Source organism: Roseibium hamelinense, from assembly GCF_007830545.1.
GTDB classification, from domain to species: Bacteria; Pseudomonadota; Alphaproteobacteria; order Rhizobiales; family Stappiaceae; genus Roseibium; species Roseibium hamelinense.
In genome coordinates this window covers 115,344-230,686 of record NZ_VLLF01000002.1, presented here as the reverse complement: position 1 = coordinate 230,686, position 115,343 = coordinate 115,344, and the positions used below count along the sequence as shown (strand labels likewise).

At 56.9% G+C, this 115,343-nt stretch carries 96 protein-coding genes and 1 other RNA gene (2 of these 97 cut by a window edge); 30 read left to right on the top strand and 67 right to left on the bottom strand.

All coding sequences use genetic code 11. The features are described from left to right. Both JM93_RS05835 and JM93_RS05830 read left to right on the top strand, forming a co-directional pair. On the top strand, positions 1–1,319 hold the 3' portion of the coding sequence (locus JM93_RS05835) for a chloride channel protein (RefSeq protein WP_145341249.1). The gene continues 325 nt to the left of window position 1, outside the view; only the last 1,319 of its 1,644 coding nucleotides appear in the window; its start codon lies beyond the left edge, outside the window; the stop codon is at positions 1,317–1,319. Between the two features lie 140 nt (positions 1,320–1,459). Further along, complete coding sequence (locus JM93_RS05830; RefSeq protein WP_170230550.1) at positions 1,460–2,701, top strand: MFS transporter; 1,242 nt, start codon at positions 1,460–1,462, stop codon at positions 2,699–2,701. 79 nt (positions 2,702–2,780) lie between these two features. On the opposite strand, the gene JM93_RS05825 is transcribed toward JM93_RS05830, so the two are convergent. Next, positions 2,781–4,595, bottom strand: coding sequence for an aminopeptidase P family protein (locus tag JM93_RS05825; RefSeq protein WP_145341247.1), 1,815 nt, complete (start codon positions 4,593–4,595; stop codon positions 2,781–2,783). 273 nt (positions 4,596–4,868) lie between these two features. On the opposite strand from JM93_RS05825, the gene JM93_RS05820 reads away from it, so the two are divergent. Further along, positions 4,869–5,072 carry a hypothetical protein gene (locus tag JM93_RS05820; RefSeq protein WP_145341246.1) on the top strand — a complete coding sequence of 68 codons (204 nt, stop codon included), beginning with the start codon at positions 4,869–4,871 and terminating at the stop codon, positions 5,070–5,072. Between the two features lie 80 nt (positions 5,073–5,152). On the opposite strand, the gene JM93_RS05815 is transcribed toward JM93_RS05820, so the two are convergent. Next, positions 5,153–6,043 (bottom strand): 50S ribosomal protein L11 methyltransferase, encoded by an 891-nt coding sequence (locus JM93_RS05815; protein WP_145341245.1) that lies wholly within the window; start codon positions 6,041–6,043, stop codon positions 5,153–5,155. 188 nt (positions 6,044–6,231) lie between these two features. Between JM93_RS05815 and JM93_RS05810 the strand changes: the two genes are divergently transcribed. Then, complete coding sequence (locus JM93_RS05810; RefSeq protein ID WP_170230548.1) at positions 6,232–6,807, top strand: tetratricopeptide repeat protein; 576 nt, start codon at positions 6,232–6,234, stop codon at positions 6,805–6,807. A 19-nt stretch (positions 6,808–6,826) separates the two neighbouring features. Here JM93_RS05810 and JM93_RS05805 read toward each other — a convergent pair whose 3' ends face one another. Beyond that, a complete protein-coding gene (locus JM93_RS05805; RefSeq protein ID WP_170230545.1) occupies positions 6,827–7,951 on the bottom strand; it encodes an autotransporter outer membrane beta-barrel domain-containing protein in 1,125 nt (374 codons plus the stop codon). Here JM93_RS05805 and JM93_RS21685 point away from each other — a divergent pair. Next, positions 7,950–8,150 carry a hypothetical protein gene (locus JM93_RS21685; protein ID WP_155197689.1) on the top strand — a complete coding sequence of 67 codons (201 nt, stop codon included), beginning with the start codon at positions 7,950–7,952 and terminating at the stop codon, positions 8,148–8,150. The genes JM93_RS05805 and JM93_RS21685 overlap by 2 nt on opposite strands. An 83-nt stretch (positions 8,151–8,233) precedes the next feature. On the opposite strand, the gene JM93_RS05800 is transcribed toward JM93_RS21685, so the two are convergent. The 5 genes from JM93_RS05800 to ligA all read right to left on the bottom strand — a co-directional run bounded on the left by JM93_RS05800 (position 8,234) and on the right by ligA (position 16,514). After that, a complete protein-coding gene (locus JM93_RS05800; protein WP_155197690.1) occupies positions 8,234–8,677 on the bottom strand; it encodes an autotransporter outer membrane beta-barrel domain-containing protein in 444 nt (147 codons plus the stop codon). 130 nt (positions 8,678–8,807) lie between these two features. After that, positions 8,808–9,404, bottom strand: a complete 597-nt coding sequence (locus tag JM93_RS05795; RefSeq protein ID WP_145341241.1) for a hypothetical protein — start codon at positions 9,402–9,404, stop codon at positions 8,808–8,810. Positions 9,405–9,547: 143 nt separating this feature from the next. Next, positions 9,548–11,971, bottom strand: a complete 2,424-nt coding sequence (locus JM93_RS05790) for an ATP-dependent helicase (RefSeq protein WP_145341240.1) — start codon at positions 11,969–11,971, stop codon at positions 9,548–9,550. Between the two features lie 167 nt (positions 11,972–12,138). After that, positions 12,139–14,196 carry a methyl-accepting chemotaxis protein gene (locus tag JM93_RS05785; protein WP_145341239.1) on the bottom strand — a complete coding sequence of 686 codons (2,058 nt, stop codon included), beginning with the start codon at positions 14,194–14,196 and terminating at the stop codon, positions 12,139–12,141. Between the two features lie 164 nt (positions 14,197–14,360). Further along, complete coding sequence (gene ligA, locus JM93_RS05780) at positions 14,361–16,514, bottom strand: NAD-dependent DNA ligase LigA (RefSeq protein WP_145341238.1); 2,154 nt, start codon at positions 16,512–16,514, stop codon at positions 14,361–14,363. Positions 16,515–16,622: 108 nt separating this feature from the next. On the opposite strand from ligA, the gene JM93_RS05775 reads away from it, so the two are divergent. Further along, entirely contained in the window at positions 16,623–16,838 is a 216-nt protein-coding gene (locus tag JM93_RS05775) for a hypothetical protein (protein WP_145341237.1), read from the top strand. Positions 16,839–16,889: 51 nt separating this feature from the next. Here the strand turns inward: JM93_RS05775 and recN are convergent, their stop codons facing one another. The 22 genes from recN to JM93_RS05665 form a co-directional block, all read right to left on the bottom strand. Beyond that, a complete protein-coding gene (gene recN, locus JM93_RS05770) occupies positions 16,890–18,560 on the bottom strand; it encodes a DNA repair protein RecN (RefSeq protein WP_145341236.1) in 1,671 nt (556 codons plus the stop codon). Positions 18,561–18,588: 28 nt separating this feature from the next. Then, positions 18,589–19,446, bottom strand: a complete 858-nt coding sequence (locus JM93_RS05765) for an outer membrane protein assembly factor BamD (protein WP_145341870.1) — start codon at positions 19,444–19,446, stop codon at positions 18,589–18,591. Positions 19,447–19,651: 205 nt separating this feature from the next. Then, the gene (lpxC, locus tag JM93_RS05760) at positions 19,652–20,596 is read right to left on the bottom strand and encodes a UDP-3-O-acyl-N-acetylglucosamine deacetylase (RefSeq protein ID WP_145341235.1); all 945 of its coding nucleotides are present in this window, start codon (positions 20,594–20,596) and stop codon (positions 19,652–19,654) included. 256 nt (positions 20,597–20,852) lie between these two features. After that, on the bottom strand, positions 20,853–22,604 hold the full coding sequence (gene ftsZ / locus JM93_RS05755) for a cell division protein FtsZ (protein WP_145341868.1): 1,752 nt from the start codon (positions 22,602–22,604) through the stop codon (positions 20,853–20,855). Positions 22,605–22,702: 98 nt separating this feature from the next. Continuing rightward, positions 22,703–24,025, bottom strand: coding sequence for a cell division protein FtsA (gene ftsA / locus JM93_RS05750; RefSeq protein WP_145341234.1), 1,323 nt, complete (start codon positions 24,023–24,025; stop codon positions 22,703–22,705). Continuing rightward, positions 24,022–24,936 (bottom strand): cell division protein FtsQ/DivIB, encoded by a 915-nt coding sequence (locus JM93_RS05745; protein ID WP_145341233.1) that lies wholly within the window; start codon positions 24,934–24,936, stop codon positions 24,022–24,024. The genes ftsA and JM93_RS05745 overlap by 4 nt, the downstream gene beginning before the upstream one ends. Beyond that, positions 24,924–25,853 (bottom strand): D-alanine--D-alanine ligase, encoded by a 930-nt coding sequence (locus JM93_RS05740; RefSeq protein ID WP_145341232.1) that lies wholly within the window; start codon positions 25,851–25,853, stop codon positions 24,924–24,926. Before JM93_RS05740 ends, JM93_RS05745 begins: the two co-directional genes overlap by 13 nt. Further along, positions 25,853–26,827 (bottom strand): UDP-N-acetylmuramate dehydrogenase, encoded by a 975-nt coding sequence (gene murB / locus JM93_RS05735; protein ID WP_145341231.1) that lies wholly within the window; start codon positions 26,825–26,827, stop codon positions 25,853–25,855. Before murB ends, JM93_RS05740 begins: the two co-directional genes overlap by 1 nt. Further along, positions 26,824–28,239 carry a UDP-N-acetylmuramate--L-alanine ligase gene (murC, locus tag JM93_RS05730; protein WP_145341230.1) on the bottom strand — a complete coding sequence of 472 codons (1,416 nt, stop codon included), beginning with the start codon at positions 28,237–28,239 and terminating at the stop codon, positions 26,824–26,826. Before murC ends, murB begins: the two co-directional genes overlap by 4 nt. Then, entirely contained in the window at positions 28,236–29,354 is a 1,119-nt protein-coding gene (murG, locus tag JM93_RS05725) for an undecaprenyldiphospho-muramoylpentapeptide beta-N-acetylglucosaminyltransferase (protein WP_145341229.1), read from the bottom strand. Before murG ends, murC begins: the two co-directional genes overlap by 4 nt. A 17-nt stretch (positions 29,355–29,371) precedes the next feature. After that, positions 29,372–30,529 carry an FtsW/RodA/SpoVE family cell cycle protein gene (locus JM93_RS05720; protein WP_145341228.1) on the bottom strand — a complete coding sequence of 386 codons (1,158 nt, stop codon included), beginning with the start codon at positions 30,527–30,529 and terminating at the stop codon, positions 29,372–29,374. Beyond that, complete coding sequence (gene murD / locus JM93_RS05715) at positions 30,529–31,929, bottom strand: UDP-N-acetylmuramoyl-L-alanine--D-glutamate ligase (protein ID WP_145341227.1); 1,401 nt, start codon at positions 31,927–31,929, stop codon at positions 30,529–30,531. The genes JM93_RS05720 and murD overlap by 1 nt, the downstream gene beginning before the upstream one ends. 5 nt (positions 31,930–31,934) lie before the next feature. Continuing rightward, positions 31,935–33,020, bottom strand: a complete 1,086-nt coding sequence (mraY, locus tag JM93_RS05710; RefSeq protein WP_145341226.1) for a phospho-N-acetylmuramoyl-pentapeptide-transferase — start codon at positions 33,018–33,020, stop codon at positions 31,935–31,937. Positions 33,021–33,030: 10 nt separating this feature from the next. Beyond that, positions 33,031–34,461, bottom strand: a complete 1,431-nt coding sequence (locus tag JM93_RS05705) for a UDP-N-acetylmuramoylalanyl-D-glutamyl-2,6-diaminopimelate--D-alanyl-D-alanine ligase (protein WP_145341225.1) — start codon at positions 34,459–34,461, stop codon at positions 33,031–33,033. After that, positions 34,458–35,927, bottom strand: a complete 1,470-nt coding sequence (locus JM93_RS05700) for a UDP-N-acetylmuramoyl-L-alanyl-D-glutamate--2,6-diaminopimelate ligase (protein WP_145341224.1) — start codon at positions 35,925–35,927, stop codon at positions 34,458–34,460. Before JM93_RS05700 ends, JM93_RS05705 begins: the two co-directional genes overlap by 4 nt. Positions 35,928–36,017: 90 nt before the next feature. Continuing rightward, complete coding sequence (locus JM93_RS05695; RefSeq protein WP_145341223.1) at positions 36,018–37,730, bottom strand: peptidoglycan D,D-transpeptidase FtsI family protein; 1,713 nt, start codon at positions 37,728–37,730, stop codon at positions 36,018–36,020. Between the two features lie 10 nt (positions 37,731–37,740). Then, entirely contained in the window at positions 37,741–38,097 is a 357-nt protein-coding gene (gene ftsL / locus JM93_RS05690) for a cell division protein FtsL (RefSeq protein ID WP_145341222.1), read from the bottom strand. 3 nt (positions 38,098–38,100) lie between these two features. Further along, entirely contained in the window at positions 38,101–39,138 is a 1,038-nt protein-coding gene (gene rsmH, locus JM93_RS05685) for a 16S rRNA (cytosine(1402)-N(4))-methyltransferase RsmH (protein ID WP_208995004.1), read from the bottom strand. Then, positions 39,138–39,608, bottom strand: a complete 471-nt coding sequence (locus JM93_RS05680; RefSeq protein ID WP_145341220.1) for a division/cell wall cluster transcriptional repressor MraZ — start codon at positions 39,606–39,608, stop codon at positions 39,138–39,140. The genes rsmH and JM93_RS05680 overlap by 1 nt, the downstream gene beginning before the upstream one ends. Before the next feature lie 490 nt (positions 39,609–40,098). Further along, an RNA gene (gene rnpB, locus JM93_RS05675) (RNase P RNA component class A) lies at positions 40,099–40,504 on the bottom strand. An 84-nt stretch (positions 40,505–40,588) separates the two neighbouring features. Beyond that, positions 40,589–41,605 carry a hypothetical protein gene (locus JM93_RS05670; protein WP_145341219.1) on the bottom strand — a complete coding sequence of 339 codons (1,017 nt, stop codon included), beginning with the start codon at positions 41,603–41,605 and terminating at the stop codon, positions 40,589–40,591. An 11-nt stretch (positions 41,606–41,616) separates the two neighbouring features. Next, positions 41,617–41,961, bottom strand: a complete 345-nt coding sequence (locus JM93_RS05665; protein ID WP_145341218.1) for a hypothetical protein — start codon at positions 41,959–41,961, stop codon at positions 41,617–41,619. A gap of 14 nt (positions 41,962–41,975) precedes the next feature. Here JM93_RS05665 and JM93_RS05660 point away from each other — a divergent pair, with 14 nt between their 5' ends. Further along, a complete protein-coding gene (locus tag JM93_RS05660; RefSeq protein WP_145341217.1) occupies positions 41,976–42,545 on the top strand; it encodes a carboxymuconolactone decarboxylase family protein in 570 nt (189 codons plus the stop codon). Between the two features lie 53 nt (positions 42,546–42,598). Continuing rightward, entirely contained in the window at positions 42,599–43,189 is a 591-nt protein-coding gene (locus JM93_RS05655) for a TetR/AcrR family transcriptional regulator (protein ID WP_145341216.1), read from the top strand. Between the two features lie 6 nt (positions 43,190–43,195). Here JM93_RS05655 and JM93_RS05650 read toward each other — a convergent pair whose 3' ends face one another. Continuing rightward, positions 43,196–44,005, bottom strand: a complete 810-nt coding sequence (locus JM93_RS05650) for a 3-hydroxybutyrate dehydrogenase (protein WP_145341215.1) — start codon at positions 44,003–44,005, stop codon at positions 43,196–43,198. Further along, positions 44,002–45,546 carry a class I adenylate-forming enzyme family protein gene (locus tag JM93_RS05645; protein WP_145341214.1) on the bottom strand — a complete coding sequence of 515 codons (1,545 nt, stop codon included), beginning with the start codon at positions 45,544–45,546 and terminating at the stop codon, positions 44,002–44,004. Before JM93_RS05645 ends, JM93_RS05650 begins: the two co-directional genes overlap by 4 nt. 208 nt (positions 45,547–45,754) lie before the next feature. Between JM93_RS05645 and JM93_RS05640 the strand changes: the two genes are divergently transcribed. After that, positions 45,755–46,408, top strand: coding sequence for a CoA transferase subunit A (locus tag JM93_RS05640; protein ID WP_145341213.1), 654 nt, complete (start codon positions 45,755–45,757; stop codon positions 46,406–46,408). Beyond that, positions 46,408–47,061 (top strand): 3-oxoacid CoA-transferase subunit B, encoded by a 654-nt coding sequence (locus JM93_RS05635; protein WP_145341212.1) that lies wholly within the window; start codon positions 46,408–46,410, stop codon positions 47,059–47,061. The genes JM93_RS05640 and JM93_RS05635 overlap by 1 nt, the downstream gene beginning before the upstream one ends. Before the next feature lie 103 nt (positions 47,062–47,164). Here JM93_RS05635 and JM93_RS21935 read toward each other — a convergent pair whose 3' ends face one another. Continuing rightward, positions 47,165–47,935: a lytic transglycosylase domain-containing protein gene (locus tag JM93_RS21935; protein WP_244300769.1), complete on the bottom strand. Its 771-nt coding sequence runs from the start codon at positions 47,933–47,935 to the stop codon at positions 47,165–47,167. A 364-nt stretch (positions 47,936–48,299) separates the two neighbouring features. Here JM93_RS21935 and JM93_RS05625 point away from each other — a divergent pair, with 364 nt between their 5' ends. After that, complete coding sequence (locus tag JM93_RS05625) at positions 48,300–49,031, top strand: type 2 periplasmic-binding domain-containing protein (RefSeq protein ID WP_145341211.1); 732 nt, start codon at positions 48,300–48,302, stop codon at positions 49,029–49,031. Here JM93_RS05625 and JM93_RS05620 read toward each other — a convergent pair. Together JM93_RS05620 and JM93_RS05615 are read right to left on the bottom strand one after the other, a co-directional pair. Then, positions 48,992–49,756 carry an N-acetylmuramoyl-L-alanine amidase gene (locus tag JM93_RS05620; RefSeq protein ID WP_145341210.1) on the bottom strand — a complete coding sequence of 255 codons (765 nt, stop codon included), beginning with the start codon at positions 49,754–49,756 and terminating at the stop codon, positions 48,992–48,994. The two genes, JM93_RS05625 and JM93_RS05620, sit on opposite strands and share 40 nt — an antisense overlap. Beyond that, a complete protein-coding gene (locus tag JM93_RS05615) occupies positions 49,753–50,445 on the bottom strand; it encodes a J domain-containing protein (protein ID WP_145341209.1) in 693 nt (230 codons plus the stop codon). The genes JM93_RS05620 and JM93_RS05615 overlap by 4 nt, the downstream gene beginning before the upstream one ends. A gap of 255 nt (positions 50,446–50,700) precedes the next feature. On the opposite strand from JM93_RS05615, the gene JM93_RS05610 reads away from it, so the two are divergent. Further along, entirely contained in the window at positions 50,701–52,986 is a 2,286-nt protein-coding gene (locus JM93_RS05610) for a putative bifunctional diguanylate cyclase/phosphodiesterase (RefSeq protein ID WP_145341208.1), read from the top strand. 1 nt (position 52,987) lies between these two features. Here JM93_RS05610 and arsH read toward each other — a convergent pair whose 3' ends face one another. From arsH to JM93_RS22085, 8 genes are all read right to left on the bottom strand, one after another. Continuing rightward, positions 52,988–53,680 (bottom strand): arsenical resistance protein ArsH, encoded by a 693-nt coding sequence (arsH, locus tag JM93_RS05605; RefSeq protein ID WP_425280814.1) that lies wholly within the window; start codon positions 53,678–53,680, stop codon positions 52,988–52,990. A gap of 31 nt (positions 53,681–53,711) precedes the next feature. After that, complete coding sequence (arsC, locus tag JM93_RS05600; protein WP_145341206.1) at positions 53,712–54,125, bottom strand: arsenate reductase (glutaredoxin); 414 nt, start codon at positions 54,123–54,125, stop codon at positions 53,712–53,714. Continuing rightward, the gene (locus JM93_RS05595; protein ID WP_145341205.1) at positions 54,122–54,466 is read right to left on the bottom strand and encodes an ArsR/SmtB family transcription factor; all 345 of its coding nucleotides are present in this window, start codon (positions 54,464–54,466) and stop codon (positions 54,122–54,124) included. Before JM93_RS05595 ends, arsC begins: the two co-directional genes overlap by 4 nt. 102 nt (positions 54,467–54,568) lie before the next feature. Beyond that, positions 54,569–55,102, bottom strand: coding sequence for a winged helix DNA-binding protein (locus tag JM93_RS05590; RefSeq protein ID WP_145341204.1), 534 nt, complete (start codon positions 55,100–55,102; stop codon positions 54,569–54,571). Positions 55,103–55,123: 21 nt separating this feature from the next. After that, positions 55,124–56,422, bottom strand: a complete 1,299-nt coding sequence (locus tag JM93_RS05585; protein ID WP_145341203.1) for a TRAP transporter large permease — start codon at positions 56,420–56,422, stop codon at positions 55,124–55,126. Then, complete coding sequence (locus JM93_RS05580) at positions 56,422–56,982, bottom strand: TRAP transporter small permease (protein ID WP_145341202.1); 561 nt, start codon at positions 56,980–56,982, stop codon at positions 56,422–56,424. The genes JM93_RS05585 and JM93_RS05580 overlap by 1 nt, the downstream gene beginning before the upstream one ends. Positions 56,983–57,055: 73 nt before the next feature. After that, the gene (locus tag JM93_RS05575; protein WP_280114411.1) at positions 57,056–57,811 is read right to left on the bottom strand and encodes a TRAP transporter substrate-binding protein; all 756 of its coding nucleotides are present in this window, start codon (positions 57,809–57,811) and stop codon (positions 57,056–57,058) included. 18 nt (positions 57,812–57,829) lie between these two features. Further along, complete coding sequence (locus JM93_RS22085; protein WP_244300767.1) at positions 57,830–58,048, bottom strand: hypothetical protein; 219 nt, start codon at positions 58,046–58,048, stop codon at positions 57,830–57,832. A 193-nt stretch (positions 58,049–58,241) separates the two neighbouring features. Here JM93_RS22085 and JM93_RS05570 point away from each other — a divergent pair, with 193 nt between their 5' ends. The 5 genes from JM93_RS05570 (at position 58,242) to JM93_RS05550 (ending at position 67,740) form a co-directional block, all read left to right on the top strand. Further along, positions 58,242–58,928: an MBL fold metallo-hydrolase gene (locus JM93_RS05570; protein WP_145341201.1), complete on the top strand. Its 687-nt coding sequence runs from the start codon at positions 58,242–58,244 to the stop codon at positions 58,926–58,928. 194 nt (positions 58,929–59,122) lie between these two features. After that, positions 59,123–62,707 (top strand): hydantoinase B/oxoprolinase family protein, encoded by a 3,585-nt coding sequence (locus JM93_RS05565; RefSeq protein ID WP_145341200.1) that lies wholly within the window; start codon positions 59,123–59,125, stop codon positions 62,705–62,707. A gap of 400 nt (positions 62,708–63,107) precedes the next feature. Further along, a complete protein-coding gene (locus JM93_RS05560; RefSeq protein ID WP_208994966.1) occupies positions 63,108–64,709 on the top strand; it encodes an arylsulfatase in 1,602 nt (533 codons plus the stop codon). Between the two features lie 488 nt (positions 64,710–65,197). Further along, positions 65,198–66,685: a DUF1254 domain-containing protein gene (locus JM93_RS05555; protein ID WP_145341199.1), complete on the top strand. Its 1,488-nt coding sequence runs from the start codon at positions 65,198–65,200 to the stop codon at positions 66,683–66,685. 29 nt (positions 66,686–66,714) lie between these two features. Beyond that, positions 66,715–67,740, top strand: coding sequence for a DUF1254 domain-containing protein (locus JM93_RS05550; RefSeq protein WP_145341198.1), 1,026 nt, complete (start codon positions 66,715–66,717; stop codon positions 67,738–67,740). An 82-nt stretch (positions 67,741–67,822) separates the two neighbouring features. Here JM93_RS05550 and JM93_RS05545 read toward each other — a convergent pair whose 3' ends face one another. Then, positions 67,823–68,632 (bottom strand): HugZ family pyridoxamine 5'-phosphate oxidase, encoded by an 810-nt coding sequence (locus JM93_RS05545; protein ID WP_145341197.1) that lies wholly within the window; start codon positions 68,630–68,632, stop codon positions 67,823–67,825. A 259-nt stretch (positions 68,633–68,891) separates the two neighbouring features. Here JM93_RS05545 and JM93_RS05540 point away from each other — a divergent pair, with 259 nt between their 5' ends. After that, positions 68,892–69,371, top strand: a complete 480-nt coding sequence (locus JM93_RS05540) for a BA14K family protein (RefSeq protein ID WP_145341196.1) — start codon at positions 68,892–68,894, stop codon at positions 69,369–69,371. Positions 69,372–69,509: 138 nt separating this feature from the next. Here the strand turns inward: JM93_RS05540 and JM93_RS05535 are convergent, their stop codons facing one another. The 3 genes from JM93_RS05535 to JM93_RS05525 all read right to left on the bottom strand — a co-directional run bounded on the left by JM93_RS05535 (position 69,510) and on the right by JM93_RS05525 (position 72,591). Beyond that, on the bottom strand, positions 69,510–70,730 hold the full coding sequence (locus JM93_RS05535) for an alanine racemase (protein ID WP_145341195.1): 1,221 nt from the start codon (positions 70,728–70,730) through the stop codon (positions 69,510–69,512). 84 nt (positions 70,731–70,814) lie between these two features. Further along, positions 70,815–71,603: an extensin-like domain-containing protein gene (locus JM93_RS05530; RefSeq protein WP_145341194.1), complete on the bottom strand. Its 789-nt coding sequence runs from the start codon at positions 71,601–71,603 to the stop codon at positions 70,815–70,817. Positions 71,604–71,718: 115 nt separating this feature from the next. Further along, positions 71,719–72,591 (bottom strand): hypothetical protein, encoded by an 873-nt coding sequence (locus JM93_RS05525; RefSeq protein WP_145341193.1) that lies wholly within the window; start codon positions 72,589–72,591, stop codon positions 71,719–71,721. Positions 72,592–72,673: 82 nt separating this feature from the next. Between JM93_RS05525 and JM93_RS05520 the strand changes: the two genes are divergently transcribed. Continuing rightward, entirely contained in the window at positions 72,674–73,300 is a 627-nt protein-coding gene (locus tag JM93_RS05520) for a LysE family translocator (protein WP_145341192.1), read from the top strand. 35 nt (positions 73,301–73,335) lie between these two features. Here JM93_RS05520 and JM93_RS05515 read toward each other — a convergent pair whose 3' ends face one another. The 10 genes from JM93_RS05515 to JM93_RS05470 all read right to left on the bottom strand — a co-directional run bounded on the left by JM93_RS05515 (position 73,336) and on the right by JM93_RS05470 (position 89,240). Then, on the bottom strand, positions 73,336–74,460 hold the full coding sequence (locus JM93_RS05515; RefSeq protein ID WP_145341191.1) for a DUF2336 domain-containing protein: 1,125 nt from the start codon (positions 74,458–74,460) through the stop codon (positions 73,336–73,338). A 767-nt stretch (positions 74,461–75,227) separates the two neighbouring features. Next, positions 75,228–75,830, bottom strand: a complete 603-nt coding sequence (locus tag JM93_RS05510; protein WP_145341190.1) for an FMN-dependent NADH-azoreductase — start codon at positions 75,828–75,830, stop codon at positions 75,228–75,230. Between the two features lie 119 nt (positions 75,831–75,949). Next, positions 75,950–79,678 carry a methionine synthase gene (metH, locus tag JM93_RS05505; protein ID WP_145341189.1) on the bottom strand — a complete coding sequence of 1,243 codons (3,729 nt, stop codon included), beginning with the start codon at positions 79,676–79,678 and terminating at the stop codon, positions 75,950–75,952. Positions 79,679–79,844: 166 nt separating this feature from the next. Beyond that, positions 79,845–80,759: a methylenetetrahydrofolate reductase [NAD(P)H] gene (metF, locus tag JM93_RS05500; protein WP_145341188.1), complete on the bottom strand. Its 915-nt coding sequence runs from the start codon at positions 80,757–80,759 to the stop codon at positions 79,845–79,847. Between the two features lie 4 nt (positions 80,760–80,763). Continuing rightward, entirely contained in the window at positions 80,764–81,783 is a 1,020-nt protein-coding gene (locus JM93_RS05495; RefSeq protein ID WP_196220751.1) for an ArsR/SmtB family transcription factor, read from the bottom strand. A gap of 148 nt (positions 81,784–81,931) precedes the next feature. Further along, positions 81,932–82,810, bottom strand: coding sequence for a LysR substrate-binding domain-containing protein (locus JM93_RS05490; RefSeq protein WP_145341187.1), 879 nt, complete (start codon positions 82,808–82,810; stop codon positions 81,932–81,934). Between the two features lie 435 nt (positions 82,811–83,245). Next, on the bottom strand, positions 83,246–84,295 hold the full coding sequence (locus JM93_RS05485) for a glycosyltransferase family protein (protein WP_145341186.1): 1,050 nt from the start codon (positions 84,293–84,295) through the stop codon (positions 83,246–83,248). A 119-nt stretch (positions 84,296–84,414) separates the two neighbouring features. Next, on the bottom strand, positions 84,415–86,793 hold the full coding sequence (locus JM93_RS05480; RefSeq protein WP_145341185.1) for a mechanosensitive ion channel family protein: 2,379 nt from the start codon (positions 86,791–86,793) through the stop codon (positions 84,415–84,417). 150 nt (positions 86,794–86,943) lie between these two features. After that, the gene (locus JM93_RS05475; RefSeq protein ID WP_145341184.1) at positions 86,944–88,029 is read right to left on the bottom strand and encodes a DUF2336 domain-containing protein; all 1,086 of its coding nucleotides are present in this window, start codon (positions 88,027–88,029) and stop codon (positions 86,944–86,946) included. A 329-nt stretch (positions 88,030–88,358) separates the two neighbouring features. After that, entirely contained in the window at positions 88,359–89,240 is an 882-nt protein-coding gene (locus tag JM93_RS05470) for a helix-turn-helix domain-containing protein (protein ID WP_145341183.1), read from the bottom strand. Between the two features lie 267 nt (positions 89,241–89,507). On the opposite strand from JM93_RS05470, the gene JM93_RS05465 reads away from it, so the two are divergent. Beyond that, positions 89,508–91,412 (top strand): flavin monoamine oxidase family protein, encoded by a 1,905-nt coding sequence (locus JM93_RS05465; RefSeq protein WP_170230543.1) that lies wholly within the window; start codon positions 89,508–89,510, stop codon positions 91,410–91,412. 2 nt (positions 91,413–91,414) lie between these two features. Here JM93_RS05465 and cyoD read toward each other — a convergent pair whose 3' ends face one another. The 4 genes from cyoD to cyoA are packed head-to-tail and all read right to left on the bottom strand — an operon-like array spanning position 91,415 to position 95,288. Continuing rightward, positions 91,415–91,720 carry a cytochrome o ubiquinol oxidase subunit IV gene (gene cyoD / locus JM93_RS05460; RefSeq protein WP_145341181.1) on the bottom strand — a complete coding sequence of 102 codons (306 nt, stop codon included), beginning with the start codon at positions 91,718–91,720 and terminating at the stop codon, positions 91,415–91,417. 11 nt (positions 91,721–91,731) lie between these two features. Beyond that, positions 91,732–92,337: a cytochrome o ubiquinol oxidase subunit III gene (cyoC, locus tag JM93_RS05455; protein ID WP_145341180.1), complete on the bottom strand. Its 606-nt coding sequence runs from the start codon at positions 92,335–92,337 to the stop codon at positions 91,732–91,734. Next, positions 92,338–94,377: a cytochrome o ubiquinol oxidase subunit I gene (gene cyoB, locus JM93_RS05450; RefSeq protein ID WP_145341179.1), complete on the bottom strand. Its 2,040-nt coding sequence runs from the start codon at positions 94,375–94,377 to the stop codon at positions 92,338–92,340. Next, positions 94,377–95,288: a ubiquinol oxidase subunit II gene (gene cyoA / locus JM93_RS05445; protein WP_244300766.1), complete on the bottom strand. Its 912-nt coding sequence runs from the start codon at positions 95,286–95,288 to the stop codon at positions 94,377–94,379. Before cyoA ends, cyoB begins: the two co-directional genes overlap by 1 nt. A gap of 305 nt (positions 95,289–95,593) precedes the next feature. Here cyoA and JM93_RS05440 point away from each other — a divergent pair, with 305 nt between their 5' ends. The 3 genes from JM93_RS05440 to JM93_RS05430 all read left to right on the top strand — a co-directional run bounded on the left by JM93_RS05440 (position 95,594) and on the right by JM93_RS05430 (position 99,316). Then, positions 95,594–97,585, top strand: coding sequence for a putative bifunctional diguanylate cyclase/phosphodiesterase (locus tag JM93_RS05440; protein ID WP_145341178.1), 1,992 nt, complete (start codon positions 95,594–95,596; stop codon positions 97,583–97,585). Positions 97,586–97,602: 17 nt separating this feature from the next. Further along, positions 97,603–97,926 carry a DUF2293 domain-containing protein gene (locus tag JM93_RS05435; protein WP_145341177.1) on the top strand — a complete coding sequence of 108 codons (324 nt, stop codon included), beginning with the start codon at positions 97,603–97,605 and terminating at the stop codon, positions 97,924–97,926. A gap of 70 nt (positions 97,927–97,996) precedes the next feature. After that, the gene (locus JM93_RS05430; protein WP_145341176.1) at positions 97,997–99,316 is read left to right on the top strand and encodes an alpha/beta hydrolase family protein; all 1,320 of its coding nucleotides are present in this window, start codon (positions 97,997–97,999) and stop codon (positions 99,314–99,316) included. A 48-nt stretch (positions 99,317–99,364) separates the two neighbouring features. Here JM93_RS05430 and JM93_RS05425 read toward each other — a convergent pair whose 3' ends face one another. Continuing rightward, on the bottom strand, positions 99,365–99,985 hold the full coding sequence (locus JM93_RS05425) for an MOSC domain-containing protein (RefSeq protein WP_145341175.1): 621 nt from the start codon (positions 99,983–99,985) through the stop codon (positions 99,365–99,367). Positions 99,986–100,115: 130 nt separating this feature from the next. On the opposite strand from JM93_RS05425, the gene JM93_RS05420 reads away from it, so the two are divergent. Then, positions 100,116–100,916: a substrate-binding periplasmic protein gene (locus JM93_RS05420; RefSeq protein WP_145341174.1), complete on the top strand. Its 801-nt coding sequence runs from the start codon at positions 100,116–100,118 to the stop codon at positions 100,914–100,916. A gap of 32 nt (positions 100,917–100,948) precedes the next feature. On the opposite strand, the gene JM93_RS05415 is transcribed toward JM93_RS05420, so the two are convergent. After that, positions 100,949–101,770, bottom strand: a complete 822-nt coding sequence (locus JM93_RS05415) for a hypothetical protein (protein ID WP_145341173.1) — start codon at positions 101,768–101,770, stop codon at positions 100,949–100,951. Positions 101,771–101,967: 197 nt separating this feature from the next. Between JM93_RS05415 and JM93_RS05410 the strand changes: the two genes are divergently transcribed. Next, on the top strand, positions 101,968–102,498 hold the full coding sequence (locus JM93_RS05410; protein WP_145341172.1) for an aggregation factor core: 531 nt from the start codon (positions 101,968–101,970) through the stop codon (positions 102,496–102,498). Positions 102,499–102,520: 22 nt separating this feature from the next. On the opposite strand, the gene JM93_RS05405 is transcribed toward JM93_RS05410, so the two are convergent. Continuing rightward, the gene (locus tag JM93_RS05405; protein ID WP_145341171.1) at positions 102,521–104,575 is read right to left on the bottom strand and encodes an FUSC family protein; all 2,055 of its coding nucleotides are present in this window, start codon (positions 104,573–104,575) and stop codon (positions 102,521–102,523) included. 228 nt (positions 104,576–104,803) lie between these two features. Here JM93_RS05405 and JM93_RS05400 point away from each other — a divergent pair, with 228 nt between their 5' ends. Both JM93_RS05400 and JM93_RS05395 read left to right on the top strand, forming a co-directional pair. Beyond that, positions 104,804–105,598 carry a substrate-binding periplasmic protein gene (locus JM93_RS05400; RefSeq protein WP_145341170.1) on the top strand — a complete coding sequence of 265 codons (795 nt, stop codon included), beginning with the start codon at positions 104,804–104,806 and terminating at the stop codon, positions 105,596–105,598. A gap of 157 nt (positions 105,599–105,755) precedes the next feature. Further along, positions 105,756–107,429, top strand: coding sequence for a hypothetical protein (locus JM93_RS05395; RefSeq protein WP_145341169.1), 1,674 nt, complete (start codon positions 105,756–105,758; stop codon positions 107,427–107,429). A 96-nt stretch (positions 107,430–107,525) separates the two neighbouring features. Here JM93_RS05395 and JM93_RS05390 read toward each other — a convergent pair whose 3' ends face one another. Both JM93_RS05390 and ettA read right to left on the bottom strand, forming a co-directional pair. Next, positions 107,526–108,398 (bottom strand): endonuclease/exonuclease/phosphatase family protein, encoded by an 873-nt coding sequence (locus JM93_RS05390; RefSeq protein ID WP_145341168.1) that lies wholly within the window; start codon positions 108,396–108,398, stop codon positions 107,526–107,528. A gap of 152 nt (positions 108,399–108,550) precedes the next feature. Beyond that, positions 108,551–110,200, bottom strand: a complete 1,650-nt coding sequence (gene ettA / locus JM93_RS05385; RefSeq protein ID WP_145341167.1) for an energy-dependent translational throttle protein EttA — start codon at positions 110,198–110,200, stop codon at positions 108,551–108,553. 542 nt (positions 110,201–110,742) lie between these two features. On the opposite strand from ettA, the gene JM93_RS05380 reads away from it, so the two are divergent. Next, positions 110,743–111,702 (top strand): 2-hydroxyacid dehydrogenase, encoded by a 960-nt coding sequence (locus JM93_RS05380; protein WP_145341166.1) that lies wholly within the window; start codon positions 110,743–110,745, stop codon positions 111,700–111,702. Positions 111,703–111,711: 9 nt separating this feature from the next. Here JM93_RS05380 and JM93_RS05375 read toward each other — a convergent pair whose 3' ends face one another. Beyond that, positions 111,712–112,020, bottom strand: a complete 309-nt coding sequence (locus JM93_RS05375) for an EthD family reductase (protein WP_145341165.1) — start codon at positions 112,018–112,020, stop codon at positions 111,712–111,714. Positions 112,021–112,085: 65 nt separating this feature from the next. Here JM93_RS05375 and JM93_RS05370 point away from each other — a divergent pair, with 65 nt between their 5' ends. Both JM93_RS05370 and JM93_RS05365 read left to right on the top strand, forming a co-directional pair. Beyond that, positions 112,086–112,802 (top strand): NUDIX hydrolase, encoded by a 717-nt coding sequence (locus JM93_RS05370; protein ID WP_145341164.1) that lies wholly within the window; start codon positions 112,086–112,088, stop codon positions 112,800–112,802. A gap of 155 nt (positions 112,803–112,957) precedes the next feature. Further along, positions 112,958–115,343 carry the 5' portion of an EAL domain-containing protein gene (locus JM93_RS05365; RefSeq protein WP_145341163.1) on the top strand. 707 nt of this gene lie beyond the right edge of the window, so only the first 2,386 of its 3,093 coding nucleotides appear in the window; its start codon is at positions 112,958–112,960; its stop codon lies beyond the right edge, outside the window.

Sequence of the window (115,343 nt, the reverse complement as noted above, 5' to 3'; positions counted from 1 at the left end):
GGGTTGCCGATGTTATCGAAGCGCGCGCCCAGGGCGGGCGCGGCCTGCCGCTGCGCGACGGCTTGATGTCCGCACTGATCACAACCATTTCGCTCGGCTTCGGCGCCAGCGCTGGCCGTGAAGGCCCTGTTGTGCATCTGGGGGCGACGATCGGAACAGCCCTTTGCAGGGCCTTTAGCTTGCCGGATGCGTCGCGCCGGATATTGCTGGCCTGCGGCGTTGCCAGCGCTGTTTCGGCCTCATTCAATGCGCCCATTGCAGGTGTTTTGTTCGCCCATGAAGTGGTGCTGGGGCACTATGCCATGTCGGCGTTCGTGCCAATTGTTCTGGCATCGGCGGTCGGAACGGTTCTTGCCCGGCAATATTTCGGCAACGTCGCGGCTTTTGAAATCCCGCAATACGAAATCACGTCCTACTGGGAAATACCGGCCTTTGCGCTGCTTGGCCTCACCTGTGCGGCCGTTGCCATCATCTTCCAGTTTGCCTTGATCGGAACCGACTGGTTCGCGCGGAACATCACCATGCCGCTCTGGCTGCGGCCGGTTGTCGGCGGATTTGCGGTTGGGGCGATCGCCATCTTCTTTCCCGGGGTGCTCGGGGTCGGCTACGAGGCGACCGACCAGGCGCTAAAGCACGAACTGACAATTTCAATGCTGCTGGCACTTTTGGTCGCCAAGACAGCGGCAACCGCGATCACGCTTGCCTCGCGGTTCGGCGGCGGCATTTTTTCGCCCTCCTTGTATCTCGGTGCGATGACCGGAGGCGCATTCGGGCTAATTGCAGCCTCTGTTTTTCCGGAAATGGCCTCCAGCCATGGTCTTTATGCGATCCTTGGGATGGGAGCGGTCGCGGCGGCGGTCCTAGGCGCACCGGTCTCCACCACCGTGATCGTTTTCGAGTTGACAGGCGGCTATGCACTGTCGATTGCGCTCCTTCTGTCTGTGTCGATCGCGACCGGATTAACGCAAGCGGTGCATGGCAAGTCCTATTTCCATTGGCAGCTCGGCGTGCGCGGGGTCTGCCTTCATGAAGGGGCGCACCAATATCTGCGCGAAATCGTGAAGGTGAAGGACTTCATGGACCCGCCCCCGGAAAATGAGGCGGAGCGGACATTCGACCCGGGCAAAGACGGACCATACCTCCACGCAAGCGACTCGCTGGAAAGCGCCTTGAAGACATTCGACGAGGGCGGGCATGTTGTTTTGCCCGTGGTTGCGCGCGGCGACGCTAACAAGATTATCGGCCATGCCCGGCACGTGCGGGCTTTGAGATTCTTCAATCGTGCGCTGATTGAGGTGAGCGAAGAAGAGCACCGTTAGCGCGGCAATTTCTGTTGGGTTTCGCCCTCATCCATCGATGGGACTATCGAACCATCTGGCGCAAATCGGGTTTGATGATGATTTCATTTTCTCGCTCACGCCTGCGATCTATAGCACAGCGCCGGTGGGTGCTGCGGCCAATGATGGACCCTAGCTCCATGCCGGCAACCCAGTTGCAAGGGTGGCGGGCCATCGCGCTGCAATATGCTGTTCAGGCCTTTTCGTTTGCCTCTATGGCGACCATCGGCTTGAGCTTGGTGGTCACCTCTTGGGTTGCCGCCGAACTCGGCTCAATCTCGCTGGTAGGGCAGCTGTTTTTTATCGGCAGCGCAACCTCGCTGCTGTTCTCAATTTTCGCAGGTGTCATTGTTGACACTCGAAATCGCTACACTGTGGTCCAGTCCGGCCAAGCCCTTCGTTTGTTGGGTGGGGCGATACTGGTTTCCGGCTTTCTTGCGCCGGAATTTCTCCGCCTCGGTCTTTTTGCTTACACCCTGTTTTTTTCGTTGGGCACTATCCTGAACGCAGGTGCGGTTGAAGGAATTGTACAACGGGCTGTTGCCGAACTGGACCGGATGAAGCTCACGATACGAGTGTCAATCGCCCGGCAGGTTGGAATGCTCTGCGGCACCGGACTGGGTGGGGTCCTGATGCATAACGCAACGGAAATCGCTTCAGTAGCGACGATGATCGGGCTTATGCTCTTTCAGTTTGTACTCATTTTTGTTTTCTTCGCGCCTTATCAAAACACTCCATCCAAAACTTCGATCAACGTGATTTTGTCTTGGAAACAAGGCCTTAAGGCGATTTGGCAGCAGAGCCAACTCTTGCTCGCCATTGCAAGCGTAGGCCTGTTCTTTTCGACATCGCAAATGGCAAACGTCTTGATGCCAGGCTTTGTCAAATATACCCTTAACCAGGGAAGCGACATCTACGGGTTGCTTGAAACAGCTTGGGCGGTCGGCGGGGGCGCCATGCTTGCAACCGCTGCAGTGCAATCCCGGCTCTTGAAGTCCAGTCTTGCCGAATTCGCAGTTCTGGCGTTGATTGGCGTTTTAATGATCGTTTTTGCCAGCTCCCGCAATATCCCACTTCTGGTCGCACTCTATGCAGGTCTTGGTGGCTTGTTCGCCCTCGGGCGCGCAATCTGCGACGGACGGATCCTGATCCTTGCCAGGAATGAAGAGATTGGCCGCGTCCGTGCCGCAACCACAATGCTGATCAGCTTGTTTGGGATGATGATCTACATTTCACCCACGCTTCTAGGACTGTCAAATCCGACGCCCTACTACATTGCGTGGGGCGCGGTGATGACGCTTTGCGGCCTGTTTCTGATCGCGTTTAAGGCAAAACGCCATCTTAAGCAGCAAGAGGTGGCATAATTCGACCTGCTGCCCAAGATGGCTCAGAATGGCTGCGAGGCAGAGATGCTGCCTCGCCAGAATGTCCCAGCAACCGAACTCAAATGGGCCGGGTCGCGCTTTCCAGCCATGCCAGGGTCTTGTTATCGAGCAACGGACCAACCGAGTCTCGAACGCGCTTGTGGTAAAGGTTCAGCCAGGAACGCTCGGCTCTCGACAGAAGGTCGCCATCGACAAGCCTCAAATCGAACGGGGCAAGCGTCAGGGTTTCAAACCCGAGCATAGGCCGTTCGCCGCCTTCAATGTTCTCAGCTTCCCGCACCAACTCGAGGTTTTCAAGCCGAATACCGTATTTGCCGGCCGGATAATATCCGGGCTCGTTCGATAAAATCATACCGGGTTTGAGCGGCGTCGAACCAGTCTTGGCGATCCGCTGCGGTCCTTCGTGAACACCTAAGTAGGACCCGACACCATGGCCGGTCCCATGGTCGAAGTCGAGACCGGCTTTCCACAGATCTATGCGCGCCAGGGTGTCAAGCTGCGCACCGCTCGTTCCTTCTGGAAACCGGGCTGTCGAAATTGCGATATGTCCTTTAAGGACCAGTGTGAAATGGCGTTTCATTTCGGCAGTCATCTCGCCGACCGCAAGCGTCCGGGTGATGTCTGTCGTGCCGTCTTCGTACTGCGCACCGGAATCAATCAAATACGGCAGGCCTACAGGAATTTTCAGATTGCTCGACCGGCTGACCCGGTAGTGGCAAATCGCGCCATTCGGTCCTGCCCCGGAAATCGTATCGAACGAGATATCCTTCAGGACACCGGTTTCGACGCGGAACTGCTCTAGTTTTTGCGCAGCGCCAATCTCGTCCAGCGTACCGTTTGGGGCGGTTTCATCAAACCAGTGCAAGAACTTCACATACGCGACCGCATCGCGCAAATGAGCGTCGCGCGCACCTTGAATTTCTACCTCGTTTTTTACAGCTTTCGGCAAGAGGATCGGATCAGACGCCTCCAAGATCTTGCCGCCTGCCCGGGTGATTGCCGTTGCAATGCCTTCACCCGCCAACGCTGGGTCAATGAGAACCGTTTTGCCCGCATCCCCGAGAGCTGCCAGCTCAGCCTTGAAGGCACTAGGCTCCATTATCCCGGTCAATTCTGACAGGCTATCGCGAACGGAATTGGATAGTTTCCGCCCATCAATGAAGAGCGTTGGCTTGTCATCGGCGGAAACCAGCGCGAACGACAATGGCAACGGCGTATGGTCCACATCAGAACCCCGGATGTTGAACAACCAGGCAATTGAGTCGGGCTGAGTCAAAACCCCCGCATCCGTTTTGTTGTCTTTTAGGATACCCTGAATTTCAGCGATCTTGTCCGCTGTCTCCCGCCCCGCCCTTTCAAGAGGATGCAACGCCACCGCTCCCAGCGGTGCTGCGGGCCTGCCCTCCCACACCGCATCAACCGGGTTCTGGTCCAAAAGAACAAGTTCGGCACCTGCGGCTTCACAGACCTTCTTCAATTTGCGCACTTCATTGACGGTGTGAAGCATCGCATCCACGCCCAGGCGCTGGCCCTTTTGAAGCCTTTTTGAAAGCCAAGCGGTTACCGGCTCATTGATCAGATGCTGAGCGGGAAATACCGCCATATCCACCTGTTCCCGCACCTGGATGGTGTAGCGCCCGTCCACGAAGATTGCAGCCTCATCCCCCAGAACGGCGGCAAGGCCCGCTGATCCGCTGAAGCCCGTGAGCCATTGGAGACGGCAATCGGATGGCGGCACATACTCCCCCTGATGCGCATCCGCGCGGGGGACAAGGAAACCATCAAGCTTTAGACGCTTGAGTTCGGACCTGAGAAGCGCTGCATGCGGCGCCCCACAGGAGGGATCGGCAAGATCATCAAAGTTCTGAAACATGCATGGAAGCTAAAACCGCACGAGGGCCTGATCAAGCCGAAAGAAATTTCGTTTTTTCCGAAGTCGCGACTAAATTTATCCAACCACCATACGACAAAATTAAAACGATTGTGCAACGCGGTATTCTTTTCGCACATGCGAAAAACGCAGGCCTGTCATGCGCTGGCACACCTAGCCGAAAGTCTTGGTGTACCTCATATCTTGGCCAGTAAATCAAATAAGACGTGCCTTTGAACGGGGAAGCGTCCTTGAAGACAATGCACGGAGAGACCCATGGCAATTGAGACCAATACTTCGACCCGCACCCGCGGAAATTTTGTGCGCCGCGCCTTCGACCGGATGGTAGATGCCCGCGCCAAGCAGGCCCGCCGCTATGTCAACGGCTACCTTCTGTCGCTGGATGACGCGACCCTCGCCTCGCATGGCTACAACCGCGCGGAGCTCGAGCGCGAAGGCGCGGATTCGATGGTCTTTTGATCGTTCGAACAGCACCTCACAACAATAAGCAGCGCGTTGGCACTTTGTCTTCGCGCTCTTTTTTTGTTTCCTGCCAGGCATCAAGCCGTTTTGCGGCCACGTACCAAAGTCAGGGTCAGCCAGCCGTCTTTTTCGCCGCGCCGGTCGAGATGAAATCCCTGCGTCCGGTAAGCAAAAAGAATCCGGGGACCATCCTCAACCCGCAACCCGGACAGAACCAGTGTTGCCTTATCGGTCATTTGAGCGGCAATGGACTTCGCCATTTGCATCAGCGGCCGGGCCAGAATGTTAGCGATTACGAGGTCGAACGGCCCACAATACTTGAACCGGTGGTCCTTCATGCCATTGGCTGTGAAGGTTTTGACAAGATGGCCAGCACCATTGAGCCGGGCATTTTCTACAGCCGTCTTTGTCGCGATCGGGTCAATATCGGTCGCCAGGACCGGTTGACGTGCCAGGCGCGCCGCCGCAATGGCCAATACCCCCGTTCCGGTGCCCAGATCGAGAATACTGTCATAGTCGCGCATTGATAAAAGCCGGTCGATTTCTTCGAGGCATCCGGCGGTCGTGCCATGGTGACCGGTCCCGAATGCCAGCGCCGCTTCGATTTCAAGACCGATCGCCCCGCCTGGCACCTCGTCCCGGTCATGCCCGCCGTGAACCATGAACCGCCCGGCTCGCACCGGCGCCAATCCCTCCAGACTTTTTTCAACCCAATTGATGTCCGGGAGCTCCTCGGCTTCCAGCGGCGCTGCAAATGCATCCGCACCGACCCGGTCACGAACCATGGCTGCCGCGTCCTGCGGCTCCACATCGAACAACAGGATTTCCGCGGACCACGTCTTGCCGTCGCTCGACGCCTCATAAATGGTGACCGGATTTCCGTCTTCCTCGAAGGCGCGCTCCAATATCTCGGCAATCCGTTTTGCTTCGAGTTCTTCGGCGGTTATGCGCACCCTGATGGTTTTCATTGGTCGTCAGCCTTCTCGCGGATCAAGAGCCCGCGATATACCGGCAACCACCGGAAACGGCCAGTATAAATCAACGCTTGTGGGGTCTTCATCGCTTGCCGACAAACTTGTGAACGGCGTGAAGCTGGTCCCGCAGCCCACCTTGCCCCATCTCTTAAAGGGCGATGACGGGAAGGGAGGCAGACGGCATGCGATGCAAAGAATGGGCGCTTCACCGTCAAATCTGGTTGTCCGTACAACTGGCCTTTCTCGCCGTCATATATGTTGGTCTGCTATCACCGGCGTCCGCGCAAGACAAGGAAGACTTGTTCAATGCGCTGAAGTCAGCCAGTACCGAGCGCGAAGCCAAGGTCATTGAAGCACAGATTTGGGAGATGTGGATCGGTTCCGCCCCCAGCACGGAAATTGAAACGCTGGTGCGGACCGCAATGGACCGGCGGCGGTTCGGCGACTACGAAAAAGCGGTCAGCCTGTTGCAATCCGCCATTTCCCAAGCCCCAGATTACGCCGAAGCCCGCAACCAAATGGCGTTCGTGCTTTATTTGCAAGGCAGAAAAGACAAATCCCTGGAGGCCATCGAAGAAGTCCTGGCGCTAGAACCACGGCACTTTGGCGCGTTGTCGGGAAAGGTGCGCATCTTAATGGAACAAGGCCGTGTTCGCATCGCCCAAAAGGTCCTGAGGGACGCGCTGGCCATTCATCCGTTTCTTCCGGAACGCTTCTTGCTGATCGAACCAGACAAGCCGGATGAGGTTGAGCTTTGACTGTGCAAGAACGGCGGCGTTAGAAGCGCCAGGTCAAATGACCACCAGCGCCGATTTCCTCGCCGTTCTCATTCAACGTCCCGGCAAAACCCAAACGCCAGGCCGCACGTTGACCAAGCGTGCCCACAACTCCAAGACCTGCCGTAAGCGAATGCGCCCCGCGGTTCTGTCCGGTTTGAGTGAATGTTCCGAAAAGATTTGAAGTCACCGTCACCTCATGTGCCGAATCGTCTGATGCGCTCCAGTCATGGTCGTATCGGGCAAATCCAACCAATTGTGCGCGTGCAGGATCGACGTTCACGATGTCTGCGGTCCAATCCACGCCGATACCTGTAATGAAAGCATCCGCTGTTGCGGCATGCACATCATAGTTGAAATCACCGCCGCCGCTTTCTCTTGCCTCACCCTGCCAAATATGAGCGTAGGAAGCTGATGCGAATGGCGTAATTTCGAGGAGGCTGGTCACAGGTATGGCGTAGCCGGCTTTTGCGGCAACAAACGCCGCATGAGAGGAAAAATCTGCTTCCGCCTGTCCTCCTGTAAACAATCCGACATTCGGGTTGTTCCGTTCGCCGCTATTTGCGCTATAGGAATACCCCGTTGATCCGGACAGGCGCCAGCTGTCGGCCAAAAGGGTGCCATAAAGCCCTGCAAACCCGGAGTGCGCCGAAAACGATTGGTCAACTGTGTCGTGTTCGCTCATCCGCTGATACCCGTAGCCCGCAAAAGCTCCGATGCTGCCTTGATCGCTTGCCAGGAAATCAGCGCCTGCGATCACACTGGAGATCACGTAGTCAAACGTTCCAAGCCCGTCTTCACCATCGACATGACCTTGAACACCAGACACGTCCAGCCAAATGGCGCGCCCCTGCGCATCCGTTACGTGCTGAGCCGTGTCAAGCACGTAACGACTTCCCGAAATCCGGTTCATGACCGACGTTGCGATATTATCGAGATGCTCCAGCCCGACCGTGAGATTTGAGGAATAGGGCTCAGCGTGGACCTCGTTGAGCTGGACGACGTTTGCGTTTGTAAGCGAAAGCCACGCAGTGCTTAAAGTGCTCCCACCTGCAAGCGTTTGGCCGCCGCCGCCCGACCCGCCCGATGTGCCGTTTACGTCAGTCCCGTGATGGGTCGCCGACATGGCGTTCACAAGTGACACCCAGGGCGTGGAGACCGGCGGCGGTGTGGTCGGGGTAGGTGTTGTTGTGGTGGAGGTTGTCGTGGTCGAGGTCGCTGTGGTGGTGACAGATGTAGTGGTGGTGGTCACCGATGGTGTCGTTGTCACGACGGTCGTTGTCGTCGTCGTCGGGGTTGTGGTCGTAGTGACCGCCGGAGGCTGAACCACGGGGTTGACCGACTTACCTCCCTGAAGGCCCTTCACCTTGGACGGCAGGAACGTTGGTGTTGGAGTGTTGTCAACGAACTACAACTCGACCTGGCCCGATTGGCTTGGGGCGGAGGCAAGGCTGGCGCTCAAATGGGCATTTAGCGAACTGCCTTCCACGAGTGTAACGATGTCATTATCGATGCTGCCACCCCGGGCAACCACATAGGTAGAGCCAGTGAAGTCCGCGAACTCAGCTGCGCCGGTCTCTGTGTATCCACTGTCCTTTTCAAGCGTCACCGTCAGGTTGTTGGTGCCTATGATGTTTCCAGAAACATCCAAAAGGTCGGCGTTTTGACTGGCTGTCGGGTCCAGTTCGGAGACAAGGCTTGTCGCGCCCTGCAAAGACAGATCGCCGTTGATCGAAAGCGTCCCGATGGAGTTGCCGGGGCTGAGGGTGGAGCCGGTTGCCGTAATGAAAATCGCATCACTGGCACCTGACGCTCCGCTAACCGTACCACTGCCGGAAAGTGTTCCGTCCAAACGAAACCTTTGTATCGATTGTGGTGTTGTCCAAAATCAGCTCAGACCCATCAACGATACCTGTTAATTGCGCATTCGAAATCGAGCTGTCTTTCAGCGTGAGCTTTGTTGGGGAATCAAAGTCCTGCCCTTAAATGTTATAACGGCCAACGGAAAACAGACTTGGATTGAGAACGGAAAAGGACTCGTAGGTAATCGCGTTGTTGGCGGCGCGGCTGGCGACATAAACGTTCTGGAACTGCGTGTCGCCGCTCTGCTCTGTGAGGTCGATCGACCGGTTTGCACCGATAGAAACATCGATGAAATTGATGTTTGTCGCACCAAGATCATCGGTCGTTGGCCTCGGCCGGAAACGCAGAAATGGCGTGTTTGGTGCCGCACTTCCGGCAATTGACGTACCAAGAAAAATAAATGCGTTGTAGCTGCCAGCGCGTTTGAGGTCGAAAAAGAAACCTGTGTAGGCGTCGTAAGATCCATCGGCTGGGATTGTGCCGGAAGACACCAAAACGTCGGTACGGCTCTCCAAGCAGATCACGCTCGACGGTGAGAAACTGCTCGCGTCCAGTGTGATGCTTCCCGAGCCCCGCACAGCGGAACTGCCAAACTGGTCGCAATTTGCATTTGCTGCTGCAGGGGCCAGGAAGGTCGCCGCAGTTGTCGTAAACACTAGAGTAGCTGCATGAATACTTGCGCGATTGAACGGCAACTTGTTGTTTCCGAAACGCATGCTGTGCTCCTGCCGTATCCGCGACGCAGAAACAAGATGCGGATCAGTCTAACTGTCCGGTCAAACTAGCGGTTTTATGATTAACCTAAGGTTAATTTTGTCGCCTGCATTCCGATATTGATATAAATATCAATACCTTAAAATCAATGCCGCTCGACAAAGCTGTCGATCACTTTCTTGACGCCGGCTTTTTCGAAATCGATCGTCAGCTTGTTGCCCTCGATCGACTTGATCGCGCCGTAGCCGAACTTGATGTGAAACACGCGTTCGCCCAATGAATAGTCCGACGGGCTGTCGCTGACAGATTTTGCAACCAGCTCGCCCTCGATGGTGAGCGGTCCCTGACGCTTTTGCCGGGCGGATTGGTAACCGCGCCCGCCGCCCTCTGAAAACCCGTCCATCGCCTGCCGCGCCTTTTGCGCGCGCTGCCAGCCCGGGGTCGCATAACTGCCCGATTGGAAAGGGTCTGCCTTGTCGAACCGGGACGCACCATACCCGCCGCCGCCGTATCCGCCGTAGTTTGACGAGGGTTCGGCAATCTCGACATGGTCAGGCGGCAGTTCATCTAGGAACCGCGACGGGATGCTCGACTGCCACATGCCGTGTACCCTGCGGTTCGAGGTGAACCAGATTTTCGCCCGTTTCTTAGCCCGGGTGACCCCGACATAAGCCAGCCGCCGTTCTTCTTCCAGGCCCGCCCGCCCACTTTCGTCAAGCGAGCGCTGGTGCGGAAACAGCCCCTCTTCCCAGCCGGGCAAAAAGACAGTGTCGAATTCCAGCCCTTTGGCCGAATGCAGCGTCATGATCGACACTGCGTCATTTGCATCGGCGCTGTCCCGGTCCATGACGAGAGAAATGTGTTCCAGAAACCCAGCCAGGGACTCAAACTCCTCCATGGAGCGGATAAGTTCCTTCAGGTTGTCGAGACGGCCCGGCGCTTCGGCGGACCGGTCCTTACGCCACATTTCCGTGTAGCCGCTCTCATCGAGTATGATTTCGGCAAGTTCCGTATGCGACAGGCTGTCCAGCTGCGCGCGCCAGCGCTCGAAATTGCCGATCACCTCTTTCAGGGCGTTGCGAGGCTTGGGCTTCAACTCCTCGGTCTGGCACAATTGAGAGGCCGCCTGCATGAGGGGAATGCGCTGCGAGCGGGCGAGTTCATGCACGAGCTTGAGCGTTGCTTCGCCAAGTCCGCGCTTGGGCGTGTTGACGATCCGCTCAAACGCCAGATCGTCGGCCGGTTGAACGGTACAGCGGAAATAAGCCAGCGCGTCGCGGATCTCCATGCGCTCGTAAAAGCGGGGCCCGCCAATGACCCGGTAGTTGAGCCCCAGCGTAATGAACCGGTCTTCAAACTCCCGCATCTGAAACGAAGCGCGGACCAGGATTGCCATGTCATTCAGTTTGTGGCCGTTTGACTGCAATGCCTCGATCTCGTCGCCGATGGACCGGGCTTCCTCTTCCGAGTCCCACGCGGAGGTGACGCTGACGAGGTCGTGGTCATCCTCATGAAAATCGGTGAACAGGGTTTTGCCCAGCCGGCCTTCATTGTGAGAAATCAAATGGGACGCGGCTGCAAGAATGTGACTTGTCGAACGGTAGTTCCGCTCCAGCCGGATCACGGTCGCGCCCTTGAAATCGTGTTCGAAGCGGAGGATGTTGTCCACCTCGGCACCACGCCAGCCATAAATGGACTGATCGTCATCGCCGACGCAGCACACGTTCGGATTGCCTTGCGCCAGCAGCCTGAGCCACAGGTATTGGGCAATGTTGGTGTCCTGATACTCATCCACCAGCATGTAGCGGAACCGGCGCTGATAGTCCTTCAAGAGGTCGGGTTGGCTTTTGAACAAGGTGATGACGTGCAACAGCAGATCGCCGAAATCCGCAGCATTTAAAACCGACAGCCGATCCTGGTATTCCTCATAGATCTTCCGGCCCTGGCCGTTGGCAAAGGCGCGCGCTTCTCCCTCCGGCACCTGGTCCGGCGTCAATGCGCGGTTTTTCCAGCCATCCATCATTCCGGCGAAAGCCTTGGCGGTCCAGCGTTTGTCGTCGATCCCCTCGGCCTGGATGATTTGCTTGATCAAGCGGATCTGATCATCGGTATCGAGGATCGAAAAACTGGACTTTAGCCCGACAAGCTCGGCGTGGCGGCGCAGGATCTTCACGCAGATGGAGTGAAACGTACCAAGCCAGGCCATGCCCTCGACATTGCCGCCGATAAACCCGGAAATCCGTTCTTTCATTTCCCGGGCGGCCTTGTTGGTAAAAGTCACCGCGAGGATTTCGGACGGGCGTGCCGCGCCGGTCGCCAGAATATGCGCGATGCGGGTGGTCAGCACCCGGGTCTTACCCGTGCCTGCGCCAGCCAGAACCAGCACAGGGCCCTCAATCGTCTCGACCGCCAGTTTCTGTTCCGGGTTCAGGCCGGTCAGGTAATCCGGAACCTGACGGGCCGCCATGGCACGCGCGGCGATGCCGCCTGTTTTTGGTGCGGCGGGCGCGGGGTCAAACGCGCGGTCCATTGGGTCCCAATCATCTGAAAAGCCGGTGGGCACAGTCATTCATTACGTCACGATTCTTGCTGTTTGCTCGTGAGAACAATATAGCAACAACCATGTCAAGGACGAGGCATCATGCCGAAGTTTCTGAGGAAACCTTTGCAAGAGACGAAAAAGCCCCGGACAAACAACTGTCCGGAGCGTTCATACTCTTGCGAATTGGCTAGGTGCTAGGCAGCTCGGTTGTCGCGCACGCTTTCAAGAAACGTTTTGATAGCCCCCGACAATTCTCCGGCCACGGTGGCCAACTGGCCTGCGGTTGCTCCCATACCCTCTGATTGCTGGCGGGCTTGCTCGATCGAACCAGACACGTTTGCAACATTGCCGGAGGCCGCCGTCGCACCGTCTGACGCGTAGGTAATGGACTGGGTAATTTCCGAGGTAGCTGCATTTTGCTGTTCAACAGCGGCCGCTATCGCGCCGGAAATCGACTGAACCTCCTCGATGCGCTCGACGATGCTCCTTATGCTCTCAACGGCTTTTTTGGTTGAGCCTTGAATATCGCCAATCTGTGTACCGATTTGGTCCGTAGCCTTAGCGGTCTGGGTAGAAAGTTCCTTCACTTCAGCCGCCACAACGGCAAAGCCTTTGCCCGCTTCCCCGGCTCGCGCGGCCTCAATCGTGGCGTTGAGCGCTAGAAGGTTTGTTTGTTCGGCAATCGCGCGGATCATCTCGATCACTTCGCCGATGCTGTCGGCAGCATCGGCCAGAGCCGCGACATCCCGGTCGGTGCTTTGAGCCGTGTCAGCTGCCAATGAGGCCGTTTCGGTAGCGACATCGGCCTGCCGGCTAATCTCGTTGATCGATGCGGAAAGTTGCGCGGCCGCTGAGGCAACGGACTGAACGTTTGTTGTCGCCTCCTCGGTCGCAGAAGCCGCCGACAAAGCCTGCCGGTCGGCTTCATGTGCAATACTGATCATTTCAGATGCCGCGTTGCCTACTGCATCAGTTTCAACTTCAAGCGTCTTTTGAACCTCGGCGACGGTCGCCTCAAATGTCTGAATGGCGTCTTCGAGCTGTTGGCGGCGGCGTTTGATGGTTGCCCGGTTTTTTTCTTCGGCCGCTTCCAGCTCCCGCTGGCGAAGCATGTTGCCACGAAACACTTCCGTTGCCCGGGCTATATCGCCGATCTCATCCGGCCGGTCGGTGTAGTCGATGGCTGTGTCAAGACTGCCCTCGGCCAGTTCCTCGATGCTGTCTCGCTGATGGCCGAGAATGTAACTGATGCGCCAGACTTGGAAGGTCGAAATACCGATTGTGCCCGCCACAACCAGAAATGCGAGCATGCCGAGAGTCCATATCTCAGTATTTAGGCGCGCCGCATCCGTTGCCGCCGCTGCCTCGGCGCGTATGATGAAATTATCTGAGACTTCTTTCATGAGGTTCAGGCGCTTCGTGGCTTGTGCAAACCAAGCCACACCTTCCAGACCGCCAGCATCTTGCGTGGCCGGAAGGTTCTGTATTTGCTGACGCCAATCAAGGGTTTTGGCAACATCAGCGTCTGTTACCGTGGCATCAAAAAGCGAACGCTGCTCCGCCGTCGCAATCGCATCGAATTCCTTAAGGAATGCCCGCTCACCGCCGAATTGCGTCATAAAGGCTTTGTAGGTGTTGAAGTTAACCTCGCCGCTGGCGTTGAATTCGTTTAGCAGGCTCGCACCTTGCGCCCGCTCAAGACCACCGGCCTCCATCGCCTCAACAATGGTCAGATAGGGGAACATCTCAACGGTAACGGCCTGTGACGGGCTGGCCTCGACGGCCAGTCCGATCAGATGGATCAGCTCCTCGATTTCGGCCGTATAATTCTTGACGATGTCGCCGGCAGTGAACGCCTTTCCATCGACCGCACTGCGAAACCCGGACACTTTTTCAAGGCGAGTGGAAATATGCTCGAGTTCGCTCTGCAGATGCGCGTCATTCAGGTCAAGGCCAGCAAGATAACCGGTGAATGTCTGAAGCGCCGCGTCAGTCTTCGGACGTTGTGTCAAAAGGGTCTGGCGGTTGCCAGTGTTGTAATCTGACTTGACCAGACCGACGCTTATACCGCGTTCTTTTTGCAACTCATGCACCAGATTGCCGGCATTCTCGGCAACCTGCGTCAAGGGGCGCAAGAATGCGTGCTTCGACAACTCGATCGAGCGCACATATACCGAAAAAGATGCAAAGGCGATGACCGCAATCATCGGTATGGTCGCCAGTAAGGCGATCTGTAACTTGATGCGCTTCATACGCCACCCCTCCAATTCACAGGGGCGACTATCGGGAATTTTGATTACTTGGTGATTAACAATAATGCAGAGAAATGATCAAATATTGATCGACCTATGATAACTGCTATTATTGACAATATATAATATTTTACGCCATTTATTCCAAAATAAAAATTCTTACCCTACGGCTGAACACGCTCAAACCATGCATCCTCGCTGATCACTTCGACACCAAGCTCCCCCGCCTTCTTCAACTTCGACCCTGCACCGGGACCAACCACAACGAGGTCGGTTTTCTTTGAAACCGAGCCTGACACTTTCGCCCCAAGGCGCTCGGCCATGGCCTTGGCTTCGTCGCGTGTCATACGCTCGAGAGATCCGGTAAAGACAATGGTCATACCAGCGACTGGCGAACCTTCGACGGAAACCTGTTCAACGTCCGACGGGTTTACCTGCTGTAGTAAGGCATCCAGCTGATCGCGATTATGGCTTTCCGCAAAAAACTCGGTCAGGGCTTCGGCTACGATCGTGCCAACTCCGTCTATATTGTTGAGGTCTTCCCAGGCATCCCCTGCCCGGTCGTGCGCCTGTGTCATGGCCTCATAAAAAGCGGTCCAGGATCCGTACGCACGCGCCAAGAGCTTGGCGTTACCCTCGCCCACGTGCCGAATGCCAAGCGCGAAAATAAACCGGTTGAGGTCGATTTCCCTTCGCTGGTTGATCGCCTCGAACAGGTTCTTGGCAGAAACCGCTCCCCAGCCCTCACGATTGCGCAGCTTGGTCAGGGAGCGCTTGTCACGCTCTTCAAGCGTGAAAATATCGGCAGGCGCCATCACCAGACCGTCGTGGTAGAACGCATCGACCTGTTTGTCGCCAAAGCCTTCGATATCGAAGGCATTGCGCGATACAAAATGCTTCAGCTTTTCCGTCGCCTGCGCCGGACAAATCAGACCGCCTGTACACCTCCGCACAGCATCAAGACGCCCTGTCTTGGCGTGCTCTTCGCGAACGGCATGACTGCCACAGGCTGGGCACTGTGTCGGAAACTCGAATGGCACTGCCGTGCCGGGGCGCTTTTCAAGATCGACATCGACAATTTGCGGGATGACATCACCAGCACGCTGGATTTGAACTGTGTCGCCGGCCCGCAGGTCCTTGCCGCCGCGGATTGGCTCACCGTCCTGGCCAATGCCCTTGATATAATCTTCATTGTGCAGCGTGGCATTGGACACCACAACGCCCCCGACGGTCACCGGTTCAAGTTTTGCGACCGGTGTCAGAGCCCCGGTCCGCCCAACCTGGATCTCAATGTCATTGAGGATGGTGTAGGCCTTTTCGGCAGGAAACTTGTGCGCAATCGCCCAACGCGGAGAGCGTGAGACAAAGCCAAGCCGCTCTTGCAAATCAAGCCGGTCAACCTTGTACACCACACCGTCGATGTCGTAGCCAAGCGTTACCCGCTCCTCCTCGATTCGGTGATAGACCTCAAGCAACTCATCGATGCTCTCACAACGTTTCATGAGCGGGTTGGTCACAAAGCCCCACCCCTCGAAGCTGCGCACCATCTCCATCTGGGTATCGGCGGGCAACCTGCTCATATCCCCCCATGCATAGGCAAAAAATTTCAGGGGCCTGGACGCAGTTATCTCCGGATTGAGCTGGCGCAGGGAGCCTGCGGCCGCGTTACGCGGATTGGCAAAAACCTTTCCGCCATTGGCAGCCATTCGCTCATTGAGCGACCGGAAATCTGCATGGGACATGTAAACCTCGCCCCGGATTTCAACAACATCCGGCGGCGTTCCATTCAGCTTGATCGGAATATCGTCAATGGTACGGGCATTGGCGGTCACGTTTTCACCTGTTGTGCCGTCACCGCGCGTCGCAGCATAGACCAGGGTGCCGGCTTCATAACGAAGCGACAGGGAAAGCCCGTCGATCTTCGGCTCTGCCGTCACCGCAAGCACACCCTGAAGGGGGTCGTACCGCAAGAAGCGCCGCACCCGGCCTACGAAATCACGCACATCATCATCGCTAAACGCATTGTCCAGCGACAGCATGGGGACTTTGTGCGCAATTTTTGAAAACGCCTCTGAAGGCGCGGCACCCACCTTGTGGGACGGACTGTCCTGGCGAATGAGTTCGGGGAAACGCGCCTCGATTTCCGAGTTCCGCCGGCGCAATGCGTCGTAGGCCCCATCGGAAATCTCGGGAGCATCATCCTGGTGATATCGCTTGTCGTGTTCTGCGATTTCAGCTGCCAGACGTTCCAGCTCCAGCTTTGCCTCTTCAAGGGAAAGCTCTTTCACGTTGGATGAATGCTCAGTGTTTTCAGACATGTGACCAGCAATAATTTCAGATCGGCGCACAAAGGCGCGGGAACCAGAATGGAAATCGAGCGTTGGTCCAATATGCCGCTTTTCAATCAAAGGACAACGGAGACCGATATGGCATTTCAAACCGACAACAACAAATCTGCAAAAATGCTTGAATCCCGCGCTCTTTGGTTTCTTCTGGGCGCACTGATTGTCGCTGGGGCCGCCGGTACGTACTACTATACGCAGGGCGAAGGCTCGGAACCTGGACTGTCGATTGAATTGGGCCTGCCAAACGGTGAGGAACGCGAGTTGAATGTTCCGTTGCCGGGGGATGGCAATGGGTAACCGATAGCCAACATCAAACCGCGCCCCACCGGCGCGGTTTTTTCTGCCAGTTCAGGAGGCTGCTTCGGCGATCAGTTTTCCGGCCGCTGCCCGGGCTTCTTCGGTAATCACGCTTCCGGCAAGCATACGCGCAATTTCTTCACGGCGGTGACCTTCGTCAATCCGGCGAACCCGCGTTGCAACACGGTCTTTGCTCGCTTGCTCTTTTGCGATGAGGAAATGCCCTTCAGCGCGGGCCGCCACCTGGGGCGCGTGGGTAACGGTCAGCACCTGCACCTGCGCCGCCAAACGGGCAAGACGCAGACCAATTGCTTCTGCAACGGCGCCGCCAACACCGGTATCAATCTCGTCAAACACCAAGGTCGGAGCTGAGCCCTTGTCTGCCAAGGATACTTTCAATGCCAGCAGGAACCGGGACAACTCGCCGCCCGAGGCCACTTTCATCATCGGCCCCGGCTTGGTACCCGGATTGGTTTGAACGTGGAATTCCATCTGATCAATGCCGGTGCGGCCGCCATTCTCCGGATCGCTGGCGATCTCCACGATAAACTTCGCCCGCTCCAGCTTGAGTGCCGGAAGTTCCGCAGCCACAGCTTTTTCGAGTGCGCGCGCGGCTTTCACGCGTTTCTGCGAGAGCTTTTGCGCCTTTTCATCGAATGCAGCGCGTGCTTTGAGCGCGGCCTCTTTCAAGCCGGTCAACTTGTCTTCACCCGCATCAAGATCCGCCAGGTCGTCCGCCATGCGTGCGGACAGCGCACCCAGTTCATCCACAGGAACAGAGAACTTCCTGGACGCAGCCCGCAGCGCAAACAGCCGCTCTTCAACGGTTTCAAGCTCGCGCGGATCAAAATCCGTTTCCCGAAGGGCGGCTTCCAAACCACCACGCGCTTCTTCAAGCTGGTCCAACGCCGCGGCAATCGCAGTAACAGGGCCGTTCAGCAAATTGGGCACCTGATCCGCCTTGCGCTCCATGCGGCGTAACAAGCTGGCAAGTTCAGGGATCGGCGACGCCCCCCCGTTTAAAGTCTCAAATGCTTCGTTGAGATCTCCAGCGATCTTTTCGGCCTGCATCATAGTCGTGCGTCGCTCGGCCAAGGCCTCTTCTTCACCAGCCTGCGGCGCCAGCGTCGTAAGCTCATCGACTGCGGATTTCAGGAAATCAGCCTCCTGCCGCGCCTTATCGATACGGGATTCATGATCGCGCACAGACTTTTCGGCAGCGCGCCAGTCGGAATAGGCCTTGCCGACAGCTTCCGTCTCACCCTGAAGCCCGGCAAAGGAATCGACGAGCATCCGATGACTGTCCGGGTCAACCAATGCCCGGTCGTCGTGCTGACCATGGATTTCGACCAATAGTGTGCCAGCCTGACGCATCAGGCCTACACTGACCGGCTGATCATTGATGAAGGCACGCGTGCGGCCGTCGGAAGTTTGCACCCGGCGCAAAATGATATCGCCATCATCGTCGACATCATTTTCTTTCAGGAGGCTGCGCACGGCATGATGTCCCGGCACGTCGAATACCGCGGTAACCTGCCCTTGTGTTTCGCCGTGACGGACCAGATCGGCATCTCCGCGCCCGCCGATGGCAAGCGAGAGAGAGTCCAGCAGGATTGATTTTCCCGCACCGGTCTCGCCGGTCAGTACCGACATACCGGGGGCAAAATCGAGGTCAAGGCGGTCGATGAGGACGATGTCACGAATGGACAGCGTGACAAGCATAAAGAGGTGCTCCCGATTTTTCCGAAAATCAGAAGACGTTGATACCTCTGAACGCCTTACTGATCCAGCTACCAGTGTCTTCAGATGGCTGATAACCGCCCTCATTCAAGAGGGAGTAGGCGTCCTTGTACCACTGGGTGTCAGGAAAGTTGTGCCCAAGGACCGCGGCTGCGGTTTGAGCCTCGCTGACAACACCAAGAGCATAATAGGATTCGGTCAAACGGAAGAGCGCTTCTTCAACGTGCCGGGTCGTTTGGTATTGCAGCACGACCGTCTTGAACCGGTTGATGGAAGCAATGTAATTGCGCTTGTTCAAGTAGAAGCGGCCGACCTGCATTTCCTTACCGGCAAGCTGGTCTTGGGTGACCCGCAGCTTGGCCTCGGCATCGGCGGCATATTCACTGTCCGGATAACGTTGCAGAAGCTCTGCGAATGCCGCGGATGCCTTTTCGGTAGCCGACTGGTCGCGTGTGATATCCGGCATTTGACGGAAGTAGCTCTGACCGATGATGTACAGCGCGTAGGCTGCGTCTTCATTGCCCGGATACAGCGTGAGAAAGCGGCGCGCGGCCGTGATTGCTTCGGCATATTTGCCGCGGCTGAAGTTGATGTACGCCATATTGATCAAAGACTTCTTGGCGTATTCGGAATAGGGATAAAGCCGATCGAGCTCGGTAAATTTTTTGTCCGCGTCGGACAGCTTGCCCTGCGCACGCAGCGCGAGTCCTTCGTTGTAAAGCACTTCAGCGGGGGTATCGTTCAGCGCAAGGTCGTCGCTTTCGCCCGTGGAAGAACAGGCAGCTAGCGCCAGAGGGGCTAGGATGGCGGCAACCTTGAGAAAGGTTACTCGGCCGCTTCTTGAAAAAGTCGCAGACGCTGAGCCCATTGATTTCACGCTTTCACTCCTTCACCCGCGCCTTGCAAAGCCATATGCTTTCAGGCCGGTCGATATTCCAATTCGCGATTGCAGGAGTCTTTAGCGGATAATGCCGCCCTTCGTCACGCCCCTAACCTTGTAGTGTGGCGTTTTTTTTGAGCTTTTTTATGGCACAAACGCCCAAAACAACTCGGATCCCAACAGACCGAACCCGCTAGGAGTGATCTGGACCGAAAGCTGCAGCCGCTAGCGCGGCATTTTTACCCTGACCAACTTCGCGAAAACTTGCAGGCGCTTCTACGATTTCGTAGTTCGCCACATCTTCGAACAATTTGACGAGGATTGCGTGGTTCATTTTGTGCCCACCCTTGAAAGAGCGGTACATGCCGAGGATCGGCAAGCCAGCAAGAGCCAGATCACCGACTGCATCAAGCGCCTTGTGACGGGCAAATTCGTCCGGCCAGCGTGTGCCTTCCGGATTGAGAACCTTACCCTCTGAGATTGCTACTGAGTTCTCCAGCGATGACCCGAGCGCAAAGCCCATTTTCCAGAGCTGCTCAACGTCACTGACATTGCCAAATGTTCGAGCGCGGCTCAGCTCGGTGCGGAAAACATCCGGTGTCATGTCAGCTGCAAATGCCTGACGGCCGATCAGGGGGGTATCGAAATCAATCGTCACATCAAACCGCGTCGTGTGATGCGGCACAAGCTCGCACCACGCGCTTCCGTTGTCGACGCGAACGGTCTTCTTGATTTTAAGACACCGGCGCGCACGGTCGAGACGCTTTAGACCGACCTGGTCGATCGCATCGACAAATACAGTGCTGCTGCCATCCATGATTGGCATTTCCGGACCGTCGATTTCGACAATCAGATTATCGACACCCAGACCAGACAGCGCAGCCATCAGGTGCTCAACGGTGGACAAACCGTCTTTGGCAGGATCCTGAAGAACAGTGCACAGTGCGGTTGCAGATACCTGGTCCCACCGTGCGGGAATTTCCCTCGCGGTCGCGACGTCAGTGCGGTGAAACACAATCCCCGCACCAGCCTCAGCCGGTAACAGTGTAATTGAGGCGGGTTTTCCGGAATGCACACCAATCCCGGTCAATGTCACCTGATCCGCGAGTGTTGTCTGGCGGTCGATGCGATATGTCATGAAACCCAGCCTTTCTGCCACGTGATGGCAAACGGTTCGAAATGCGCAACGGGACATTACGAACTGTTAACGGTCGCGCTTGAGGCCAGAACATACCTATGCGGCCGGGTGCGTTGAAATAAAGCTTTATTACGCTTTGTAACGGTCCACAGGCCAGCAACCCTCTGAAAATCAAAAGGTTTCCGTTCCCTTACGGAAACAGCCCAGACCAACAGGTCCAGGCTGTACCGAGAAGGGAAGAGAATCGCTCAGCGAATCAATTGGCTTGTCGCCGCAAGAATGCCGGGATCTCGAGTTGCTCGTCATCGGTATGCGCGACGGGCTTGGGTGTCGGACGGCCGGTCGTATCCAATTGACCGGCGGCGCCGTGGTTTGCCGAACGCTGCTGCGGAGCCCGCGGCGCAGCTGGAGTTTGAGCCGCTGCAGGACGCGGAGCCTGAACCGGTGCCGCGCGTTGTGCCTGCGGTTCGTGATCCAGTTCGTCTTCGTCATCGCGGCGGCCGAGACCATTCGCCAGGCGGCGCAGAAGCCCCATCGGACGGCGCTCTTCCTCGTCTTCATGGAAATGGGTTGCCGGTGCCTGGTGCTCTGGTGCCTGCTGAGCAGCAGGTGTTGCTGCCGGTGCATCCGTTTTCTGAGCCATGATTTCACGCTGAGCGATCGGCGGGAAATCTTCGACCCGCGGCATGCGCGGCGACGGGCTGTGCTGCTCGGCTGCGGGCGGGATGTATGGCTGGTTGACCTGCTGTGACTCGGCTTCAGCTTTCGGCGCTTCGTGCTCGTAGTCAACCAATGGTGCGTTGTCGGTCAGCAGATCGGGAGACGGCTGGAACCGCGTGATCTCGACTTCCGGATCAGAACTGGCGGAAACCGGAGCCGGCTCCGGGATGGCCAGTTCGCGCTCGAGGTTTGCCACAGCCTGAGCTGCAGCTTCCTGGGCCCGGGGCTGTGCCGTCGGTTTTGCTGCTGGCGCCGTGGTTTCAACCCGCGGCGCCGCTGACACGTTTCCCGCCATGGCCTCGTAAGAGCCTTCCATGTCGGCTTCCCGGTCGATCCCGGTTGCCACAACGGAGACCCTGATGATCCCGTCGAGTGTTTCGTCGAACGTTGCGCCCAAGATGATGTTGGCATCCGAATCCACTTCTTCGCGGATCCGTGTCGCTGCTTCATCGACCTCGAACAGGGTCAGGTCGTTGCCGCCCGTAATCGAGATCAGAAGGCCTTTGGCTCCTTTCATCGAGGATTCGTCCAGCAGCGGGTTTGCAATGGCAGCTTCAGCTGCTTGCTGTGCCCGCTTTTCGCCTGAAGCTTCGCCGGTGCCCATCATTGCTTTGCCCATGCCGCGCATAACAGAGCGCACGTCAGCAAAATCGAGATTGATCAGGCCTTCCTTGACCATCAGGTCGGTGATGCAGGCAACACCGGAGTAAAGGACCTGGTCGGCCATCGCGAATGCATCGGCAAATGTCGTTTGCGCGTTGGCGATCCGGAACAGGTTCTGGTTCGGAATCACAATCAGCGTGTCGACATTACGTTGCAGTTCTTCAATTCCCGCATCGGCGATACGCATACGGCGCGCACCTTCGAACTGGAACGGCTTGGTGACCACACCAACGGTCAGAATACCCTGCTCGCGTGCCGCCCGGGCAATCACCGGAGCTGCACCCGTACCGGTGCCACCGCCCATGCCAGCAGTGATGAACACCATATGGGAACCGGACAAGTGGTCGTTGATCTCGTCGATCACTTCCTCGGCAGCTGCACCGCCGACTTCTGGCTGGGATCCGGCTCCAAGGCCTTCAGTCACCGCCACACCCATTTGAACAAGACGTTCGGAGTGGTTCATGGCAAGTGCCTGGGCATCCGTGTTGGCCACGACAAAGTCGCAGCCCTGGAGGCCCGCTGTGATCATGTTATTGACGGCGTTTCCGCCCGCGCCGCCGACGCCGAAGACCGTAATACGCGGCTTCAGCTCCTGAATGTCGGGCATCTTCAGGTTGATGGTCATAGTATCCTCGCGACCCTCTTGAGCCCCCGAATTCTGGGGCCCATCTTCTTCCCTAATCTCGTCAGCCGTTTCCGGCAGATCCTGTCCTTCGCTCATGGTCAAAAGCTCTCCCTGATCCACTGGCCAACGCGGGCCAGGTAGCCAGTTTGTCCACCCCATCCAGACCGGCGGTTCTTGTGTTCGAACTGCTCGATCTGGGCGACCTGCGGGTAGATGAGGAGACCAACGGCCGCGGCGAATGCCGGACCCTTAGCTGCCTCCGGAAGACCGGCGACGCCTAAAGGCCGGCCAAGACGAACGTTGCGGCCCAGAACACGGCGCGCAACTTCACTCAAACCTGTGAGCTGGCTGGCACCACCAGTCAGCACGATCTGTTTGCCGACCCGTCCGGCAAAGCCGGACGCCGTTAAACGGTCACGCACAAGTTCAAGAATTTCTTCAACCCGCGGCCGGATAACCCGTGTCAGAGCCGAGCGGGGGATTTGATTTGGCAGATCGCTGTCGCTTTCAAGCGGCGGCACGGTCAGCATGTCGCGGTCGTCCGCGCTGCTGGCCAGGGGCGATCCGTGAAGGGTTTTCAGGCGTTCGGCATCCTGCAGGCGCGTCGCAAAGGCCCGGGCAATATCCATGGTGACATGCTGACCACCCACGGCAATCGCATCCAGATGCACCATATGGCCTTCAACAAACACCGACAGCGTCGTCGTGCCACCGCCCATGTCGATACAGGCAACACCCAGCTCGGTCTCGTCATTCACAAGCGTTGACAGACCACTGGCGAAAGGCGTTGCGACCAGTGTTTCAACATGAAGGTGGCCACGATTGATGCACAGCTCGAGATTGCGGACCGGCGGCACTTCCGAAGTCACGACCTGCATGTCTACGCCGAGCTTGGCGCCCATCATGCCACGTGGATCGCGGATGCCGCGATTGCCGTCGAGCGTGTAGGAAATCGGCAGCGCATGGGTGACTGCGCGTCCGTCAGTCAAAGAATGTGACGAACCAGCTGACAGCACGCGCTGTATATCCGCTTCGCTGACACTGTCTCCGGCAAGCGGAACAGAAGCGCTGAAAATCTCGCTTTGCAAGCGGCCGCAACTGACGTTCGCGATCAGGGATTCAACCGTGACACCTGCCATGCGCTCAGCGCTGTCGACCGCCAGACGAATTGCATGTTCGGCCGCATCCATATCCACCACAACGCCAGACTTAATGCCCTGAGAGCGCTGATATCCGTAGCCCAGCACCTCGATCGCGTGGGACCGGCCAGGAAGCACGGCACCGTCTTCGCGGGGCGTCAGCTTGGCAATCAGGCAACAGATTTTGGTCGATCCGATGTCGAGCACCGACATGACGACGGCACGGCGCCCGGGAAGCGGGCGCATGCGCGGGAGGTACAAAACGGAGGTCGGACGGCTCATGTGCGGCGCCCCATTTTGACGAGGCGCTCACCGTTGCCGGTGGTTTCGCGGCGGCGTTCAGCCGCTTCTTCGGTCAAACGCACAACAACACGGTCGGAAAGACGCATATCGACGGCCACAATGTCACGTGTCAAAAGGCCGTTCTCCGCATCCATTTCAACGAGATCGGCAAGCGCAGAAACAATGTTGTCTTCCGGCAGCCGGACTGAAATATCGTTCTCAAGCAGAATGTCCCAGCGACGCTGGCTGACCAGGAACGCCGCCCTGACCCGTGGCCGCAACTCCGGAAACTTGTCGAGCGCATCCATGATCTCACCGGCCCTGCGCTGCGCACCATGATTGACGACCAACAGCAGATTGGCGTAGCGCCCGTCCACATCGTCGGTGATCACGTCACCATTCTGATTGATGATCGAGACCACATCGCCGCGCTGCCAAAGTGCATAAGGAACACGCTCTTCAATGCTGATCTTCAAGGTACCCGGATACAGCTTCATCACAGAAGCGGTTTTGACCCATGCCAGATTGGTCAGCCGTTCACGAGCCGCTTCAGCGTTGTAAAGAGCCAAAGAGTCGCCCTGCTCGATTTCAAGTGCTTCGAGAATTTGGAAGTCATCGGTTTCGCGCTGACCGGACAGCTTGACTGCTTCGATCCCAAGACCAGAAGCACTTAGAAGAGCGTCAGAAACTTCACGGCTATAACCACCAAGAACGATCCCATAACTGATCGTGAGGGTCAAAAAGCCCAAGGCTGCCGCCGTTCCGGTCCAGCGCGGCAACTCATTCAAGCGGCCAGCGGCATTCCAGATCGGCTGCCGGTGCAAACGGGCAACGCCCCGCCCGCGCGGAGCCAGGTCGGCTTCGATCGGGCTGAGTTCTGATTGCCGTTTTTTGCGCCTTATCGACAGCAACTTGCGTCCTCTACCATCCAACTGACCAGGTCCGGAAAGCTGATCCCCTCATGTGCGGCCATTTCCGGCACCAAAGAGGTCGGCGTCATGCCTGGTTGCGTGTTCACTTCAAGGCAGATCAGTTCGCCGGCTCCGTGTTCGCGTTCATCGAATCGGAAATCGGCCCTGGATACCCCCCGGCATCCAAGTGCCTGATGCGCCTTGACGGACAGTGTCTGTATTTCTTGGTAAACAAAGGGTGAAATTTTTGCAGGAAGAATGTGTTTTGAGCCTCCTTCCAGATATTTAGCGTCATAATCGTAGAAACTGTGTCCTTTTGGCACAATGTCTATGACGCCGAGAGGCCTGTCGCCCATCACCGCGCAGGTCAATTCGCGCCCTGCGATAAACTTTTCGCACATCAATACATCGGGATACGGCCAATCCGCGCGTGTCAGTTCCTGAGGCGGATGCTCATGATCTTCGTTAACGATCAGCACCCCGAAACTGGAACCTTCGTTTATCGGTTTGATCACATACGGCGGCTCCATGGGGTGCGTTCGCCCAATGTCGTGGCGGTTAACGATTAAGTGTTCGGTAACCGGAATACCGGCTGCCGCCATCACCGCTTTGGCCTTCACCTTGTTCATGGCAAGGGATGATCCCATCACGCCGGAATGCGTGTAGGGCAGCTCCAGGAACTCCAGTATTCCCTGAATGCAGCCATCTTCTCCAAAAGGCCCGTGCAAGGCATTAAAGACAACATCCGGCTTGAGACGCTTGAGCTGGTCGTGAATATCCCGACCAACATCGACGCGGGTTACCTTGTAGCCCGCTTCTTCCAGCGCATCGGCACAGCCATTTCCCGACGCCAAGCTTACCGGCCGTTCGTTGACCCAGCCGCCCATCAGCACTGCGACATGTTTTTTTTGTGCCATTAGGCCGCCTTTCCCCCTTTTTTTCCCAAAAACGGCTCAACAGACGCTTCGCCCTCGAAGAGCCCGAGGCGCTTGATTTCCCACTCAAGCGCGACACCGGTTGTCTCCAGCACCCGCGCCCGAACCGTTTCGCCCAACAGCTCAAGATCGTGCCCGGTCGCCGTGCCGGTATTGATCATAAAGTTGCAATGCATCTCGGACATCTGAGCCCCACCGATGGTCAATCCCCGGCATCCGGCTTCATCCACCAGCTTCCAGGCCGAGTGCCCGTCGGGATTCTTAAAGGTGGAGCCGCCGGTTTTTTCCCTGATCGGCTGTGCTTTTTCCCGGTGCGTGATGACATCCGCCATCTTCTGTCGGATTTCGTCTTCCGAGGCCGGCACCCCCTCGAACACGGCCTCGGTAAAGATCAGATCGTGCGCGGCCGACGAATGGCGGTAACCGTATCCCATGTCTGCATTGGTTAGGACATGGCGCTCGCCGCGCCTGTTGATGGCCACGAGTTCCACCATGCGCTGGCGCGTCTCGGTTCCATGGGCCCCGGCGTTCATCTTCAACGCGCCACCGACGCCGCCGGGAATTCCGGCATAGAATGCAAAACCGCCCAGCCGCTCATGTGCCGCCGCCTCTGCAAGCCGTTTGTCGGGAACGGCAGCCCCAACACGCAAACGGTTGTGGCCAATTTCTTCGATGTATCCAAATCCCTTCGCGCTCAGGCGGATTACCACACCGGTTAAACCTCCATCGCGGATCAGGAGATTGGAGCCAAGCCCGACCGGAAGCACAGGAACATCTTCCGGCAGCTTTGCAAGAAAGGCGGCCAAGTCCTGCTCGTCCGCAGGTTGGAACATCAACTGCGCAGGACCACCCGTGCGGAACCATGTGACTGCTGACATCGGCTGGTTCACCGTAAGCCGGCCCCGGATGTTCTGCGACAAATCGGGGATGGTTTCCAAAAGGTCAGGAAAGCTCACGCTTTCTCTCCAAGTTCGACCGCCAGAGCCTCGGGCAAGGCGTAAGCCCATTGGGTGATGTTACCCGCGCCAAGACAAATCACGTAGTCTCCGGCGCTTGCTGATTCGGCAATGATTCCCGCAAGTTCATCTGGCTTTTCGATGGCAAGAGCGGACCGGTGTCCGCGCTGCTTCAGTCCAGACACAAGGTCTTCATGGCTCGCGCCGGCAATCGGTTGCTCGCCGGCAGAATAGACCGGCGCAACGATCACCTGGTCTGCGTCGTTAAAACAGTTCGAAAAATCGTCGAACAAACTGGCAAGGCGCGTGTAACGGTGCGGCTGAACCACGGCGATGACCTTGCCATTGGTTGATTGGCGAGCGGCGTGGAGCACGGCTTTGATCTCGACCGGATGGTGGCCATAATCGTCGAAAATTTCGATCCCGCCTGCAGTTCCGGTGTGAGTGAAACGGCGTTTAACCCCGCCAAAATTGCCGACGCCTTTGCGCAGCCCCTCCGCATCTACGCCGAGCTGAGCCGCCACGGCAATTGCGGCCGTCATGTTCGACACGTTGTGCAAGCCCGGCATGGGCAGACTGAGATCGGTGAGCTCCGTCGCAGTCTCGTTGCGCCGGTCTCGGATCGTAACGGAAAACTTCGATTTGCCGCCCTCCATGGACACACCATGAAACCGGACATCTGCTTGTGGATTGCTGCCGTAGGTCACGATTCGCCGGTCCTCGATCGCACCGACCATGGTTTGAACTTCCGGATGATCAAGACACATCACGGCAAAGCCGTAGAACGGGACATTGTCGACGAATTGCCGAAAGGCAGCGCGTACACCGGCGAAATCGCCATAGTGGTCCAAATGCTCGGGATCGATATTGGTGACGATCGCAATATCGGCGGGGAGCTTGACGAATGTGCCATCGCTTTCATCTGCTTCAACCACCATCCAGTCACCCTCGCCCATCCGGGCATTGGTGCCGTAGGCATTGATGATCCCGCCATTGATCACCGTCGGATCCAGCGCACCGGCGTCGAGCAGCGCGGCGACCATGGAGGTGGTCGTCGTTTTGCCATGGGTACCGCCAACCGCGATCGCCTGCTTGAAACGCATCAGCTCGGCCAGCATTTCCGCACGGCGCACCACCGGGATCAGGTTTTCGCGCGCCGCAACCAATTCCGGATTGTCCGGCTTGATCGCGGATGACACCACAAGGACTTCGGCATCTCCAAGGTTCTCGGCAGCGTGGCCGACGGTGACCCGGATACCCTTTTCCCGAAGCCGTTTGACGTTGGCGTTCTCCGCCATGTCCGAGCCCTGAACCTCGTAGCCAAGGGTTTTCAAAACCTCGGCAATGCCGCTCATGCCAATGCCTCCGATCCCGACAAAATGAACCGGGCCGATATCCTGCGGCATCTTCATGCGCTGTCTCCTTCAATTTTTAAGTCTTTTCCGGACACGCACTCGACGAGATCTGCGAGCCGGACCACCGCGTCGGGCTTACCCGCCTCCAGGGCGCGTTCTGCCGCAAGCGCCAGCATTTCCGGTCGATCGGTCAGCCTTTGAAACTCCTGAGCCAGGCGCTCCGGTGTGAGGTCAATTTCGCGGATCGGCCAGGCCCCGCCGACTTTTTCCAGAAATCGGGCATTCACGCCCTGATCATTGTCTATGGCGCCCGGCAAAGGCACCAGGATCGACGGACGGCCCAGAACTGCCAATTCGCAGACAGAAGAGGCTCCCGACCGGCAGATGATCAAATGCGACGCCGCAATGCGTTCGGGCATATCTGTGAAAAAGCCGGCCAGTTCCGCGGCGACGCCAAGCTCTTTAAAGGCGGCCTCAACCCGCCCCAAGTCTTCCGGACGGCACTGCTGCACGAGCTTGATACGCTTGCGGATCGCTTCGGGCGTTTGGCGCAACGCTTCCGGCAACAGGTCGGAAAAGAACCGCGCGCCCTGCGACCCGCCAAAGACCAAAAGATGGAACGGGCGGTCGCTTTCTGGCGCCGAATAGGGCTGACCGGCCGATGCAATCACGGCTTCGCGCACGGGATTTCCGGTTTCGGTCATTTTTGCCGTCAGCTGGGCATCAACGCCGTCCAGCGGAAACGAGGTTGCAATCGCCGTTGCCCCGCGTGCCAGCATCTTGTTGGCCCGGCCCATGACACCATTTGCCTCGTGAAGAACCGTTGGGATGCGCGCAGCCTTTGCCGCATACATTGGCGGGAAGGTTGGATACCCGCCAAACCCCACGACGATGTCCGGACGGAAGCTGTTCAAAACCTTGCGCGACTGCAGGTAGCCCTTGATCAAGGCAATCGCGGTTTTCGCCAGCGAGACGGGATTTTTACCGCGCACCGTGGCCGAGGAAATGATGTGAGTCTTGCTGGCTGGAAAGCTGGAACCATATTTGTCGGCACGTTCGTCGGTGGCAAGTTCAACCACCCAGCCACGTTTCAGAAGTTCGCCGGCAAGCGCTTGCGCAGGAAACAGGTGACCGCCCGTTCCTCCTGCGGTCAAAAGGACTTTTTTACTCATAACGGTCCGTATGCTCCTCACATGAGGCTGGACGGGGACAATCGGCTGACGGTGACAACATCACCTCGCGTTGGGCGGGGCCGTCTCCGTGTAAGGGCGAGAATGGCCCCCGCCGTCATGGCGGAGGACAACAGCGAGGATCCGCCATAGGAAATAAATGGCAGTGTCATGCCTTTGGGCGGGATCAGGTTGAGGTTCACACAAAGGTTGATTGTGGCCTGAAGGCCGAACAAAACCACAAGACCGGCTGTCGCAAGGCGCGTGAAGGCATCCTGGTTCTTGCTGGCGTGATTAAGCCCCCGGATCACGATGAAGGCGAACACCGACACCATCAGCAGGCAGACGACAACGCCGAACTCTTCGCCGACCACGGCGAAAATGAAGTCTGTATGGCTGTCCGGCAGGATGCGCTTGACTGTACCCTCGCCCGGTCCACGGCCGAACCAGCCGCCAGCCAGGAATGATTCCATAGCCGTATCGATCTGAAAATTGTCTGAGTTTTCCGGATTGAGAAACCGGTCAACACGATTGGTCACGTGCGGCAGAAACAGATAGGCGGAGAACAGCCCGACAATTCCCACAATCCCAAGCCCCATGATCAGGATCCAGGACAGCCCGTTCAGGAAGAACAGACCGGCCCAAACTGCGCCCAAAAGCAAGGTCTGGCCAAAATCAGGCTGCGCAATCAGGAGCGCGGCACAGATCGCATAAATCAGCACCGCGAACATCGCCCCCGGAACCTCGCGGCGACGGCCGCTTTCGGAGAGCAAGAACGCAACCAGTATGACAAACGCTGGCTTCAGGAATTCGGAGGGTTGCAGCGAAAAGCCGGCAATATAGATCCAGCGGCGCGCTCCCTTTGCCTCAAACCCTACAAACAGCGTTGCAACCATCAACAAAACCGAGACGACGAATACCGCCAGGGCAAAGCGCCGGACAAGCCGCGGCGACATTAGCGAGCCGGCCAGCATGATTGCCAGGGCGGGCACCATAAAGGCAGCCTGACGTTTGACGAAGAAAAAGCTGTCGACGCCCAGACGTTCAGCAACAGGCGGACTTGCGGCAAAGGACAACACGACGCCGCCAATCAAAAGCAGCACGAAGCTGGCCAGCAGATAATGATCCACTGTCCAAAACCACTCGGCAAAACGGCTTCGATCGGCGCGGCTGACCATTACGCAACCTCCTCACTCGTTTTGTCCCGGTTCAAAGCCATCACAGCCTCGGTGAAGGCCTTGCCGCGCAATTCGAAATTGGCGAATTGATCAAACGATGCGCCAGCAGGCGACAGCAGTACGGCGATCTCGGGAGCGCCGTCGGAAGCAACATCCCGATTTGCCGACTTGACGGCTTCCTCGACAGTGCCGCTGATCTCGTAATCAACATGGCCATCGAGTGTTGCGGCGAAATCATCGGCCGCCTCTCCGATCAGATAGGCTTTGGCGATTCGCGGAAAATACTCATCGAGCGCCTGGATGCCGCCTTCTTTTTCGCGGCCGCCGGCAATCCAGTAGATGCGCTCAAAACTCGACAAGGCCCGTGCGGCGGCATCAGAATTGGTCGCTTTTGAATCGTTGATGAACAGCACCCGGCCGTGGCGGGCAATGACCTCCATGCGGTGGTGCAGTCCCGGAAAGCTTTTCAGGGCCTCAGAAATGTCGGCTTGCCCTACATTCAAGGCCTTGAGCGCTGAATAAGCCGCGGCAGCGTTCTGGCCATTGTGATCGCCGCGCAAGCTGTTGATACCGGAAAGCGAAGCAACTTCGCGCTGTGTGCCATCGAGAGCCTCGTATATCTGGCCGTGATAGGCATACACACCGTCCGGCAATTCCCGTTCGCCCGCAATCCGGACAACAGGTTTGTGCGCAAGCTCCAGACGGTCCGCCATCATGGCGGACAACCGGTCATCAACCCCGACGATTGCCAGCTTGGAGCCCGCCACCAGGCGCTCCTTGATCGAGGCATAATGCTCCAGTGTGCCATGCCGGTCGAGGTGATCCGGAGACAGGTTCATGTGAATGCCAATGGATGGATCGAGCGTGGGAGCCAAATCGATCTGATAGGATGAACACTCGATCACGTAACAGCGCCCTGTTGCGGGCGGCTCGAGATCAAGCACCGGCACGCCGATATTGCCCCCCATCTGGGTGTCGAACCCAAGCGTATTCAAAAGATGGGCGACCAACGCTGTTGTTGTTGACTTACCATTCGTCCCGGTGATCGCGATCAGCGGCGCATCCGGACACAAATGCCGCCGCTCGCGGCAAAACAGCTCGATGTCGCCGATCACCTCGATGCCCGCATCGCTGGCCTTGTCCACGGTCCAATGCGGCACGGGGTGGGTCAACGGAACGCCGGGTGACAGGATCAGCGCAGAAAATGCGCTCCAATCCGCCTGCTTGAGGTCTTCCGTCTGCAATCCACCGGCGGCAGCTTGCTGAACGCGTTCTGCATTGTCGTCCCAGCATGTGACCCGGCACCCGCCGGCATTGAGGGCCCGCGCGGTCGACATGCCGGAGCCGCCGAGACCAAACAGGGCCACATGCCGGTTGTCGAATGAGGTGATGGGGATCATGCCACTTACCTCAGTTTCAGCGTCGCAAGGCCGACCAGCGCAAGCACGACTGCGATGATCCAGAAGCGGATGACAACCTGGGACTCGGTCCATCCCAAATATTCAAAATGATGGTGGATCGGTGCCATTCGGAAGACGCGCTTCCCGGTCAGCTTGAACGAAACCACTTGCACAATGACGGAGACGGCCTCCAGAACGAATAGGCCGCCTATGATCGCCAGAACGATTTCGTGCTTGGTGGCAACAGCAATCGCACCGATCATGCCGCCAAGGGCAAGCGAGCCGGTGTCGCCCATGAAAATGGCGGCGGGCGGCGCATTGAACCATAAGAACCCGAGCCCGGCTCCTATGACGGCACCGCATATGACCGCAAGCTCCCCGGTGCCGCGCACATGGTGAATCTGCAGGTAGTCTGCAAACACCGCATTTCCCGAAAGATACGCAATCAAGGCGAATGACGCACAGGCTATCATCACCGGAACAATCGCCAAACCATCCAAACCGTCGGTCAGATTCACCGCATTGCCAGCACCAACCATGACGAAAGCCGCAAACGGAATGAAGATAATGCCGAGATTGAGGGTCAGGTCCTTCAGGAACGGAAACGCGATGGAAGTCGAAAATGGCGGATTGTCGAGAACCGTCACCGCATAGGCAGCAAGTCCGGCAATGAGAAACTCAAGGCCCAGCCGCGCCTTGCCGCCAAATCCCTTGTGCGATGATTTGGTGACTTTCAGATAGTCATCGTAAAAACCGATCATTCCGAAGCCCAGGGTCACGCCAATGACGATCCAGACGTAGGGGTTAGAAAGATCAGCCCAAAGGAGTGCGGCGACCAGCGCGCCGGAGAGGATCATCAAGCCGCCCATCGTGGGCGTGCCCTTCTTGGTCAGAAGGTGTCCTTCCGGGCCATCTGCGCGAATTGGCTGGCCATGTCCCTGCCGAAGACGCAGGCTTGAGATGATTTTCGGTCCGAACAAAAACACGAAGAACAGGGCGGTCATGATCGCCCCGCCCGTCCGGAATGTGATGTACCGGAAAACATTCAGGGCAGAAAACTGATCGGCGAACTCGCCTAGAAAATAAAACATTCAGTGATCCTCAAGCCGCCTCGGTGTCGTCGAAGGGCGGGTATTCTTTTTTAAGAGCTTCAACAAGGGGCCCCATTCGCGTGCCAAGCGACCCCTTGATCATGATCACATCCCCCGGCCGGACATCTTCGATCAACCGGTCTTGCAACGCTTCGGCTTCTTCTGCGTAGGCGCCGCGCACATTGCCGGGCAACTCGTCCCACAATTTGCGCATATGCGATCCCACACAATAAACGGCATCCACTGCCGCCGCGTGGATGGGGTCTGCCAGTCCCTTATGCAGGTCATCCGCGTCTTCACCGAGTTCGCGCATGTCGCCGATCACCGCGACCCGGCGCCCAGGCCTCGAAACCGGCGTCTCGCCCAACACTTCAAGCGCTGCCTTCATGCTCGCCGGGTTGGCATTATAGCTTTCGTCAATGAGATCAAATCGCCCGTTTTGAACCCTCAGGCTGCTCACCTGCCCGCGGCCCTTGGGAGCATGCATGTCGGCTAGAGCCAGACCGGCGAGCGCCAGATCCGCGCCAAGTTCCACGACCGCGGTCAAAACAGCGAGGCTGTTGCGCACATGATGCTGGCCTGAAGCGCCGATCTTGTAAGTGATTTCCTGGCCCAGTATCGACGCCTGAACGCTGGAGCTGCCCGGATGGCGCGAGACCTTCTCGGTATGCGAATCCGCGGAACTGCCCTCGCCGAAAGTTTTGATGCGGGATACACCGGCAGTGGTGGCAAGAAACATCAATAGGTCGAACTGCATGTTGTCGCGATTGAGAACCGCAACACCTTCCGGCTCCAAACCATTGAAAATCTCTGCCTTTGCCTGAGCAATCTTCTCAACCGAGTCGAAAAACTCCAGATGGACCGCTTGAACAGTTGTGATGATCGCCACATGGGGGCGCACCATCTTGACCAGCGGTGTAATTTCACCTGCGTGGTTCATGCCGATCTCAAATACACCGTATTCCGTGTCGGCCGGCATGCGGGCAAGTGTCAACGGCACGCCCCAATGATTGTTAAACGACGCCACTGACGCGTGAACCTTGCCTGAGCGCTCAAGACACAGCCGAAGAGCTTCCTTGGTGCCGGTCTTGCCGACCGAACCGGTCACCGCAACGACCCGCGCATCCGTGCGCGCGCGCGCAGCAACCCCAATGCGGCGCAAAGCCTCCAGCGGATCATCGACAAGGATGTAGCGCCCTTGTTCCGGCAGGCCGTCCTTCTTGTCTTTTGAGACAATGCAGACAGCTGCATTCGCATCGAGCGCGGCTTTGACAAACTCGTGGCCATCAAACCGGTCGCCGGTGATGGCGACAAAAGCATCGCCTGGCTCAAGGGTCCGGCTGTCTATTGAAATCCCGGCGATTTCTTCGTGCGGCTCACCAGCAATATCCCCTTTCGCCGCTTCGGCCAGGTCTTTTAGCGTCCACAGTGGCGCGCTCATTGGTTTCCCTCCCCTGCAAGGGCTTCGGCAACAGCCATATGGTCTGAAAACGGAAGGATCGTGTCTTTCACAATCTGGCCCGTTTCATGACCCTTTCCCGCAACGCAAAGAATATCGCCGGGACCAAGGCGCCGGATACCTTCTCGGATAGCCTCGGCACGATCAGCGATCTCAATCGCATCCGGAGCCCCGGCAAGCACGGCTTTGCGGATGAGTGCCGGGTCCTCACTGCGCGGATTGTCATCTGTAACAATCACCAGATCGGCCCGCCGTGCTGCGGCTTCTCCCATGAGGGGACGCTTTCCGGGGTCCCGATCCCCCCCTGCACCAACGATCACACTGAGTTTCCCGTCCGCAAACGGCCGCAGGGCCGCGAGCGCATTGTCAATCGCATCTGGCTTGTGAGCATAGTCGATCACCACCAACCCGCCATTTTTCTTACGGCCTGCAAATTCCAGGCGTCCAGGCGCGCCTTTCAGACTTTCAAGCGCACGCAAAGCTGTGCCGGTATTGACGCCGGCCATAATCGCAAGACCGGCTGCGACAAGCGCATTGGAGACCTGGAAATGACCAATCAGCGGGAGACTGACACTGTAGTCGCCGCGTTCGGTCTCAATTCTGAGAATTTGGCTGGCGCCGTTCGGGTTGAGACCCGCGAGGCGAAGCCCTTTTCCGGTCTGGCCAACTGTAAAAACGCGTAGTCCCCGTTCTTCCGCGATCTTTGCGATCCGGTCGGTGTACTTCTCGCCGGGATCGTAAACGACGGACCCGCCCTCGGGCAGCAAGTCTCGGAACAGACGCAGTTTGGCCTGCAGATAATCTTCGATCGTCGGATGGTAGTCCATGTGATCGCGGCCCAGATTGGTGAAACCGGCCACATCCAGACGCACACCATCGAGCCGGTGCTGATCAAGCCCGTGGCTGGACGCCTCCAAGGCTGCATGGGTGATCCCGTCGTCTGTCAGCCGGGCAAGCTCGGCATGCAAGGCCACCGGGTCAGGTGTGGTCAGTCCGCCGTAGATCTGACCGTCCGCAGTTACGGTGCCGATGGTCCCAAGACTTGCCGCAGAATGTCCGGCCGCCTGAAAGATTTGACGAACAAAGTGGGCAACCGATGTCTTGCCGCTGGTGCCCGTGACGGCAACCATGACTTTGGGCTGTCGCGCATAAAATTTCGCTGCCATGAGCGCCAGCGCACGGCGCGGCTCTTCGTCGGCCAGAACAACAGTGCCGCTCGGAAGTTCGGCGCGCAGCCGGCTGACAGCCTCCCGGCCAACAAGCACAGCAGATGCGCCGGCCGCCACCGCCTTGCCGGCAAATGCAGCGCCGTCAACTTTCTCGCCTTTTAAGGCCGCAAACAGATAGCCCGGCTTAACAGCCCGGCTGTCCGATGTAATTCCAGCAATATCGAGGCCTTCCGCCCCATCGGGCAGGTCTAGCGAGCCAGCGATATGATGAAGATGCATGTCATAAGATCATCCGGTTGGTGCGTCGTCTTTTTGGACCTTTCCGGATCGGGATAACGGCTGCGACCCCGCCCGACCCGTGTGGCCATTTTAATAGGAAACTTCGATCGGTTCCGAGCCCTCTCCGAAACGCGGCATCACCCCAAGCATGGGCGCAGCGCGCCTGATGATGGCTCCTGCCACTGGCCCGGCATTGAGTCCGGCAGTCGCCGACTTTGATGGCGGAACCGGTTTGGGTTCGTCAATCACCGTCAAAACGACATAGCGCGGATCGTCCATCGGGAACGCCGACAAGAAAGAGTTGCGCCGCTTGTTTCGAACATATTTGCCGTTCTCGATCTTCTCAGCGGTCCCTGTCTTGCCACCGACAGTGTAGCCAGGCACGTCGGAACGCCGACCCGACCCGGACAACACATTCAGACGGAAGAGATAGCGCATAGCGCGGCTGACATCTGGTGAAATCACCTGTTTTCCGAGAGCGTTAGCCTCTTCCCGGGTTCTGGGCAGAAAGGTGGGCGGGAGAAGAACACCGCCATTGACCATGGCCGCTGCTGCGACCGCTGTTTGCATCGGCGTGACGGAAATTCCATGTCCGAAGGAAATCGTCATCGCGGCCAGCTCGTTCCATTTCGGCGGCAGCAACGGCGTGGCGTTTTCCGGCAGTTCCGTATTCAGCCGGGACGTCAAACCGATGCGTGACAAGAACTCCTGCTGCCGGTCGATACCCGCTGCGAGCATCATTTTTGCGGTGCCGATGTTCGAGGAATAAATAAAGATCTCCGGCACCGAAAGGATCCGATTTTTCCCGTGGAAATCCGAAATCGTCCGCCCCGCAGCGCGTATTGGCCGGGTCGCATCGAAGCTGTCATTGATTGAGACCTGCTCCGAATCAAGCGCCATGGCCGTTGTGAATGACTTGAACACTGATCCCATTTCGAAGACGCCGCCGGTCGCCCGGTTCAACCGGTCCTTTTCAAGTGCCTGGGACCGGTCGTTCGGGTCGTAGTCGGGGAGCGAGGACATGGCGACAACTTCGCCGGTCTTGGCATCCAGAACGATACCGATTGCGGCGATTGCGCGGTAGCGCTCCATCGCTTTTGCAAGCTCGTCACGAACCACATGCTGAACCCGCAAATCGACAGCGAGACGAACGGGTTCCATTGTCTTGTCGGAGGCAAACCCAGCCTCGCGCAAATCGGATAACCATGACTTGTCGATGTATTTCTCAATTCCGGTGAGGCCTTGATTGTCGATATTCACCGACCCGACGATATGGCCGGCGGTCGGACCGCCCGGATAAAAGCGCTGGGTTTCGGACAAGTAGCTTATGCCGGGCAAGCCGAGATTGTGAACGGCCTCTGCCTCTTGCGGCGAGGCCTCACGCTTGAGCCAGATAAAGCCTGCCTGGCTTTCCAGCCGCCGGCGCACGGTGGGCTCATCCAGGTCGGGCAAGACGCGCAGCAAACCGTCCATCGCCTCGTCGACATCCAGAACGCGGCGCGGCTCGGCGTAAATCGAGGCGGTCTTGATGTCGGTTGCGAGGATTTCACCATTCCGGTCCACAAGATCCGGGCGGGACGCAGAGACGGAATCTTGTGCGGAGATCCACGCCGAAGACGGCGCCTCATCCATTTGCGCCAAAACAACCAGCCGGCCGGCAATTGCGATGTAGACCATCGCGAACGCCGCCATGGCGAGATAAACCCGTGACTTGACCGCGCTGGCCGATACCGAACCATGCGCCGGACGCGGCCGTGTTTTGCGAACCTGAAGGAATGAGGTGCTTTCTTGTGCCAGTGTCATGCTGCGCTCCTCACCTGACCACCGGCTTGGCAGCAGCATAGCCGCCCATTGGGTCTGGGGCTCCGATCGGTTCAAGCATCACCGGCCGAGGCGGCAACTCTTCCGCACTCACGATCTGGTGTACGTCCATCGGCTGGAGCTGAAGATAATCGTTGTAGCGGGCCACCAGCTGCTGCAGACGGTCCGGCTGGTTCAACAGGCTCCATTCGGCTTTGAGATGCTGAATAGCTTCCTCTTCGGCTTCGATTTCGCGTTGCAGCTCCGCCATCCGGGTGGCTGATTTCTTTGCGGCAAGCTTCATGTCGTAGACGGTCGCTGCCCCAACGACCACGGCGGCAACAAAAAGAATGTTGAGATAACGCACCATTGTTTAGCTTCCAAGCCCCTCATATTCCGCCAGCCGCGGAACGCCTGCAGCATGAATGTCGAGTGCGCGCGTCGGTTCGGATGTCCTCCGGCCGGCACGCAAGCGCGCCGAGCGGGCGCGCGGATTAAAACGAGTTTCTTCTTCGTCCGCTTCAACTGCCTTACGGGTCAGCGGCTCGAAGGTCGGCGGCGGCACATCTTCTTCCGGCATATGCCGCGAACCACCTCCGCGCGTTTTGGTCCGGTCGGCAAAGAAACGCTTGACGATCCGATCTTCTAGCGAGTGGAAACTCACAAGCACGAGCCGCCCGCCCGGCTTGAGGATCCGCTCAGCACCTTCGAGCGCTTTCGCCGCCTGGTGCAACTCGCCGTTTACATAAATACGCAGCGCCTGAAACGTCCGGGTCGCCGGATGGATCTGGGCTTTTTTCGGTGATCGTCCGAGAACACTCTCGATCAATCCCGCCAGCTCTCCCGTCCGCAAAAACGGTTTTTCCCGGCGGGCACGCTCGATCGCATGCGCTACGGTCGTTGCCCGCTTTTCTTCGCCAAGCAGGCCAATGATCCGGATGAGATCCTTCACCGGTAAATGGTTCACCACATCTGCCGCGGACGGTCCAGCCTGTTCCATGCGCATATCCAAAGGTCCGTCGCGCAAGAACGAAAATCCGCGCTCGGCCTCGTCCAGCTGCATGGAAGAAACACCAAGGTCGAGAACGACACCGTCAACTCCGTCATGGCCCGTTTGACGGGCGTGGTCCTCCAGATCCGCAAACTGCCCGGGCACAAGAATCAAATTGCCTTCGGCCTCGCGCACCAGCTCCTGCCCGCCGGAAATCGCATCCGGATCTCGGTCGATCCCGATAACTTTCGCCCCTTTTTGCAACAGTGCCCGCGAGTATCCACCAGCACCGAATGTGCCATCGATCATTACCTCACCGGGCTTGGGCGATAAGTGCTCCAGCACCTGCCTGAGGAGGACCGGCACATGACGGTCTGATCCGCCAGCGTCCGGGGCGTACCCGGTTTCGCCGACCGCCATCATGCCGAACCTCCTGGCAGCGTGGTCGGCGCCACCTGGCCCGACAACATCGCAAGCGCGCGCCGCTGGGCCTCTGCGCGATGCTCACGAAACTTTTCCGGCTCCCAAATCTGAAACTTGTAGCCAAGGCCCGCGAATGTAACGTGGTCGGTCAATCCGGTTTGCTCCCGCACCATGTCCGAAATCGACATGCGTCCATCGCCGTCGATCTTCACCTGTTCGCTGACACCGAACAGCGACATGGCAAGAGCGTCATGATCGGGAGACAAGCGCCGGAACGCCTCCAACTGTTTCTCGTGCTCTTCAAGCAACGCGTTTCCACCCGCATCCACCGCCGGACAATGGGCAGAGGGACTGCAGTAGAGCCCCTCATAGCCGTCTTTCGCGAGCACCGCCCGAAAGGATGCCGGAACCGACACACGGCCCTTGGCATCCAGCCGGTTGGTAAAATGCGAAACGAAGCCGGCCATACATCCCCTCTAAGCAGGCGCTGCACCCACCCAAGCCCCACGGATCAACAAGAACGGAAAAGGTCACGGATTGACCGGATTGCAGGCTTCCCCAAGCCGTTACGACCCGGACACACATGGGCCGCCAATCCCCCGTTCTGGGTTATTATGGGATAGCATGGGATCTCATGGGAGGTCAATGGAATCTCCTGGTTTCCGACCCCCACAAACGGGCGAGATGCTGCTTACCGCAGGATAAGCTAATTAAGATTAATCGAGTCTTGACAGCGCTGCAGAATCAGGATCCGCAGCTTCACCAACCGGAAAACAGACAGGGCTAAGGGCTTGATCGAACGAAAATTTGCAAAATTATTCGGCGGCCAGGCAGCGCAGGCATTTGCTGCCCGCCTCAACGCACACAAATAAAAAGGTAAAAAATTTCGTTAAAATTGTGCAAAACCCAGTGTCAGGATCAGGCACCTTCCGGGTATTGCTAAAGATGAGGAGAGAAAATGCCAGCCGGCCTGTAAGCCGGGTTCGGTATGGCCTGCGGCGGACGCCGCAGACGCGACAGCCATTCATCTGGGACGCCTGTTGCCAGACGCCTCACGCAACCTACCCGGACAACTGGCCTGGAAACCGGCCTGAGCTCGGAATCGCTCCCGGCCCGCGTTGTCCCTATTCGGTTTTGCTCCCGGTGGGGTTTACCATGCCGCGTCCGTTGCCGTGCGCGCGGTGGGCTCTTACCCCACCCTTTCACCCTTACCCCGGACAAATCCGGGGCGGTTTGCTTTCTGTGGCACTTTCCCTAAGGTCGCCCTCGCCGGGTGTTACCCGGCACCGTGTTTCCTTGGAGCCCGGACTTTCCTCCCCCGCGGCCTTTCGGCACTTGCGGCAGCGGCTGTCCGGCCGACTGGCGCTCCGGGACTTATTTTGGTTCCCGCTTCAGGTCAAGCAGCGGTTCTGTCCGGACCGCACATCTGCCTAAACACGCATCCGCCTTACAAAAGAGCCCATACATTGCTCAAACGTGCGTCAGCGTTTGAAACAGCGACGTTCAGATCGCCAACATCCAGGCACAGCTGCGCAATAGAGCTATCCATGGCTGTGTTCCTGGTTTGCAAAGCCGAGACGTCCGAAGAAATCGAATGAAGCTTGGTTTCGATGGCGTTGGTCTCAGTCTTGAGTGTCCGGAACTCAGTAACAGCCTCAGCGGACTCGATCATCCAGGTTCCAAAATTTACATGGATCAGGTTGGTCATGATGTGCAAGACCCCCATGTCCATCAGACCGCCTGCACGGATCTCGAGTTCGGTATCGCCGAGAAAACTAAATTTGCCGCCGAGAAAGAAATTGCTGGCCTTGCCTTTCGTGAATTCCGTCTTTTCCTCGCTCACTTCGTGCTCGGACTCTTCGACTTCCTTGTAGAGGGTGCGCGAAGTCTGATGGATGATGCCTGTTCCTGAACCGTTTTCAGCGCCAGCTTTCATCACAATATCCTGGTTTTCACCGCTGGAGATTGTCACCTTGCCCTTGGGCGCGCTCAGGCTCATCTGACCGTCTTTGGATGTGATTTCGACATCGCCGGACACGTCGGCGTCAAGCGCCCCATCAACCGACAACGAATAGTCGCCGTTGGTTTCCTGGATATAGTCTTTTGACTGAACATACATCCGCTCCCGGTTTTTCACGAGAATCCGGCCGTCACAGGCAAGTAGGATGCCTTTTTGATGATCGTTCTCGCCGCATGATGCGAGCGTCGGAGATAGTCCGCAGTTCTTGGCATCGCTAATGTGGCCGTCGGGATAGTATTCCGGCAGATGCCCATCACCAGCAGCCATTGTCTCCAGATCACTGTATTCGCCCAGCCGGAGGATGGCACCGAGATCGTCACGATCACAGCTCGGATCAGATCCTGCCGGAACAAAGAAATATGCGTGCGGAACAGCGTCTTGATTGGAGTTCTGGCAATTCGGGCCAAGAGCGACATTTTCAGGGTCTTTTTCTTTTTCATACATAGCAGTTTCTCTCACCACTGCCGCCGAAAGAAAAGCGCGCTGGGGCGGCAATTGTCTAGAGGTGGAAAGGGGCAGGCGAACGCCGTCTGCTGCACACGATTTGGGACATGATTGTGGCGCGCGCAAAAACAACCTGAATGACAAATTTTTAACCTTCGCCGCCCCTGTTCGCCCGCCAGGCGCGCCTCGAACCGGGCGCAGCAGAAGAATAGCTGCTGTAACCCATCCTTCACGTTTCCTTGAAAAATCCCAAAACCGGAAAAAACGGCAATTTTCTGCGGAATTTTATTTTTGACTAATAAGTACAAAATACCCATGTTCGGGTTGCGCCAACGCGCAGACAAGGTTCCAGCCAAAAAGGACGATCCCAGTGGCAAACTTCACAATCCATACTTTGGAAAGCGCACCGAAAGGTGGTGCGGAACTTCTCAACAATTCCCTGAAGGCCTTTGGCCGCATTCCCGGCCTGCATGGCGTGATGGCTGAATCGCCAGAGCATCTCGAAGCCTATCAAAGGCTCCACCAGCTGTTCCAGCAAACAAGCCTATCCACTGTAGAGCAGAACGTGGTTTGGCTGACGATCAACGTTGAGCATGAGTGCCATTATTGTGTTCCAGCCCATACCGGCATTGCGCACATGCAGAAGGTTCCGCAGGATGTGATTGATGCTTTGCGCAATCAGACACCGCTGCCGGACGAAAAACTGGAGGCTTTGCGTGATTTCACTTTGAAAGTGGTCCGCGAACGCGGCAATGTGAATGACGCTGACGTTCAAGCATTTCTAGATGCCGGCTACACCAAGCGCAACGTGCTCGACATCATCCTTGGCCTAGCTCAGAAAGTCATGTCAAACTACGTGAACCACTTGGCACAAACTCCGGTAGACGAGGTGTTTCACAAATTCGCGTGGACACCACCGCATGCAACGGCCGCCGAATAACAGATGATTTCCGGCCTGCGCCCAGCGCGGGCCGGACTCTTGAGCGAGATCATATGGCAGGACGCCCCAGAAGCTTTGACAGCTCGCAAGCCCTAGATGCCTTTGTCGATGTGTTCTGGACCAAGGGCTACCAGGGTACCAGCGTCGACGATTTGCAAAATGCGGCCGGCATCAAGCGCGGCAGTTTCTATTCGACCTTCAAGAGCAAGGACGCCGTATTTTCGGCTGTACTCGACCGATATGCCGAAACCGTCACCGAAATCGGCCTTACCTACCTGACCCGGGCAAAAACACCCCGGCAGGGGATTGCAAATTTCTTGCGCTACATTGGCGCATTCATGGCGGACAACAAATTCCGTGGCTGCTTGTTGTTTTCGTCGGTCAGCGATGCCGGATGCATGCAGTCGGAAGAAGCGCGCCATCTTGAAACGCTAACTGGGTCAATCGCGGCACGGATCGAACCCCTGATTGTCCAGGCCAGCAAAGACAGCCAGTCAGAAAACTGCGCCTTTTCACAGGACGGGCTGCGCGCGTTTGTCATGACCACGCTTTTGGGCCTGAATGCCATGGCACGCTCAGGGCAGGATCCGAAAACAATCAAGACAGCCGCGGACTATGCAGCCGCCTTGATCGAGGGAACCTGAAAAGTCCTATTGCGCAGTCCACCCGCCATCAATCGGCAAGGATATACCGGTGATGTTGTGCGCCACAGGACTTGCCAGCCAGAGCACTGCCTCGCCCACTTCACTTGGATCCGATGTCCGCTGGCTAGGCTGTTTTTCGGACAGCAGGCTGGCAATACCCTTTGCCCGGTCACCACCGAAATCCATTGACCGAGCCTGAATCTGGGGCTCGATTATCGCAGTTTCTGTCCAGCCCGGACAAATGCAGTTTACAGTAACCCCGCCGGTCTCACGCGATCCTGCGTTGGCATATTCGAGTGCTGCCACCTTCGACAACCCAACAAGACCAAATTTGGAAGCGACATATGGGCTTTTGTTCACCGACGCCACCAGTCCGTGTACCGAGGCGATGTTGACCACCCGTCCGTAGCCCTTTTCAGCCATGATAGGCAAAGCCCGGCGCATGGTGTGAAAGGCCGAAGACAGGTTCACTGCCAGGATCGCGTCCCAGGTTTCCCGCTGCATGTTTGCAATCGAAGCCGTCTGCTGGATTCCGGCATTGTTAATCAGGATATCAGCCCCGCCCCAATCTGCGACCGCATCCATCATCTCGTCCAGTGCGTCCGGATCACGAGCGTCTGCATCAAAAAACCGGGCTTCTGGCGCACCGGCTTCGATGACACTTGCAACGGCCTGGTCACGCTCGACTGAAGTGGCCAAACCATGAACCGCGACGCGGCACCCGGCTTCCGCCAGTTTCTTTGCGATGGCCAAACCAATTCCCTGAACCGATCCCGTAATCAGGGCGGTGCGCCCTTTTAAAAACGAAGCGGTCATGCATCTTCCCCCACATTTTCAGCAAACCGTTTGCGAAGCTCTGTCTTAAGTACCTTGCCATAAGTGTTCTTCGGTAGAGCTTTGAGAAAATGATAGTGCTTGGGCCGTTTGAAACGCGCCATGTGGTCGAGGCAGTGCGCATCCAGGACACCTGCCGACACTTCCATTCCCGGCTGCAGAACGACGCAGGCAACGATCTCCTCCCCCCAATCAGGATGGGGACGGCCGATGACCGACACTTCGGCCACCGCCTTCAGTTCTAGCAGCACCTCTTCCACCTCGCGCGGATAGATGTTGGTTCCGCCGGAAATGATCACGTCCTTGGACCGGTCGGTCAGGGTAACGAAGCCGTCTTCATCCAGGCAGCCGACATCTCCGGTCCACAACTGGCCATCGCGGATGGCCTTCGCTGAGGCTTCCGGGTTTTGCCAGTACCCCGGCATCACCGGCGTGCCGGTGACGACAATCTCACCGCTTTGCCCAAGCTCACACGGTGTGCCATCCTCGTTCAGGATCGCGACTTCAACAGCGGACTGGGCCTGCCCGACCGACGCAAGGCGTTCGCGCCATCTCGGATGGCTCCGGTCCGCAACAAGCTCTCTTGGCAAGGCCGTAATCGCCATCGGGCACTCGCCTTGGCCGTAGATCTGAACAAAACGCGGCCCCATGACATCGACCGCTTCAATGATATCGGCGGTATACATCGGACCGCCGCCGTACACGATCGTCCGAATGCCGTCCCCTTTTGACCCCGCCTCCTTGGCCACATCAACCAGGCGCCTGACCATGGTCGGGGCGGCAAACATGTGAAGACTTCCAAAGTGCCGGCCGAGACTGAGTATTTCTTCTGGCTCAAATCCGCCACTTTTGGGAACACAATGCGCCGCGCCGCGCAGCACATGCATGAAGATGTAAATTCCCGCACCATGAGACATCGGCGCAGCATAAAGCGTTGTGTCTTCGGGCCTCACCTCATCAACATCAACGAAGTAAGACAAAGCCATGGCCTGCAGGTTGCCATGCGTGATCATGACGCCTTTGGGCCGGCCCGTTGTTCCAGAGGTATAGAACAGCCAGGCCATATCCTCCGACTTCCTTTGTGCTGCTACGGTCTCAGGGGCAGCGCTGAACAAGGAGGTAAATTCACTGGTTCCGACAGCAACGCCGGCACAGGTGCTTGGCAACACGCTGTGCCGGACAAGGCCCTGCAAACGCGGCCCATCCGCAAAAACCAGCCGGGCATCTGCGTTTTCTAAAATGAACCCGGCTTCCTTTGGATGCAGTTTGTAGTTCACCGGGACAACAACTGCCCCCAACTGCCAGCAGGCAAACAGGATGGTCACATAGTCGGACGTATTGGCCATAAAAAGCCCGATCCGGTCTGTGGCGCCGACGCCGTGTTTTTCCTGCAACCCGCCCGCCAACCGGCAGACATTTTCGTGGAGTTCGTGATAGGTCGCCAGGCACTCCTGCCCGTGAAACAAAGCCTTTTGGTCCGGCATGCGTTTTGCCGTCCGCTCCAGCCACAGAGCCACATTCATTCGGGTTTCCCTCCTTTGGCGGTTGCCAATGGTGTTTTTTTAAGTGGAGCCGATTTTCACGCCGATTGCAAAACCAAGTTCAAATACGGACACTTTGGCCGCTATATCCGGTGAAATACTGCGTCGCACAATCTTCACTTTATTCAGCACCGCAACGCCCGCTAGTGTTCAAATGTGTCATGGCCCGCCAATGGGGGAGAATGGTTGAATGAAACATGCGGTTAAGCCCGGGGAAGCAGCTGCGCTCATTCCTGACGGCGCTATTCTGCTGGTCGGTGGCTTCATGGCGGTGGGTTCACCGCACCGGATCATTGATGCCCTTGTGGCGCGAAATGCACGGGATTTGACGATTGTCGCAAACGACACGGCCATGCCCGGCAAAGGTATCGGCAAACTGATTTCGGCAGGTGCCGTAAAAAAGGTTGTCGCATCTCATATCGGCCTCAACCCCGAAACGCAGCAAAAGATGATTTCCGGTGAAATCGAAGTTGAGCTTGTACCCCAGGGAACGCTGGTAGAGCGCATTCGTGCCGGCGGCGTCGGTTTGGGCGGTGTTTTGACCGCGACCGGTCTCGGTACCCCGGTCGAAGATGGCAAACTGACGGTCGAGATTGACGGCAAGACCTTCCTGCTCGAAACGCCAATCAAGGGTGACTTTGCCCTTATTGCAGCGCGTCAGGCCGACTATGTTGGAAACTTGGAATATTCCCTGACCGCTCACAACTTCAATCCGATCATGGCGCTTGCGGGCGAAACGGTTATTGCCGAACCGCAGACCATCGTTCCGGTCGGGGTGATTTCACCGGACGCGGTCAAAACGCCCGGCGTGCTTGTCGATCATTTGCTGGAAAGGGCTCACTGATGGATGCCAAGGAAATCATCGCCCGCCGGGTCGCCCAGGAGATTGAACCGGAAATGCTGGTCAATCTCGGTATCGGCTTGCCCTCCATGGTCGCAAATTATCTGCCCAAGGATGTTCATGTGTTTTTCCAGGCGGAAAACGGTGTGATCGGGCTTGGGGCGCGCCCGCCGGAAGGCATGGAAGATCCGGACCTTACCGATGCGGGCGGAGGGTTTGTCACTGCCGTTCCTGGCGCAGCTTCCATTGACAGTGCCATGAGTTTCGGCCTGATCCGGGGCGGGCACCTCGACATGACGGTGCTTGGCGGACTGCAGGTCGATGCCCGCGGCTACCTCGCCAACTGGATGATCCCCGGCAAGATGGTACCGGGCATGGGCGGTGCCATGGACCTTGTAGCCGGGGCCAAGCAGGTCATCGTTGCGATGGTTCACACAGCAAAAGGCAACCACAAAATATTGCCTGAATGCACCCTGCCGCTGACTGCGGCACGCAGGGTCAGTCTGATCGTCACAGACATGGCCGTGATTGAGCCGACGGAAGCGGGTCTTGTCCTGAAAGAGCGCGGACCGGATTGCTCGGTCGATGATGTGATCGCCGCAACCGGCGCTAACCTGATCGTTCATGGCGACGTGCCGCAAATGCAAATCGCCTGATCTGCATTTGCAAACCAAAAAAGCCCGCGCCAGAGAGCGCGGGCTTTTTGTCAGGCAAGACCGGGTTGGTGGGGTCCCCGCTCCTGCCAGATTCCGTTGCCGGTCAGATGGACGCCATGATGCGTTTCACCTTTTGGCAATAGCGTCGGCTAATCGGGTTCATACGCTTCGCATAATGGCCTGCATTGTAGCGAAGGATCGTGCCGCACAAGTCGCCGCCAGCGCGGTCGTGAGCACCCTTCAGGTATTTCATGCCCCATTCCAGGTTCGTTTCCGGGTCATAAAGAGCTTTCGTCGAACCGCGATATCCAAGACCACGCGCGGTTGCCGGTTTGATTTGCATAAGCCCGACCTCACCGGCAGCACCGCGGGCACGTGGGTTAAAGTTGCTTTCAACCTCAACGACCGCCTTTGCGATGTGTAGCGGAACGCCATGCTTTTTGGCTGCTTTGTGGATGAGATCCGCATAAGCGGCCTGGCTTTTTTTCACGCCTGCAGAGCGCTTTGCCGTGCTTTTTGCCTTTGAACTTGAAGCCGTCTTGGCCTTAGCGACTTTGGTCCGGCTTTTTCCAGATGAGGCCGATTTCTTCTTCGTGGCAGGCGTCTTTTTTGCGGCGGTGGTCTTTTCCGCGCCTTCTTCAACGGCCTTGCCTGAATTCACGATAAGCAACGGCGCGCCTTGGCGGCGGTTCTTGTTCAAGACGTTCAAGTCTCCGCCTGCATCCGCAGCCGGTTTTTCCATGTTCCGCGCTTTGATCGGATCCGGCATGACCCGGTCTGATCCGGATGAAATGGCATGCGCTGGAACTGCGAGCGAAAGTGTCAGCGCAAGTGTGCATATCACACCTGCGAAGGGCATCTTTGACGAGAGCATTCAGTGAGCCTTGTTCTTCTTGTTGTTCGGGATTGATCAATTTCGGCCCGGAGGAATGCCCGCCCAGTGGGACCAAAATCGGCCCGCTGAAATCACGATATATTTCATATTATTTCAAAAAACGTGTCATTTTAGGGCGTATTTTTTGACCAAACGCTCAAATTTGCCCAGAGTGTGACGGGAACATGATTTTTTGCGGCGCGGACTGGGTGCGTCCGTGACACCGTCATCTGCGTCGGTTTTTTTCCGGAACCAAAAGGAAGCTCAGTCGTTCCGACCCGCGCGAAGCTTAACGCTGCGTTATTTTTGACCTTGTATCTGTGACAGCATAGCGATCAAACTGCACTTCCTTCTCGGCCATCGCATGCGTGTTCTCCTTATCATTGCCGCGCTTTTCAGTTCCCTGCCGGCCTTGGCGGGCAATTCCGGCTCTTGCATGCGCCTTGTTTCATCTTTTGGGTCTGTTGACCGCTTGATCGTGCCGACACTATCCGCGACCTTTAAGGCACATGGAACGTGCATCGAAGTGACATATGCACCGCCAAAACGAGCAACCGTGCTGATGAATACAGGCCAGATTGATGGTGTTTTGATCCGAACGGCTTCCTACCACGCGCTTGTTAAACAATCTGCATTCCCGGTGCCCGAGGCGATTTTGACCGGCTATGGCTTGTTGTTGACCAACACCCCTTCGCCAGAAAATCTGGATGGGTTGAAGAACATGCGGCTTGGCGTCATGGCAGACACGCAATGGCAGCAAGAATTGCTCGGCCAAAATTATCAGACTGTCGAGATTAGCGACTACAAGTCGGGTCTTGCCATGTTGAAAGCGCGGCGATTGGATGGGCTACTGATCGATAACATCAGCTACGGATTCTACTCCGAACAAACGGAGGGCTTTGAAGTAGTCCGTGTTACGCCAGAGCTGGACGCGTTTCTCTTTCTGGCGCACACACACGCTGAGAAGAGCGAACAATGCAACGCGGCAATCAAAACCTGGAAAAGAGTTTTTATGGGGCAACTAAAATCGCCCGTGCAAGACCAGCTCGTCCTCCCTTACCTGTCGAGCGAGGGCAGTCTTTCTAGCAAACCATAGAGGGTTTGGACTGTTGACTGGTCTACGATGCCATCCACTTTCGACGGCCGAAAGTGTCTCTGAAAGGCAGCGACCACCATGCGCGTTGAGGCATCAAAAATGCCGTTGATCGGCACAGGATACCCGTAAAGCGCAAGCATGGACTGAATGGCTTCAACCGGCTGCCCCTCGTCCCCTTCTTGCATGAAAAGATTCCCGGCCATACCGGAGGGCGTCACGAAGTGGCCGACGCCAGCGGCCGCGAACCGGTCCCATGGAAATTTCTCTCCCGGATCGAGTTTCCGATCCGGAGCAATGTCCGAGTGGGCAAGTACATTCCAAGGCGGGATGGCATGACGGCTTACAATATCTTTTGCCAGGTCGATCGCGCACGCGATCTGAGCTTCAGGAAAGTCGGGATAGTCACCCTGGTGACCAGGGTTGACGATTTCGATCCCAATTGACCGGGAGTTGACATCCTCCGCGCCTTTCCAGGCACTTTTGCCCGCATGCCAGGCCCGGCGGCTTTCCGGAACCAGCTGGTCAATCTGGCCATCCTCATAGACAAGATAATGCGCCGAGACTTCTGCGCGCGGATCACAAAGACGGCGAAGCGCGGCCTCCGGCGTCTCCATGCCGGTGTAATGAAGGATGAGCATGTCAATCGCTTGGCCGTCCGGCCGCTCACCGTGGTTTGGCGAGGGATGAATGCGGGCAGGCACGCCCGTGTCAGTCTTGGCGCTCATAGTCCCCGCTCGGCCGAAATCTGGGCCCAGGCTGCGTTCAGTGCAGCAAGCCGATCATTTGCAATTTTCACGAACTCTTCGGGAACTCCGCGGGAGATCAACCGGTCAGGATGGGTTTCCTGAACTTCACGGCGGTACTGGGCCTTGAGCTCAGCATCACTCGCATTTGCATCCAAACCAAGCACCAGATACGGGTCACCGTTTTCTCTTGTGTGGCTGGCCAGCACCTTGGCGAATTCACGGTTATCGAGGCCGAACACTTCCGCCACTTTAGCCAAGTAGCTGACTTCGCTCTCATGCACCACACCGTCGGCTTTTGCGATGTGAAACAACCCATCCAGAATATCGAACAGGGTTTTGCGGTCATAGGGAAAAAGGTCTGCCAACTTCTTGGCGTACACATCGAAGCCGGCAACATCCTGCTGCGCCAGATTAAACAACCGCGCCACATTGCGCTCTTCGCCTTCGGGAACGTCAAACAGCTCCTGGAACGCAATGACCTCGTCATTCGTGACGACACCATCCGCTTTTGCCATTTTCGCCGACAGCGCAATCATGGCAACCGTGAAGCCGACCGAGCCGGTACCGTCAGGACGCGCGAGCACCAACTGCACCAGGCGATCAACGATCTGCGCCCCTCCGGACCCAACGGCACTGACAATGCTGGCAAGACTGGTCCAGACGCTCACAAAACCTCCTTAGGCCCACCGCCGGCAGCACGATCAATCCGGCAGCCAAGACTGATTGCAATGTTTATCGCCGCAAACCCCTGAACGCTACCCGTTCGCAGGTACTTCCAGATTTTCATTTGGAAAACAGGACTCTCGCAGCGTGGCGCATGTCAGAAGCTAAGAATAACGTAACGGAAATTTTGATTCACCTTGGTTAAACCTTCAGCATGATACCCTGTGTCAATTCGTAATTTTAACAGAGTGTAGTGCCGAATGAAGCAGGGCTCAGCACTGACAAACGTTGCCGTTTTTACGGTTACATTACTGTTGGTCGTCACCCTTGCGCTTGGCGTTTACGGGAGCAACCGGCTCCTGACCTATTGGTTGCTTGCACAAAGCGCTGAACAAATCGTCGCTCAGGTCACTGACCGCATCAAAGAAGCCGGGATCGAAACTCAATTCTCGATCGAGACCGAGCCGGATCTGGATGTCGGCCTGCGGCTTAGGACCCTGGAAACCGAAGAAACCAGCGAAAATGCGCCGGCGCGTTTGCCGCGCGAAATCTCGCCTGTTTTTCGCGAAACGATCGAAAATGCGCTCCAGCCGATGGTGATTCTGGCAGATACCTTCGTCTCCTTGGCCGATACACATGGCGATGACGAAGCTGCCGCAACGCTCTTTCACGCTTTGAATGCGGAAAGGTCGGTTACCCGCACCGGAATTTCCAGACATGCGGTTTTCACCGCGCTCAACAGGCTAGAGGACAGCTCTGCGCCTTATGTTGCCATCGATATGAATTGGTGGGGCAAGCTTAATCCGAACGGTATTGCCGTCATACCCAACCTAGAGGAACCACCTTTCAGATTGCCGGAAGCTGTCGGCGGCCTGATAGTGCTCGTCAACCAAACCGCTCTGATCCAGCGCATCTCCGGCATCATTCACATCACCACCTTCGTGATTGCAATCCTGTGCGCCGGCTCGGTGTTTGTCGCCGGCTTTCTGTTGTGGATGCGGTTCCATGATCAAGTCCGCACGAACCAGGATATCGAATTCCTCGCTCATCATGACGCGCTGACAAGCCTGCCGAACCGCGCCGTTTTCAATGCAAAACTGAATGAAGGTCTCAGACTTGCCCAGGCCAAGGCAAGCAATCTTGGCGTGATGCTCATAGATGTCGACCGGTTCAAGGAAATCAACGACACCTACGGGCATGCGACCGGCGACATCTTTCTACAGATCATAGCCGATCGTTTGCGCAGCGTTTTTGGCGATCATCTGGTTGCCCGCCTGTCTGGCGACGAGTTCGCCGTTATGACGATGAATGTCTCGGATATCGCCCGGCTGACACGGCTCGCCTCGGAGCTGATTGCCTCGACCGAAGACCCATGCTTCATCGACGGGAAGGAGATCAAGATCTCGCTCTCCGTTGGCATGGCCCGGGCCAACGACGGCAATTGGCGCGCGTCACGGCTGCTTCATTGTGCCGATCTGGCACTCTACCGGGCCAAACACGCCGGACGGTCCACATTTGCGTGGTACACCCCGGACATGGACGCCGATGCTCAAAAACGCAAAGAGATCGAAGCCGGCCTTGCCAAAGCTTTGAAATTCGATCAATTCGAACTTTTGTTTCAGCCGCAATATTCGTTGTCGGACAACAAGCTCAAAGCATACGAGTCGCTCATCCGGTGGAACCACCCGACAAAGGGCTACATTGCACCGGACGTATTTATTCCGATCGCAGAGGATTGCGGACTGATCAGTTCCATTGGTGATTGGGTCCTCGAACAAGCTTGCCGGGAAGCGTCCACCTGGAAGGATCCAGCCCTGCGGGTGGCGGTCAATGTATCAGCCGCACAGTTCCTGTCAGGTGACACCGTGCACAAGGTTGCGCATGCGCTCCAAACATCGGGCCTGGCCGCAGAACGGCTGGAGATCGAGATCACGGAGAGCCTTCTTATCTCAAACACCGAAAAGGTGGTCGAGACCTTGAATAAAATCCGGGACATGGGCGTTTCTATCGCCATGGATGACTTCGGGACCGGCTACTCTTCCCTGAGCTACCTGTCGAAGTTCCCGTTCGACAAGATAAAGATAGACCGGTCGTTCATTCACAACCTGGGCCAAGACGCGAGCACCGATGCCATCGTTACATCGATCATCGGACTTGGACGGTCACTTGATGTCACGATCACGGCGGAAGGCGTTGAAAACCAGGAACAGGTCACGCTGTTGCGCGCTGCGGGCTGCAATCTGGTGCAAGGGTTCCTCTATGGGCGGCCAGACACCGTCCAGAGCCACGAACGGCTCATGGCCGAACGGGATGCGAAACGGACACGGAACGACCACAGTTTCAAGGTCAAGGACACCGAAAAGAACTCTCCGAAAACCACAGCCGATCCCGCCGCCCCCCGCCCAAGCGGTAGCGGTTTCACCGTGAACACGGACAATGCCAAGCTGAAAACAGGTTCGAACAAACCAGACCGCAAGGAGCCGCCCGCCGGTAACGGCAGTGCCGCTGCAATTGCCCCGATTGCAGCGGCTCACCAATCCGACTGACTCAGATCGACCGCTGATTGACCCGGGAGGACAGTTCAGCGGCGCTTTCAGCACGTTCTGAATAGCGATCCACCAAATACCTGTCGTGCATCCGCACCAGGTAGGTGACCTTCATAAGCTCTTCCATGACATCAACGACCCGGTTGTAGAGCGCCGACGGTTTCATTCGCCCATCCTCGTCGAATTCGAGGAACGCCTTGGGAACCGAGGACTGGTTTGGTATCGTCACCATGCGCATCCAGCGTCCGAGAATGCGCATTTGGTTGAGCGCATTGAAGGACTGGGATCCTCCGGAGACCTGCATTAACGCGAGAACCTTGCCCTGGGAGGGACGGACCGCCCCCAAGCTTAACGGGATCCAGTCGATTTGAGACTTCATAATCCCCGTCATCGCACCGTGGCGTTCTGGCGAGCACCAGACCTGGGCTTCCGACCAAGTGCACAACTCACGAAGTTCAGCCACTTTGGGATGGTCAGGTTCCGCATCGTCGGGAAGTGGCAGGCCAGAGGGATCAAAGATCCGCGTTTCTGCCCCGAACCAGCGCAAAAGCCGTTCGGCCTCTTGCACCAGAAGACGGCTGTAAGACCGCTCCCTGAGAGAGCCATAAAGCAGCAAAACCTTCGGCGCATGGCGTGGCCCGCCCTCAGGTACAAGCGCAGCAACGTCGATCGGTTTAAGAGCGCCTTCGACAATGTTCGGCAGATCAATATGGATCGGCTCGACTTCAGACACCGGCACCTCCGGAATTGACCACTTCTCCGTCTTCCTTCGTGAACGCTCCGATGTCGGTATCGAGCAAATCGAGCACTGCTTCAGACGGGCGGCACAGCCTGGTGCCCTTGTCTGAAACAACGATCGGCCGGTTGATTAGGATCGGGTGCTCCATCATGAAGTCGATCAGCTGATCATCCGACCACTTGGGGTCGCCCAGACCGAGCTCATCATAGGGGGTGCCTTTTTGGCGCAGCAGATCGCGGACCGGAATGCCCATTTGCCCGATCAGCTCCACGAGCTTTTCACGGCTGGGCGGGGTTTTCAGATATTCGATGACAGCCGGTGCGGTACCAGACTTGCGGATCATCTCGAGCGTATTGCGCGAAGTGCCGCAATTGGGGTTGTGATAGATTGTAATACTCATAATCGGGTTGCCATTGTTTCGGTGTGTTGCGGCCCCAGATCGCAGCAAATTTCCGGGTGCCCGGAGCAGCAATCCTTGGTGAGAAATTCCAACAGATCCTTCATGACCGCATAGGACACTGCATAAAAGATACGGCGGCCGTCGCGGTGTGTTCTCAGCAGACCGGCACGTTCAAGCGCCGAAAGGTGAAACGACATCCGCGTCGGCTGAATGTTCAAACGCTCGGCGATTTGCCCGGACGGCAGGCCTTGTTCCCCTGCTGATACAAGCAGACGGAAGGTTGCAAGCCGGTCTTTCTGGGCCAGCGCCGCCAATGCCGATATCGCCAGGTCATCATCCATATTTCGATATTACAAGAATTCTTGAAATATGGAAACAAAATTTTCAAATTTGGTCGACGCGTCCTGACGTGCCGCCATCCGCAATCAACCGGGAGGATTGGCTTACATGGCCGCGGCGGCACGCGCCGCCTGATCGTAATTTCCGGAAACCAGCCGCAAAGTGGCAGCCAGCCGCGAAATCTCCATCTCATCGAGGCCGAGCCCTTTCATGGGCTTGACCAGTAGAGCTTCCCGGAGCCGGCGGTATTCAAGGCACGCAGTCTCTCCTGCCTCGGTGATCGTCGCGGTCTTTTCCTTGCCCCGCTTACCAGACGATATCAAACCCGCCTTCTCCAGCTTTTTTAATGCATATGTAACGGTGTGCGTGTCCTCGATATTCAGCACCAGACAGATATCGGATAGCGTTTTAGAACGGTGGCGGTGGTTGACCGAGTGCAGGACCAGCACATCCAGCGGCCCGAGCCCTTCCGTGCCGCTGGCCGCCATGCAGCGCACCATCCAGCGGTGATAGGCATTCACCATCATTGTGACTGCAAACTCGATTTCAGAAAGGGCAGGCATGGCGCCTGAGGCAAGATGCGCTGCCGAGACAACAGGTCCAATCCCGGTTTCCGGCTCTTCCTGGGTCTCGGTCATGGCATCATCCTTTTGATCGACTTACATCATGTTGTTCGGCAGCCAGAGCGCGATGTCCGGAAATGCTACGATCAGCACAACGGCTAGAATCATAAGCAGGAAAAACGGCAAGGCCATGCGCGCAACCGAGAAAATGTTGCGGCCGGTCATACCCTGAAGCACGAACAGGTTAAACCCAACCGGGGGTGTGATTTGGCTCATCTCGACCACGAGCACCAGATAGATGCCAAACCAGATCAAGTCCAGCCCCGCCTGTTCGACCATCGGTAGGATGACGGACGTGGTAAGCACCACGACGGAAATTCCGTCGAGGAAACAGCCGAGGACAACGAAAAACAGCGTCAGCGCAACCAGCAACTCCAGCGGAGACAGACCCATTGCGGTAATCCAGCTGGCCAGTTCGCGCGGGATGCCGGTGTATCCCATGGCAACTGTCAGAAACGCAGCCCCTGCGAGAATGAAGGCAATCATACAGGACGTGCGGGTTGCTCCCATGAGCGCATCTACAAAGCTGCTTTTTGACAAAGTGCCAGACACCCACGATAGGGTCAGAGAGAGCACGACGCCGATGGCGGCCGCTTCGGTGGGAGACGCAAGTCCGGCATAAATCGATCCGATCACTCCTGCAATAAGCGCGATCACCGGAAACAGGCGCCGCGTCGCCTTCACCCGCTGGAAGAATGGCACAACCTCTTCATTGGGCGGCATCTTGGAGCGGTTCAGGAGGGCCCAAATCGCGACGTAACTCATGAACAACGCGCACAGCATGGCACCAGGCAACACACCCGCCATGAACAGGCGGGCAATCGATTGTTCAGTCGCAGCGCCGTAGACAATCAAAATTATCGACGGCGGAATAAGGAGCCCAAGTGTCCCCGAACCTGCCAGCGTACCGATGGCCATGCGCTCGTCATAGCCGCGCTCGCGCAACTCCGGCAAAGACATCCTGCCGACGGTGGCAGTGGTTGCTGCCGATGAGCCGGAGACAGCGGCAAAGATCCCGCAGCCGAGAATGTTGACGTGCAAGAGGCGGCCCGGAAGGTTTCGCATCCAGGGCGAAAGCCCGGCAAACATGTCTTCCGACAAACGCGAGCGGAACAGGATCTCTCCCATCCAGATAAACATCGGCAAGGCTGTCAGGTCCCAGGAATTGGCAGATCCCCAAACTGTGGTGGCCAACACAGGCCCTGCAGGCGCCGAAACCAGCAGCATCATCGCGGCCAGAGCTACAGAAAAGAGCGCAACGGCAACCCAGATGCCGGTTGCCAGCGCGAAGAGCATGCCCAATCCCAGGCAAAAGGCGGCGAGCGACAGGTCCATTACTCGGTCCCTTCTATTGGATCATTGGTTTTTTCAACCGGGTTGAAACTGGGACCGCTGCCAGAAACTGCTGCGATCAGGTCGTCCAAAAGTGCGATCGTGAACACACCGAGCCCAGCCGTCAAAACTAGTTGCGGAAACACAAGGGGGATCGGCAGGATGCCGAAAGACACCTCATTGTAGATGTAGCTGTCGCGGGCGAGCATGGCCGCATGCCACGTGAAAAAGGCACTGCCACCGAATGCGACGGCAAGGCTCCACAGATCGAGAAACCGCGCAAGGCCGCTAGGCGCTATTTGAAGAAAAATCGAAACCCGTATGTGATCGCCGCGGCGCAAAGTTCCGGGAAGAGCCAGGAAAGACGCTCCAACCAGCAAAAAACCGGCAATTTCGGCGAGCGAAGGAACAAGAAGTCCCAAAGGTTCAAGTCCGAACACTGACCGGGCACCGTCAATCAGACGTCCTCCGACCTGGGCTACGACCAGTAAAGCGATGGCAACAAGACAAGCGGCGGCGAGCCCTGTGGCCACACGGTAAAGGGTGTCGAGAGCAGCACGCATCGACCAGACCTCCCGGACCTGAGGGGAAATGAAAAGCCGGCGGGCTAGACCGCCGGCTTGAGAAACTGTCAGATTACTTTGAGAAGGCTTCGACGATGACCGCGCCATCGTCACCGGCGCTGTCTTTCCATTCGCCGACCATGGTCGCTCCAATGTCCTGCAAGGAGCTCTGGAGCGCATCTGACGGGGCAGACACCTTGATGCCGTTGTCTTCCAGGATCTTCGTCTTGTCCGCCGTTTCAGCCTTTGATGCTTCCCAACCACGTGTTTCGGCGGCCGCGGCAGCTTCAAGAACGGCAGCCTTTTCAGCATCGCTCAAACCATCAAACGCCCGCTTGTTGACGATGACCATGTTCTTCGGCAGCCAGGCCTGCGTGTCGTAGTAGTGAGACAGGAAGTCCCAGGCCTTGGAGTTGGCGCCGGTCGACGGCGATGTGATCATGGCCTCGACCCGGCCGGTCGAAAATGCCGTCGGGAGGTCCGGCACTTCGACCTGGGTCGGAACCGCACCGGCCAGCTGGGCCATACGTTCGGTAGATGCATTGTAGGCACGGAACTTCAGCCCCTTCAGATCATCAATCGTATTGATGTCCTTCTTGGCGTAGATGCCCTGTGGCGGCCACGGCACGGTGTATAAAAGCTGCAGGCCCTGTTCGGAGAGCTTTTCCTCCAAAACCGGCTTTGACGCCTGATAAAGTTTCCAAGCGGCATCGTAGGAATTGGCCATGAAGGGAACGGAATCGACACCGAAGACCGGGTCTTCGTTGGACAAGCGTGAGATCAGGACCTCACCGATCGGCGCAAGCCCTTTGCGGACCGAGTTTTTGATTTATGGATGTTTGAACAGTTAACCTGCGGAATGGATCTGAATGGTCAGCGAGCCATCGGTCTTTGCGCTGACATCTTCGGCGAACTGGGAAATATTCTGGGTATGGAAGTTGCTGTCGCAATAGGGCGTCGGCATGTCCCATTTGGTTTCCGCGGAGGCGGCGGTGAAGCCGGCAAAAGAAAACGCAGCAGCGGCGACCAGCGCACCTGCCTTCGAAATTCGACGTGACTGCAACATGGTACTCTCCTCTTGGAAGCGGGACTTTGTCCTCGTTCTCGGCTATTCAGATTTGAACACAACTTGTCGTGCCTGACACCTGAAGAGCAGCGAAAACCACGCTACTCCGCTTTTTTGAAAACATCAATAATTTATCGACAAAGTGTTATTGTTGACCGCTATACCGAACAGACCGCTAAGGAAACTTTCCAAAATGGCAGTGACATTTGACATATTGGTCTCAGGCTCAAGCCTCGCCTTTGAGGGTGGCTTCTTCGGCATTTCGTCAGTTGTTTTGGTTCGCACGAACCGGGAGACACTGTTGTTCGACTGCGGGCATGGCACAACGCGCCAGATGCTGATCGATGCACTCGGCATCCGCGGGTTAGTGACACAAGACATCGATCGGCTCGTCATTTCGCACGGGCATTTCGACCACGTCTTGAATTTGGATCTGTTTCCGAACGCCCCAATTACCATCAGCCAAGACGAGCATGACTACATCCAATGCCCCTCCGAGGAGGATCAGCTGACACCACGCTTCCTGCCAGAGCTGCTCGCCAAACGGGAGGTGACCCTGGTTCGCGGAGAAACAGAAGTAACCGACGGCGTTGTTGCCTTTCCAACTCCAGGCCATTCACCGGGGCACATGTCTCTTGCCTTGGACACCGGCGCAGAAACGGTTGTGCTGGCGGCGGATGCGGTAAAAACCGCCCGGGAAGCGTTGAGCGGAATCCCCGATCTGGAATTCGACCCGAAACGGCGGGGAGCCGCATCCATACAAGCGGTCCTGAACCGGGGCGACCGGATTGTTCCGGGCCATCATCCGGTTCTGAACAAGACACCGGACGGAAAACTTACCTGGACAGGCGCTCAGGAAATGCCCCTGCGCATTCGATGAAAAACAGGCGCAAATCGCCGAAAACCCGCTTGCTCGCCTCTGACAACCCACCCTCATGCGCCAGCCAGCGATTTTTCATTGACATTTTATCGACAAAATGTGGATGTTATGAGCCATAACAAGACGGGCCGCCCCCGATCGGGAAGTATCATGCGGCCCGCAGCCAGAAAATGAGCCATCAGAGGGATGAGAACATGACTGCCAAGTGGGACTTCTGGATCGACCGGGGCGGCACTTTTACGGACATTGTAGGCCGGGCGCCAGACGGGACCCTTCATCCTCACAAGGTGCTGTCAGAGAACCCGGAAGCTTACCGCGACGCAGCGATTCAGGGCATCCGGGAACTGCTTGGCGTTGAAAAAGGCCAACCGATCCCCTCTGATAAGGTTGCCACCGTCAAGATGGGAACCACTGTTGCGACCAATGCGCTCCTGGAACGCAAGGGCGAGCGGACGGCCTTGTTCATCACCCGTGGTTTCCGCGATGCGTTGGAAATTGGTTACCAGGCCCGCCCGCTTATTTTTGCCAAGGAAATCATCAAGCCGGACCTGCTTTACGAGAAGGTCTACGAGATCGACGAGCGTGTCCGCGCCGATGGCACCATCGAAATGAAACTTGATGAAGCGCAGGCGCGCGCAGAAATGCAAAAGGCTTGGGACGCCGGGATCCGCTCAATCGTCATTGTTTTGATGCACGCCTATGCGTACCCGTCGCATGAGCAGACCTTGAAAAACATCGCCGAATACATCGGCTTCCCGCAGATCTCCGTGTCCCATGAAACCTCCCCGCTCATGAAGCTTGTCGGCCGCGGCGACACGACCATCGTCGACGCCTACCTGTCGCCGATCCTGCGCCGCTATGTTGAGCAGGTTCAAGAAGAGCTGGGTCAGGGACCACGGCTCATGTTCATGCAGTCCTCAGGAGGTTTGACGGCGGCCGATCTCTTCCAGGGAAAAGATGCGATTCTGTCTGGCCCGGCCGGTGGTGTAGTCGGTGCTGTCGAGACCTCGCGAATGGCAGGCTATGAGCGGATCATCGGCTTCGATATGGGGGGGACATCCACGGATGTTTGCCATTTTGATGGGGATTACGAACGCGCGTTCGAGACCGAAGTTGCCGGTGTGCGCATGCGTGCACCCATGATGATGATTCACACGGTAGCAGCCGGCGGCGGCTCGATCCTGCACTATGCGGACGGCCGGTTCCAGGTCGGTCCGGACAGTGCGGGCGCAAATCCGGGTCCAGCTTGCTACCGCCGTGGCGGACCGTTGACGGTCACCGATGCCAATCTGATGACCGGCAAGCTCGCCCCGGAATTCTTTCCGAAAATCTTTGGCCCGAACCAGGATCAGCCGCTCGACGGCGATGTGGTGCGCGAGAAGTTTGCCGCACTTGCCGAAAAGATCGGAGACGGCCGAACCCCGGAAGAGGTCGCGGACGGGTTCTTGAAAATCGCAGTCGAAAACATGGCAAATGCCATCAAGAAGATCTCAGTCCAACGCGGCTATGACGTGACCGGCTATGCCCTGACCTGTTTTGGCGGCGCCGGCGGCCAGACAGGCTGCAGGGTCGCCGACAGCCTCGGGATGAAAACAGTTATTTTGCATCCGTTTTCAGGCATCTTATCGGCCTATGGCATGGGGTTGGCCGATATCCGCGCGGACCGTCAGCAGGCTGTTGTGAAAACACTGGATGACGGGCTCCTGCCCGAACTGAATTCCTTACGTGATCAGCTCGCGGCTCAAACGGAGGCCGAGCTCGACAAGCAGGAAATTCCGGCAAGCGCACGCACCACGTCCGCGATGGCGCATTTGCGCTATGACGGAACAGACACCCCGTTGCCCGTCCCCCTGGGCGGCGCGGCTGAAATGCGGGCAACATTTGAGGATGCGCACAAAAAGCAGTTCGGCTTCGCTTATGACAACAAACCGGTTGTTGTCGAAGCCCTGGAGGTCGAGACAGCAGGCGGCGGCGCTGGCCTTACCGAGCCCGACTTTTCCCTGTCTTCGGACACACCGGGGAGTGTCACCACAACACCGCTCTATTCTGAAGGCCAATGGCATGATGCCGGCATCTACAAGCGCGAAGGGTTGAAGCCAGGCATGAAAGTCATGGGCCCGGCCATGATCATTGAGCCGCATGCCACCATTGCGGTGGAGGACGGCTGGCAAGCGGAGATCAACGTTAAGGATCACGTGATCCTGAAACGGATCGTCCCTCTGCGACGTGCTGAGGCAATCGGCACACATGCTGACCCGGTCATGCTGGAAGTGTTCAACAACCTGTTTATGTCAATCGCCGAACAGATGGGCGTGACGCTCCAAAACACGGCCTATTCTGTCAACATAAAGGAACGGCTCGATTTCTCCTGCGCCGTGTTTAACGCAGATGGCGCGCTGGTTGCCAACGCTCCCCATATGCCGGTGCATCTTGGCTCCATGGACCGTTCAGTAGAGACAATCATCAAACTCAATGAAGGCATGATCAAGCCGGGTGATGTCTATGCTCTGAACGCCCCTTACAATGGCGGCACTCATTTGCCTGACATTACGGTTGTCTCGCCGGTGTTCGATGATGCCGGTCAAGAGATTCTCTTCTGGGCGGCCTCGCGCGGGCACCATGCCGATGTCGGCGGCTCCGCACCGGGATCGATGACCCCGCGGGCAACCAACGTGAACGAGGAAGGCGTCCTGTTTGACAACTTCAAGATCGTTGACCAGGGCCGGTTCTGTGAAAAAGAGCTGATCAAAGTGCTGACCGACCACCCTTACCCGGCCCGCAACCCGCATCAGAATGTTGCAGACCTCTCGGCCCAAATAGCGGCGAATGAAAAAGGAATTCAGGAACTTCGGAAAATGGTCGATCATTTCGGCCTGGATGTCGTGCAGGCCTATATGGGCCATGTCCAGGACAATGCCGAAGAAAGCGTACGCCGTGTGATCGAGGCCCTGAAGGATTCCGAATACGAGTATCCGACAGACCAAGGTTCCGTGATCAAGGTCAAGATAACGGTCGACAAGGACAAACGCGAGGCGACCGTCGATTTCACCGGCACATCCGGAGTGAAACTGAACAACTTCAATGCACCGGAACCGGTGACACGCGCCGCGGTTCTCTATTGCTTCCGCGTGATGGTGGATGGCGACATTCCAATGAACGCGGGATGCCTGAAGCCAATCAACATCGTCCTGCCGGACGATTGCATGTTGCGCCCGTCCTATCCGGCAGCAGTCGTTGCCGGAAACGTGGAAACCTCGCAGCATGTGACGAATGCTTTGTTTGCCGCACTTGGCGCCATGGCGAACAGCCAGGGCTCAATGAACAACCTGACATTCGGCAACAACACCTACCAGTATTACGAAACCATCTGCTCGGGATCCCCGGCAGGCCCCGGTTTCAATGGCACCGACGGCGTCCATGTGCATATGACAAACTCGCGCCTCACTGATCCTGAAGTTCTGGAATTCCGTTTCCCCGTTCTCCTGGAGGATTTTCATATCCGCAAAGGCTCCGGCGGCAAGGGCAAATGGTCCGCTGGTGACGGCACCAAACGCACGCTTCGCTTCCTGGAAAAGATGGACTGCGCGATCCTCGGCTCCCACCGCACTATTGAACCGAAAGGCATGGACGGCGGCGAGAACGGCCAGGTCGGCCGGACCGAGGTCCGAAGGCTCGATGGCACCATACAGTCGCTGGAAGGCTGTGACCAAACGGTCCTGGAGGCCGGAGAAGCTGTCACGGTCATCACCCCAACCGCTGGCGGTTGGGGCAAGGCCTGACGAAAACACTGCGTGGCCTCCTGGCCACGCACCAGCCTATCTCGCAAGCCCCCAAGCCTTATTTGAAAATCGCAAGATTGACCTCGCGAAGTCAGTTGCTTCGCGAGGGTATTGGGGATGGCGGCAGTTTGGGTTGCCGAAGGATCGAGGGCCCCGGCAAGGCGGGGTACAAGCTTGAAACCGACGCATTTTGCAAAAAGACGCAGCCAAGGGTCTTTGCAAAATCAATATCCTCGTTTCCGAAACTTCAAAAAGCTGACGTAAAGTTAGTTAGGGATATTGCGATTCCCGCCAAACTTGATCAGCGTGGTGGTTGCCGCAGCGGCCGCCTACGCGGCAGGTGCCCTATCCGGGCTGGCACGCATCTTGCGCGGACTGCGCTGGATCAAGGAGGATTTTCATGAAACACCACAATTGGCCGTTCACCGGCAGATTTCGATCGCAGGTGTCTTCCGTGCTCGGTGCAGCAGTCTGTGCTCTTTTGAGCGCTGCGCCGACACTTGCACAAACGGAAAAGCCGAACATTCTGGTCATCATGGCGGATGACGTCGGGTGGGCAAGCTTGAGCAGTTATCATGGCGGCATTAAGAGCATTGAAACACCGAACCTCGACAAACTCGCCTCAGAAGGCGCGCGGCTCACGGACTATTACGCGGAGCCGAGCTGTACGGCCGGCCGGTCTGCCTTCATCACCGGTCAGTTTCCGGTGCGCACCGGCATGCATACGGTGGGCCTTCCGGGAGATCCGGTCGGATTGAATGCCGAGGATCCAACCCTTGCCAGCATGTTGAAATCCCTTGGCTATGCGACAGGCCAGTTCGGCAAAAACCATCTTGGCGATCTGAACCAATACCTGCCGACCGTCAAAGGGTTCGATGAATACTGGGGCTGGCTCTATCATCTCAACGCCATGGAATACACCGTCGATCCGGACTGGCCTTCGGACCCGGAGTTCGAGGCGCAATTCGGACCCCGGAACATCATTCACGCCTATGCGACCGAGACAGAGGCTGACACCGTGGATCCGCGCTGGGGCAAGGTTGGCAAACAGCGGATCGTCGATGACGGGCCGGCACCTCCGGAGCGGCAGAAAACGCTGGATGACGAAGTCACCGCGCACACGATTGACTTCATGACCCGGGCCGTGGATAGCCAGACGCCGTTCTTTATCTGGATGGCGCCCGCACGGGCCCATGTGTGGACACATCTCAGTCCCGAATACGAGGCAATGCTTGGGGACGGCCGCGGCCTGCAGGATGTTGTCATGAAAGAGCTGGACAACAATGTCGGCAAGGTCCTCGCAAAGCTGGACGAGCTTGGCATCGCTGACAACACCATCGTGGTGTTCACATCCGACAATGGACCTGAGACCATGACCTGGCCTGACGGCGGGACCACGCCGTTTCACGGCGAAAAGGGCACCACCTGGGAAGGCGGGTTCCGGGTTCCGGCGATCATTCGCTGGCCCGGCAAAATCGCCGAGGGGCAGGTCCTCAATGAGATCTTCAGCGGCCTGGACTGGATGCCGACCCTGGTTGCTGCGGCAGGTGGCCCTGAAAACCTTCCCGAGCAGCTGCTTGAAGGGTATGACGGGTATACCGTTCATCTGGATGGCTATAACCAGCTTCCCTACCTTCTTGGAACGGCCGGCAGCAGCCGGGATGAAATCATCTACTATGAGGGCACCGACCTCCAGGCTGTCCGGTACCGGGACTGGAAAGCGCATTTCGTAATCCAGGAACATGGCTGGGCAGGGCCGAAAGAAGAGCTGAACGCGCCGCTGCTCTTCAATCTCCGCCGGGACCCTTATGAAAAGGCTGCGGAGGAGAGCGGATTGTACACCCGCTGGATGGGCACCAAGATGTGGGCTTTTGGTCCCGCGGCCCGGTTGGTGCAACGCCATCTGTCGACGTTCCAGGACTTTCCACCACGGGGCACTGCGGTCACCAACGAAAGCAAGGTGCAAGCGCAAACAAGCTCTGAGGGCGGCTTTTCTCAATAGAGCCGGTGGGGGCCACGGAGCCACTCACACACTATCCAAATCAGATGACGGCCCCGGATCAAATCCAGGGCCGTTCTTGTGTGATGCGTATCATGACATGCGCACGCACTCTGAACATGCCCTTGAGGCAAACAAAGCCTTGGTCCGAAACCAGGCTTTTGTCACGGATGAACGAACCCTCCGCAGGTTCCTGTTTCGCAAAACCCGTTTTCGAAATCTGAATGAAACGGACCGGTCAAATTGGGCAGATTTTTCTTAAGCGTCTGTTTTGCAACAACATATCCTCATTAATGCCCTTGGCCTGTTTTGTGCTGACCGGTGGATGAACAGGATGCCGCCGATGAGTTGGATCATCCGTAATCGCAGAGCCTGCAAAGTGACGTCAGCCGGCAAACATTCACGATGAGTTAATGACGCAGCGTCACTCTTGTGTCGAGCGTCGCAGGACATCGAGCGAAATCCGATTGAGCTGAAAAGGAATTCCAATCATGAAACTGACTTCCCTCGCTTTGAGCCTTTCCCTTTTAACCGGCGTTGCTGCCATGGCGCAGGACGTTCGCACGCTGGACAACGCGACGCTGTCCGGGGACGAGACGATCGAAACACCGATTGGCGTTATCGAGCTTCAAGACAATTTTGTCACCGACGCCAGCGTTCAGGCCCTGTTTGACGAGATGGATTATCAGCGTGCCGTCCAGTCCTTTATCTGGGCGGCACCTTTGGTCGGTTACAAGCAATGGCAGATCGCCCAAAATGAGGCTTTTGAGGCCAGTGAGGTCACCGACTTTGCCGTGCTGGTGTCGCTCAACGAAAAGGGCGGCATTCTAACGCCGAACCTCACCACGCCGTATGTCATCAACTTCACCAATTTGGCGGAAGGGCCGGTCTTCATCGAGGTGCCTGCCGCGCCGATGGCGGGCATGCTGATGGATGCCTGGCAGCGTCCGGTCGCCGACATCGGACAGACCGGTCCGGACAAGGGCGAAGGCGGCACCTATCTCATCGTGGGCCCGGAAGACGATCTGAAGGCCTATGAAGGCGAGGCCGACTTCGTGCTGCAAAGCGCCACCAACAATCTCTTCATTGGTGTGCGCATTCTCGATGCCTCACCGGAAGCCGCTGAAGCGGTCAAGGCTGGCCTGAAACTCGCCCGTCATGGAGAGGAACCGCGGCCGGCCACCCCGATCATCGGAAAGGATCCCGTCTGGTCGGCCACTCCGCCCCGCGGCCTTGGTTACTGGGAAGTGCTCCATGCGGTTCTTCAGGAAGAGCCGGTCCGCGAACAGGACAAGGTCTGGATGGCGATGCTGGAACCGCTCGGCATCAAGAAAGGCGAGCCCTTTGCCCCGGATGAGCGCCAGGCGAAGATCCTGACCCGTGGCGCCACCATGGGCGAGTTGATGCTGCGCAACATGCAGACCAACCCGCGCTTTGCCGAGCCCTGGTGGGAGGGAACGTCCTGGTACAAGAGCTTTGACTTCACGGTGCCGCAGATCACCGATGAGCGGGTGGAACTGGATGAGCGCGGCGTGTGGTTCTACGAGGCCGTCACCTCAAGTGAAGGCATGGTGAACCCGAAGCCCGGTGTCGGTCAGGTCTATATGACCACCAAGCGAGACGCCAATGGCGAGCTGGTGCGCGCTGACAAGACCTACAAGCTCAGCGTTCCGGCGGACGCTCCCGTGTCGAATTTCTGGTCCCTGACGCTTTACTCCGAGGACACCCGGCGGCCATACGACAACGGCGGAACGGAGGTCACCGACGCAAGTCTCGACAGCCGCATGGAGCAACTCCAACGCAATGACGACGGCAGCGTTGATCTGTTCATCGGGCCGAGTGCTCCGGAGGGCATGGAAAGCAATCATCTGGCCACAGCCGAAGATGACGGCTGGTTTGTCTATTTCCGTCTCTATGGACCGGAAGAGGCCTTCTTCGACAAAAGCTTCGCCCTACCGGATCTTGAGCCAGTCAATTGATCAGACGAGTGCCAGACAGGAACTTCACTATGCAAAAGACACTTATGAAATTGGCCGTCTCTGCCGCCGCACTGGCTCTTTTTGGCCCTGTGGCGGCCATGGCCGAGCCGGTCACTCCGGAAAACTATGTGGTGGCCGAGACCGACTGGAACTTCGCGGCCCAACAGGCGCAAGCGCCGGTGAACACCTGGACCCATAACGATCCGGTGACGGAAGAAAACCAGACCATCATCCGCTCCAATGCCGATGTAATCTATTCGCTGGCGGTCGTGGATGTGGCGGAAGGGGCGACGCTCTCCATTCCCGAGCGGGCCAACGGCGCGCTTCAGCTCATTCACTACATGGACGAGAACCATCTTACCCACGGCGTGATCTATGCCGGCGAAACCGTCGACCTCACGCCGGACAGCCTGACCGGCGGCACACATATTTACATCCTGGCACGGACCCAGATCAGCGACGACCTGGACGAGACCAAGGCGGCCCAGGCGGCCATGGTGATCGACGCCAAATCCTCCAATCCTTATCCCTCCAAAGGCTTTGATGCGGAAGAGGTCGAAGCGTTCCGCCAGAAATTGATTGATGAGGTGAACAACGGCACGGCGACCCTCGACGGCTTCAACGCCTTCGGGGCAACGCTCGATGACGTTGTGCAAAACGACTACTATTACGGGGCCGCCGTGGGCTGGGGTGGTTTGCCGCCGCAATATGCCCAGTACACGCCTGCCGTCAATGGTCAAGGCTCAGCCGAAAAATGCCAGACGATCACCTTTCCCCGGCCCAACCTTGATTATGACAATGGCGGCTTTTTCTCGCTTACCACCTACAATGCCGGGTCGTGGATCGAGGGCGACAATTTCTATATCGGCCACAAGCGCATGAAGGACAATGGCGACGGCACCATGACCATCGACTTCAACTGCGACACCGACCACTCCGTCACGGTGAGCGAGGGCTGGAACGGCACCTTCCGCCTCTACAAACCTCTGGATGTCGAGGCGACAAAGGCCGAAATCGAAGGCCTCATGGCGATCCCGATTTCAACGAAGCAGTGAGCGCCTTTATGATTGAGCCCGAGTTGCGGCGACAGACCGACTAATCAAGTCTCCAACAGTTCGCTCTGAATTCCTGTCCCGGCTAATCCTGATTGCGGGCCTGAAGGGCAAGGGCAACAAGCGTTTCCCGCAGCAAGCCAGGGTCCGCAAGCGATTCCTTGAACCAGAGACGTGCGACTTTGTCTCCGGCTGCCAGATCAAGGCCTTCCGGGTCCAGGCAGGCCATCCGCCAGTTGGCCTCCCCGGCTTTTACGAGGACTTCTGCATAGAGCTTGATGGCATCGACGTGATCCTCGTTCATGTGATCGACGGCCCCGGTCTCCATCGCGGCCCATGCGTCCGCGTCTGAGACCGGTGCCAGAAGATCCTCCCGGACGAGCTCGAAAGCCTTTCCGAACCCGCCGTTCAGGCTGGCCCGCCCGATGTCCAGCTTGAAGAACGAGAAGTCTCCAAAATCGACATAGAGTTCGGCCTTGGGATGGCGGGCAAGATAGCGCCGGCGCAGACGGGCGTGCGTTTCGGTCCCGCGCTCGATCCGCTGCGCTTTGGTGAACAATGTGACGCGGGGATGGGCGAGCGGATCCCCCTTGCCGGGCTCCCCGCACAAGAGCGAGCATCTGGGGTCAGCCATGATGGCAGATGTGTGACCGGAGAGGGTCGAGGTCAGGATAACCGGAGCCCCGTCCAGGTCCGTTGCAAGGGCAACCCGGCTCGCAAGCGGATAGCCGGTATCCGGCTCAAGGGCCGCCAAAGACCCGAACCGGGCGGAGCGCACCAGCCCTTTGGCCAGGCGGCGGGCCTCATCGTCAGTCTCCCGCAGCACATCTTTCTTCGGGCTATCTTTCTTGGCGCCAACATTCTTCAGCCCGTCGGGGCCGGCTTCAACGGTCATTGACTTGCTCCTTGATCGAAAGGCGTGCGTCCTTCGCCCGTTTCGGCCGCATCACGCGAACCGGCTCTCCCTTGAAACAACCACATAGCGCGGCGGTCGCCGGTTTGAAACGGCCAAAGCCAAATCTGAACAGAAGATGAATGCCCGTCTCAGAACCGGTTCAGCGCGGCCACGCCATAGTCGGCGCATCGGATCACGGGGGACACATCTCCCATCGACCCTCAAGGACGGGCCGCCGCCCGCAACTGGAGACGCAAACATGAAACGGATCGCCAAAAACCTGATGGCCGTCGCCATGAGCGCGGCGCTTCTGATGCCAAGCATCGAGGCTGCGGAGGCTGGAAACAAGAAAGGCTGGCATGGCAACGGGCATGGCCACCATCACGTCCACAGGAAGCACCGCCACCACAAACACAAGAAAAACAACAACAATGTTGGCGCCGCGGTTGCAGCCGGTGTGATCGGTCTGGCTGCCGGTGCCATTTTGCTCGGTGCGACCAGCCGTCCAAGCTATGCCGGCCCGCCGCCGGTGCGGCACTATCCGCCACCCCCGCCGGCCGGATACTATCCGCCAGTGGCACCACCGCCCGGTCCTGTCTACGGCCCCGCGCACACCCGTATGGGTTTTGAGCCCTGGTCCCCGGCCTGGTACCGGTATTGCTCCAACAAATTCCGGTCCTTCGACCCGCAATCGGGCACCTACATGACCTATCGCGGGGTTCGCAAGTTCTGTCAGTAAACTGCGGCAAGATCAACAAGACCCGCATAAAACCGCGCGGAGGCGACCGGCCAGCCGAACTGGCCAAGCGTCAAATAAGCGAGCAACTCAGGCCCGGCGCAACATGAGCCGGGTCTTTTTTCTTCGGGCGCCCCTACTTCAGTCTGCCATGGTCTCGATTGACGCAAAACCTTCGGGCTCCGCCCCGTCATCAAATGGGGTGTTCACCTCGATCACCGTATCCGGGTAAAACCCGTTGAAATGCGTGCGCAAGGACAAGCTGTAGGCACCGATATGGCCGATCTCGATCCAGTCGCCGGTGTCGACCGTTTCGGGCAGCCAGAACGGCCGGGACAGGATATCGACGCTGTCGCAGGTCGCTCCGCAGACCTTAAACGGGACGATCTTGTCGGGGTTGCCTGCGCGGGTTTTGCGCGCCGGATCAGGGATGAACCGTGCCGGAAGCGTAATCTTACCGGTCCAGCTGTCCGACAGCGAAGCCCAGATGCCGTCGTTGATGTAAAGCCGCCTGCCCTTTTTCAACAGCACCCGCACAATCAATGAAATACAGCGGGCAACAATGACCCGCCCCGGCTCGGCAACCAGTGGCAGATCATCAAAGCCCCAATCGACAATGTCATGTTTGACCTGTCCCATCAGCTCTGGCAACGATGGCATTTCTGGTGCTTTCCGGCGCGGGTCGTGTCCGTAGACGGCGGGAAATCCACCGCCGACATCCAACTCGACAATCGGAACACCGGCCCGCGAGCGGATCCAGTCTGCGGACGCTAGAGCGCGCTCGTAGGTCTCCGGTTCCTCGATCTGACTGCCGACATGAAAACACAGGCCGCACTTGAAGCCGATGCGGTGAATGCGCTGCAGGAGTTCGACGGCATGGCCGGGCGCGGCCCCGAATTTTTTCGATAACTCGTAGGCCGCGTGGCCCTTTGTTGCGATCCGCACGAAAAGCGTGATCGTGGCCGGATCGATGTCGAGCGCGCGGACGATCCGGAGGATCTTGGCAACTTCGTCCTCGTGATCGAGTGACAGCGTGCGAATGCGATAGGTTTCAAGCGCCAAACGGATATCCGATTGAGCCTTGATCGGGTGCATGTATAGCATCTCTGCCTTCGGCGCGGCTGCCTTGACAGCAGCGAACTCGGCTGGGGATGCAACGTCAAAACAGTCGATACCGGCCCTGGCCAAGGTGTCGAGCACGAACGGTTCGCCGTTCGTTTTTACCGCATAGGCGGTCTTGCCGGGAAACATAGCTTTGAAAGCCTCGGCATCCTGTTTCAGAACAGTGGGGCGAAAACAGTAAATTGGCTGATCCGGCCGCAACGCAAGCGCGGCGTCGACCGCTGTATTAAATCGCTCCATGAATGACCTCTGTGGTGAAACTTCCAGGTTGGACAAGTGGACCAAGTGAACCGGAGCATTGCAAGAGCTGCTTTGTGTTTCCGTTTATTGGCAAATCAGATAGGTGCATGCTTGGCCGTGGCATCCGATGTCCAGGTGAAAATGGGATTTATGGTTTGGATCAACGTCCGGCCCGAGCACGGTTGTAAAGCGTGCGCACGCTGACGCGTGTACATCAGATAAGAAACGGCCTTTGGGAGTTTCGGTTCCCCAGTCTTTTTCAACGCTGACAGTCTTGCCGTCTGCAGTCTGAAACGCGGTGATGTCGATCGCGGTCCCCAAAGCATGCTCTGACAGCTTGCCGTCCGGTTGATTGTTTCTGCGCCGGCACACGTAACCCGGGCCTGTCACCAAGGTGCCAAGTGTGGTGTTCAGATGCTCTTTCGCAATTCGGTTAAGGTCCTTTCGCACCCACTCACCAAGCGTTTTCGAGAACCCGCAAGACAAGGTTGCCGAGCGGGACAGACTTATTTGATTGCCGGCCAGACCGAAACTTTCTACCAGCACAGGGGCCGGAATCCCGCATCCGTTTTCGCCGACAATTGGCTCGACCTGAGAATACTCTGCATTTTTCAGCCCGCATAGCACAGGCGCCGCTGCAGCAGAATTCTTCTGATCAGATTCTGCCTGCCGGGTTTCCCCTGCCCCTCCTACGGTTTGGGAGTGGCCTGGTTTCGGCTGAGGAACGCCAAACTCGCGCGTGGGCGGCCCGCCCAACACGCTGTCGGTTTCGGCTTCAGGTTTCAGTTTGGGGATGCCTTCAGCCTGCGCATGAGCACACAGCAGCACGACAAGGAGCACAAGTGCCGCCCGTGCGAAATGCGCCACATACATGCAGATCCTCAAAGAGCGGCCCCTTCATCAGGTCTTAGAAGGTGCAGCCTATTCGGTTTAACGAAACGCTGCCAGCCGCTCACGTATGCGGCAAGAAAGAACCTGTGCACGACGTTCAGAATGTATGCCAATACCGATCCGGTATGGCGCGCTGTCTTGCAGACAGCAGCGGGTTGTCAATCTGAAACCGGCGTGGTTTTGAATGTTCGATATGGGCAATCGCAGCCCTGATATCAGGATGTCCGTAAAAGTGCTCCATAAAAGCACCGTTTTCATAAGCCGTATTCAAACCACGCCTGATGAGCTCTGCCAGGGCGTTGTCACGCTCGTGGACATAGAAGAAGAAATCATACTTGTAGGAAAGCAGAATGTTCCCATCAACGACGAGGTCCGGGTAGTCTTCCTTGACTCCCTTGAGATCAGGTAAGGCTTCATGGAGCCCGCGGCTGAAGGCGTTGACCCGGCCGGCATCCACCATCTTCCAAAGGGCGTCCCATTCGGCCACCGCGACTTTAAACCCGGCCCTCTGCAGAATTGCGCTATCCGGCCAGCCGATGCCGCAGGCAATCACCGCAAAGTCCCTTAATTCGCCAAGCGTCTTGATGGCGTTGAGATCAGGCAGCTTTTCCTTGTGGGTAATGAAAATCCTATGCCCCAGAAGGCCACGGCTCAACGGAATATCGATCTGCCGGAAACGCCCTTCCCGCTCCTTTGATCCGCCACTGTAAAACACGTCGAAGTTCGCGCGGCCGTTCTCAAATTCCACAAGCGTCCGGCCCTGCGCAATGTCACCAAGGTGAACAATGTCAAGCGTAACTTCTTCGCCACTATGAGCGAGCGCAAGTTCCAAAACAGATACTTCATACCGCTGAAAGCTTTCGCCGCGCCCCTCGATCCCAAGGCGTATGGTCTGCCCGGCACACGCCGGCACAAGCGAGGCTATAAGGAGTGCGAAAGCCCAAACGATACGGGCGGCCTGCCGGATCATACACTTCCCTGTCGGTTTGCGTATTATTGCGGAGGCTATGTCATAAACATTCGAAAATGGTGAAACCTGACTCGGAGTAACTATGAGCCTTGAACTTTATGCAGCCTATATCGTCGCGACGCTCGTGGTGCTCGCCGTGCCCGGACCGACCATTATGCTGGTTGTCAGTTATGCCCTGTCACATGGCCGAAAATCAGCAACGGCAAGCGTTCTCGGAGTGGGGCTCGGCGATGCCACAGCGGCAACCGTGTCACTCCTCGGGCTGGGTGCCATTCTTGCGGCATCCGCAACCGCGTTCGGGATTTTGAAATGGGCAGGCGCTGCTTATCTGCTTTGGCTCGGCGTCAAAATGTGGCGTGCGCCTTCATCTGCGCTTGAGACGGTCAACTTGCCGGAAACACTTGCGAAAAAAATCTTTCTCAATGCCTTTGTGGTCACCGCGCTCAATCCCAAGGGCATCGTCTTTTTCATGGCATTCCTGCCACACTTCATTGCGCCCGGAGCGCCAATCGCTCCGCAACTCGTAATCCTTGGCGCAACATTTGTGGTGCTGGGTGTTTTGAACGCCGCTGTTTACGCGCTGGCCGCCAGCGCCATCGGCACACGACTGAAAAGTCCTGCCATCGTGGGTCTCATAAACCGCATCGGCGGCAGCTTTCTCATCGGAGCGGCTTTGCTAACAGCCCGGCTTCAACGGGGAAATGCTTGAGACTCCCTGCAATCCAAGACTAAAGGGGCTGCATTTCACCTGTGCACGGCAAACGGAATGTCTTTCTCCGTATCGTCCTTGGCGGGCTCAGGGTGCGCCTGCCGGGCAGCTTCCTTGATCGACTCCAGCGAGCGCACCGCTCCGCTTTTCGGCAGAGAGGCATAGCGTTTGATTGCCTCGTTCAACTCAAGACCGCCGAGGTTAAGCCGTTTCGCCCGCATGGTCAAAACGCTCTTGTAGGCCATTTCCGATACGTCATTCGCCTTGCACAGGATGATCAGCGGCTTGTCTGACTTGCTGTAGATCAGCGTTGAGACCGACCCAAGTGGCAAATGGCTGACTTTCGCCAGCAGCATTCCAAGCTCGGCGGCCTTATCCTGCTTGGCAAAATAAGCGACAGCATCGTCTATTTTACGTGTACCAGCAGCAACTTCGTTGATGATCTTGTTGGTCTGTTCCCGCTCGTCTTCAAGACGGCGGGCCCGTGCGGTCACCTCTTCGGCAGCCCGCTCCGCCATTACCTCAACCAGCACGCTGTCTGCGCCAAGAGACTTGACCCGTTCCGCCAGCTCGTGGCTGAGAAATGGCACGAGATGACGGGCAGCATCATGCGGCAGATCCTTTCGCGAAATAAGCGCTTCCTGAATCGCCGGAACTGCCTTTGCGCGCTGCACCAGAAGTTCGAAAGCTTCGTCGTAGAACCTGGCCCCCTCGTTTTCGGCCACTGTGGTGAGAACCTTATCATCGCCGCGCTCGACAAGGACGCTGGTCACCTTCTCTTCAATTTTCTTGCGTTTGGCGATGGCAACCAAATGGTCCATGGTCGCATTCGATGCTATGTCGACCAGATCATCCGCATCGAAAACCGGAGAGTTCTGCAAGACGGGTGCCGCAACATCCGCCTCATCGGTTGCCAGAGCTTTCATAAGTTTCGTGGGCGCTTGATCGTGCTCGCTCACCCGCTTGGCCAATGCCAGCCGCGCTTCATGTTCAAGCTGCCCCAGAACCTTCAGAACGATATCGCCAAAGATCAAACTGATCTGTTCGACACGATCCTTGTCCGCAGTCATGAACATGTCCGTCACTGCACTGACCAGGCTTTTCCGGCCGGTCGCGCTGGTATCGGTGGCAAGCTCTGCCAGCTTTGTCAGGCTGAACATCCGATCAAGCATTCCTTCAAAGGACAGACCATAAGCTTAGTACGTGGTCGTTAAAATAGCACTACGTATCCATACTATCAGGCGCTTTTCTCAACTTATGAGACATTTACTGGAAAGAATACAGAGGGAGTCAAATATTTTGATTGCATAAATACTTTTATACAATTTTTCATCTTTATACCAACCTGTCCCAATTAACCATAACCCTCTGCTCAAAGCCGACCATTTGTGGCAGAGCCCACCAAAAAAGCCAAAATTTTCACACCCGCCGGTATGCCGGCTAAGCGATTGAATTTTTATGAAATTCAGCACATCTCCAGAAAAACATTCCGCGTCAAAGTGCAGCGCAGCATCTTTTTCGCTTCTAATGTGCCAAAGGCTTTCGTACACTTCATACGTTAACAAAGCTAAGTGGGAGGCCAATCATGACCTTGGCGCGAAACTTGAACATGCTCGCCTTTCTGGTCGCTTTTGGATTCTTGGCAGGAATTGTGATCGGCGTCTTCTAAAGCAAGGCGCACGTCCACTCAGACGTAAATGAGGATGGCGGGCCGGGAAATACGGGACATTCGACCGCCGCCATAGTAGAAGTTAAATTGAAATAGCCGCGCAGATCCAATTCTGCAGCGGCTATTTTTTTAAAAAGAGTTTATCCGTGTTATGTTTGGCCAGAGCCAGCCGGATAGACAGTGCCTCCAGTCGGCACAGCGGGCCAGGAGCTTTTGATACGCAACGTGTTTGACCCAGCGGAACTCCGAGAGCGGCGTTTAGGCTGCCGCAGCCTGCCGGACGGCATCTAGCGCCTGGCTGGTTTTGTCTGTATCGGCCATCAATTGATCGGCTGCGATGACTGTGACATCCGTAATCCCGATGAAACCCAGGAAATGTTTGATGTACCCGGACGCGAAGTCAATTTCAGAGCCGACCTTCGTACCGCCGGACGCCAGCAGAACGTAGGCTTTCTTGCCTTCAAGCAAACCCAACGGTCCGTTTTCAGTGTACTTGAACGTCAGCCCCGCGCGACCGACCTGGTCGACCCAGCTTTTGAGCGCCGCCGGAATGCCGAAATTGTACACCGGAACCCCCAGGACAATCGTATCTGCTGCCTTTAGCTCCTCAACCAGAGTGTCTGAAAGCGCAAGTTTCAGCTTCTGGGCGGCACTGCGATCCGCTGCCGGGGTGAAGTTGGCACCGACCCATTCCTCATCGATGACAGGAAGTCCAGAAGCGACGTCCCGGCTTAGAATCTTAGCGTCCGGGTTCTGCTCTAGGAGCTTGGTCACCAGCTCATTGCCGAGCTGACGCGTAACCGAGCCCTGCTTGCGCGCAGAGGCATCAATTTTCAAAATTTTGGCGGTTGTAGCAGACATCGAACTTATCTCCAGTTCTGAGGGCCGCGCCCTGTTGTTCATCTGAACCGGAGATAAGTTCTGCTTTTTGATCCGACTAGGTGCCAAATCGTGAACACTGCGTTCATTGCTGCGGCCGGTTACTCCGCAGCTTCAAGCCGCGCCGGGTCATAATTGAGGATTGGCGCCAGCCAACGCTCTGCGAGCGCCAGATCCCACCCCTTGCGCGCGGCATAGTCCGCCACCTGGTCCTGCTCGATTTTGCCAACTCCGAAGTAATGGCTGTCAGGATGGGCAAAATAGAGCCCCGAAACCGAGGAGCCGGGCGCCATTGCAAAGCTCTCGGTCAAAAAGATGCCGGTTTTCGCCTCGGCATCCAGCAGACGGAACAAGGTCTCTTTTTCCGTATGATCAGGCTGCGCCGGATACCCGGGCGCCGGCCTGATGCCGTCGTATTTTTCAGAGATGATATCCTCGACCGAAAGCGCTTCGTCCGGCGCATATCCCCACAGGTTTGTCCGGACGATTTGGTGCAGTTTTTCAGCAAATGCTTCGGCCAGCCTGTCGGCCAGGGCCTGGCTGAGGATCTTGTTATAGTCGTCCCCATCACGGGCGTAGCGTTCGGCGAGTTCGTTTTCGCCATGCCCCGCAGTAACTGCAAAGCCACCGATCCAGTCCGGCGTGCCGCTGTCGGCACTGGCCAGAAAATCGCTCATGGCAACATTTGCCCGGCCGCCCGACGCCCGCGCCATCTGCTGGCGCAACGTATGGAACGTTGCCAGCGTTTCAGTCCGGTTCTCATCGGTATAGACGCGGATGTCGTCGCCCTCGGCATTGGCCGGCCACAGCGAGGCAACTCCACGCGCACTCAGGAGCTTCTTCTCCACAATCTCGTCCAGCATGCGCCGTGCATCGTCATAGAGTGCGGTCGCGGCCGGACCGTAGCGGTTGTCCCGCAGGACCTCCGGGAACCGCCCCTTGATTTCCCAGGTTGCAAAAAACGGGGTCCAATCGATCATTGGAGCCAGCTCTTCCAGCGGAAATTCATCAAACACTTTGGACCCAGGCATCTTGGGCTTGACCGGCTTATGAGCTTTGAAATCAGGCTGGAAAGCATTCGCGCGTGCCGTTTCGATGCTAACTCTTTGCCCTCCGCTGCGTGCATTGGCATGCTGCTCGGCGATGTCGGCATATTCACTGCGCACCTTTGCGTAATAAGGGTCGCGACCGTTTTCGCTCATCAGTTTAGACGCAACTCCGACTGCGCGTCCGGCGTCGGTGACGTAAATCGCCTGGCCACGCTGGTAGTTCGGATGGATCTTTACGGCCGTATGAATGCGACTTGTCGTGGCGCCGCCGATCAACAAGGGCACATCCATACCCTCGCGCTCCAGTTCAGCGGCCACATGGCACATTTCGTCAAGCGACGGTGTGATCAGACCGCTTAGGCCAATGATGTCGACTTTTTCCTGTTTCGCGATTTCCAGGATCTTGGCCGCCGGAACCATGACGCCAAGGTCGATCACCTCGAAATTGTTACACTGCAGAACAACGCCGACAATGTTTTTGCCGATATCATGTACATCGCCCTTGACCGTGGCCATGAGGATTTTACCCGCAGAAGATTGGCCGGTAAGCCCCTGTTCTTCCTTTTCCTTTTCCATGAATGGCATCAGGTAGGCGACAGCCTTTTTCATGACGCGGGCGGATTTGACAACCTGCGGCAAGAACATCTGACCTGAACCGAACAGGTCGCCCACCACATTCATGCCATCCATCAAAGGGCCCTCGATGACATGGAGGGGCCGGTCGAAGCTTTGGCGGGCCTCTTCCGTGTCTTCTACGACATAGTCGGCGATACCGTTGACCAGGGCATGCTCCAGGCGTTTGGCGACCGGCAACTCACGCCAGCTGAGATCGGCTTCCTTTTTCTTGCCGCCCTCACCTTTCCAGCGTTCCGCAGCTTCAAGCATACGGTCGGTCGCATCGTCGCGGCGGTTGAGAACAACATCCTCACAGAGCTCCCGCAATTCCGGATCGAGCTTGTCATACACCGCCAGCTGTCCGGCATTGACGATGCCCATGTCCATGCCTTTGGCGATGCAGTGATACAGGAACACCGAGTGCATGGCCTCGCGCACGCCCTCGTTCCCGCGGAACGAGAAAGACAGGTTGGACACGCCGCCCGAAACATGGGCGTGCGGAAGGTTTTCCCGAATCCAGCCGGTCGCCTCGATAAAGTCGACACCGTAGTTGTTGTGCTCTTCAATCCCGGTTGCGACAGCAAAAATATTCGGATCGAAAATGATGTCTTCCGGCGGAAACCCGACTTTTTCGACCAGAACATCATAGGAGCGTTTGCAGATCTCGATCTTGCGCTCGAATGTGTCGGCCTGACCTTGCTCATCAAACGCCATGATCACGACGGCGGCGCCGTACCGGCGGATCAGCTTTGCCTGCGCAACAAAGGCTTCCTCGCCCTCTTTCAGAGAGATCGAGTTCACGACGCCCTTGCCCTGAAGACACTTCAGTCCCGCTTCAATGACGGTCCACTTCGAGCTGTCGACCATGACCGGAACTCGGGCAATATCAGGCTCCGCCGCGACCAGATTCAAGAAGGTCACCATCGCCTCTTCTGAATCCAGCAGCCCCTCGTCCATGTTCACATCGATGATCTGGGCGCCGTTGTCTACCTGACTGCGGGCCACATCCAGTGCCGTTGCGTAGTCGCCTTCCTTGATCAGTTTGCGGAACTTCGCCGAGCCGGTCACATTGGTGCGCTCGCCGACGTTCACGAAATTGACCTCGGGTGTGACCGTGAAAGGCTCCAGCCCCGACAAACGCATGAACCGGTCCACCTGCGAGATTTCACGTGGCGCTTTGCCTTCGACCGCTTCGGCTATAGCCTTGATGTGCGCCGGCGTCGTACCGCAGCAGCCGCCGACCATGTTGACGAGGCCAGCCTCGGCGAATTCGCCGACTAGCGAGGCCATATGTTCCGGACTCTCGTCATATTCACCGAATTCGTTGGGCAAACCCGCGTTGGGATAGGCGCAGACCAGCGTGTCGGCAACGCGCGATAAATCGGCGACATGGGCACGCATTTCTTTGGCACCCAGGGCACAATTCAGGCCAATTGTCAGAGGGTTGGCATGGCGGACCGAATTCCAGAACGCCTCTGCGGTCTGCCCGGAAAGGGTCCGGCCGGACAAATCCGTAATCGTGCCGGAAATCATGACCGGTAAAGTCTTGCCGGTTTCTTCAAAAACCTCGTCAATCGCAAAGAGTGCCGCCTTGGCATTGAGCGTATCGAAGATGGTCTCGACCAGAATGATATCTGCCCCGCCCTTGACCAGGCCGCGCACAGCCTCGGCGTAGGTAATCCGCAAATCATCGAAGCTGACAGCCCGGAAGCCCGGGTTGTTCACATCCGGAGAGATCGAGGCGGTCCTGTTGGTCGGCCCGAGCGCCCCGGCCACAAACCTGGGCCGTGAGGGATCTTTGGCTTCAACCAGATCGCACGCCTCGCGAGCCAGTTTCGCACCCACAAAATTCAGCTCATAGGCCAGCTCTTCCATGCCGTAGTCGGCTTGGGCAATTGTGGTCGACGAGAACGTGTTGGTTTCAACAATGTCGGCTCCGGCTTCCAGATAATCGACATGGATTTTGCGGATCGCGTCCGGCAGCGTCAGGCTAAGAAGATCGTTGTTGCCCTTCACATCCGAGGGCCAGTCCTTGAACCGTTCACCCCGGTAGGCGGCCTCGTCCAGTTTCAGCAGTTGGATCTCGGTGCCCATGGCCCCGTCGAGCACCAGAATGCGTTGCTTGGCAAGGTCTTGCAGGCGTTCGAAAGCGTCGGACTTGGTCACGGAAATTCCTGACTGTGTATCTGGCCGGGGTACTGTTCTGAAAACGAGAACACGGCGGGTTATTCATGTGCGCCCGGTATCGGTGCCGGGGCGCAAGGATTTGCATCTTGTTTTGCGGGCGCCAAATCTGCCCCCCGCTGGTCATCGAGGGTGGTCAACCGCATGGTTAGGCGGCAGCTTTTTCTGGCGCATGCTGACCCATTCCGAGCATGTGGCAGATCGCGTAGGTCAAATCGGCGCGGTTCATGGTGTAAAAGTGAAAATCCGTCAAACCGCGGTCGACCAGATCCATGACCTGTTCGCAGGCAATGGACACACCAACAAGCTTGCGGGTTTCGGGATCGTTGTTCAGCCCCGCAAAGCGCCGGGCAACCCAATCCGGAATCGTGGTGCCGCATTTTGCCGAAAACACCATTGTCTGCTCGAAATTGTGGATCGGTAGGATTCCCGGCACGACCGGAATGTTAATGCCTGCAGCCGCGATGCGGTCGAGGTAGTCATCAAAAACATCGTTGTCGAAGAAGTATTGGGTCATGATCCGGTCGGCACCCGCATCTACCTTACGCTTCAAGTTATCAATCTCGCTCTGCCAGCTGCCGCTTTCCGGATGCTTTTCCGGATAGCCAGAGACCGAAATGTCAAAGTTTGCTATTTTCTTGATGCCCGCCACAAGATCCGAAGCGTAGGCATAACCTTCCGGGTGCGGCTTGTAGCGCGCACCAATGCCCTCCAGCGGGTCGCCGCGCAAAGCAACCAGATGACGGACACCCAGATCCCAATAGTCCTGGACAATGCTGTCGATTTCCGACTTTGGCGATCCGACACAGGTCAAGTGCGCTGCCGGGGCGAGCGATGTTTCTTTCAGGAGGCGTTCAACTGTCGTGTGGGTGCGTTCGCGCGTGGAACCTCCTGCGCCATAGGTCACAGAAACAAATGACGGCGCCAGCGGCTGAAGTCTTTGAACCGTATCCCATAAGTTGGCTGCCATCTTGTCCGTTTTGGGCGGAAAGAACTCGAAGGACGCGGTAATAGGGGACGTGTTCTTCTGGCGTGAGCGCCGGGATGCAAATGGAATGGTCATGGGTTCAGGCAACCTCGCGGGTTGGATTGGCGGCTGGAACATCCGTGACGATACGGCGGTCCTTGGCGAGCCAAAGGGTGACGGTCAATTTGGTGTCGGAGCTGTCCTGCGGCGCTAAGTCGGTCACTTGCTCGAGATCAAGCTCAAGAGCTTCGAGCCAGCGCTCCATCTGATCATGGGAGAAGCCCAAGCGCCGGTGGGCATGTTCCTCGCGCAGAAACTCAAGGCTGTGCGGCGCAAAGTCTATGATGACAAGACGGCCTCCAGGGCGCAGCGCGCGCGCAGCCTCGGCCAGTGCGCGCGCCGGGTCATCGAGAAAATGCAACACTTGATGGATGGTCACCAGATCGTACGAGCGTGGCGGAACATTCAGCGCATATATATCACCATGCCGGACCTGGGCTTTTGAAACACCGGCTTCAGCCAGCTTGGCGCGTGCAACTGACAGCATGTCATGAGACGCATCGATCCCAAGACCGGACACATAGTGGTCTTTCAAAAGCTCAAGCAGGCGGCCTGTTCCGGTGCCAAGATCAAGATAGGACTGCAAGGGGCGGTCGCCGATCGCTGAAAGCACCGCAGCTTCAACATCAGTATCGGCCGCATGCAAAGTGCGCTCCTGATCCCAGGTCTTGGCCTTCTTGGCGAAATACTCGGCTGCTTCTTTCGCTTTGGCCCGGCGAAGCCCATCGAAACGGGCCTTGTCCGAGGCAAGAACCGGATCTTCAAGTGACATCCGGGCAACAAGATCCCGCGCCAGCTCGCCGGACGGACTGTCGGACAAACGATAATAGACCCACGACCCTTCCGGAAAACGCAGAATCACACCTGCTTCGGTCAGGAGCTTCAAATGGCGGGAGATGCGGGGCTGGCTCTGGCCAAGGATGGCGGTAGCGTCTTTGACCGTAAGTTCGCTTTCGGCGAGCAGTGCGATCAACCGCAAACGAGTTGATTCACCCACCGCCCGCAAAACGGACAGGGTTGCTTCCACCGGAAGCGTTTTTTCCTGTTCGCCAACCACCATAGAGAGAACCCTTGTCATGTGTCGATATAAAGATATCTTTATGCGAAGAATAATTTACATGCAAGAGATCGTTCCCACCGAAGGCGGACCGCAGCATATACGGTTACCACATGACTAATTGACGGCCTGTGCCTAATCGAGGCTGGCTTCAGTCCCCGGCACGCACCTCCCCCTCAAGCCAATCGAGGAACACCTGAACCGCTGGACGCCGCCGGCCCCGCGGCGGTACAACCGCACAAAAGCCATCGCTGATGACGTGAAACCCGCAAGGCGCCGAAAGCCGTCCAGCTTTCAAATCAGCCTCTACCAGCCGCTTTTCCATCAAAGCGACCCCAAGACCGGTGGCCGCAGCCTCGAGCGACAACAGCAGATGCGGGTTGTAGGTGATGTGCCGCGCCTCGACCCGGTATCCGGACAAATTCTCCCAGGCTGCTAAGGTATGCGGCGCGCCCTCTTGAAGGAACAGTTGATCGGTGAGAACGCGATCCCCGTCAACAAAGCAACGGGAGCCGGCAGCATGCACAAGTCCGAAGGCAACATCCCCAAGCACCCTGACCATATTTGGACTGTCCAACCGGCCCCGCAACCGGTCCCAGGACAGCAAGACATCCATTTCGGTATCCGAAATCCTGCCGTGCCCGGTCATCCGGAAGTTTACTTCTATACCGGGAAGCAGCGGATAAAAACGCGGCAGACGCGGGATCAGCCACTTCATGGCAAAGGTGGCGCTTGCGCCAATTTCGAGCGCCCTGTCGTTGGCTTCTGCTTTCAACTCCAGCCAAGTTTGTGAAAGACTGGTCAAAGCATTGCCTGCGGCCAGAGCGAGTTTAATGCCGGCCGGCGTCGCACGTATGCCGACACCTTCTTTTTCAAACAGAGGTGTTCCCAGCACATCAGCCAAATGTGCAATCTGTTTGCTAATGGCACCATGCGTCCGCCCAAGCTCCTGCGCCGCAGCTTTCATCGATCCCAGCCTGACCGTTGCCTCAAGCGCAGGCAAGGCGCTAAGCGGTGGTAATTCAGGCATGTGCGCTCCTTCAAACTGAAGCTCCGGACGGCAGCCCCTTAATGTTCCAAAATCTCACATAAAGTCGAAAACTTCTCGTTCGTGTTTTCATGGAATTCGAACGAGAATGGCTGCCATCAGATCAAAAACGGCGACAAAATATGGCATACTTTCGAGATGTGGAGCGCTTGGGCAACGTGATTTTCGTAAAGCAGCTGTCCAGCTCGCAGAGAGCTGAGTCTTTCTTCACACAACCGATATGTGAGAAAGCCTCAATCAATCTATGGCCACTTCGCGGGTTATTGGCAAGCTTTTCACATTTTAGAGCGAACCTGGCGATCCGCGCTCAATATCAAGCTCTTCTCTTGGAGCCTGACAGCGTTCTCATTGATCTCGGACTTGACCGCGAAACAGTTCGCAGGAAAGCAAACACACCTCTCTGGCGCCGGTCCTGACCTATCGAAGCTTCCAGTAGCGGAATTTGGCGCGCAGCAGCTTTTCCTGAAGTTTTCTCTTGGCCTTGAAACCCGGTCCGACGTTCAGATCAGAAGCACGCCATTTGCCCGATAAGAAGACATCGTCAAACTGCTGCATCACGCGCGGCGGCGCATAGTCAGCGGCCGCCGACTGTCCGAGAGCCGCATCCGCAGAGTTTGCCTCATAAGTGACCAGCAACCGTATCAAGTCCGCCCTGGTGCGGTACACCCACTCCTCGGCGGGGCTCATAGCCACGTGATTCTGGTCCATTCCGCCGGCCCAGGTGAAAACCGGCTTGCCATGAAACATGAATTCGGCATTTGCGAGCCCAAAGCTTTCACCGATTTTCTTGGCGTTTAGACCCGCATCACAGGCGGCAATAAAATCGGATTTTTGCTGAGAAGCGACGCGAGCCGGCAGAAACAGCGCCCGGTCATGTTCAACGAAGGGCATGGTGTTCAAGAACACAAAAAAGAGGTTTGATCGCTTTTCCAGCGCCTCCCGAACGGCCCTTTGCGCAAATTCGAGATTGAATTGGTCATAACCGCCATACCGTCCGACGACAAATGCATCCTCTGGGATCCCGGTTTCTTCGCGGAAATCAGAAGCTGGCGCCGGAAGATCAACAATATGCGGAACGTGCGGCGCTTGACCGCCGGTCATCCAGTCTGCAAGCCATTTGGACACATAGGCGTAGACATCGCCATGCGGATCAAAGTGCCGGAACACCGCGTGAACACCAACCCGCGTGGCTGCATCTTCTGGAACGGGGCCGAGCCCACCGTTGATGAAATAGCAAAAATCCAGCTTTTCAGCAGCTGCCGCGGCCCGAAAGCTCGCATTGTCTTCGTATGCGACGAGCTGCAGCTTGGAAGCGAATTTCGTCAAGACCTCGGGATTGCTCGACGTCTTGTCGTAAAAAACAAGCGCTTCGTGGCCAAGATGCTCCTGCACGCCGCAGGCATAATCGTAGACGGCAACGCTCATCCCGCGCTCATTGATCGCGCCGGCGTCAAATCCAACCCGCATAGCCTATCCTCAATCGCTGTGGGCTGCCGCCTTAGCGCAGTTCGCAGACAAGGTCCAGAAACCGGAGCAGGATCTCAATAAAACGGCGGGGAACGAAGCCCCGCCCCCGCTCCTAGTTTCTACAGCTGGTCCGCGGCGCTTTGATCGCCGTTTTCATTGTCCTCCGGCAAAGCTCCGGCTGCACCTGCGCCCGCCGCGGCTGCAGCTTTCAGTGCCTCTTTGCTGATGGCCGGTCTGCTGTTTTCTTCTTCCTCATCACCTGTTGCAACACGCACAGTGACCTGCTTATGCGCAAATTTGATGCCGTTCTTTTCAAACAGGTCCTGCAAGCCGGCATAAACGACCTTACGCAACTCGAACTGCTTGCCCGGCTTGGTCATGAACTTGACCCGGGCGATCATGGCCGAGTCCTCGAACGCCATGATACCTTGCGATTTGAGCGGCTGCAGGAACATCGGGCCATAATACTCGTCCGCCATGAGCTCCTGCCCGAAATTCTTGATGATCTTGCGCATCTTCTCGACATCGGTGTCGTAGGTCACGCGGAATGCCAGTTTCATCATGGCCCAGTCGCGGGAGAAGTTTTCCACGTGCTGAATTTCGCCGAACGGAATTGTCGTTAGCGCACCCCGGTGATGGCGCAACTGCATCGACCGGATCGAAATCTTTTCGACAACACCTTTGGCGGAGCCGATATCGATGTATTCCCCTTTACGGAATGCATCATCAAGCAGATAAAACGCTCCGGAAAAGATATCGCGGATCAGGGTCTGCGCTCCAAAACCAATAGCCAGACCTACAACACCGGCACCCGCGAAAAGCGGCCCGATATTCACCCCGAGTTCCGACAGGATTACCATTGCCGCGATCGCTACAATCGTAATCAGCAGGAAGTTTCGAAAAATCGGCAGCAGGGTTGCAATCCGGCTCTCGCCGGCCCCGCCGACCTCGGCTTCCTCGTCCTTCTCGGCCGGTGATTCCTTTGCAATCTGCTGATCAATCACAAGCTTAACAGCCTGATAGGCCATGTAGCCGAGAAAGCCGACCAACAGCACATCAATAATGCTGCTGATGAAGGACTGGTTGCCGGCCAAAGGGATGCCCCATGTCAGCGCCAAGAGATACGCAGCGGCAAACAGCACAAGAATCTTCGCGCCGTGGTCGAGAAGAGCCCGGAAGGGCGTGCGGTACGCCTCGCGGTCGGCAGCCTCGGCTTCTGCCTGTGCCGCCAACTCCTCCGCGTCCGGATCTTCGCCCTCCGTTTCCTCGGTGCGCATCATGTCGGCGGCGAGCGCCGCCTGCTTCTTCGGTGTGTCAAGCCGCGGCAGCAACAGCCGGTCAATCACCAAAATCAGCAGCCCGTAAATCAGCGCCGCGATCAGCATGACCTGTAGTGGAGCAACCACCAGGCCCGTTGCATCCGGCAAATCCAGCAGGATCCGGATCGACGAAATCGCAAAAGCGACAATGAAGTACACCACAGCGATGATATGCCATCCCTGCGCAAGGATGCGGCGCCACAATGGAAGTGCCTCGCCCGCGCTGTATTTGCCCATGAACAACCGGCCGATTACATGCCGGAAGGCGATGGCGATCCCGCTTAGAATCAGCATCGACAGAAAAGCGGCGCCAATCAGTGCCAGTTTATGTGGCTCTTCGGGAAGGCCGAGACGCTGCATCCAATTGCACACTGCCAAAACGGCTGCGGAGACAGCAGCTCCGACGATCAATGACCGGTACAGAGCGCGCGCCTCATGATCGCTTAAAGCAATGAGGCGGTGGCTGGCAGCGTCCGGTACAAGAATATTGAAAAAAACCATGCGCACGAACAGGAACAGCAACATGGCAGTCAGAACGACAATCGCTGTTTGACGCGGAGCTCCCTGCTCACCATTCAAAACCACCGAAACCAAACCGGCGACCACCACAAACACGACGAGCCCGCCGATCATCATCAAAGTTCGGACCAGAAGGTAGGATATCTTGTCTGCCCGGTAGAAAACGTCGTCTCGATAGAGATAGGCAAATTTCGGCCGGGCCCAACGGGCCAACAACCCCATCGCCAAAAAACCGGCTGCAATCGCCACTGCAATCCGGACCAGAGCCCCACCTATCCAGCTCAAACTGCTATCCGGACTTTGCGCCCGGAGCGTCGTCTCCATACTGGTCAGGAAAAACGGCAGGGCCTTGACAATGGCTTCAAATTCGTTGCGCGCGCTCATGGCCTGGTTCGAGACCATGTCGACATCCATCATCATGGAAGGCGTTTTCGTGGGCGGGTTTGAAGCCGGGTCTTCGCTTTTGGCGGCCGGTTCCGGCGCTGTTTCGGTTTTGTCGCCTTCAGCCGCCTGTATCAGAGACAAGGCGCCTTGCGCATTGGCATCATGACTGCCGAGCAATGGGCTCAAAACTGTTAGTAAAGCAACAATCGCAACAAGATGAGAAAAAGTCTTTTTTGAATTCACGCACGCCCATGCGCGCAAGAACCGTGGTGCCATGGTCCGATTCTCCGCAAGAAACCCCGCCACGGAATAACCACGTATCTCTCGCTGAGGAAAGGGGGCAATCACACCAAAACAACAGCCCCCAACGACAAGAGCCCGGGACAAAGCCCGGGTTCTCCAAATCTCATGGGCACGGCAGTTTGGTCAGTTCAGGACCACATTGCTCCAATGCGCCATTTTGCGTTTGGCATCGGCCACGGTCATGCGCTCAAAAGTCTTCATGGATTCCGTGCGCACTTCCGGCGAAAGGCGATGGCGCCAAGGACCAATGGATAGCAGAGCGCCAACCGTAATGGCGGAGAGGCCTGAGGCCTTCGCAATGATCAAGAACGGCTCCGGCTCGGCGCGTACCATCCAGTGACTTACCTCTTCCACACCGCAGCGGACGAGCCAGGCGAAAGCGGCAACCGCTTCAGGAAACCGGTCTTCAGAGGCGAACCGCCGCAGGGTCGCTTCGCTGACCATGCCGCGTTTTGCAAGCAGGAGCACGCGGCTGCGCGCAGTTTCGAAATCATACCGGCCGAGCCAATACTGGTTCGACATCCGTTGCTCGGCAATTTCTTGGGCTTCGTCCAGACGTGCTGCCTCAGAGCGGCGGCCTTTTGCATAAAGCTTTTTGCGCACTTCCTCACTGGCAACAGCCACAAGTGCCTTGATGTGCTTTTCGGCGAGATCGCCGCGGTCAGACAACGACATTTGCAAGGTGGCATCTGCAGCAGCATCGCCCACCAATGTCATCATGGAAGCGTCCGACAGGTTCGCACCAGTGTTCGAGGCCACCTTCCGCTTGACCCGCAAGTCGCCGCGGCGCACAAGCACGTCCGAGACTTCCTCAGAAATCACGTCGCGGTGGGCAATCGCGAAACGATGCGCATTGCCGGTGTTGGACGCGATACGGATGAGATCGGCATCGCGCAGGACAGTCGACCGTTTAAGCAGCGGTTCTGCGACTTCGATGGAATCTTCTGCAAGTTTGCGGATTGTCTCTTCCGGCCCCCGCCGCAGACCCGCCATTTGTTCGGCTACATATTGCCGGACTTCCTGCTCCACCATGTCGACGAGCCGGATGAGCACTGAGTCGTAGATATCGACCTGCTCGTCCGAACAGCGATCGGATGTGAGAGCAAACAGTGTCGCGACATGACGCGCAAGTTCGGCGCGGCGCGCGCTTCCAGCTTCCCCGGTCAGCTCCGAGAAGTTCACCAGTTCTGTTTTCAACGCTTCTGACATGAATCCTAACCCAAATGCGATCTCATCTGACGGGCAACATGCAGATCAGACTTAAAGAAGAAAAAAACGAGTGAAACCGGAATAAAATCATAGTTTCATAAAATTAGAGGAAAATCCGGGATCTTTCGCTTAAATACTTAATAGCCCCTTGAAATAACTTGCTAATCAGAAGCCATCCATCTCAGCTAAGGAGGCAAAAACAGCCACAAAATTCTTTCGGTAATTCTGTATTTTTTCATTTGAAAGGGAACATGCCGGGCTTTCACGAGGCTTGTGGTAACAGTTTTTGACCTCCCAACCGCGTTCGGATAGACAGCCCGGCGCCAGCTTCACTCGGCAACCCGGTTGTTCTGATTGTTGTACCGAAAGCGCCCGGCAGCGAGATCGCGGGCGAATTGCCCGGCTTCGTGCGAGCGGATTTGAGCGTGGCGCACGAGGTCGTCAAAATGCTTTGTAAACAGGCGCACATGGCTGGTGGCGGAAAAGGCCAAATAACGTTGACCGAGATAAACAGCAGCCCGTTTTTGTCCGAACACCGTAAAGGGTGCGGAATAACGGTCATGCGCGTCAAACAGATGGAGGCGCAGAGCCGGGTAGAACTGATCCAGCTGATCCGCCATCGCGAGGAGTTGCGCCTCGCGGTCCTGACTTGAAAGGCCCTGCCAGATCCCCTCGCCGCGTGCAAACGCTTCCAGGCTTTGAAAGGACACCGCGATTTCCATATCAGTTTCCGGCTGGGTGAGCAGCGCTTGCTGATCCCGTGAATCAGTGATCGCCTGGCCCGGTGTCCGATATGAAGTCGCTGCGTACTCGTAGGAAAGAACGTCCTCCGTCTTGAGAACATCCGGCAGGTTGGCGGGCACATGGCGGATTTTCGAGCCAGCAGCCTCCCTCTGCCAGGACAAGAGATGCTCGTCGACGGGATTGCGGTCCGTTTCAGCCACCTGCACGGCCCGGTCCAGAATCTCCGCTGCCGCCCCTTGATGTGCAGACAGCCCCAGCAACCAGTCGGAGGATACGCCGAGGCTGCTGGCAATGGCGGCAAGTGCCTGTCCGTTCGGAAGACGCGGCGCATCTTCAGACAAGAGCTGTGAGACAGTGGAGCGGTCCAGGTTCGCCAAGCGCGCCAGATCACTCCTGTTCAATTGTTTTTCGGTCAGCGCATGGGCCAGCCGTTCCCGGAACATATGCGCGCGGTCTCTTTTATCCATACTGACTTTTTGTCAGCACAGTTGACTAAAATCAACACAGGCAGTTGCAGCGGCATCCGAGCCACAAAAAACACATCGGCAAAATGCCGCATGATAATTACATCTATTTTTGATTATTTTTCAATGTATCTACAATTTACAAGAATTTATACAGAAAAAATCGATCTATATTTATTGAAGACATCAATTTCAAACAGTTTTAGACTCGATATTTGCGCAAAATATTATTTATGATTGCATCAACTAAATATGCAATTGGATTTGCGCATGGAACACTTTGGCCTAACGCAAGGTACCCGTCCAAACGTCACGCAGCAAAAGCTGCGGCTTCCGCCAGTGCCGCGGCAAAGCTTCGTCGATACACCTGGCTTTGACTACGCCAATTGGCGAACGAACACGGCCAGTGTCGGAATGGTGCAAGGGGCACCCCAAGTGGCTGTCATTGGTGCTGGCATATCCGGCCTCACAGCGGGACTTGAACTGGTCAGGTCCGGATGCCGCGTCGATCTTTTTGAAGCAACCGGGCGAATCGGAGGGAGGCTTTACTCCGCAAAGGGAAGTCCCAACTGGTCCCGGGACGTTTTCGAACTCGGCGCCATGCGTTTTCCGCCCACCGAGTTTCTGCTTGACCAGTATCTTCAGGAAATCCTGGGCCTCAAGCTGACCGACCTTCCGTTGTTTCCCGATCCAGGGGTTCTGAAAACATTCATTTGCTACAAGAATGAACAACCTCAAATCTGGGAGGGGGCAAACAGTCCGTTTCCGGCGGGGTTTGGCAAGGTACATACCGGCTGGCGTTCGCTGATGCAAAAAGGCGTCACCAGCATCCGCTCCGGCCAGCAGGTGCTGACGGCACCGCTCAAAATCCGCCGGATTCTCCAACAGGCCGCTTTTGCGCGCCAGGCAGGTTTGACGGACCAAGCAGCGCATTGGGAAATGCGCGCCCGCCAAGCCTGGCAAACATGGCTTGATACGTTTTCCACCACCTCTTTGGTCGAAGGGCTTTACCGGATCTTTGCCAGGCATGGCTCCAGCGACAATTGGGCTGTGCCCGGACAGTCAATCTGGACCTTCGAAGACGTCGGGCGGTTTGCCGAACTCGGGATTGGTTCCGGCGGCTTCGGCCCGATTTTCCCAGCCTCCTTTTTGGAGATCATCCGCCTGGTAATCAACGGACTGGTTGATTCCCAGCGGCAAATGCCCTGCGGCATAGAAGAGTTGGCAAAAGGGCTCGCTGCACGGTTTGAAGCTGAGGGCGGACACCTATTCCTGAACACACCCGTCTGCTCGATTGAGCCAACCGAACGCGGAAGTGTGCGGCTTGAAAGCCAGTTCAAAGGCCCCCTCAACGATGGGGCGCCTTATCAGCGTGTGGTACTTGCAACAACAACACGCGCCATGGAGCTTGGCACGAATGTCACGTCCTATTTTCCTGCGGGAGCTGCACAGATCGGGAAACCGGTCCTGCAAGCGGATGTCGCAGAAGCGGTGAAGACCGTTCAAGTCATTCCCTCAAATAAAATTGCAGTCCGAATCCGCAAATTCTGGAAGGACAACCCGGATGCGCCGCGCGTATTGCTCACGGACTCAGCGGTCAAGCAGATTTACACCCTAGATTATGGCGAGGACGACACCGCCGTTTGTTTTCTCAGCTACACTTGGCTCGCGGATGCCGTCAAGCTCCAGGCTGTTGGCAAATGTGCCGGCGAGATTTCCTTGAAAAAGCAGGCGGTTGAGACAATGCTTGGTGTCCTTCAGACCCAAATGGGACCGGAAGTTGCCGCTTGGTCGGAAAATCTGCGCCCGCTCAATGATGATTTCGACGAGAATGTCGCCTGCATCTGCTGGCAGGACGAGCCGTTCCAGCACGGTGCCTTTAAATTGTCGCCCCCCGGTCAGGACCCCTACATGCAGAGGCTGTTCTTCGACTATCAGAAAGCGGGAACAGAGCGAGACTCCGGAGTGTATCTGGCCGGCGACTGCATCGACTGGTCATCCGGCTGGATAGAAGCCGGTCTGCGGACCGCTCTAAACGCAGCAACCGCCGTGGTGCACTCACTCGGTGGATCGGTCCATACCGCAGACGGGCAGAGCCCTATGACCATTGACGCAGATGCCTTCGACTACGGCGGAAGCGGGCGCAGAGGCGCACGCCTTCATGCCGCTGAATAGCACTACATCATCCGATGATGCAGATCGATCATGATCCAAAGGCTTCCGCCCACCATGATGCAAATCAGAACGCCAGCAAAGGCGAGGAAGAACATGTTTTCGCCTGGCGTCGATTTGAAATTCATGTGCAAGAAGAAGACAAGATGCACCATGACCTGCAGCACGGCAGCAACCGCAATCACCACATAGGCGGCGGTTCCCGTGAGCAGCTCTGCCCACACAATGCCGAACGGGATCGCCGTTAGCACGACAGCTAGAAAAAAGCCGTTGAGATAGGTTGAGCGGCTCGGGATTTCGGAATGATCCATTGCGCTGTCTCCTACATCACGCCGGGCAGATAAACGACCGAGAAGATCCCGATCCAGACAATGTCGAGGAAGTGCCAGAACAAGCCGAGGCGAATGAGCCGCGAACGCACCGGCAGGGTAAGCCCCTTGGACAGCACCTGGCCGATCATCACAAAGATGCCTATCGATCCAAATGCCACATGAAGTCCGTGGGTCCCTACAAGCGTAAAGAAGGCAGACAGGAACCCGCTGACTTCAGGCCCCGCGCCCTTTTGTATCATTCCGTAAAACTCGACCAGTTCCATCGCCAGGAACCCGAGGCCGAGACCAACGGAAATAACAAGCCACTTCACCACCTGCCCTGCCCGGTCTTCGTGCATGGCAATCGTTGCGAATCCGAATGTCAGACTGGAAAGCAGCAACAAAGCCGTTTCACTGGCCGTGTGCCGCAAGTCGAACAGCTCCTTGGCCGTCGGGCCAGCCGCCGAGTTGTTGCTCAGAACCACATAGGTCGCGAACAAAAGAGCGAAGATGATGGCATCGGTCATCAGATAGACCCAAAAGCCAAACTCCCGAGCCTCTAGTGATTTTTGCTCTTCGTGCGCCAGAACGGCTTCTTGCTGGAGTGTGTTGGTCATTCAAGCACTCCCCGGCAGAATCGCGCCCGTGGCGGCACCGCGCGGGGCAAACTCGCGCATGTCGTGAAGGTCACCCGGCGCAATCGCCGCAAGCCTTGCGCCCTCGATCCGCGCTACTTCTGCGGCCGGCAATACGAACTCTGTATCGTCATCGCAGGCCCGGATACCCACGCATACCAGACTGGCCACGAAACACAGCGCTGCAAGCCACCAGATATACCAGACCATGGCAAATCCCAGCAGGAAGCCAAGAACGCCCATGACCGGTCCAAGCCAAGTGTTTTTCGGCATGACAATGTCTTCATAGCCAGACGGTGCCTGGTATGCCTGTCCGCGCAGCTTCATATCGTGGAAGGCATCAAGGTCGCGCACTTCCGGGATGACCGCGAAATTATACGGCGCTGGTGGCGATGACGTCGCCCATTCCAGCGTCCGGCCGTTCCAGGGATCCCCGGTCACATCCTTGGACGATCCCCACTCTTTCGCACTGACATAAAGCTGAATGCCGATGCAGATGATGCCGAACAGAACGAAGACCGCGCCAAGCGCCGCAACAATCAGATACGGTTGCCAATTCGGGTCCTGGTAGTGCTCCATTCGCCGGGTCATTCCCATGAAGCCGAGCACGTAAAGCGGCATGAACGCAAGATAGAATCCGATGATCCAACACCAGAACGACCGGATGCCCCACTTTTCGTTCAGCTTAAAGCCGAACGCTTTCGGAAACCAGTAGTTCATACCGGCGAAATAGCCGAACAAGGCTCCAGGGATCAGCATGTTGTGAAAATGCGCCACAAGGAAGGTGGAATTGTGCATCAGATAGTCTGCCGGTGGCAGCGCCAGCAGGACACCCGTCACCCCGCCGATCACAAACGTCACCATGAAGCCGATGGTGAACACCATCGCTGGGTGAAACTCAATCCGGCCCCGGTACATGGTGAAGAGCCAGTCGAAGATTTTGACGCCGGTCGGAACGGCGATGATCATCGTGGCGATGCCGAATACGGCATTCACATTCGCCGAAGATCCCATTGTAAAAAAGTGGTGCAGCCATACCGTAAACGACAGGATGGCGATGCAGGCAGTCGCATAGACCAGCGACGCATAACCAAACAGCCGCTTGCGTGAGAAGGTGGCGACAACTTCGGAAAAGATGCCGAAGGCCGGAAGGATCAGAATGTAGACCTCCGGATGCCCCCAGATCCACAACAGGTTGGCAAACATCATCATGTTGCCGCCATCGCCATTGGTAAAGAAGTGAAACCCGAGCGTGCGGTCCAGTGCCAGCTGGAGAGCAACCACAGTCAGAGCGGGGAACGCAAACGCCATCAGGATCGAAATACACAAAGCCGTCCAGGTGAATAGCGGCATCCGCATGTAAGTCATCCCCGGGCAACGGTTTTTTATTATCGTGACAATGAAGTTGATCCCGGTGAGCGTGCTGCCGACTCCACTGACCAAAAGCGCCCAGATCCAATAGTCAACGCCGACCCCGGGACTGTATTCAATGCCCGAATAGGGCGGATAGCCGGTCCAGCCCGCTTGCGAGAACTTGCCAACCACGAGCGAGACCAAAACAAGCGCAGCTCCCGCTGCTGTCATGAAAAAGCTGAAGGAGTTCAGAAAGGGAAAGGCAACATCCCGGGCGCCGATCTGCTGAGGAACAACAATGTTGATCAAGCCGGTCAGGAACGGCATGGCGACGAAAAAGATCATGATGGTGCCATGCGATGAGAAAATCTGCTCGAAGTGTTCAGGCGGCAGATATCCTTCATTGTTCAGCGCAATGGCCTGCTGGGCACGCATCATGATCGCGTCGACGAAGCCGCGTACCAGCATTACCAGAGCCAGCACGATATACATGATGCCGATTTTCTTGTGATCGACACTGGTCAGCCAGTCGAACCACAGCGCCTTCCACGCCTTGAGATAGGTGACAAGCAAAAAAGCCGCGATGCCGCCGCCCACAGTGACGGCCGCACCGCCCATCGCGACCCAGCTGTAAAACGGCAACGCGTCGATTGTCAGACGTCCGAGCATCAGGCAGCCCCCCGGCAAATCAGTTCGGCAGCTTCGCTTTCATAGGGGCCGACAACCGGCGCATATTTGCGAAGAATGATTTTGAATAGGCCCGGCTCATATGACGAATAGTAGGTCACCGGATCGGCAATGCTTTGTTTGTGCAATTCAACGTAGGTCGGAGCATCCAGCGTGGATGCTGAGGCTTTCACCTTGTCCGACCAGTCGGAAAAATCGCTCTCGGTCATGGCATGTGCCTGAAAATACTGGTCCGAGTATCCATCGCCCGAATACATCGTATTCCGCCCGGTAAAGACGCCCGGTTCATCTGCCAGCAAATTAAGTTCACTGCGCATCCCCGCCATGGCATAGATCTGGCCTCCTAGCGCCGGAATCATGAAAGAATTCATCACCGTATCGGAGGTAATTTCAACGCTGAGCGGGCGGTCCGCAGGAAAAGCGAGCTCGTTGACGCTGGCCACGCCCAGCTCGGGGTATATGAACAACCACTTCCAATCCAGCGCCACTGCTTGCACTTGAAAGGCGGGTTTGTCCGAGACAATCTTTTTGTAGGGATCGAGTTTGTGGGTGCCTTCCCAAAGCAGAAAACCGATGGCCACGACGATGATCGCCGGTACGGACCAAATAACGGTTTCGTATTTCCAGGATCCTTCCCAATCCGGCGCATAGGCGGCGGATTTGTTTTCGCGCCGGTAGCGGATCAAAAAGGCAATGGTCAGCACATAAACCGGGATCGCAACAATCATCATCAGCCAAAAGGCATCAAACAGAAGGTTGCGCTGCGCGAGCGCGATCGGCCCTTTGGGATAGAGGATCGGCGCGTCAGACAAGGCACAGCCGGACAAAGCGAGAAACAAGAACAGTGGGCCAACGCCACGTATCAAAGGCCGCAAAAACATAATGTGGGTCACAGGGCGCCACCTTTTCAGACAATCAATTTCCATTGTCACCGCAAAGCGTAACGGAGTCGTGACCGTATAAGAAGGCCCGATTTTGCAAAAACCGCGCGGTGCTCGTGCGGGCGGCGAAACACTGGAGCTGTAATATACGGTCCAAGGTGGAATGCGTGCGCCGCAAAAACGGCACCGACAGTGCCTCCTGTCACGTTGATGAGAGCCCGTTGCGCAAGAAGATGCGGTTCCGAAGAAAATGCATATCAATAATAAGCATTTTTTTTAAGACTCTTGGTCTCTCCTCTAGGGATGGGGAGATACGCATGCAAAAACTAAAAGACTTCACAGCATGGCTTTTTATTGATCCGGCGCACCCAACAATTGCGCTTGCGCAATACCGGGAGATGCGGCGGCAAATTCCACTTTTATATGCACTTCTCATTGTGAATGCCTGTGCGGTTGCCTACACCCACTACTCAATTGCACCCCACGCACTGGTACTGGGTGTGTTGATCCCCCTTGTGTCGATCAGCAGTTTCCGCATGATCACGTGGTTGCGCCGCAAGGATGTGCCGACAGATCCGGTCATAGTTATCCGGGAGCTCAGGCGGACGCTTTTTCTATCAGTTGTCCTTGGCGGATTTTATATCGCATGGTCGCTCGCGCTCGACTCCTATGGCGGCCCGATGCAACGTGGTCATGTCGCGCTGTTTATTGCGATAACGGTCGTCGGCTGCATCTTTTGCCTGATGTATCTTCCCCAGGCCGCCCTTGGCGTCATGGCGGTCGTGACCCTGCCCTACATGATGCATTACGTCAGCCAGGGTGAAGACGTCTACATCGCGATTGCCTTGAACATCCTCCTGGTCTGCCTGGTGATGATCACCGTGCTTCTGAACGGCTATACAGCCTTTACAAAGCTGATCCGGTCCCAAGCCGATCTGGCCGCGAAAAACGAAGAAACAGAACGTTTGAGTGCAGAAAACGCGCGGCTCGCGCACACTGATGCCCTGACAAACCTGCCGAACCGGCGGTATTTCTTCAACGAGGTCGATCGCCAGATTGAGCAGCATGCAGCCAACCAAAGCAGCTTTGCCGTTGGTGTGCTGGATCTGGACCGGTTCAAGCTCGTAAACGACACCTATGGGCACCAGTTTGGAGACATCCTTCTCACCATGGTTGGGGACAGGCTGAGAGAATTTGTGTCTGAAAAGGCCCAGGTGACCCGGCTCGGCGGCGATGAATTCGGTTTGCTCTATTTCGGCGCGCTGGACGAACTGGAAGCATTTGGCCAGAAGATTTGCACGGCGCTCTCCGCGCCCTATCAAATTGGCGAAACGCCGGTTGCGATCGGCTGCTCGTGCGGGCTCGCTATTTATCCGGACGCCGGTACCAATGGACCGGTCTTGTTCGATCGTTCGGACTACGCATTGTACAACTCGAAAACCAACCGGCGCGGTCAAAGCACTGTCTATTCATCAGCCCACGAAGCAACGATCAAATCGGAACGGGCCATTGAGAGCGCCTTGCAGCGCGCCGACCTAGACACCGAGTTTCAGGTATTTTTCCAACCGATCATTTGCCTGCGCAAGAATAGGATCAAGGGCTTTGAATCGCTGGCCCGCTGGAACAGCCCCAGCCTGGGGCCTGTGCCGCCGGCACGCTTCATTCCGGTTGCTGAACGGTGCGGGCAAATTCAGCGGCTTACGGTCTCGTTGTTCAACACTGCGCTCGACAGTCTGCTTCAGATGCCCGATTTACCTGTCCTGTCGTTCAATCTGTCGGCGCATGACATCAGCAATCCGGAGACCGTTGATGCGCTGTTGTCCGCGATCGGCCGACGGGTGATGGACCCGGAGCGGGTTTCGTTTGAAATCACGGAAACGGCGGTCATCGCTGACTATGAGACCGCAAACGCCTCCCTTCATCGGCTGCGCGAAGCAGGTGCCCGTATCGTGCTGGATGATTTCGGAACCGGGTATTCCAGCCTCGGCTATTTGCACCGCCTCCCGATTGACGGTGTAAAGGTCGACCGCAGCTTTGTATCTGCGTTGGGCGAAAGCGGTGGCCACAAGGTGGTCTCTTCGGTAATTGCCCTTTGCAATGCCATGAAGCTGTCTTGCGTGGTCGAGGGTGTTGAGGAAGAATGGCAGGCGATTGAGCTGCGCAAGCTTGGCTGTAGTCAGGTCCAGGGTTATTTCTTTGCCCGCCCCATGCCGGCTGCCAATGTGGTCGCAGACCTGAACGCATCCGGAGAAATTGCCGGACTGCCACTCGCCTTGCCACGGACACAAGCACGGTCCGCAAACGGATAATATTGGAAGGAAGCCTCGTGGCCGGAGGGACAAAGCGCCAAAAAGAGATGCGCAAAGCCCTGCGCGCCCTGCTGCCCAGAGTTCCCTTTTCAGATGCCGAAGACATCTTGGAACGGGCCCTTGCCGGCCATCTCCGGCATTTGCCGCCCTCCATTGCACTTTGGCAGGCAACGACGAGCCATATTCGCCACAATCATACAGACTACGACCTTCTGCTTGACGATGCCTATGACCGGGATGCAGCGCGTTTTTTCGTCGTAGACGACATGAATGACTGTCTTCGGGACTGGGGCTGCAACCGGCAGATCGAAGAAACCGAAGAAGATGTTGTTCCCGAATAGAACCTAGCCGCAGACCGCAACCAAAGATACCATAGATGCGTGCCCGCCATTCCAACATGAGGCATTCATCATGCGCTTTCGATTGTTTTTAAACCTTGCTTTTATGCTCCCTTTGATTGGCACAGCTCACGCGGCACAGAACCGGATCGACACAATCCGTCCGGACGCGCCCGAGCTGGCAAAACATGGAGACCACGGCGTTGGCCGGCTGACACTTGAGCTGACCAACCCGGATCAGATTGACATCCTCAACGTCGGGGATACCGGTGACCTGCCAATCTACGACCGCCGGTTGACCGTCGAGGTGTATTATCCTGCGCAACGGAACGCTGCCCCCACACCGATGGCGACCTTCTTGCGCGATGGCGAAACCGAAGTGGTTCTTCATGGCATATCCGCGGCCGGTGCGGAGCCGGACCGGACCGGCGCTCCCTACCCCCTGGTGCTGGTGTCGCACGGGTATCCCGGCAACAGGTTTTTGATGAGCCATCTTGCTGAAAATCTGGCATCAAAAGGTTATGTCACCGTATCGATAGACCACACAGATTCGACCTATCGCGATAAGGCGGCATTCGGATCCACACTGGTCAACCGGCCGCTTGATCAGATTTTTGTCCTCGATGAGTTGGAGCGCTTGAGCACGGAGGCAGGCGGCCCGCTCAATGGCCTGGTCGACACGGAAAGAACCGGCCTGATCGGCTATTCGATGGGAGGCTATGGCGCCTTGATTGCCGCAGGCGCTGGTGTGACTGACGTAGCCGTCGATTATGATTGGGGGGCGCCGGGAACCACGCTTGCCCGGCATCTTGCCGGATCAGACAGCCACGAGGCGCTGGTAGATGACCGGCTGGCAGCCATTGTTGCAATTGGTCCATGGGGCCGGGAGCGCGATTTTTGGAACGCGGATGGAATGGCAGGACTGCGCGTGCCGACACTGTTTGTGGCCGGTAGTGAAGACGACATCTCCGGCTACGAAGGCGGGATACGAAGACTTTGGGAAGAAGGCACGGGAGCTGACCGTCACCTGCTGACCTTTGTCAGCGCAAATCACAACGCTGCCGCTCCCATACCGGCACCGGCCGAATCCTATTTCTTTAGCGAGACGCTCGGCTGGTCTCCATTTGAACACTATGCCGATGCGGTCTGGGATTCGGTCCGGATGAACAACATCCTTCAACACTTCACGACGGCGTTCATGGATCTTCATATCAAGGGCGACACCGACAAGGCGGCCTATCTTGATCTGGTCCCGAAGGCGGAGGACGGCGTCCACGCCGTGTCAGAGGACGGTTTCCCGACCGACAGTCACACGTATTGGGCCGGGTTCGCCGACCGTACGGCCAAGGGGCTCAGGTTCGAAACACTGAGCAAAGACCAGAATGCAAAATGACAAAAGCAGGCCCGGTGGAGCAATGAACCGCCGGGCGCGCTCGGTCCTTCAAGGTTTGTAGATCCACTGTTCCGGCACATGCGCGGTCACGGTTTCGCCGGCTTTGATTTTGCCTGGAACTTCAATGAAACCAACCAGCCCGCGCAGCCGCCGCGCCACCTTTGGAAACAGAAGATCAAGCCCCTCCCGCCCCGGGACATGTTCGGCAATTGCGCCGCCGGCTATCCGGCAGGGGACATTGTCTCCGTCAACCCGGACAACCACACCTCCTTCGAAGACGAGACGTGTGCGCGGCGGGATCAAAGACAGTCTCACCAGGCCGCTGGTGACGATATTTGCGCCGATCCAGCCAGCTGCAAGTTTTGGGATCTTCATACGTTTTGCGATCTCGTCCATCTCTTCGATCGATAGGATCGAGACTTGGCGCTCATTGCACATTTCCGTCCCACGTGCATACCAAGGCTCCCGCCCGCCAGACCTGCGCGTAAAGCCTGCATGACGGTCCCCCGGGATGCCCTCAAAGGTCAAATCGAGACCTTCTACCGGTTTGGTTTGGAAGTCTTCCGGACTTAGCGTTTTGAGTACCTCCTCCACCTTTCCGGGCAGTTTTTGTCTCTTGGTAAAGTGGGCAGGTTCGATGTCTTCGTGTCCAAACAAGTCGGCCGGCATGAAAAAATCCTACTTCTGCGCGCATGAAGGTTGCACGGATGCTAATATGATCAAAGAATATCCGTAACCAATTGAAGGATAGATTTAAACTGTGAATGATAGCTTTTGCAGCGCCACAAGGAGAGCGGTTGTGTTGAAGCAGATCAAGGCGCTGTTGGGTCTTGCAATTGTGTTTGCGGCTTTCATGGGCACACCATCCGCCGAAGAGGCACTTTCGCCCCCGATCCATGTCCGGGTGGTGCAAGACAGCAACTTTCCGCCATTCATGATGAGTTCCCAAACAGGCGCCGCGGGGCTCTACGCCGCTTTGGTGCGGGAAGCCGGCACTTTGATGCCCAGCTTTGAGATCCATATCGATGCCGTTCCCTGGAAGCGGGCTCTTTTCCTCACGAGCACTTCTCAGGCGGATGTTTTGTCCGGCACCTACCACAAGCCGGCAGCGCGTCCCTGGATCGCACGCTACTCAAACCCGATGTTCAATGAGCGCGTCTTTGTCTACTGCCACAGGGATGCGCAGCCAGCAAGCAATGACTACCCCCTGGGTTTCAAGGGTTTGGTTTTTGGCAACAACACCGGTTATCAAACTCCCGGTCCGGTGTTTTTTGAGATGGTTGAACGCGGCGATATCATGCTTGAAGAAGACAGCGGCACCGCGTCAAACCTGCGAAAACTTCAGTCCCATCGCATCGATTGTTATGTTCAGGACGAAACCGCAGCCGACAGCATCATTGAGGCACGCGCTTATCACGCCATTCGAAAAATTGTTCCCGTAAGCGACGAAGCCGTTTTCTTAGGGTTGTCAGAACGCTTCAACGACCTTGCCGGAGAAGCATTTCTGACCGAGTTTCACCTGGCGTTGTCGGAGCTCAAGCGATCCGGACGGTATGACGAGATCATACGGCAAATCTATTCCAAAACTTCGACAAACTGAAAAAGCGGATCTTGCGATCCGCTTTTTTTGCGTCACTGGAGGGGCACTGTGCAGACCATCTGCGTGTGCGACGAATTGATGTAGCAATTCGGCGGCAGCGGGCCGGTCGGGATTGGATAGTAGTAGTAAGCAGGTTTGTTTGCGTTTGCCATCGCCGCACCCGTCGCAACACCAGCAGCATAGGCCGCCCCCGGATGGTAATAGGGACCGTAGGGCGGGTAGTACGGATGGTACGGGTGATAAGGGTGGTACGGATGATAAGCCCGGCACCGCGGATCTTGAGGTGCGTGATAGCAATAGGGTCCGTAAGGCTCAAACCCAACACCTTGGCGGGGTGGCGGCGCGCCCGCACCACGGTGTGGCAGCGGAGCTCCCGCACCATGGTGGCGCGGACCGGGACCCCGGTCAATAAACAGAGCAACATTGTCCGCCTGATCTGGCAAGGTGCCGCGCAAAAGCTTGATTTCATAAACCACGCTTGAGCCATCGACCGTGGAGGATATCAGCTCTACAAAGGCCGGAGCTTCATCGGTCTTCCCAAGGATGCTGACAGCGGCATTGGGCGGCTGATTGGCAAATCCATCTGGCGCCGTCCAGAACTGCGAGAACGAAGCCTTGTCCAATTGACCGGCAACCCGGTAGGGCCGGTCGCTGAAATACAGGATGGTCGGGGATGCATCGGTCAGGGTGAGCGTTGTCTGGCCATCATAGGTCATGCCGCCAGCTTGCTGGACATAATCATAGGTTGGCGGTGGTGTCGGATCCGCATTGGCCGGAACGGTTTGCTGAGCCAGAACGGCGGTTGAAGACAACCCGATCATGGCGGAGGCACAAAGGATGGATAATCGTCTCATGTTTCCACTCACTTCCTAACTTCGCGGCCGGTGTGGCTGCATCCTGTCTGTACTATTTCACAGTGTTTATGATCGCCATGTGATGCGAAACACAGGTTTCGCTGCAGCAGGAAGCTTAGATTAACCACACAAAGCGCCCGTTTCTGGTCCGATCGCATTAAATTTGCGTAAGGCATGCATCATGAGAGGCCAGTCCAATGCAGTTTCATTCCGTCCCGTTCCTGCTTGCATGTGTATTCGCCGCTGCTGCCAGCGGCGCAGCCAACGCGGGTGTCACCATTGAATTCAGCGAAAGCGCGCCAAAAGACCGATTTGAAATACGGAACGATAGCGGCTGTTCCACCGGGCCGTTTGAACTCCAGCTGGACCTGTCAGGCTCAGCGGGCAAGCTCATCTTCGACACCACCGGAAACGGCGCGGGTGTGAGCGTCTACCAGCCGTTCGAGCTGGTCAAGGGCCAGGAGCTGCTGCGGATCGATCGTATCCCTTCAGACGGCGATCAACGGATTGAAATGGCTGTAACTGATCTGAGGCCGGGCGCGATCGTGGAATTCACGATTGATGTTGACGACACACTGCCTGCAAGTGCGCTTGGGCAAACCCGGATCGACGGCTCTGAAATCGCAGGCGGACAGGTTTTTCTGTCTGCCAATGGCGCCCCGCCTGTGAATGGCGAATTCGGCACCGACGGCAAAGCCCTAGTCAACTTTGCGGGCTGCGTTTCGTAAAGGCTGACGTCAACACTTTGAACTAGCGCAGGATAAAGCGGAAAATCGGATCATCTGTTAAACTGGTCAGCCCGGCGACGATCTTGCGGGCGAAGTAGACAAGGTTCACCAGTTCCGCGAGCTGCACCGTTTGGCTTTCATCATCCAGCGGCAGATGGTCTCGCCAGTTATCGGCCACTGCCTCGACATCAGGGACGGGTTTACCGGATCGCGCAGCGTCAAAAGCCGCGACAAGCGCCGCTTCGAGATCATCCAGCAAGGGTTGATAACCGCTCAGTTCGTCGTTTTTGATCACGATGAAACGCGACTGGCAAAACAATGCCGTGTAATCCGCAAGCGTCTCCAGCGAAGCCAGAAACTCCCGGCTCTTAATGGTGGTTGCCGAAAGGACCACCTGCTCATCGCGAAAAGTGGACAGCTGGGCGGCAAAACTGCTCACATTCGCCACAAGAACCCGCCCGGCCTTGACCGAATTGGCCTCTTCCGCGGCGCGGGAACTGACCAAACGCTTCGCCTCGGACAACAGGCTTTCGAGCCCGGTCTTAATACGGGTATCGGTTTTGATCGGGAAGACTAGGATTGAAACCACGAAGCCGGCGGCCGCTCCAATTGCCGTGTCATAAACCCGTTCAAGCATTCCGGCGGTGCCAATCCCCGACACGAGGTGAAGACCTAAGACCGCGCAAAAGCCGATGATAATGGAGCCCGCCATATAACTCCGCTCCATTGCAATGAATATGAACATAAACGCCGCAAGCGCCAATGCGCCAAGGACATCAGGGGCCTGCTGCCAAAAAACAAATGCGCCAAAGGCTATGCCGACTCCGATGACAGTGCCGGCAACCCGCTCAATGGACCTGCGCAGAGTTTGCCCCAGGCTGTTGGACAAGACGAGGATCACCGTCATGGTCGTCCAGTAGGCATGCTTCAGGTCCAGGACGTGCCCAATGGCAACGGTAATCCCGGCAGCGAGCCCGCCCTGCAGCGCCAACCGCGCAGAGGGAGAAATGTGCGGAGCAGCTGATACGCCTCTGGGAAGCGGAATTCCTGCCTGCGCTGGCTCAACGTTTTCCGCGGTTGCAATGAGCGACAAACGTTTGAGCCCTTGATAAAGCCTCAGAAACCGGAACCGGTCCGTGCGTGATCGCTCACGGTTTTCGGGCAGCCACGCGGACTGCGACAGTTCGGGCAGTGCACCGCTGCGCTTCCCGCCTCGCGTGACAGTCACCACTTCCTTGATAGCTGCTTGAAACACTTCAGACGCCAAGAGCTCCGCGCGCGTGACTTCGGACAATTTCTCAAGCGCATCCATGACCACGGACAGAGCCAGGATCTGTTTTGATGAGCGGGACAGAATAATCGACGGTTCCGGCGTTTCGATCGCCCCTGCCCGTGCAGCGGACTCGACTGCCAGGGTTAGTTCGGACCTCTTTTCTTTCAGGGCGTGCAGGATCTGTGCCTGGCGGTCAGCACTTGGCACATCGCCCCGGGCGAGCGCGATGAGATTGTTTGCAAGGGCACGCCCTAAAGACCTCTCCACCAGCCGCAAAACCTTAATCGGAGACGGTCTTGGCAAAATGGCAACAAGGACGGATACCACGCAGACAGATACCAGCCCAGCAAGCGGAAACCAGACCGCCAAGTGCATGGGCGGATGAAGCCCGACAATCAGCAACCATGCAAGTGCCACCAAAATCCCCAGCCGTTCAAAAAACGGCCCGTAGCGGCGCAGGAAAAAGCCAAATGCGATAACGAACACCCAAAGGATCTGCAGGATCAGATCGTGACCGTCAGGCACAACGAGGCGAATCGGCACCGAAAGCGACAAAATTCCAGTGAAAACGGCGCCGTTGATCCAAAGATGTGCAAGTTCTATTGTTCGAGAAGCGGGCTGTGTGAAAACCTGCAACAAAAGCGCAACAACAGCGCAGACCACGCTCAAATCCGGGACCCGAAGTGCCGGAAGAAGCGCTCCAATATGCGTCCCCAGTACGCCCGCACCCATCATTCCGGCAACAAGCCGGAACCCACGAACGAGCCGCAAACCGCCCGGATCGAGCCCCTGTATTTTCCTCATTGCAACGCGAATGCTACTCAAAGTATGGCCGGTCCGGTTAGAACTGCGCCTGCGCGCAGGCTCTAGAAAGAAGAGAAAAGAAGTTGAGTATCAATTCCGAATTTTGACATGCCACAAAGACTTCGGTCCACTCTTTTTCTAAAAATCCACGATGTGGTGTAATAAGATCTTGATTTCATCGAAAAATGAGAAACTATACGGAATTGGCAACGCCAATCGGCGGCTGGAATGCGCAATGGGCTCTTGTCGAAATACAATTTTGCAGTCATGGCTGCAACATTCGCATATGGACAGGCCGCGCCGGTCACGGCCGAACCGGAAAGCGTCGTCCATTTCGTTCAAGATTCCGATTACCTGCCTTACATGGGAACCGGAAAAACCGGACCAACCGGCATTTACACCGACATTATGCGGGAAGCGGATCGCCGAATGCCGGGTTTCCGGTTCGAAATACACGCTGTTCCCTGGAAAAGGGCGCTTTATGAGGTTGAAACCGGCACGGCCGATGGCGTGATCGGAACTTACTATAAGGCCAAAGAAAGGCCGTATATCGCGGTCTTTTCAGAACCGTTCAACGACGAGGAAACCTTCGTTTATTGCAAAAAGGGGATCGCACAGCAGACCTGGCGATACCCGATGGACTTTGCGGACCTTGTCTTTGGCAACAACGCTTCGTTCCAAACACCGGGCCCGGAATTCTTCGATATGGTGCGCGCCGGTAAAATTGGCCTTGAAGAAGCGCTCGGAACCGACGAAAACCTTCGGAAACTCCAAAATGGGCGAATTGACTGCTACGTTCAGGATGGCGTTGCTACAGACGGATACATCGAAGCTCACGGCTATGATCAGATCGAACGGGTCAAACCGGTAAAGACAGAGCAAGCGTTTGTTGGGTTCTCGAAGGCGTTTGCAGACAAACAAGGCACTGATTTCATTCCCCAATTCAATGCTGTGATCCTTGCCATGAAACAGGACGGGACAATCAAGACCATCGTGCGGAGGCACCTTGGCGGCGGAAGCTAGGATGGCCAATGCGCTACCAGCCTTCAAAAAAAGCACTTTTGCAAGTTTAGGCTACAACTATTGAACAAAACTCTCGTGAAAATTGAAAAATACAATTAATCGGAAATTTACTTAGCGTAACTTACCTTTGGTTGCATAAACACTGGAGGTATACGCCATGTCGATCACCATCAATCTGAAAGATTATAGCGCGCTAAAACCCGCGAGTGGAACAGTCTGGATCACCGGCTGGATCAATGGGGGCGACAGCGCACAGTTCAAAGTTCTGCAAAGCAACGGCACATTTGAAGCTCCTCCGGCGGGCGGCGGTGTCCCGTTCCTGAAAGTTGATAGTCTCTCATCAATCACACTGGATGAGGCCACAAATGGCGCCAACCGGCTGATGTTTGTCGTTTCGCAAGACAAACCTGCCCCTCTATCCATCACAAATTTTTCGCCCAAACCCTACACTCAATATCCATATATGGCGGCTCCTGGCGTTGCGCCTGCCGGCCCATATGACATCTTCGAATTCGGCATGAACGCTGCCTTCGATCTGTCCGCGGTCAATGGTTTTGGGCTCAATCTCGGGTTTTCCGCAACCGGTCCGGACGGCGCGATGTACCGCTATGGCGTGCGTGAAACAGTCACCCGGAAACAAGTTCAAAGTGCATATTCCGCATTCATCGAAAATGAAAAGAAACACTTTGAGGGCGCGGAATATTTCAAGGAACTTCTCTACACCGGCGCTTTGCCTGGTAGCGGCTACACCCCCCCTATGATTGGTGACGAGTTCTTCGCGATTTGCGACCCCAACGACATGCTTGCCGCAAAGACCGCAAACTATGGCGGCACGACAACCGACCCATTGAGCACCTACTGGGACGACACTGTGACCGCCTTGTTCAAACACGGCAATATGGTCAGCATTGCGCTGGGAGCCGCCAACTATCTGGGCATTGCATTGGATACCAGTCGTTTATCCGCACCACCGGCGGTTCCTGCAAACTGCACATCCACCGCTTTCCAGTTCGATATCAAAGGCGAACACAAATACATTTTCCAACCCGAATCTGGGCTGAGAACCGCGGAATTCGTCTTCCGGCAATCTGGCTTCACAACGCCGGGATATGGTTCCGATCCCATTATCTCCCAGCTCCAGAACAACCTCATCGAGGCCATTTGCAGGGGCGTCGTTCTGGACGGCGTCAAGGACCCGAATGGCGCATCCACCAACAACGGCTTTAGCACAACGGCTTGGAACAATGACGCCAACTGGTACAAAGCCGGTTCAACATGCCACTATTACGCAAAATTCCTGCATTGCAGCGATACGGACGGAAAAGACTACCGGACTTCAAACACCCAGCCGATTTTCTACGGCGGGTCGGCCTATGGGTTCAGTATGGATGAAAACCCGGCAAACTGGCCTGCCAGCGCGGCTCAGGTTCCTTCAAAAACACCGTTCAACATCTCGTCCGGAACAGTTGATTTGTGGGTCGGCCCATATGAGAACCAAACCCACAAGCGGCCCAATACCGGCCAATATGCCTTCGGTTTTGGAACGGGGTGCGAAGCTTTGGCACCTGTAGTGATTGACGGCCAGACCTACAAGGCAAGCGGTGAAGGGGCCATAGGCGGCGTTCTACCCGACCTGCCGCACTGGACCAAGATGGAATTTCATGGACCAGGATCAGGGCATTACATTTGGATCAAGAACGGTCAGGTTGCCACCGGGGACTGCTTGTCTAAACCGGTCGAGCAACCCCAGAAAACACCGCATGTATTTGCCTGGCCAGCCGGAACGGATTGGAAACCGGGCGCAACGCCACCACAAAAGCCGTCGGCTTGACGTTCTGCGGCTGGTTCAGCCCATACGGATGACATGCGAGCATATCCCGGAGCGCAACTCCGGGGTATGGCCTGAAACGCAAGCCAGCGAGAGCTGCTAGTCATCAACCATTAAATTTAGATCCGCCCGGACCGGCGCATGATCGGACCCTGACAACGGACCGACAGCACAACCGGTTTCGACAATGTCCCCCCGCAGCAGAATATGATCGAGAGGCAGGCCAAGACCGGGCGTCGTGCTCAACCAGGTTGGTCTGAGGAACCCGCCGCAATCGACGCGTTCAAGACCAGTAGAGCGCAAAAGACGCTTGAACAATGGGGACCACGGCGTCGCGTTGAAGTCGCCGGCAACAATGACTGGCCCATCGGCCGCGTCCAGCTCAACCGAGAGTCTTGCAAGAATAGCCTCTTGTTGATCATAAAAACGCGGGCTCAGCGGCGGCAAAGGATGAAGAGCAAAGACTGAAAAACAAGTGCGCAGGCCGTCTGGACAATACCGTGCGCGGACAATCTCAGCAGGATTCCGGCCGACCTTGACCAACGTCTGTTCTTTGGGTGGCCAGGCTGACAGGATCACCGTTGACGGCTGGCCGGGACCGGCAAGGTTGGGGCGCCCGGCAAGATAAGGAAGGTGCAGAAGTGCCAAGCGATTGGCGTTCGAGGCATGTGCCGGAAGTTCAGTCAGAATTGCCAGATCTGCGCTTTGCATGTTTGCCCGCTGCTCCAGAGCGTTCAGCGCTTGAGCCGATCCGAACAGATTTGCCGCAACCACGGATATCGTAGGCCCTGCAGAAAAATGCTCCCCGGCCTTTGCATGCCAGGTGACCGAACCTGAAATCTGCCAGAATGCATAGCAGGCGCACAAGGCCGACAATGCTGCCCGCCGCGGTGCTCTAAGGACAGCAAAAACAGCTGCAAACCCCACACCTGCAAGGAGCGCTTGCACTTGGAAATGGGAAAACAAATCCATAGGCCAGCCCAAGGACCCCGCTGCTGCGATGCCGACGCAACAGACAAAAACGGTCAAAGCACCATTTAAAAAGACTTGCATGAAGCTCCTGAGCACGAAAAAGCGGGGCGCAAAACGCCCCGCCAAATGTCTTTTTGTCTGCCCAGCACCTTTTACCGGGTCAGCGGCTTGTACTTGATGCGGCGTGGATCGGCCGCGTGGGCACCAAGACGACGCACCTTGTCCTTCTCGTAGTCCTCGAAGTTGCCTTCGAACCATTCCACATGGCTGTTGCCTTCGAAAGCGAGCATGTGTGTGGCCAGACGGTCGAGGAACATCCGGTCGTGCGAGATGACCACAGCGCAACCGGCGTAGTTTTCCAATGCGTCTTCGAGCGCTGCCAGGGTCTCGGTATCGAGATCGTTGGTCGGCTCATCGAGCAGGAGAACGTTGGCGCCTTTTTTCAGCACCTTTGCCAGATGCACGCGGTTGCGTTGACCGCCGGAGAGGTCGCCGACCTTGGCTTGTTGAGCCGGGCCCTTAAAGTTGAAGGACGAGCAGTAAGCGCGGGAGTTGATCTCCTTGTCATCGAGATAAATGATCTCGTTGCCGTCGGAGATCTCTTCCCAGACCGTTTTGTTCGGATCCAACGTGTCGCGGGACTGGTCGACATAGCCCAGGTGGACGCTGTCACCGACGACCACTTCACCATTGTCCGGTTTTTCCTGGCCGGTCAGCATCTTGAACAGGGTCGACTTACCAGCGCCATTCGGGCCGATCACGCCGACGATACCGCCGCGCGGCAGTTTAAACGACAGATCGTCGATCAACAGCCGGTCTTCAAAGCCCTTGGAAACACCCTTGACCTCGATGACATTGGCCCCGAGGCGCTCGCCAACCGGGATCATGATCTGTTCGATGGTTGGCTGACGTTCTTCCTGAGCGGCCAGCAGGTCTTCAAAGGCCCGGATACGTGCTTTTGACTTGGTCTGACGGCCTTTCGGCGACATACCCATCCATTCACGCTCTCTCGAGATCGCCTTGGAGCGGGCCATGTTCTCGCGGCCTTCCTGCTCCATGCGCTTTGCTTTCTTCTCCAGATAGACGGAGTAGTTGCCCTCGTAAGGAATGCCGTGGCCCCGGTCGAGTTCCAGGATCCAGCCCGTCACATTGTCAAGGAAGTAGCGGTCGTGGGTAATGATCAGCACCGAGCCCTTGAACTCGCGCAGGTGCCGCTCCAGCCAATGAACGGTTTCCGCGTCCAGGTGGTTGGTCGGCTCGTCGAGCAGGAGCAGATCGGGTTCGGAGAGCAGCAGCTTGCAAAGCGCAACGCGGCGGCGCTCACCCCCGGAAAGATTGGCCACATCCGCATCGGAGGGCGGGCAGCGCAATGCTTCCATCGCCATTTCCACCTGGCTTTCCAGGTTCCAAAGGTCCTGGGCGTCGATCTCGTCCTGCAACTGGGCGGCTTCCTCGGCGGTCTCGTCCGAGTAGTCCATCATCAGTTCGTTATAACGGTCGATCTTGGCTTGCTTGTGGGCAACGCCTTCCATGACGTTTTCCATCACGGACTTGCTCTCGTCGAGCTGCGGCTCCTGAGGCAGATACCCGACCTTGGCACCCTCAGCGGCCCAGGCCTCGCCGGAGTATTCCTTGTCGATCCCCGCCATGATCTTCAAAAGCGTCGACTTACCGGCACCGTTCGGGCCCAGGATACCGATCTTGGCATCCGGGTAGAATGATAGGTGAATATTGTCGAGGACCTTCTTGCCGTTATAGGCCTTTGACAGGCCATGCATGTGATAGATGAACTGGCGCGCCATGGGGCTCGTCGTCTCCGCAGGTTGGAATGTCGGGATTCTTCTTAAAAATATGGCGCCGTTTTAGGGGAATTTGGGCGCCGGGGCAATGGGGGGAATGCAAACTGACACCGGCAGGAGTGGTGTGGTCGGGACGTGGAGCGCCGCTGGTCGGACGGCTTCCGTTGAGTACAGAAACAAATCGCTATGGGATTAGGAGGGTCCGGGATCCCCATTTCGCTGAGTGTTGGATGACATGCAGGCGGTTAGACGAAAGAGCGGTACCCCTAACTTGCCATCCAATGTTGTCTCCGCCCCGCGCGGGCAGCCAACCAACCGTCCACGATGCCGAAAGCCGGTTTGTTCGCCGCTTCGATGTCCATTCTGTTGCACTAGACACAATCTAGCATCCAAACGGGGCCTGGCCCATCACACAAATTGCACCGAACCGCTGCCATTTGCGGCCGCTCCCTCCGGCGGCCGATTTTCTCTTTCCTGCGCTTGGAAAAACCGTAAGCTGGGGCTTCAGATTGTACACTTCCCGCCCCTGCCCCCGGACCTTTTCCATGACCAAGCCCGATATCCTGCTGCCCCGCAAAATGCTGCCGATCGTCGAGGAGCAGCTGGACGAGGCATTTACCGTGCACCGGCTTTATGAGGCAGACGACCGCACCGCAATGCTGGCGCAAATCGGCGGCAGGATCCGCGGCGTTGCCAATGGCTTCGTGGCCATGGGCAATACGCTTCTCGCTGACTTGCCCAATGCGGAGATCGTTGCCAGTTTCGGGGTTGGATATGATCACATCAACGTTGCCGATTGCCTGGCGGCCAAGGTGATGGTTACGCACACACCGGATGTTTTGAACGAAGAAGTCGCCGACACGGCACTCGGTCTTTTGTTGATGACCGTGCGCGAACTCGGACAGGCCGAACAATGGCTGCGCGCCGGCGCTTGGACCGGGAAAGGGCCGTACCCGCTGACCCAGGCCACATTGCAGGGGCGCCGCATGGGCATTTTTGGCCTCGGGCGCATCGGCAAAGCGATCGCCAAACGGGCTGAGAGCTTCGGCCTAGACATCGAGTATCACGGCCGTACACAACAGGAAGGTGTCGACTATCCCTATCACGCCACTCTGACAGGACTGGCAGAAGCTTGCGACACCCTGATGGTGGTCGCACCAGGGGGCGCCGCCACCCATCACGCGGTCAATGCAGACGTCCTGAAAGCTCTGGGACCGAACGGCATCGTGATCAATGTCGGCCGCGGATCGGTGATAGATGAGGCGGCGCTGATCGAAGCGCTGGAAACCGGCACGATTTATGGCGCCGGACTGGATGTCTTCGAGGATGAGCCGAATGTCCCCGAAGCTCTTTTGGCATTGCCCAGGGTGACCGTTTTGCCCCATGTCGGATCAGCCTCGCAGGCAACCCGCAATTCCATGGGACAACTGGTGGTAGACAACCTGAAGAGCTGGTTTGCGACCGGGAAAGCACTGACGCCGGTCCCTGAAATGACCCGGCTGTGACACCCGGTCTCAGCCGATTACTTCGCCGATTAGCATTTGCGGCTTGGTGTTGGTGTAGTTGGGAATGTCGGCCAGAACGGGCGCTGCGGCCGCCATCGCTTCGCTGAACTTTTCCTGATCTTCAAAAACTGCCGTGAAAATCGCGTAAAATTCAGGCGGTGTGTCAGGTCCGCCGGACAGGCCTTTGCAGGCCTGCACCGAGGTCATGAACGGCCCCATATGCTGCTCGACCAGTCCCATGTGAGTGGATGTGTAGTAGTCATAGTCAAACGTGGTGTCAGCGCCGACGGGATACAACACTTGTAGTGAAACGGCCATTTGCCCTCCTGAACTTGCTCGGGGTGTGCCAGCTACCTGGCTGACGGGCAACATTGCAAACGCGAATGCCGTACGAGGTCAACAGGCTTGCAGCAGAAGACTACGGACACAGCCTCCCTTCTTGCGGGTGGTCGAGCGGTTTTGGTTGCAAACCAATCCTGCCCATGCTGTTCAGCCCTATCGATCACGCAACAGGTGGCTTTGCCATGATCAAACCCTGGACCCTTCTTTCAAGCCGGTTTCCGGTCGCTGACCGATGGCTGCGCCTGCGTGCGGGAACCTATGAAACCCCTTCCGGCCAGATCGTCGAGCCGTTTTATGTGCAAGAGAACCCGGAATGGATATGCGTGCTGCCGATTACAGCGGACGGGGAGGTGGTGTGTGTCCGCGAATACCGCCACGGAGCAGATAAGGTCTTGACCGGTCTGATTGGAGGTGTCGTTGACGACACGGATCCGTCGCCGAAGACGGCTGCCATGCGCGAGCTTGAGGAGGAAACCGGTTATCGCACGAAGGACATGGTGGCGCTCGGGGCAGCCTACGCCAATTGCCGGAACCAAACCAACAAGGTGCATTATTATTTGGCCAGAGGCGTTGTACCGGACGGGAAGCGGTCGTTGGACGAGCACGAAGATATCAAGATCAAGTTACTTCCCTTGGAAACGGTAAGTGCGCCGGGCTTCCTTCAGCAGAGCTACCATCTTCTGTGCTTGCATTTGGCAAAGCCCCATCTGCAAGTACACGAAAGACGACAACGGAACGATACATTAAACCCAAAGTAGATCACGACACGTATTCGTACTGATAGTTCGGAATTTTATGCAAATCTTCACCTTTTTACCAATAACTCGTCCGAATAACGGGTCTCTACCGTCAGAAAATTCTGCGGACTATTCAACTGGGACCTTAAACGAAGCGCATCGGCGCGGAATTCGATATGACGCAGGCAAGGCTGCTTGGAGCGGCTAACACTGTTGTTTTCATTATTGCCTTGCTACTGCTGCAAACAGTGAATGCGCTTGCGGCACCCGTTGAAAGGCCCGGCACCGCGCTGCCGAATGGAGACGAGGTCATCGCGGTTGTTCCGGCAAACTGGCCACCGCAATACAGTCTCAACAACAAAGGAGAGCCGCAGGGCTTTGCGATTGATGTACTGGACCACCTGGCTGATACGCTCGGGCTGACGGTCCGCTATGTTATTGCGGAGACTTTTGTCGATGCGATCGCGCTTTTAGAACAGGGTGAAGCTGATCTTATCCCGAACAGCGGCATCGTACCCGAGCGCCTCTCCGACAATCTGTTCACCCCGCCGGTGGAGACGTTCCGGATTGTAGCTTTTGTACGCACCGGCAATGTTGCTGCAACAAGCGCAGCAGCGCTTCACGGCAAACAAATTGGGGTCGTCAAGCGCAACGCAGGCCTTTTCCTGCTGCGCGAACGCAAAGACCTCTCCCTGACGGGGTATGACGATGCAGAGCACGCCTTGCTCGGTCTGCTGTCCGGCGCCGTGAATACCGTTGTTTATCCTGATACCGTGTTCAATTCCCTCGCCCGCAGTCATGGCGTCGCTGACCGGATCACACAAATCGGAACGCCGCTAAAAGAAGTCCCTCGCGGACTGCACTTTAATAAAGACAGAACCGACCTGCACGCCCTTTTCAGTTCGGCAGTTGCGGCGTTTGTCTATTCTCCGGCTTATCAACAGATCTACACAAAATGGTACGGTCAGGAAGAGCCGTATTGGACGGAAAAGCGCGTTCATGCAGCCATGTTGAGCGCCATGATCGTTCTGATAATGGGCTTCTTCTTGTGGCGCTTCATGATGCTCCGCGAATTTTACAAAAGGCTTACAATTTCGCAGCAGCAACTCATCCACTTGAACGAGACGCTTGAGATCCGGGTCAAAAAGCGCACCGAGGAGCTTTCCAGGGAAGTAGATGAGCGCAAGCGCAGTCAGAACGATCTGGAAGCTTTCTTCAATCAGCCACAATCTCTGAACCTGATCGTTGATTTCAACGGCAATATTCTGCGCCATAATGGAGCGTGGTCGGATTTACTCGACTATTCCTCCCGGGAGTTGGTTTCTCGCCCGTTTATTCAACTTGTCCACCCGCAGGATGTCGAAGAGACCTTGGCTGTCTTTTCGAAACTCAGGGACGGAGAAGCGGTCGATGGCTTCGTCAACAGGTACTATTGCAGGTGTGGGATTTACAAGGATCTGCGCTGGTCGGCCCGTTCTGATATTGGCCGCCAACTAGTTTACGCCGTGGCCATCGACATCACCCGCGAGAAAAACGCGGAAGACGCGTTGAAGCTGAGCGCGAGCGTTTTCACCTCGGCTGACGAAGGGATCCTGAGCACCGATGCCTCTGGCACCATCCTCGATGTCAACGCGGCATTTACGGAGATTACCGGCTACGACCGGTCTGACGTTCTCGGCAGCAACGCGAGTGTTTTGAACTCTGGCAAGCAAGATACGGCCTTCTACAATTCTCTGTGGGAAACACTTCAGACCACGGGCATGTGGCGCGGCGAAATCTGGAACCGGAAGAAGACCGGTGAGGTCTATCCGGAAATGCTGACCATCAGCGCCGTGGAAGACAAAGACGGCAATGTGACCAATTACATTGGCCTGTTTTCCGATATTTCAAAGTTGAAAGCGCACGAAAAGCAGCTCGAACATCTGGCCAGATATGACAAATTGACCGGACTGCCAAATCGGGTTCTGCTTGAGGACCAGATGAGCCAGGCCATGGCCCGAGCCCGGCGCCATGGGCACTACATGGCCATCGCATTTATTGACCTGGATGGTTTCAAAACCGTCAATGACACGCACGGACATGCCGCAGGCGACGAACTTCTTGTTGCCATGGCCAAGCGGCTCAGATCCGTTTTGCGAACGGAAGACACCCTGGCCCGCATCGGCGGCGATGAATTCGTTGCGCTGATCACGGACTTACCGTCCCAAACCGATTGCATCGGCACTTTGGACCGCCTTCTATCCATAGCGGCACAGGAATTTAATCTTGAAAAGGCATCCGGTCCCGCTGCGGTTTCCGCCAGTATAGGCGTATCATTCTTTCCCCAAGACCTGCCCATGGAAGCGGATCAGCTGGAGCGGCAGGCAGACCAAGCCATGTATGAAGCAAAGCTTGCAGGACGCAACCGTTACCGGTTTTTCGATCCGCTGCAAGACCAGCAACTTGCTTGTTTTTATGCCCGCATCGAGGACGCGGGTGACGCGCTTAAAAACGACCAGTTCCAGCTGTTTTACCAGCCTAAGGTGGACCTTGAGAGCGGCGAAGTGATCGGCTGCGAGGCCT

Excerpts from the sequence above, each read along its gene's own strand:
- JM93_RS05670 (WP_145341219.1), bottom strand. The coding sequence starts at position 41,605 with ATGTATGAAAAAGAAAAAGACCCTGAAAATGTCGCTCTTGGCCCGAAT.
- JM93_RS05815 (WP_145341245.1), bottom strand. The coding sequence starts at position 6,043 with ATGAAAACCATCAGGGTGCGCATAACCGCCGAAGAACTCGAAGCAAAA.
- JM93_RS05720 (WP_145341228.1), bottom strand. The coding sequence starts at position 30,529 with ATGGTCAGCCGCGCCGATCGAAGCCGTTTTGCCGAGTGGTTTTGGACA.
- JM93_RS05580 (WP_145341202.1), bottom strand. The coding sequence starts at position 56,982 with ATGCGTGCTGCTCTCGACACCCTTTACCGTGTGGCCACAGGGCTCGCC.
- murC (WP_145341230.1), bottom strand. The coding sequence starts at position 28,239 with ATGAAGATGCCGCAGGATATCGGCCCGGTTCATTTTGTCGGGATCGGA.
- JM93_RS05820 (WP_145341246.1), top strand. The coding sequence starts at position 4,869 with ATGGCAATTGAGACCAATACTTCGACCCGCACCCGCGGAAATTTTGTG.
- JM93_RS05520 (WP_145341192.1), top strand. The coding sequence starts at position 72,674 with ATGAGCCTTGAACTTTATGCAGCCTATATCGTCGCGACGCTCGTGGTG.
- JM93_RS22085 (WP_244300767.1), bottom strand. The coding sequence starts at position 58,048 with ATGTTGCAGTCACGTCGAATTTCGAAGGCAGGTGCGCTGGTCGCCGCT.
- JM93_RS05395 (WP_145341169.1), top strand. The coding sequence starts at position 105,756 with ATGTCGATCACCATCAATCTGAAAGATTATAGCGCGCTAAAACCCGCG.
- JM93_RS05510 (WP_145341190.1), bottom strand. The coding sequence starts at position 75,830 with ATGTCTGCTACAACCGCCAAAATTTTGAAAATTGATGCCTCTGCGCGC.
- JM93_RS05695 (WP_145341223.1), bottom strand. The coding sequence starts at position 37,730 with ATGACACTGGCACAAGAAAGCACCTCATTCCTTCAGGTTCGCAAAACA.
- JM93_RS05480 (WP_145341185.1), bottom strand. The coding sequence starts at position 86,793 with ATGGCACCACGGTTCTTGCGCGCATGGGCGTGCGTGAATTCAAAAAAG.
- ftsZ (WP_145341868.1), bottom strand. The coding sequence starts at position 22,604 with ATGACCATCAACCTGAAGATGCCCGACATTCAGGAGCTGAAGCCGCGT.
- JM93_RS05790 (WP_145341240.1), bottom strand. The coding sequence starts at position 11,971 with ATGACTGTGCCCACCGGCTTTTCAGATGATTGGGACCCAATGGACCGC.
- JM93_RS05620 (WP_145341210.1), bottom strand. The coding sequence starts at position 49,756 with ATGAGCGCCAAGACTGACACGGGCGTGCCTGCCCGCATTCATCCCTCG.
- mraY (WP_145341226.1), bottom strand. The coding sequence starts at position 33,020 with ATGTTTTATTTTCTAGGCGAGTTCGCCGATCAGTTTTCTGCCCTGAAT.
- JM93_RS05530 (WP_145341194.1), bottom strand. The coding sequence starts at position 71,603 with ATGTATGTGGCGCATTTCGCACGGGCGGCACTTGTGCTCCTTGTCGTG.
- JM93_RS05560 (WP_208994966.1), top strand. The coding sequence starts at position 63,108 with ATGAAACACCACAATTGGCCGTTCACCGGCAGATTTCGATCGCAGGTG.
- JM93_RS05585 (WP_145341203.1), bottom strand. The coding sequence starts at position 56,422 with ATGGACCTGTCGCTCGCCGCCTTTTGCCTGGGATTGGGCATGCTCTTC.
- JM93_RS05515 (WP_145341191.1), bottom strand. The coding sequence starts at position 74,460 with ATGTTCAGCCTGACAAAGCTGGCAGAGCTTGCCACCGATACCAGCGCG.
- JM93_RS05540 (WP_145341196.1), top strand. The coding sequence starts at position 68,892 with ATGAAACGGATCGCCAAAAACCTGATGGCCGTCGCCATGAGCGCGGCG.
- ligA (WP_145341238.1), bottom strand. The coding sequence starts at position 16,514 with ATGTCTGAAAACACTGAGCATTCATCCAACGTGAAAGAGCTTTCCCTT.
- JM93_RS05415 (WP_145341173.1), bottom strand. The coding sequence starts at position 101,770 with ATGAGACGATTATCCATCCTTTGTGCCTCCGCCATGATCGGGTTGTCT.
- JM93_RS05610 (WP_145341208.1), top strand. The coding sequence starts at position 50,701 with ATGAAGCAGGGCTCAGCACTGACAAACGTTGCCGTTTTTACGGTTACA.
- murD (WP_145341227.1), bottom strand. The coding sequence starts at position 31,929 with ATGATCCCCATCACCTCATTCGACAACCGGCATGTGGCCCTGTTTGGT.
- JM93_RS05425 (WP_145341175.1), bottom strand. The coding sequence starts at position 99,985 with ATGCCGGCCGACTTGTTTGGACACGAAGACATCGAACCTGCCCACTTT.
- JM93_RS05765 (WP_145341870.1), bottom strand. The coding sequence starts at position 19,446 with ATGGGCTCAGCGTCTGCGACTTTTTCAAGAAGCGGCCGAGTAACCTTT.
- JM93_RS05565 (WP_145341200.1), top strand. The coding sequence starts at position 59,123 with ATGACTGCCAAGTGGGACTTCTGGATCGACCGGGGCGGCACTTTTACG.
- JM93_RS05475 (WP_145341184.1), bottom strand. The coding sequence starts at position 88,029 with ATGTCAGAAGCGTTGAAAACAGAACTGGTGAACTTCTCGGAGCTGACC.
- JM93_RS05380 (WP_145341166.1), top strand. The coding sequence starts at position 110,743 with ATGACCAAGCCCGATATCCTGCTGCCCCGCAAAATGCTGCCGATCGTC.
- JM93_RS05390 (WP_145341168.1), bottom strand. The coding sequence starts at position 108,398 with ATGGATTTGTTTTCCCATTTCCAAGTGCAAGCGCTCCTTGCAGGTGTG.
- JM93_RS05635 (WP_145341212.1), top strand. The coding sequence starts at position 46,408 with ATGGATGCCAAGGAAATCATCGCCCGCCGGGTCGCCCAGGAGATTGAA.
- JM93_RS05825 (WP_145341247.1), bottom strand. The coding sequence starts at position 4,595 with ATGTTTCAGAACTTTGATGATCTTGCCGATCCCTCCTGTGGGGCGCCG.
- JM93_RS05470 (WP_145341183.1), bottom strand. The coding sequence starts at position 89,240 with ATGGATAAAAGAGACCGCGCGCATATGTTCCGGGAACGGCTGGCCCAT.
- JM93_RS05795 (WP_145341241.1), bottom strand. The coding sequence starts at position 9,404 with ATGCGTTTCGGAAACAACAAGTTGCCGTTCAATCGCGCAAGTATTCAT.
- JM93_RS05645 (WP_145341214.1), bottom strand. The coding sequence starts at position 45,546 with ATGAATGTGGCTCTGTGGCTGGAGCGGACGGCAAAACGCATGCCGGAC.
- JM93_RS05525 (WP_145341193.1), bottom strand. The coding sequence starts at position 72,591 with ATGATCCGGCAGGCCGCCCGTATCGTTTGGGCTTTCGCACTCCTTATA.
- JM93_RS05810 (WP_170230548.1), top strand. The coding sequence starts at position 6,232 with ATGCGATGCAAAGAATGGGCGCTTCACCGTCAAATCTGGTTGTCCGTA.
- JM93_RS05700 (WP_145341224.1), bottom strand. The coding sequence starts at position 35,927 with ATGCATCTTCATCATATCGCTGGCTCGCTAGACCTGCCCGATGGGGCG.
- rsmH (WP_208995004.1), bottom strand. The coding sequence starts at position 39,138 with ATGGCGGTCGGCGAAACCGGGTACGCCCCGGACGCTGGCGGATCAGAC.
- JM93_RS05775 (WP_145341237.1), top strand. The coding sequence starts at position 16,623 with ATGGCATTTCAAACCGACAACAACAAATCTGCAAAAATGCTTGAATCC.
- JM93_RS05485 (WP_145341186.1), bottom strand. The coding sequence starts at position 84,295 with ATGCGGGTTGGATTTGACGCCGGCGCGATCAATGAGCGCGGGATGAGC.
- JM93_RS05830 (WP_170230550.1), top strand. The coding sequence starts at position 1,460 with ATGATGGACCCTAGCTCCATGCCGGCAACCCAGTTGCAAGGGTGGCGG.
- JM93_RS05410 (WP_145341172.1), top strand. The coding sequence starts at position 101,968 with ATGCAGTTTCATTCCGTCCCGTTCCTGCTTGCATGTGTATTCGCCGCT.
- JM93_RS05640 (WP_145341213.1), top strand. The coding sequence starts at position 45,755 with ATGAAACATGCGGTTAAGCCCGGGGAAGCAGCTGCGCTCATTCCTGAC.
- JM93_RS05805 (WP_170230545.1), bottom strand. The coding sequence starts at position 7,951 with ATGTCGGCGACCCATCACGGGACTGACGTAAACGGCACATCGGGCGGG.
- ettA (WP_145341167.1), bottom strand. The coding sequence starts at position 110,200 with ATGGCGCGCCAGTTCATCTATCACATGCATGGCCTGTCAAAGGCCTAT.
- JM93_RS05590 (WP_145341204.1), bottom strand. The coding sequence starts at position 55,102 with ATGACCGAGACCCAGGAAGAGCCGGAAACCGGGATTGGACCTGTTGTC.
- JM93_RS05440 (WP_145341178.1), top strand. The coding sequence starts at position 95,594 with ATGCAAAAACTAAAAGACTTCACAGCATGGCTTTTTATTGATCCGGCG.
- JM93_RS05740 (WP_145341232.1), bottom strand. The coding sequence starts at position 25,853 with ATGGCACAAAAAAAACATGTCGCAGTGCTGATGGGCGGCTGGGTCAAC.
- JM93_RS05490 (WP_145341187.1), bottom strand. The coding sequence starts at position 82,810 with ATGCCTGAATTACCACCGCTTAGCGCCTTGCCTGCGCTTGAGGCAACG.
- JM93_RS05550 (WP_145341198.1), top strand. The coding sequence starts at position 66,715 with ATGCAAAAGACACTTATGAAATTGGCCGTCTCTGCCGCCGCACTGGCT.
- JM93_RS05400 (WP_145341170.1), top strand. The coding sequence starts at position 104,804 with ATGCGCAATGGGCTCTTGTCGAAATACAATTTTGCAGTCATGGCTGCA.
- JM93_RS05785 (WP_145341239.1), bottom strand. The coding sequence starts at position 14,196 with ATGAAGCGCATCAAGTTACAGATCGCCTTACTGGCGACCATACCGATG.
- ftsL (WP_145341222.1), bottom strand. The coding sequence starts at position 38,097 with ATGGTGCGTTATCTCAACATTCTTTTTGTTGCCGCCGTGGTCGTTGGG.
- JM93_RS05595 (WP_145341205.1), bottom strand. The coding sequence starts at position 54,466 with ATGGATGATGACCTGGCGATATCGGCATTGGCGGCGCTGGCCCAGAAA.
- cyoD (WP_145341181.1), bottom strand. The coding sequence starts at position 91,720 with ATGGATCATTCCGAAATCCCGAGCCGCTCAACCTATCTCAACGGCTTT.
- metF (WP_145341188.1), bottom strand. The coding sequence starts at position 80,759 with ATGACCATTCCATTTGCATCCCGGCGCTCACGCCAGAAGAACACGTCC.
- JM93_RS05465 (WP_170230543.1), top strand. The coding sequence starts at position 89,508 with ATGGAACACTTTGGCCTAACGCAAGGTACCCGTCCAAACGTCACGCAG.
- JM93_RS05430 (WP_145341176.1), top strand. The coding sequence starts at position 97,997 with ATGCGCTTTCGATTGTTTTTAAACCTTGCTTTTATGCTCCCTTTGATT.
- arsC (WP_145341206.1), bottom strand. The coding sequence starts at position 54,125 with ATGAGTATTACAATCTATCACAACCCCAATTGCGGCACTTCGCGCAAT.
- JM93_RS05650 (WP_145341215.1), bottom strand. The coding sequence starts at position 44,005 with ATGACCGCTTCGTTTTTAAAAGGGCGCACCGCCCTGATTACGGGATCG.
- JM93_RS05705 (WP_145341225.1), bottom strand. The coding sequence starts at position 34,461 with ATGAGCGCGCCACTGTGGACGCTAAAAGACCTGGCCGAAGCGGCGAAA.
- JM93_RS05405 (WP_145341171.1), bottom strand. The coding sequence starts at position 104,575 with ATGAGGAAAATACAGGGGCTCGATCCGGGCGGTTTGCGGCTCGTTCGT.
- JM93_RS05680 (WP_145341220.1), bottom strand. The coding sequence starts at position 39,608 with ATGGCCGGCTTCGTTTCGCATTTTACCAACCGGCTGGATGCCAAGGGC.
- JM93_RS05375 (WP_145341165.1), bottom strand. The coding sequence starts at position 112,020 with ATGGCCGTTTCACTACAAGTGTTGTATCCCGTCGGCGCTGACACCACG.
- JM93_RS05370 (WP_145341164.1), top strand. The coding sequence starts at position 112,086 with ATGCCGTACGAGGTCAACAGGCTTGCAGCAGAAGACTACGGACACAGC.
- JM93_RS05535 (WP_145341195.1), bottom strand. The coding sequence starts at position 70,730 with ATGGAGCGATTTAATACAGCGGTCGACGCCGCGCTTGCGTTGCGGCCG.
- JM93_RS05555 (WP_145341199.1), top strand. The coding sequence starts at position 65,198 with ATGAAACTGACTTCCCTCGCTTTGAGCCTTTCCCTTTTAACCGGCGTT.
- JM93_RS21685 (WP_155197689.1), top strand. The coding sequence starts at position 7,950 with ATGGCGTTCACAAGTGACACCCAGGGCGTGGAGACCGGCGGCGGTGTG.
- recN (WP_145341236.1), bottom strand. The coding sequence starts at position 18,560 with ATGCTTGTCACGCTGTCCATTCGTGACATCGTCCTCATCGACCGCCTT.
- JM93_RS05570 (WP_145341201.1), top strand. The coding sequence starts at position 58,242 with ATGGCAGTGACATTTGACATATTGGTCTCAGGCTCAAGCCTCGCCTTT.
- murG (WP_145341229.1), bottom strand. The coding sequence starts at position 29,354 with ATGAGTAAAAAAGTCCTTTTGACCGCAGGAGGAACGGGCGGTCACCTG.
- cyoB (WP_145341179.1), bottom strand. The coding sequence starts at position 94,377 with ATGCTCGGACGTCTGACAATCGACGCGTTGCCGTTTTACAGCTGGGTC.
- JM93_RS05495 (WP_196220751.1), bottom strand. The coding sequence starts at position 81,783 with ATGGTGGTTGGCGAACAGGAAAAAACGCTTCCGGTGGAAGCAACCCTG.
- cyoC (WP_145341180.1), bottom strand. The coding sequence starts at position 92,337 with ATGACCAACACACTCCAGCAAGAAGCCGTTCTGGCGCACGAAGAGCAA.
- JM93_RS05625 (WP_145341211.1), top strand. The coding sequence starts at position 48,300 with ATGCGTGTTCTCCTTATCATTGCCGCGCTTTTCAGTTCCCTGCCGGCC.
- ftsA (WP_145341234.1), bottom strand. The coding sequence starts at position 24,025 with ATGAGCCGTCCGACCTCCGTTTTGTACCTCCCGCGCATGCGCCCGCTT.
- JM93_RS21935 (WP_244300769.1), bottom strand. The coding sequence starts at position 47,935 with ATGCTCTCGTCAAAGATGCCCTTCGCAGGTGTGATATGCACACTTGCG.
- JM93_RS05655 (WP_145341216.1), top strand. The coding sequence starts at position 42,599 with ATGGCAGGACGCCCCAGAAGCTTTGACAGCTCGCAAGCCCTAGATGCC.
- JM93_RS05545 (WP_145341197.1), bottom strand. The coding sequence starts at position 68,632 with ATGACCGTTGAAGCCGGCCCCGACGGGCTGAAGAATGTTGGCGCCAAG.
- lpxC (WP_145341235.1), bottom strand. The coding sequence starts at position 20,596 with ATGACATATCGCATCGACCGCCAGACAACACTCGCGGATCAGGTGACA.